A 113,398-nucleotide genomic window follows, 5' to 3' on the forward strand; every position below is an offset into this window, starting at 1 on the left:
ACGGCGTCCTCGGCGGTCCGGCGGGGCGGGCCGGGCGGCCCGGGCCGGGCGGTCCGCGTGCGGGCCCCCGCCCGGCCGTGGGGGGGCCCCCTCACGCGTACGCCCGGATCAGCCGCCGGCGACCGGCCGGGCCGGGGCCGTGCCTCCGCGCGGCGCGCGGTCCGCGTGCGGCGGGCGCCGGCTGCCGGCCGGCGTCACCGGGGACCGCTCCGAGCGCACCGCGTGGGCCGTGGCCGGCGCGGGATGGGCGCGCGGGCGGGCGCTCGCGGCCGGTGGGCGTCCGGCCGGGCCGCGCCCCGGCCCCTGTGCCGCCGGTTCCTCCGCGGACGGCTGTGCGGCGGGCTGCGCGGTCGGCTGTACGGCCGGCACGGGAGCCGGGGTGTCGGCGGCGGGTGCCGGGGCCGCGGGGCGGCTGCCGGGGGCGCCGAGCCGTGCGCGGGCGGCGAAGATCCAGTTCTCGGCGCGGGTGATCAGCGGCTCCACCCAGGGCAGGCCGAGCAGGATCAGCAGGCCCGCCGCCCAGCCCAGGAGCACGTCGCTCAGCCAGTGCGTACCGAGGTAGACCGTCGTCAGGCCGACGCCGAGCGAGACGATGGCGGACATGGCCGACAGATAGCGCCTGGCCCTCGGGGTGGCGGCCAGATAGGCGAGGATTCCCCAGGTCACGACGGCGTTGGCGGTGTGGCCGGAGGGAAATATATCGCCGCCGGCGAAGAGCTCGGCCGATCCGATCCTGGTCGCGTAGTGCGGGCCGAGCCGGCCGAGGCCGATCTTGACCGCGCCCACCGTCAGGTTGAGCAGCAGCAGCGAGGCGCCGAGCGTCAGCAGCGGACGCAGGGTGTGCTGCCGCCAGGAGCGCCAGCCGAGCCAGCAGGCGACCATGACCGCGGTGGGCCCGCGCTGGCCCAGGACCACGTAGTAGTCGAGGGCGGCGTGGATTTCGGGCCACTGCTGGTAGGGCCGGAAGAGCATGACCTTCCAGTCCAGGGCCACCAGCCAGGACGACATGAGCACGGCAATGACGATGGCCAGATAGAACGCCAACGTCCCGCCGAAGAGAGCGATGCGGTGACGGCTCATCCGCGGTGTCTCTATCTTCGGCGGTTCCGGCTCCCGGTCCAGCCGGGCGAAGATGTCGGTACGCACCCAATCGACGTTACAGGGAGTGAGTGGGCGCGCCTGTCGATCCGGGCGCTTTGTGATGACGATGTGATGTGGAGTATGTCTCAGCCACCGGGTTCTTCCGGGGTGTCTCAATAACTCTCCTATTCTTTTCGGACTCTTATGCGATGCCTGTTCGACGATTAATTCGCTGAAACTTCCGAAGAATTCCCGGGATCTCGAAGTCTGTTTGTCCACGGTGCGGCGGAGCGGAACGGAGGGTGTCAGTCCGGTTACCGTACGGCTTCGGGCGGGAGGTCGTGCGGGGCCGCCGGGCGGCGCGCGTAGTGGCGTACGCCACACTCCGGCGGGTCGGGCGGTATGAGATGGGCCACGTGTGGCCCCGCCGAACTCGCGTACGCTGACGGATCACTCGCCCGTCGACGCCGGGCCCGGACACCGCGTCCCGTGGGTCCGCCGAGAGCGAGTGGACCATCTGGGAGGTAGATGCATGTCCGGGACGCCCACCGCCCGAATCCGCCTGCGCGCAGCCGCCGACGGTGCCAACCGCTGGGTCGTCCTGGTCGTCCTCTGCCTCAGTCTGCTGCTCGTCGCGCTCGACGCGACGGTGCTGCACGTCGCCGTCCCCGCCGTCACCGAGGACCTGCGGCCCAGCGCCGCCGGACTGCTGTGGATCGTGGACGCCTACCCGCTGGTCTGCGCCTCGCTGCTGATCCTCTTCGGCACCCTCGGCGACCGGGTCGGACGCCGGCGCGTCCTGCTGCTCGGCTACGCCCTCTTCGGCGTCGCCTCGGCCGTCGCCGCCCTGGCCGACACCGCGGCCGTACTCATCGCGGCGCGGGCCCTGCTCGGGGTCGGCGGGGCGATGATCATGCCCGCGACCCTCTCGATCCTGCGCCAGGTCTTCCCCGACCGGCGCGAACGGGCGGTGGCGATCGGCGTCTGGTCCGCCGTGGCCGCCGTCGGCGCCGCCACCGGGCCCGTCATCGGCGGCTTCCTCGTCGAGCACTTCTGGTGGGGCTCGGTCTTCCTGATCAACATCCCGCTGATGGCCCTGATCCTCCCGGTCGGCCGGCTGCTGCTCCCCGAGTCCCGGGGCAGCGACGACGGGCCCTGGGACGTGCTCGGCGCGCTGATGGCCGCGGCCGGGGTGCTCGGCGTGGTCCTCGGCGTGAAGCGGGCCGGTACCGGCGAGGGCCTGACCGGCCCGGCCACCCTGGTGCCGCTGCTGCTCGGGGCCCTCCTGCTGGTCGCCTTCGTGCGCCGCCAGAAGCGGCGCGCCCACCCGCTGATCGACATCGGCATGTTCGCCCGGCCCGCCTTCTCGACCGCCGTCGGCTGCATCGTCCTGGCCATGCTCGCCCTGGTCGGCCTGGAACTCGTCGCCGTCCAGTACCTCCAGCTCGTCCTGGGCCTCAGCCCCCTGGAGACCGGCCTCAGACTGCTGCCGCTCACCTTCGCCGCGATGGCCGCCGGCGCCACCGGCTCCCACACGCTGCGCCGGATCGGGCCGCGCCGGATGGTCGGCTGGGGCTTCGTCGTGACGGCCGCGTCGGTGACGACGCTGACCGTGATGGGCCGCGACGACCGGCCCCTCCTGCTGGCCGCCGCCTTCGTCGCCCTCGGCTTCGGCCTCCAGTCCACGCTGTTCGGCGCGTACGAGTCGATGCTCAGCGAGGCCCCCGCCGACCGGGCGGGCGGGGCGGCCGCGATCGGGGAGACCTCCTACCAGCTGGGCGCCGGCATGGGGATAGCGCTGCTCGGCAGCGTGATGAACGCCGCCTATACGCCCGGCCTCGCGGGGCTGCACGCCGACGGCGTCCCCGCGTCCGCGGCCGCCGGGGCCGCCCACTCGCTCGGCGAGGCGTACGAGGAGGCCGCGCTCCTGGGCGGGCCGCTCGGCGCCGTCCTGCGCACCACGGCCCGGGACGCCTTCATCGACGGGCTGCACGTGACCCTGCTGGTCAGCGCCGGACTCCTGCTGCTCGGGGCGCTGGCCGCGCTGCGGCTGCCCCGGCTGATGGAGTGCGCCCCGAAGCTCTGCGAGCCCCGGGAGCCGGTCGGGCTCCCGGACGCGCCGCCGTGCGACCGCGCGGACCGGCTCGACGCGCCGCCGCGGGTGCCCGCGCGGCGCAGGCCGGGCGGAGCGGCGGGCTCCGGGCGCTCTGGACGTCCGGCACACCGGGTCGTAACGTCGGCCCGGCACCGTAACTAACGCTGCTAGGGCCTGTCCGACCATTCCCGTCCGCCGTTCGACGCCATGCACGCACCCTCGCGGCACCGGCCCCAGACCCCGGTACGTCCAGTACAGGGGTCTGGGGCCGGCACGCCGAGAGCACCCGCCTGACGCCGCCCGGCCCGCCCTCCGGGCGGACGACGGGAATGGCCGGACAGGCCCTGGTTTTCGAGCACCCCGCCGGAGGCACACCCTCATGTCCACCGCTTCCACCTCGAAGCTCCCGCCCTTCGACCCCCGGGACCCGATCGGCGTCGACGACCTGCTGAGCCCCGAGGACCTCGCGATCCGCGACACCGTCCGCTCCTGGGCCGCCGACCGCGTCCTGCCGCACATCGCCGAGTGGTACGAGAACGGTGAGCTGCCCGGCATCCGCGAGCTGGCCCGGGAGCTGGGCGCCCTCGGCGCGCTCGGCATGTCGCTCCAGGGCTACGGCTGCGCCGGTGCGACGGCCGTCCAGTACGGGCTGGCCTGCCTGGAGCTGGAGGCGGCCGACTCCGGCATCCGCTCACTCGTCTCCGTACAGGGCTCCCTCGCCATGTACGCGATCCACCGCTACGGCTCCGAGGAGCAGAAGCAGCGGTGGCTGCCGGGCATGGCGGCGGGCGAGACCATCGGCTGCTTCGGCCTCACCGAGCCCGACCACGGATCGGACCCGGCCGCCATGCGCACGTACGCCAAGCGCGACGGCGGGGACTGGGTGCTCAGCGGCCGCAAGATGTGGATCACCAACGGCTCGGTCGCCGGTGTCGCGGTCGTCTGGGCGCAGACCGACGAGGGCCCGGCCGGCACCGGCATCCGGGGTTTCGTGGTCCCGACGGACGCGCCGGGCTTCTCCGCGCCCGAGATCCGGCACAAGTGGTCGCTGCGCGCCTCGGTCACCAGTGAACTGATCCTGGACGAGGTGCGGCTGCCCGCCGACGCCGTCCTGCCCGGGGTCACCGGGCTGCGCGGACCGCTCAGCTGTCTGAGCCACGCCCGCTACGGCATCGTCTGGGGCGCCATGGGCGCGGCCCGGTCCAGCTTCGAGGCGGCCGTCGACTACGCGCGCACCCGGGAGCAGTTCGGGAAGCCGATCGGCGGGTTCCAGCTCACCCAGGCCAAGCTTGCCGACATGGCCGTCGAGCTGCACAAGGGGATTCTGCTCGCCCACCACCTCGGGCAGCGGATGGACGCGGGGCGGCTGCGCCCCGAACAGGTCAGTTTCGGGAAGCTGAACAACGTGCGGGAGGCCATCGAGATCTGCCGCACCTCGCGCACGATCCTCGGCGCCAACGGGATCTCGCTGGAGTACCCGGTGATGCGGCACGCGACCAACCTGGAGTCGGTGCTCACCTACGAGGGGACCGTGGAGATGCACCAGCTGGTCCTGGGGAAGGCGCTCACCGGCCTGGACGCGTTCCGATGAGCGCCCGGAGGGCGGTCAGCTCTGGTTGAAGAAGCCGTCGGCCGGCCGGCCGACGGCTTCGCCGTTCATCACCTGGGTGTCGGCGGGGGTCAGCAGGAAGACGCGGGTGGCGACCCGGTCGATCGACCCGCGCAGGCCGAAGATCAGGCCCGCGGCGAAGTCCACCACGCGCTTGGCGTCGGCGGAGTCCATGGAGGTGAGGTTCATGATCACCGGGACGCCGTCCCGGAAGAGCTCGCCGATGGCGCGGGCGTCCCGGAAGCTGTCCGGGGTCACGGTGGCGATCCGGCGGCCCGTCTCCTCGGCGCTCTCGGAGACCACCCGCACCCGGGGGTCGGTCACCCACGCCTGACCGGTACCCGTCCGTGCGCCCTCGGCGTACTCGTCGTCGTCGTAGTACCGCTCGTCGTTGTCCTCTACGAGGCCCAGCCAGGCACTCGCCTTGCGCACCGATCCCATGGACGCCTCCTCTCACCGCGGTTCCTTGTTGTTCCGCATCTCTTTCGTATCCCTATGGTCGTCCATGATGCGGATCGTGCGCCAAGGGGATAGGCGGCGCGCAGGGCATTCGTGACGGTACTGGTGCAGAGGATGTGGCGATTCGTCAGGCTTCGTACGGGTAAGGGGGCCTGAAGAAAGAAAATATGAAGTCCAGGCCGTACGGGTGACATGGGGGACGTACGGGTGAACGGGCCGCTCGGTACGATGCCGTCGCGTCCGCGCCCGAGCGCGGCGCACACGCGAACGAAACCCGGGGGACGGCCGTGTTCGGAATAGTCAGGCCCTGTACGCATCGCCTCTCCGAGAGGCTCAAGACCGAGTGGATGGCCCACCTCTGCGGGCTCTGCCTGGCGCTCCGCTCCGACCACGGGCAGTTCGCCCGGGTCGTCACCAATTACGACGGCCTGATCGTCTCGGTCCTGACGGAGGCTCAGGCCGAACGCACCCCCGCGCAGCGCCGCACCGCCGGGCCCTGCCCCCTGCGCTCCATGCGCACCGCCCCCGTCGCGCGCGGCGAGGGCGCCCGGCTGGCCGCCGCCGTCTCGCTGGTGCTGGCCTCGGCGAAGGTGCGGGACCACGTCGCCGACCGGGACGGCCTGTTGGCGCGCCGCCCGGTCGCCGCGGCGGCCCGCCGCGTCGCGGCGAGCTGGGACCGGGCCGGGGCGCGCACCGGCGCGCAGCTCGGCTTCGACACCGCGCTCCTGGTCGACGCGGTCGACCGGCAGACCGGCATCGAACTCCTCGCGGGCCCCGGCACCCCGCTGCTGACCGTCACCGAGCCCACCGAGACCGCCACCGCCGCGGCCTTCGCCCACACCGCCGTCCTCGCGGGCAAGCCGCACAACGCCGAACCGCTCGCCGAGGCCGGACGCCTCTTCGGGCGCCTCGCGCACCTGCTGGACGCCGTCGAGGACCAGGAGGCCGACGCGGTGTCGGGCGCCTGGAACCCGCTCACCGCGACCGGCACCTCGCGCGCGGAGGCCCGCCGGCTGTGCGACGACGCGCTGAAGGGCGTGCGGCTGGCGCTGGCGGACGCGGAGTTCACCGACGGCAGGCTCACCCATGTGCTGCTGACCCACGAACTCCGGCGCTCGGTGGACCGGGCCTTCGCCACGGACGTCTGCTCCCACCGGTCCGGCGGACTGCTGACCGCGTCCGGCGAACCGTCAGGAACGGCGCCCACGGGCGCCTTCGGGCCGCCGCCCGGCAACCCGTACGCCCCCACGGGGCCGGGCGGGCCCTCCGGCCCCCGGCCGCCCGAGCCGCCGCGCGACCGGCGCGGGCTCGTCATGGGCTGCCTGGTGTGGGCCGGACTCGCCTGCACCTGCCAGATGTGCTGCGGCACCTTCGAGGACCCCTGGTCGCGTCAGCGGCGCGAGGGGCTGTGCAGCCAGTGCGACTGCTGCGACGGCTGCGACGCGTGCAGCAACTGCTGTGACTGCTGCAGCTGCTGCGACGGCTGTGACTGCGGGTGCGACTGCTGAGGCGGTCAGCCGCAGGACCCGGTACCGCGTCGTGGTCGCGTCACGGGATCGTCGTACCGGTGTGGAAGGGTTGACCACCATGAGCACGCACGCACAGCAGCAGGCAGCGCGGGACTGGGAGCGCTGGCACGAGGAGCGGACCGCCACGGTCGCGGCGCCGTACGGGCCGCTCTCCCTCACCGGGACCCACTGGCTCGCGGATTTCCCGGAGGGGCGAATTCCGGCCGTCCCGGGACGGTGGCGCGAGGAGGACGGCGCGTTGGTGCTCGACGCCGTCCCGGAGGACGGGCTGACCGTCGACGGAACGCCCTTCGCCGGCGCGGTCCGGCTCGGTGCCGACCGGGGCCCGATCGAGGCGTCCCGGGTCGCGCACGAGGGACGCAGGCTCGTCGTGCTCAGCCGCGAGGGCCTGTGGGCGGTCCGGGTCTTCGACCCCGATTCGCCCGCGCGGCGCGCGTTCCGGGCGATCGACGCGACCCCGTACGACCCGCGCTGGGCGCTGCCGGGCACCTTCCGCCCGTACGCGGACGCGCGCACCGTCCGGGTCGAGAACGCCGACGGTGTCGAACGCGGACTCGGGCTCGCCGGGGAGATCGCCTTCGAGGTGGACGGGGCCGTGCACACGCTTCAGGCCGCGGTCGAGCCGGATGGTTCGCTCTGGGCCGTCTTCGCCGACGCCACCAGCGGAGACAGCAGCTACCGCTTCCGGTTCCTGCGGCCCGCCGCACCGGACGCCGGCGGCGCGGTGACCGTCGATTTCAACCGCGCGCTGCTGCCGCCGTGCGCCTTCGCCGACCACTTCATCTGCCCCTTCCCGCCGCCGGGCAACACCCTTCCGGTGGCTGTGGAGGCGGGGGAGCGGCAGCGCATCGACGGCTGAGGGCGGCCGGGGCGGCGGTCGCGAGCTCAGGCCAAAAGGCACCCTTGCGCGAGAAGTTGACGCCTTGAATACTCCCGAGCAGCGCTTGTCAGGGGCACGGCGTATCCGGAATGCGGACGGATCGCCGTGCGGCTGACTGCGCCTCACGGGCCCGACCACCCCACAGGCGGGCCCCCGACTCCCCTCGGGAGGAATGACAGTGAGGATCAAGCGCACCACCCCCCTCAGCGGTACCGCCAGACGCAGCAGGGCCGTCGCCATCGCGGCGGGCCTGGTGGCCGTGGCCGCCCTGGCCGCCCCCACCGCCCACGCCGACTCCAGCGGAACGTACAGCGCCAACCAGCTCGCCGCCGCCAGTGACGCCGTCCTCGGCGCCGACATCGCCGGCACCGCCTGGAACGTCGACGCGAAGACCGGGAAGCTCGTGGTCACCGTCGACAGCACGGTCTCCGCGGCGGAGATCCAGCAGATCAAGGACTCCGCGGGCGGCAACGCGGGCGCTCTGCGCATCGAGCACACCCCGGGCACGTTCAACAAGCTGCTCTCCGGCGGCGACGCCATCTACGCCCCCGGCTGGCGCTGTTCCCTCGGGTTCAACGTCCGCAGCGGCAGCACGTACTACTTCCTGACCGCCGGGCACTGCACCGACGGCAACCCGCCCTGGTACACCAACTCCTCGAACACCACCTACATAGGCCCGACGGTCGGCTCCAGCTTCCCGGTCAACGACTACGGAATCGTGCGTTACGACAACACCTCGCTGGCCCACCCGGGCACGGTCGGCAACGTCGACATCACCAGCGCGGCCAACGCCACGGTCGGCATGTCGGTGACCCGCCGGGGCTCCACGACCGGCACCCACAGCGGCACCGTCACCGGGCTCAACGCCACGGTCAACTACGGCAACGGCGATGTCGTCTACGGCATGATCAAGACCAACGTGTGTGCCGAGGGCGGTGACTCGGGCGGTCCGCTCTACTCCGGTTCCAGGGCCATCGGCCTGACCTCCGGCGGCAGCGGCAACTGCAGCTCCGGCGGTACGACGTTCTTCCAGCCGGTCACCGAGGCGCTGAGCGCGTACGGCGTCAGCGTGTACTGACGTCCGGACCCGTACGGTGACACATGGCCCCCGGTCCCGCCGGGGGCCATGTGCGTGCGGCGTGCGCGGAGAGGGGCGGGCGCCGGTCAGCCTCTGGCCGCGCCCGCCCCGGCCGGGGCCACGCCGAAGATGTCCACCGCGTGGTAGTACGTCCAGGCCGTGGCGTCGCACGAGGTCCGCTTGGCGCCGGAATAAGCGGCGCACACGCGCTTCAGGTCCGCGTAGAGGGCGTTGTCGAGCCGGGCCTTGTTGGCGGAGAACGTGCCGGCGGCCTTGTAGTTGCGGTACCCGAAGTCGTGGCGGGCGCAGGCCGTCTGGAACGGGAAGCCGAAGGGGTTGTCGGGCGAGGAACTGCAGTAGTCCGTCGACCAGTCGAAGCCGTACGCGGACCACGCGCCCTTGTTGTTGCGGGCGGAGTTCCACGCGTGGTAGCTGGTGGCGCTCGTCTGCGTCCAGGAACTGAGGACCTGGGGCTTGTCCGCGGGGGCCGCCGAGGCGGACGCGGCGGGCAGCAGGGCGAGCGGGAGCGACAGGCCGAGGGCGGCGAGCAGGGTGGCGACGCGACGGCGCATGGGCGACCTCCGTGGGGTGAGGGGGAGTCGGAACGGCTCGCGGGTGTCACGAGGTCGCTCCAGAATGCCGCCATGAACCTGTCATGCCTAGGGCGTGCGGTGGCTGTTCGGTGCAGTGCGCCGTGCGGGGTACGTGTCAGCGGGCGCGCCGCCGGCCCAGCAGGCGGGTCTGTTTCTTCTTCAGTTCGGTGAATCCCCCGCGCGCGTACGCGGCTATCTCCTGACTGGGGAACGACACCACCGAGAGGTGTTGTCCGTGGTCGCCCCGCGCCCACCGGGCGGCCGTGATCTCGTAGCCCGAGACATGGGCGCACAGCCGGAGCAGAAGGGGTGGCATCACCGGCTCGTTCAGGAGGTCGGCGTGGGCGAGGACGAGATCGCGCATGGCCCGGATGTTCGGGAGGAAGACGGTCGTGACCCACAGCCGCCACTCGGCGAGTTCCTCCTCGGTGGGCGGCGTCCCGTGGTCGAAGGGGGACCTGCCGTCGGGGCGGGCGTTGCGCTCCAGGAACGCGGCGAAGATGCGGCTGTTGGCCTCGGTGAGGGCGAACAGCGGGCCGTAGAAGTCGCTGAGCTGACGGTTCACCCGGGCGAGGCGTTCCTGGCGCTGCGCGAGGCGCAGCCCGTTGAGATAGGTGATGACGTAGCCGGCGAACGTGAGCCCGATGGTGACGGCCAGGGTGATCATAGGGGCCGATGCTAACGGGGTGACGCCTCCGTCGCCGCCGGCCGGTCCCGCCTTCCGCGCATCGCCGTCAGCAGGGTCCCCGCCGTGCCCGCCACCGCCCACGCGGACAGCACCAGCAGGGGGCCGGTCACCGCGTTGCCGTGGAAGTACGCGATCGAGCGGGCCGTCCAGGTCGAGGCGCCCGGGGGCAGGGCGGGGCCGATCGCGCGCCAGAAGTCCGGGAGCATCGGGAGCGGGAAGGCGCCGCCCGCGCTCGGGTTGCCCGCGATGACCACGATCAGGACGGCCAGGCCGATGCCGACGATGCCGGTGAGCCCCTCCAGGGCAAGGGTGATCATGCCGACCGCGAAGACGGTCAGCGCGCCCAGGCCCGACAGCCCCCAGAAGCTGCCGGGCAGGGCGCCGAGGGCCGGGCCGATGATGAGCGCGCCGCCGATGCCGCCCGCGATCGCGTACAGCGCCATCACCCCGGTCCGGATCAGCGCGCGCTGCCGGTTGGCGGGGCGGGTGCCCGCGCTGATCGCCAGGATCGAGGCGCACAGGTAGCCGCCGACGCACCAGCCCACCGCCAGGTAGAACGCGGACAGCCCGTCGAAGTCCTGGCGGGAGGCCGGGGCCACGTCGACGGCGCGCACGGTGCGCCGCTGGGTCGCCTCCGCCTCCTTGGCGATCTTCGTGAGGGAGGTGGCCAGGACGGTGCCCCCGCCGGAGGCGACCAGCACGGTGTCCCTCGTGCCCCGGGGGTCCACGATCAGGGCGCCGTCGATCTCGCGGTCGAGGATCTGCCGGCGGGCGGTGGCCTCGTCGGAGACCGTACGCGGGTCGAGCGGGCCGCCGGGGAGGCCGTCCAGCCGGTCGACGAGCCGGGCGGACATCTGCTGGGGCGCGACGACCCCGAAGGGGACGTCCGTCGGCTTCGGGTGGTGCAGCGCCCCGATGTAGGACGCGATGAACAGCAGCTGGAGCGCCAGCACCCCGATGACGAGCAGAGCGGCCCGGGGGGTGACGGCGTTCCGCACCTCGTCGGTGAAAGTCATGCCCCCACGCTCCGGGCTGCCCCTCGCGCGCGCAGTCGGGACGCGGCCGAACGGCGGAAGGGAGGGGTGCGCGGCCCGTGGGACGGGGTGGGCACCGGGTATCGTACGAGTGTTCGAAATTTGGTTTATGGTGGAGAGCGAGGGGGTGGGTCAGCGCGTACGGATCGGTTCAGGAGGTGCAGGTGCCAGGGTTCACGCATCTGCATACCGCCTCCGGGTTCTCCCTGCGGTACGGGGCCTCGCACCCGGAGCGGCTGGCGGAGCGCGCCGCCGAGCGGGGCCTGGACGCCCTCGCGCTGACCGACCGCGACACCCTGGCCGGCGCGGTCCGGTTCACCCGGGCCTGCGAGCGGGCCGGGGTGCGCCCGTTGTTCGGGGCGGACCTCGCGGTGGGGCCGGGACCGGGGGACGAGCCCGCCCGGCGCCCCCGCACCCCCGCCCGCGGAGGTGTCTTCGTCGACGAATCCGCACCCCGGGTCACCTTCCTCGCCCGCGACGGCGCCCAGGGCTGGGCCGAGCTGTGCCGCCTGGTCACCGCCGCCCACGCCGCCGTCCCCGAGGGCGGCCGGCCCCTGGTCGGACGGCTCGCGCTGCCCGCCGAAGGGCTCACCGTGCTGCTCGGCCCCGCCTCCGACGTGGGCCGGGCGCTCTCGGCGGGCCGCCCCGACCTGGCCGCCGCCCTCCTCGGCCCCTGGCGCGAGCTGTACGGCGACGGCCTGCGCCTCGAAGCCGTCCACCACGGGCGGACCGGCACCGGACCCGGTTCGCTGCGGCTCGCCGCCCGTACCCTCGGCCTCGCCGCCGAGCAGGGCGTACGGGCCGTGCTGACCAACGCCGTCCGGTACGCCGACCCGGGGCAGGGACCGGTCGCCGACGTGCTCGACGCCGCCCGCCGGCTCGTCCCCGTCGACCCGCGCCGCGCCCCGCTCGACAGCGGTGAGCGCTGGCTCAAGGACGCCCCCGCGATGGCGGAGGCCGCCGAGCGGATCACCGCCGCCGCCGGGCTCGGCGCCGGTGCCGGGGCGCGGCTCCTCGCGGAGACCCGGCACACCGCCGAGGCGTGCGTGGTGGACCCCGGGGGCGACCTCGGCCTCGGCTCCGTCCACTTCCCCGAACCCGGCCTCGTCGGCGCGGGCCGGCGCACCGCCCAGCGGGTGCTGGCCTCCCGCGCCGCCGCCGGCATGGTGCTGCACGGCTACGACCGCAGGCCCGGGTACTGGGACCGGATGCACCACGAGCTGGACATCATCGCCCACCACGGCTTCGCCTCGTACTTCCTGACGGTCGCCCAGGTGGTGGACGACGTGCGCGCGATGAAGGTGCGGGTGGCCGCCCGGGGCTCCGGGGCCGGTTCGCTGGTCAACCACCTGCTGGGCATCGCCCACGCCGACCCGGTCGAGCACGGGCTGCTGATGGAGCGCTTCCTGTCCAGGCGCCGCTTCGTGCTGCCCGACATCGACATCGACGTCGAGTCGGCCCGCCGCCTCGACGTCTACCGCGCGATCATCGACCGCTTCGGTGCCGAGCGGGTCGCCACCGTCGCCATGCCCGAGACCTACCGGGTGCGCCACGCCATCCGCGACGTCGGCGCCGCGCTCTCCATGAACCCGGCCGAGACCGACCGGCTCGCCAAGGCGTTCCCGCACATCCGGGCCCGCGACGCCCGCACGGCCATGGAGGAACTGCCCGAACTGCGCGAGGTCGCGAGGACCAAGGAAGCGTACGGGAGGCTGTGGGAGCTGGTGGAGGCGCTGGACGCGCTGCCGCGCGGCGTCGCCATGCACCCGTGCGGGGTCCTCCTGTCGGACGCCTCGCTGCTGCGCCGCACCCCCGTCATGCCCACCAGCGGCGAGGGCTTCCCGATGTCCCAGTTCGACAAGGACGACGTGGAACACCTGGGGCTGCTCAAGCTGGACGTGCTGGGCGTGCGGATGCAGTCGGCGATGGCGCACGCGGTGGCCGAGGTGAAGCGGGCCTCGGGGAGCGAGGTGGACCTGGACGCCGTGGAGCCGGGCGACCCGCGCACGTACCAGCTGATCAGGACGGCCGAGACGCTGGGCTGCTTCCAGATCGAGTCGCCCGGCCAGCGGGACCTGGTCGGCAGGCTCCAGCCGGAGAACTTCCACGACCTGGTGGTCGACATCTCACTGTTCCGGCCGGGCCCGGTCTCCGCCGACATGGTCCGCCCGTTCATCGAGGCCCGGCACGGCCGCGCGCCGGTCCGCTACCCGCACCCCGACCTGGAGGGCCCGCTGCGCGAGACGTACGGCGTGGTGGTCTTCCACGAGCAGATCATCCAGATCGTCGACATCATGACCGGCTGCGGCCGCGACGAGGCCGACCGGGTCAGGCGCGGGCTCTCCCACCCCGAGTCCCAGTCCCTGATCAGGGTCTGGTTCGCCGAGCACGCGGCGGCCCGCAAGTACGACGCGGAGGTCATCGCCCGCGCCTGGGAGATCATCGAGGCGTTCGGCAGCTACGGCTTCTGCAAGGCGCACGCGGTGGCCTTCGCCGTGCCCACGTACCAGTCCGCCTGGCTGAAGGCGCATCACCCGGCGGCCTTCTACGCCGGGCTGCTCACCCACGACCCCGGGATGTACCCGAAGCGGCTGCTTCTCGCCGACGCCCGGCGGCGCGGGGTGCCCGTGCTGCCGTTGGACGTGAACCGGTCGGCGGCCGCTCACAGAATCGAACTGGTGTCTGATGGAGAGGGGGAGGGGGAGCGCTGGGGGCTGCGGCTGGCGCTCTCGGACGTCCACGGGATCAGCGAGGCCGAGGTCGCCCGGATCGAGGCCGGCCGGCCCTACAGCTCGCTGCTCGACTTCTGGCAGCGGGCCCGCCCGGGGAAGCCGGCCGCCGAGCGGCTGGCCCAGGTCGGCGCGCTGGACGCGTTCGGCGCCAACCGCCGCGACCTGCTGCTCCACCTCTCCGAACTGCACCGCGCCCAGCGCGGCGCGGGCTCCGGGGCACAGCTCCCGCTCGGCGGCGGGCACCGCACCGCCTCCGTCGGCCTGCCCGACCTCAACGAGGCGGAGCGGCTCAGCGCCGAGCTGGGCGTGCTGAGCATGGACGTCTCGCGCCACCTGATGAGCGATCACCACGCCTTCCTCAAAGAGCTCGGCGCGGTCTCGGCCAAGCGGCTGCGCGAGGCGCGGCACGGGGAGACCGTGCTGGTCGCGGGTGCCAAGGCGGCGACCCAGACCCCGCCCATCCGCTCCGGCCGCCGGGTCGTCTTCACCACCCTGGACGACGGTACGGGCCTGGTCGACCTGGCCTTCTTCGACGACAGCCACGCCGCCTGCGCGCACACCGTCTTCCACTCCTGGCTGCTGCTGGTGCGCGGGGTGGTGCAGCGGCGCGGGGCGCGCAGCCTGAGCGTGGTCGGCGCGGCCGCCTGGAACCTGGCGGAGCTGGCCGAGCTGCGGCGCACCGGCGGCCTCGACGCGGTCGCGGAGCGGCTGGCGCAGGTGCCGGAGCCGGAGGCCGGGGATTCGCCATCGGATGCGGCCCCGGCCGGTGACGACGGGCGGCGCATCCGGATGCCCACCGGTTACGAGATGAACCCCTGGGCGGACCTCAAGCCGGCCGGCGAGGGGCTGCCCACCGGAAGGAAGCTGTGGCACCAGAGTCCGGGGAGCGCGGGATGACCGGGGCGGCCGGGGCGGCTGAGGCCTCCGGGGTGGCTGAGGCATCTGGGGCCTCCGGGGCCTCCGGGGCCGACGTCCTCTGCCTGCGGTTCCGCCGGGTCGGCGGCGGGCCCCCGGACGCCGCCGGGTACGCGGGGCTGCTCGCCCTGCTCGGTTCGTTCACCCCGGTCGTGGAGGCGGCCCCGCCCGACGGGGCGCTCGCCGATGTGCGCGGGGCGCTCCGCTACTTCGGGCGGGACGTGCGGGGCCTGGCCTCGGTGATCCGGGTCCGCGCGCTGGCCCTGCACGGCGTGGACTGCGCGATCGGGGCCGCCCCGAACCCGATGCTGGCCCGGATGGCGCTGCGGCAGGCCGCGCCCGGGACGACCTTCGTGGTGCCCGCCGACGGGGTGGCCGCCTTCCTCGCGGACCGGCCGGCCGCCGCGCTGGACGGCGTCGGGGCGGCGACGGCCCGGACGCTGTGCGGGTACGGGCTCGACTCCGTCGGCCGGATCGCGGCCGCCCCGCTCGGCACCCTGCAACGGATCACCGGGACGCGGACCGGGCGCGACCTGTGGGAACGGGCGCACGGCATCGACCGCACCGCCGTCCGGCCGAACGCCGCCGCCCGCTCGGTCGCCGCCGAGCGCACCTTCCCGCGCGACGAGCTGGACCCGGAGCGGCAGCGCCGCGCGCTCATGTCGCTCACCGAGGAGCTGGGGGCGCGGATGCGCGGCGAGGGGCAGGTGTGCCGCGCGCTCGCGGTCTCCGTGCGGTACGCCGACCGCACCGGTTACTCGACGCTGACCCGGAGCCGTACCCTCCGCGAACCCACCGCGCACTCCGCGGAGCTCACCGCGCTCGCCTACCGCATCCACGACTCGTTCGGCCTGCAACGGGCCCGGGTGCGGGGGATCGGGCTGCGCGCGGAGGGGCTGGGCGAGGCCGAACGGGCGGCGCGGCAGCTGAGCTTCGACCCGGTGGACGAGCGGGCGCGGCGGATCGAGGCGGTCGCGGACCGGCTGCGGGAGCGGTTCGGCCCCCGGGCCGTGATGCCGGGGCGGCTGGCGGCCTGAGCGGTGCGCGCGGGGCCGGGCGGGCCCCGGCTGTGCTGCGGGCCGATCGCGTGAGTCCGGCCGTCCGGCGGCGCCGCGGACTTTTTACCGACGCGTAACTTCCCAGCGAACCCTACTCGTGCGTAATTTGGCATGAGCACGCAGAAAATTCAGCAGAACTTGTGGTCCGGGCCGCAGGGTGCACAGACATCGCAACTCCCTTGAGCCGCAAGGAGACCCCACGATGCTGCCCTGGACCCGTGCGCCGCGTCCCCCACGCGCCCGCCGGACGCTCGCCGCCCTGCTTCTCGCCGTCGCCGCGGTCGCCACCCCCACGGCGACCGCCGCGGCCGCCCCCGCCGCCACGACGGCCGCCACCTCGCGCGGCTGGAACGACTACTCCTGCAAGCCCTCCGCCGCCCACCCCCGCCCCGTCGTCCTGGTCCACGGGACCTTCGGGAACTCGATCGACAACTGGCTCGTCCTCGCCCCCTACCTGGTCAACCGGGGCTACTGCGTCTACTCCCTGGACTACGGTCAGTTGCCCGGCGTGCCGGTCTTCAACGGCCTCGGCCCGATCGACGAGTCGGCCGGACAGCTCGCGGCCTTCGTGGACGAGGTGCTCGCCTCCACCGGCGCGGTGAAGGCGGACATCGTGGGCCACTCGCAGGGCGGCATGATGCCGAACTACTACCTGAAGTTCCTCGGCGGCGCGGCCAAGGTGAACGCCATGATCGGGCTCGCCCCCGACAACCACGGCACCACGCTGCTCGGCCTGACCAAGCTCCTGCCGTACTTCCCCGGCGTCGGTGACCTGCTCGACGCCGGTGCGCCCGGACTCGCCGACCAGGTGGCCGGATCGCCCTTCATCACCAAGCTCAACTCCCTGCCGGACACGGTGCCCGGCGTGCACTACACCGTCATCGCGACCCGGTACGACGAGGTCGTGACCCCGTACCGGAGCCAGTTCCTGGACGGGCCGGACGTGCGCAACGTCTTGCTCCAGGACCTGTGCCCGGTCGACCTCTCCGAGCACGTGGCCATCGGGACCATCGACCGGGTCGCCTACCACGAGGTGGCGAACGCCCTGGACCCGGCGCACGCCACCCCGACCAACTGCGCCTCGGTCATCGGCTAGAGCTGTAACGCCCCCCGTCCCGGCGGAGCCGGCCGGGACGGGGGGCGTTGTCAGTGGCGGCTGGCACCATCGGATCATGACGACGACCGACTGGGACTCCCTCGCCGACACCTTCGACCAGGAGGCCGACCACGGACTCCTCGACCCGGTGGTCCGCGACGCCTGGGCGCGGCGGCTGGAGAGCTGGCTGCCCGCCGGGCCGTCCGATGTGCTCGACCTCGGCTGCGGCACGGGGAGCCTGGCGCTGCTCGCGGCCGGCCTGGGCCACCGGCTCACCGCCGTGGACAGCGCGCCGCGCATGGTGGAGCGGGCCCGCGCCAAGTTGGCCGGCACGGGCGCCGACGTGCTGGTGGGCGACGCGGCCCGACCGCCCGTCGGCGACCGCGGGTTCGACGTGATCCTCGCCCGGCACGTGGTGTGGCTGCTGCCCGACCCGGCGGCCGTCCTGCGCCACTGGGCGGGGCTCCTGCGCCCCGGCGGCAGGCTGATCCTGGTGGAGGGGGTGTGGAACGGCGACGGTCTGTCCGCCGAACGCCTCACCGCGCTGCTCGCCCCGCTCACCGAGCGCGTCCACCACGAACGGCTCTCCGGCGACCGCGACCTGTGGGGCAAGGACGTGGACGACGAGCGGTACGCGCTGGTGGCCCGGGTGCGCGGGACGCGCCGCCACACCGAGGTGGTCGACGTGCACCTGATCCTCCGCCGCGGCTCCGAGGTCCTGCTCGCCCGGAGGTCCGGCACGGGATACGCGGACGGCCTGCTGCACGCCCCGTCCGGCCATGTGGAGGACGGCGAGGACGTGCGCGCCGCGGTGATCCGGGAGGCGGCCGAGGAGACCGGCCTGGACCTGGACCCGGCGGAGCTGAGCGTGGCCCTGGTCATGCAGCACCGCGGCCCGGGCGGCCATCCGCGCACGGGCTGGTTCTTCGAGGCGGCGTACGACCCCGCGCGGCCCCCGTGCAACCGCGAACCGGACAAGTGCTCCGAGCTGGCCTGGTATCCGCTGGACACCCTCCCCGACGACATGGTCGCGTACTGCCGCGCGGGCCTCGACGGCTACCGCGCGGGGGAGCGCTTCCTGGTCCACTGGCACGAGGACGGCGATCCGATCGCGTACGAGCCGCAGGGCGAGCGGCGGGCGGTGGTGCTGCCGGTGAGCGGGGGGTGAGCCCGCTCCGGGCGCTCAGGCCGGTGCCAGCAGCGGGGCCAGGCCCTCCGGCGACCGGGCCAGCCGTTCCAGCTGGTCCAGGGCCGCCGCCGCGGCCTCCGCCGCCTCCGGGTCGCGCCCGGCCAGGCCGCTCGCGGCGAACTCGTCCTCGTCCAGCCGCAGGATCTCCGAGCCGTCGGCCGACACCCACAGGTCGAGGTCCAGGTCCTCCACGACCAGCTCGCCGTCCCGGAGCACCGCGGGCCGGGTCACGTCGCAGTACCAGCCCTTGAGTTCGCCCGCGCCGGTGCGGACCTCCTTCACCGCGAACCAGGCGTCCCGCCAGTAGTGCTCGGTGAAGACGTCGCCCGGTTCGAAGCGGACGAAGCCGAAGTCCCGGACGCCCGGGGCGGCCCAGGGGGCCCGGACGGTGATCCGGGTGCCGTCGTCGGCGACCAGGGCCGCCGGATACCTGATCTTGGTCTTCCCGGCCTTGACCAGGACGACGGTCGGGCCGGCGTCAGCCGATCCTGCGGGCATGGCGTACCTCCGTGGCACAGATCTCGTAGCCGAACCAGTGGTTGATCGCCAGCATCGGCCCGTTGCCGGCGTCGTTGCCCGTGTAGGCGTCGGTGCAGCCGGCGGCGCGCGCCCGGTGCAGCGAGTCGTTCTTCGCGAGCTTGGCGAAGCCCCGGCCCCGGTGCGCCCGCCGGGTGCCCGTCATCGCCGAGCCGTAGCGGCCCGCCCCGTCGGTGCGGGCGGCGCTGAAGGCCGCCACCTCGCCGTCGGCCACCACGACCGAGGTGAGGTGGTGGTCGAGACCGGGCGCCCGCCAGGTGTCGGCGAGCCATTCCTCGTAGTCCTCGAACCGGGCGGGCGTGTCGCTGGGCTCGTCCGCCGTGGTCTCGGCGTCCGCCTCGAAGAGCGGGCGCGGATCGCCGGCGAAGTCGGCGCCCGTCCGCAGTTCGACGCCGGCCGGCGGTTCCTGACGCGGCGGCAGCGAACCGTTCGCCAGATCCAGATGGAGGAAGTGGGCCGGCCGGCTCGGTGCGTAGCCGTGCTTCTCGGCGAACGCCCGGTCGCCGGGCGTGTCCGGGACCCAGGTGTAGACGGTGGTCGCCCCGGCCATGGCCAGATACTCCTCGGCGGTCCGCAGCAGCAGCGTCCCGGCGCCCCGGCCGGTCCGGTCCGGATGGACGTACGGATTGCAGAACGCCGACCCCGGCTCCGGGCTGTCATGGGCCAGGCCCACCTGCGCCGTCCCGATGATCTCGCCGTCCTCCTCGGCGACCAGCATCCGGTACCGCCGCGCCGCCGGGGCCCCGGTGAGGTCGGCCACGACCTGCTCCGGTGTGGTGATCATGTACGGCAGGGCGGCGCGCCGCACCCGCACCCATCCCTCGGCGTCTGCGGGCCGGAAGTCACGTACGAGGACAGTCATGCGCCGGACGCTATCCGCGTCCCCGGCCCGGGCGCCTCCCCATTTCCGCGCGTGGGGGACAATCGGCCCGTGACCCTGAAGATCGCCGTGGACCCGGACTCCGGCACCGCCCCGTACGAGCAGCTGCGCACCCAGATCTCCGAACAGGCCCGCTCCGGCGTGCTGCCGGTCGGCTACCGGCTCCCGACGGTACGCGGCTTCGCCGAGGAGCTGGGCCTCGCCGCCAACACGGTCGCCAAGGCGTACCGCGCGCTGGAGGCGGACGGCGTCATCGAGACCCGCGGCCGCAACGGCACGTTCGTCGCCGCCGCCGGTGACACCGCCGACCGCAACGCCGCCGCGGCGGCCCGCGCGTACGCCGAACAGGCCCGCCGCCTCGGCCTCTCCCGCGCCCGCGCCCAGGAACTGGCCGAGGACGCGGTGCGCGCCGTCTTCGCCGGCTGATTCGCCGACTGAGGACCAACGGCGCGGGACCACGGCGCGGGAACCACGGCGCGCCCGCTGCGAGACCCGTCCGTCCCGGACCGGCGCCCCCCGGCCCTGGCCACAACCCCGTTGTCCGTACGTCGAGTTGACGGGGCGGCCGGTCATGAGCGCTTCAGCGAAAGCTCATCCGTTCGACTTGGCATGAACACTTCCGGAAACGGTGTCCGCGCTGCTACCACTGAGTAGGCAGAGATCCTGCCGGTCGCTCAAGGGAGATTCCGTGAAACTGTCCAGACTCGTGGCATTCTCGTCCTCGCTCCTGCTCGGCGCCGTCATCGCCCTGACCGGGGCGGCCACCGCGAACGCCGCATCGTCCGTCGACTACGTCGCCCTGGGGGACTCGTACTCCTCGGGCGTCGGCTCCGGGAGTTACATCAGCTCCAGCGGTGACTGCAAGCGCAGCACCCGGGCTTACCCCTCCCTCTGGGCCTCCGCCCACTCGCCCGCCTCCTTCTCCTTCGTCGCCTGCTCCGGGGCGCGTACGGGCGATGTGATCGCCAATCAGCTCGGGCCGCTGAACTCCTCGACCGACCTCGTCTCGATCTCCATCGGCGGCAACGACGCCGGTTTCGCGGACGTCATGACGACCTGCGTCCTCCAGTCGGAGTCCACCTGCCTCAACCGCATCGCCACCGCCCGCAGCTACGTGGACACCACGCTGCCCGGCAAGCTGAACTCGGTGTACGACGCGATCGAGGCCAAGGCCCCCGCCGCCCATGTCGTCGTCCTCGGCTACCCGCGCTTCTACAAGATCGGCGGCAGTTGCGTCGTCGGCCTGAGCGACAAGGTGCGCAGCGCCATCAACGGCGCCGCCGACTACCTCAACGCGGCCACCGCCAAGCGCGCCGCCGACCACGGCTTCAGCTTCGGTGACGTCGCGAGCACCTTCGCCGGACACGAGATCTGCTCCGGAAGCTCCTGGCTGCACAGCCTCAACTGGCTGAACATCGGCGAGTCGTACCACCCCTTCGCCGCCGGCCAGTCCGGCGGCTACCTGCCCGTCCTGAACGCGCTGGACTAGAGCGGTGGCGCGCCCCGGAAGGGGCGCGCCCGTCGACTCGCCCCGGAATCGGCGCGATGCGCCGACACCTCGTCAACCTCCGTATATGTGTGCGCAATCCCGCTCCCGGGATACACGGGTGTCGGTGGCAGGCGATAGGGTTAACCTGCCCGGGCCGAGTGCCCTCGTACGGGTGGGGAGTGACATGGAACAGATAACGGTGCGCAGCAGGGCGCGCGTGCCTGCCATTACATGCGGGAGCAGCGCGACGAGTTCGCGCCTCGACCGTCATCTCGCGGTGCTGGGCGGCCCCGTCGTGCCGCAGCGCGAGGCGGCGGAAGCGACGCTGCTGATGCGCGAGCTGACCTCGCGCGACGCCGGACACGCCCGGCGCAGCAGAAGTGCACGGGTGTCGCTCTTCGCGCCACTGCGCCGGCTGCGGCGCTCGCTCTTCGGCGGCCGCCACTGATCCGACCGCGGTCCCGAGTCTCCGCAGCGCGCTGCTGCCCGCTCTTCCGTCATCCCCGGAGCCGGCAGTGGCGCGTCGCCATGTCCGCACCCGGTCACGCACCGTGTCCGGTGGGCCCGCATGGGTGCCGAGGTAATTCGGTGCCGAACTACTTCTACACTGTGCCCATGCCCGAGAAGCGAGCCGCGCGTCTGCGCCCCGACGAGCGAAGGGCGCAATTGGTAGCGATTGGCGTGGACATGCTCGCCGATTGTTCCCTGGACGAGCTCTCCACCGACGCCGTGGCCCGGCGGGCCGGCATATCGCGCGGCCTGCTCTTCCACTACTTCGACTCCAAACGCGACTTCTACCGGTCCGTGGTGCGCCAGGAGTGCGAGGACTTCGCCGCCGCCACCGAACCCGACGCCTCGCTGGACCCGGTCGCCTGGATGCGCGCGTTCATCGCCGGTTTCGTCGCGTACGTGACCGGGCGCCGCAAGATCTTCCGCGCTCTCCTCCGGGGCGCCGCCGGCAGCCACCCCGCCGCCGAGGACATCGTGGAGGCCACCCGCGCCACCCTCGCCCGCCGGGTCGCGCAGGGGCAGCGCCGGCTCGGGATGGAGCCGTCGCCCCGGCTGGCCCTGGCCACCCGGGCCTGGCTGGCCTTCGCCGAGGAGGCGGCCACCAGCTGGCCGCTGGACGAGCCGGACGCCCTGGACGAGCTCCGCGCCTTCCTGGAGACGGGCTTCGTCCGCCTCCTCGGCGACCTGGACCGGCCGGCCGCCCTGGCCGAGTAGCCGCGCCGGCCCCGCTCACAGCAGCGCGAACTGCCCGTCCGGACCCTCCTCCTGATGGTCCAGGACCGAAGCGGGCCGCCGTGCCGCCCCTCCCACCGGCAGCACCCCCGCCGCCCGCAGTTCCTCCTCGCCGGCCCCCGGGCCGGAGGCCAGCGCGTCGGCCAGCTCCTCCTGGCGGGGCCGCAGCCCGTCGAGGAGGGCGAGGAGCGTCACCAGGTCCAGCAGCTCCGAGGTCCACTCCTGCGGCCAGGCGCGCGGCCGGACCGCGTCGAGCCCCGCCGCGTCCGCCCCCGGCGCTCCGCACACCGCCGCCCGGCGCTCGAACCACAGCTCCAGGACCCGCACCCCGCTCACCCGGAACTCCCACGCACCGGCGGGCACCGGCGAGACGCGGCCGGTGCCCAGGCCGAGCGCCCGCTCCTCGGGGTCGTACGACAGGGACGCCGGCACCGGCGGGACGGCCGCCCGCACATAGGGCCGCTGCCCGCCCGGGAGCCGGGGGCGCTCCGCCCCGCGCGCCCCGCGCAGCTGGAGCCGCAGCAACTCGCGGCCCAGCTCCACCCCCTCCGCCCAGCGCGCGGCGTCCGCCGGGAGCGGGACCACGCAGCCGGCCGGCGAGGGGCGGGCCGCCGCCAGAATCCAGGCGAGCACCGACTCGGCGGTGACCGCGTCCCCGTACCGGGCGCGCAGGACGGGGAGCAGGCCGGGGGCGAGGTTGGGTTCGAGGCCGCCGGGGCGGCGGTACAGCGGGCGGACCCGGCCGGGGCGGCCGGCGGGGGAGTGGCCGTCGGGCAGCAGCGCCGTCACCGACACGGCCGGGCCCGGAGCGTTCGGCACCCGGCCGTGCTCGACCAGGAAGAGCTGGTGGCCGTCGGCGACCCGCCACAGCTCGGGCCGGGCCACGTCGATGAGCCGGTGGTCGGGGATCAGCCACTGCTCGTCGTAGGGGCCGTGCAGCACCCGCACCGGCTCCGGGCAGGGGCCCGTCTCGCGGGCGAAGCGGCCGGTGGCGCCGGACCGGCCGGGCAGGGCGGTCACGGCGGTGTGCTGCGTACGGGCGCGGGTCGGGGCGAACAGCCGCTCGCGCTCCTCGCCGGACGCCCGCACGAGGCGGTCCCAGCGGGCCCGCAGGGATGCCGCGTCCGGGGCGGTGACCCAGGCGCGCCCGGTGCGCAGCGGCCGGACCGACCAGGGCATGAGGTCGTCCAGGAGGGGGCCGCCCGGGCCCTCGCCGGACCCGGCCGCTGCCGGTGCTGCCACCGTGTCGTCCTCCCCGCCTGCCGCCCCCGCCGCCTTCCCCGGCATCGTAACGGCGGCGGCGGGGGCGGCGGCAGGCCGCGCGATCAGTGGGCCTCCACCGTCACCGAGAACGAGAAGCGGTCGCCCCGGTAGTGAATCCGGGCCACGTCGACCACCCGGCCGCCCTCGTCGTACGTGATGCCCGTGTAGTACAGGATCGGGCTCAGCAGCGGGACGCCCAGCAGTTCGGCGGTGGCCGGGTCGGCGAGGCGGGCCTCGACCGTGTCGGTGATCCGGGAGATCGGGACGCCGACCCGGTCGCGCAGCACCTTGGTCATCGGCCACCGGTCGAGGTCCGTCGCGTCCAGGTCCGCCGCGACCTCCGGGTGCACCCAGTTCTGCGCCCAGTTGGTCGGCTCGCCGGTCGTGCCGTCGCAGCGCAGCCGGCGGTAGCCGACGACCTCCGCGCAGCCCGGGAAGTGCTCGGCCGCCTCGACCGGGACCGGGACCGGGCCGTGGTCGAGCAGCGTGGAGCGCTCGCCCGACTGCTGGGCGACGATCGCGTCGATCGAGCCGAGCAGCCGGACCGGCGAGCCCCGGCGGGCGTGCGGCTCGATGAACGTGCCGCGCCGCCGGTGCCGGCTGATCAGGCCCTCCGTCTCCAGCTCCTTGAGCGCCTGGCGCATGGTCAGCACGCTGACCCCGTAGTGCGCCGCGAGCTGCTCCTCGGTGGGCAGCCGCAGCGTGGCGTCCGGGGCGCGGCCCAGTATGGACGCCCGCAGCGACTGCGAGACCTGGTACCACAGCGGCAGCTTGCGGTTCAGGACCAGCGAGTCGGGCGCGAAGGCGGTGCCCCGGGGCGCGGGGCTGTTCGCAGCGGGCTGCGGCACCTGGTCCTCCTGCATGCGTCGTCGCCGGCCCCGGCGGGGCCCGTCACGGCCTGAAGTTGCGGCTCAGACCCTGCCATACGTCGTCGTAGCCCTGTTGCAGGTGGTCCGCCGTCGTGGCCTGCGCGGTCGCGGTGACCGGCCAGCGGGTCTCGAACATGAAGGCGAGGCCGTCGTCGATCTTCTGCGGCTTCAGCTCCGCCGCGCTGGCCTTCTCGAAGGTCTCCCGGTCCGGGCCGTGCGCCGACATCATGTTGTGCAGCGAGCCGCCGCCGGGCACGAAGCCGCCCTTTCCGGCCGTCTTCGCGTCGTACGCGCCCTCGATCAGGCCCATGTACTCGCTCATCACGTTCCGGTGGAAGTACGGCGGGCGGAAGGTGTCCTCGCCGACCAGCCAGCGCGGCGCGAACACCACGAAGTCGACCCCGGCCAGGCCCGGCGTGTCCGAGGGCGAGGTCAGCACGGTGAAGATCGACGGGTCCGGATGGTCGTAGCTGATCGAGCCGATGACGTTGAACCGGCGCAGGTCGTAGACGTACGGGGTGTGGTTGCCGTGCCAGGCGACGACGTCCAGCGGGGAGTGGTCGTAGGTCGCCGTCCAGAGGTTGCCGCAGTACTTGTTGATCACCTCGACCGGGCGCTCCACGTCCTCGTACGCGGCGACCGGGGCGAGGAAGTCCCGCGCGTTGGCGAGGCCGTTGGCGCCGATCGGGCCGAGGTCGGGGAGCGTGAACGGGCGGCCGTAGTTCTCGCAGACGTACCCGCGCGCGGTCTCGTCCAGCAGCTCGACCCGGAAGCGGACGCCGCGCGGGATCAGGGCGACATGACCGGGCTCGGCGCGCAGCAGGCCCAGCTCGGTGCGCAGGAGCAGCCCGCCGTGCTGGGGGACGATCAGCAGTTCGCCGTCGCTGTCGCTGAACACCCGGTCCGTCATCGCCGCGTTGGCGTGGTAGAGGTGCACCGCCATGCCGGTGCGCCGCGCCGCGTCGCCGTTGCCGCCGAGCGTCCACAGGCCCGCCACGAAGTCCGTGCCGGGCGCGGGCTCGGGGAGCGGGTCCCAGCGCAGCCGGTTCGGGTCCGGCACGGTCTCGGTGAAGGGGGCCGAGCGCAGCGCGCCGTTGTCCGTGCGGACGAACGGGGGATGGGCCGCCGAGGGGCGGATGCGATACAGCCAGCTGCGGTGGTTGTGGGCGCGGGGCTCGGTGAACGCGGACCCGCTCAGCTGCTCCGCGTACAGCCCCAGGGGGGCGCGCTGCGGCGAGTTGCGCCCGTGCGGGAGCGCTCCCGGCACCGCCTCGGAGCTGTGTTGATTCCCGAAGCCGGGGGAGTGCTCAAGCCCCTCCGCCGTCTTCCTCGCCTGCTCGATGCCGCCCATGTGCGCTCCCGTCCGAAGGAATCCTATGTACAACCGTAGGAATGGAAGCGTGGGGAGTCAACGGCATTCGGCGTGCAGAAGGGGTTCAAAAAGCTGAACAATGCTCTACTCTCCCGCACATGTCGTGGACACGAAGACTCTTGGCGGTTCCGGCGGTGCTCGCCGCCGTACTGCTCGCGGCCCCCGCCGCCCAGGCGCACGAGGAACGGCCGGTCACCCTGCCCGACGGCACCGGCAGCGTCCCCGTGTACCGCACCGGCGAGCCCGACCTCCTGGTCTGCAAGACCGACCGCGCCGACTTCGAGCGCCGGATCTCCGGCTTCCCCGAGGCGCTGAGGACGCGCAACCTCACGCTCTTCGAGCGGTGCCGCACCAACGGTTACCGCCACCTCCAGCAGGCGGTCGACGCCGTCGACGGACCCGGGAAGACCATCGCGATCCTGCCCGGCCTGTACGAGGAGGAGCCCTCGCTGCCCGCCCCGGAGGGGGAGTGCGCCCGCCTGAAGGCCCCCGACTCCAAGCTGGGCTACCAGATCCTGAGCTACGAGCAGCAGACGCGGTGCCCGCACAACCAGAACCTGGTGGCGATCCTCGGCAAGAAGGACCTCCAGATCGAGGGCACCGGCGCCGCCCGCACGGACGTCGTCATCGATGCCAAGTACCGCAAGCTCAACGCGATCCGCTCGGACAACTCCGACGGGATCTACTTCAAGAACTTCACCGCCCAGCGCACCACCTTCAACTCGCTCTACGTCCTCGCCCAGGACGGCTTCGTCATCGACGACGTGCTGACCCGCTGGAACGACGAGTACGGCTTCCTGACCTTCGCCAGCGACCACGGCCTGTACAAGAACTGCGAGTCCTACGGCAACGGGGACTCCGGCATCTACCCCGGCAGCGCCTCGGACATCAACGACGGCTACGGCTACGACGTACCGCGCTACTCGATCGAGATCACCGGCTGCCGCAGCCACCACAGCATGGTCGGCTACTCCGGCACCGCAGGGGACTCCGTCTACGTCCACGACAACGAGTTCGACCACAACATGGGCGGCGCCTCGATGGACAGCGCCTTCCCCGGCCACCCCGGCCTCCCGCAGAACCACGCCCGCTTCGAACGCAACCTGATCCACGACAACAACGCCGACTACTACCGCTACGTCGCCGACGGCACCTGCGCCAAACCGCCCGCCGAACGGGGTTACGAGGACGGCGTCGTCTGCCCGCAGATCTCCATGCCCCCGGGCACCGGCATCATCACCGCGGGCGGCAACTGGAACCGCTACGAGGACAACTGGATCTACGGGCAGAACCGCGCGGCCTTCTTCCTCAGCGCCGTCCCCGCCTTCATCCGCGGCGAGAACGCCCTCGGCAAGCAGACCGACACCTCGCACCACAACCGCTACGCCGGCAACCACCTCGGCGAGGACAAGAACGGCAGGGCGCGCCCCAACGGCACCGACGTCTGGTGGGACGGCCAGGGCGACGGCAACTGCTGGCAGTCCGACACCGGCGCCTCGACCCCGCGCTCCCTGCCCAGCTGCGGCGAGCGGCGGGGCGACGTCTCCGGCTCCACCGACCGGCTCTTCGGCGAACCGGTCAAGCTCGCCCAGCTGCTGGTCTGCGCCGACTACGACGTACGGGCCCGCCGGCTGCCGGCCGGCTGCGACTGGTACGGGGCACGCGGCATCGAACGCATCGAGGTCCAGGCCGCCCTGGGCATCGCCGTGGTCCTCGTGCTCGTCGGCGGGGTCCTGTGGTGGCGGCGGCTGCGGGGGAGCCGGCTCGCCACGGTCGCGTCGGCCCTGGGCGTCATCGGCCTCGGTCTCGACGTGGCCGGCTCGACCATGGGCCTCGCCGCCACCTACGTACCCGCCGTCGCGCTGCTGCTGACCGGGCTCTGGTGGACCGGCATCGGCCTGGCGCTGCGCCCGGCCCGCCCCGTGTTCGGCTGGGTGACCGTGGTCCTGGGCGCGCTGACGCTGCTGGACGCGCTGGACAAGGGCGTGTTCATGATCCCGTGGATTCCGCTCAGCCCGGCCTGGGTACGGGGGCTGCTCGGCCTGGTCTGGGTCGTCTGGGCCGTCGTGGCCGCCGCCCGGCACGGGGAGCGGGGCGCGGAGCGCGCCGGAGGCGCGGACGGGGGCGGGGACGGCGGCACGGAGGGCGCCGACGCGCCGGAGCCGGCGACCGTCGCCGCCCCCTCCGCTTCCGCCCCCTCGCGCACCGACGCCCCCGCCCCGGAACCGGAAGGCGACCCCTCATGAGCCGCGCCCGCCCCGCCCTCGCCCTGCTCACCGCGGCCGTCCTCGTCCTCGGCGCGGGCGCCTGCGGGGGCCGGGCGACCACCCACCACAAGCCCGGCACCAGTCACGCCGAGGACACCGGGAGCAACGGCCGCCTCCTGAAGGCCGACGACGGCGACGGCCACCGGCTCCGCCAGGTCGACGCCGCCGGCGCGCCGGAGGTGGACCTCGCCGTCCGGCCCGACACGGAGGACGGCTGGAACGTCCACCTCACCGTGCGCAACTTCCGCTTCACCCCGGACAGCGTGGGCGGCGGGGCGCTCGCCGGACGCGGCCACGCCCGGCTGTTCCTGGACGGCCACCCGCTCGCCCGGGTCTACGGCGCCTGGTTCCACCTGCCCGCATCGCTGGTCCGCGCGGCCGGAGGCGGCACCCGGCTCACCGCCGGCCTGTACGCCGACGACCACACCGCCTGGGCCGTCGGCTCCGCCCCGGTCCGGGCCGCCGCCACGCTCGGCGACACCACCGTGAGCCCCGCCGCCACGCCCGACGACGACACCACCACCGTCGACATCGCCGTCGAGGGCGGCAAGGTGAGCCCCGCACCCGGCCGCACCGAGATCGCGAAGGGCGGCACCGTGCGCCTGCGGGTCCGCAGCGACCGCGACGACGTCCTGCACGTCCACGGCTACGACAAGGAGGCGCAGCTCCCCGCCGGACGGACCGTCACGGTCACGTTCACCGCCGACCGCACCGGGCTCTTCGAGGTCGAGACCCACGAGTCGGACCTCCTGCTGACCCAGCTCGCCGTCCGGTGACGGGCGCCCCCGCCCCCGGTGCCGTGCGCGTCCTCGCCCACGGCATCGGGGCCCAGCACGACCTGCCCCTCTCGCCCTTCTACGCCTTCGCCGGGGCGTTCGCCGCGCTCTTCGTCTCCTTCCTCGCGCTCGGGCTCCTCTGGTCCGACTCGCGGTTCACGGGCGAGCGCGCGGGCCGTCCGCTCCCGGCCGCCGTCCAGCGCGCGGCCGACGCCCGCGCCACCCGGCTGACCGCCCGCGCGCTCGGCCCGGCCGCCGCGCTCGCCGTCGCGCTGTGGCTGCTCCTCGGCCCCGCCGACCCGGACCGCAACCCGGCACCCGGCGCGGTCTACGTCCTCCTGTGGGTCGGGCTCGTCCCCGCCTCCCTGCTCCTAGGGCCCGTCTGGCGGATGCTCAACCCGCTGCGCACCCTGCACCTCCTCGCCTGCCGGGCGCTGGGCCGCGCCCCGGAGACCGGCCGGCCCCTCCCCGGGCGCCTCGGGATGTGGCCCGCCGCCGCCGGGCTCCTCGCCTTCACCTGGCTGGAACTCGTCGCCCCCGACCCCGCATCGCCCACCGCCCTGCTGGTGTTCCTCGGTGTCTACGCGGCCGTCCACCTCGCGGGCGCGGCGGTGTACGGCGCGCACTGGTTCGACCACGCCGACGCCTTCGAGGTGTACTCGGGCCTCCTCGCCCGGCTCTCCCCGTTCGGCCGCCGCCCCGCCGACGGGCGCCTGGTCGTCCGGTCCCCGTTCAACGGACTGGACGCCACGCCCCGGCTCCCCGGACTCGTCGCCACCGTCTGCGTGCTGCTCGGCTCCACCGCGTACGACGGCTTCTCCGACGCGCCGCGCTGGATCACCACCGTGCAGACCTCGGAGCTGGGCCGCACCACCACCGCCACCCTGGGACTGCTCGGCGCCGTCGTCCTCGTCGCCGGCCTGTACGGACTCTGCGCGGGCGCCACCCGGCTGGTCTGCGGCACGCCGTCCCACCCGCTCACCGCGTTCGCCCACTCACTGGTGCCGATCGCCCTCGGCTACCTCGTCGCCCATTACTTCACGCTCTTCGCCACCGAGGCCCCCCGCACCCTCGCGCTGGCGTTCGGCGCCGACCGGCCCGCCGCGCCGCAACCGCCCCTGGGGCCGGGCGGCGTCGCCACCCTCCAGGTCGTCGCGATCGTCACCGGACACGTCCTCGGCGTCATCGCCGCGCACGACAGGTCCGTACGGCTCATGCCGCCCCGGCGCGCCGTCATCGGCCAACTCCCGCTGCTCGTCCTGATGATCGCGTACACCGTGGGAGGTCTCGCCCTGCTCATCGCCTAGGGCCTCGCCAACGCCGCAGGAGCCCCGCGGCATCATGGAAGGCGTGCCCGACACGAACAACCTCCGCCGCGCCCCGGTGCAGCAGCGCAGCGCCGAACGCCTCACCCGGATTCTCGACGCCTGCGCCGGGCTCCTGGACGAGATCGGCTACGAGCAGCTGTCCACCCGGGCCGTGGCCCAGCGGGCCGGGGTGCCCATCGGCTCCGTCTACCGCTTCTTCTCCAACAAGCGGTCCCTGGCCGACGCGCTGGCCCGCCGCAACCTGGACAGCTACGCCGAGCGCATCACCGCCCGGCTGACCGCCGTCGAAAGCGCCGACTGGCGCGGCGCGATCGACACCGTGCTGGACGAGTACCTGGCGATGAAGCGCACCGTCCCCGGCTTCGCCCTCGTGGACTTCGGCGCCCCCGCACCCGACGAGGACCCGGCCGACGACGCCAACCAGCGGGTCGCGTCCCGGCTCGCCGGGCTCCTGGCCGGCCAGCTCGGCCGGGAGGCCGACGCGGACCTGCTGCGCGCGATCCTGGTCTGCGTGGAGGCGGCCGACGCCCTGCTCAAACTCGCTTTCCGCACCGACCCGTCCGGCGACGACGCACTCGTCGCCGAGACCCGCGAACTCATCCACGCCTACCTGGCCCGCCGGCTCGACTGACCTTCCCCCGACTGTGAATGGGTCCGGGGCATACCCAAATTTGCGCGAGTCATTCCCTCACCGGGCGCAGTGGGCTAATTTCGGGCCACTGCTGCCGCTCCCCACCGCTCCATCACGAACCCTCCCGGGCGGAACCACATGACTCGCGCCATCACTCTGCACAACGTCAGCAAGGCATACGGACGGTCCCAGCGCGCCGTCGACCAGCTCTCGCTCTCCATAGACCCGGGCGAATTCGTCGTCCTGCTGGGCCCCTCGGGCTGCGGCAAGTCGACCGTGCTCCGCATGATCGCCGGCCTGGAGGACACCACCGAGGGCGAGATTCTGCTCGACGGCGAACCGGCCAACCACCTCACCCCGCGCGAACGCGGGATGGCCATGGTCTTCCAGAACTTCGCGCTCTACCCGACCATGACCAACCGGGACAACATCGGCTTCCCGCTGAAGCTGGAGAACCCGCGTCTGGACCACACCGAACGCATCGAGAACACGGCCAGGATGCTCGGCATCGAGCGCATCCTGGACCGCCGCCCCGGCCAGCTCTCCGGCGGCGAGCGCCAGCGGGTCGCCATGGGGCGGGCCATCTCGCGCCAGCCGTCCGCCTTCCTCATGGACGAGCCGCTGTCCAACCTCGACGCCAAGCTCCGCAACCACCTGCGCGCCGAGATCGCCCAGCTCACCAAGGAACTCGGCGTCACCACCGTGTACGTGACCCACGACCAGGCCGAGGCCATGTCGCTGGGCCACCGGGTCGCCGTCATGCGCGGCGGGGTCCTCCAGCAGGTCAGCCCGCCGCGCGAGGTCTACGCCCTGCCGGAGAACGTGTTCGTCGCCGCGTTCATCGGGACGCCCCGGATCAACCTCCTCCAGGCCGTGGTGCACGCGCCCCTGGAGGGCCGGATGTCCATCGACCTGGGCCGCCAGCGGCTCCCGCTGCCCGAACCGCTCAGCCCCGACCACCAGCTCCTGCGCATCCAGCAGGGCCGCCCGATCATCGTCGGCCTCCGCTCGGAGGCGGTCCGGATCGCCCCGCCCAGCCACGCCCGCCCGGGCGAGGTCGCGCTGAGCGGCATCGTGGAGCACGTCGAGTACCAGGGCCACGAGGCGCTGGTCCACCTCAACACCGGCTCCCGGCCCGCCGTGGTCCCCGAGCTGGAGTCGGCCCGCACCGACCGGGGCCCGGTGCGCAGGCGCCGGGGCGGCCAGGGCGGTGCGGGGGTGCTGGAGCGGATCAAGGAGCGCGCCAGCTCCTACGTGGGCGGGTCCGTCGCCGTCCTGGACGCGCCGGAGGCCGACGACCTGCCGCCCGGCATGCACAGCCCGGACCGCCCCGCCGTCACCGCGAGCGACCTCGTCGTGCGGACCGGGCCCGACATGATGCTGCGCACCGGCGGCCAGGTGCCCCTCCTGGTCGACCTCGCGCACCTGTACGTCTTCGACCACCAGGGCCGCCGCATCTGCCCGCTGCCGAAGGACGTCCCCGGCCTGGACATGTAGACGGGGAGCCCGGCACGTGACGGGGGTCTCTGGCGCCTGAAAACTAACAGCGCTAGTTTGGGCTCCGGACGATCCCGTCCGTCACCGTGTCCGGGAGGAACAGCGATGAAGGCCCACGACGGTATGTACATCGGCGGCGCATGGCGGCCCGCCGCGGGAACGGACACGATCGCGGTCGTGAACCCGGCGGACGAGCAGGTCATCGGCCACGTCCCGGCCGGCACCGCCGAGGACGTCGACGCGGCGGTGCGCGCCGCCCGCGCCGCCTTCCCCGGCTGGGCCGCCACCCCGCCCGCCGAGCGCGCCGCCCGCATCAGCGCGCTCCGCGACGTGCTGGGCGTCCGCGCGGAGGAGATCGCCGGGACGGTCACCGCCGAGCTGGGCGCCCCGCCCGCGCTCGCCGTGTCCGTGCACGCGGGCCTCCCGGTCCTGGTCGCCGGGACGTACGCCGAGCTCGCCGCCACGTACGCCTTCGAGGAGCGGCACGGCAACTCGACGGTGTACCTGGAGCCCGTGGGCGTCGTCGGCGCGATCACCCCGTGGAACTACCCGCTGCACCAGATCGTCGCCAAGGTCGCCCCCGCGCTGGCCGCCGGCTGCACGGTCGTCCTCAAGCCGGCCGAGGACACCCCGCTCACCGCCCAGCTCTTCGCCGAGGCGGTCGCCGAGGCCGGGCTGCCCGCGGGCGTGTTCAACCTGGTCACCGGCCTCGGCCCGGTCGCCGGCCAGGCCCTCGCCGCGCACGAGGACGTCGACCTCGTCTCCTTCACCGGGTCCACCGCGGTCGGCCGGCAGATCGGTGCCACGGCCGGCGGCGCGGTCAAGCGCGTCGCGCTGGAACTGGGCGGCAAGTCCGCCAACGTGATCCTGCCCGGCGCGGACCTCGCCAAGGCGGTCAACGTGGGCGTCGCCAACGTGATGTCCAACTCCGGCCAGACGTGCAGTGCCTGGACCCGGATGCTGGTCGACGCGGAGCGGTACGAGGAGGCCGTGGCGCTCGCGGCGGCGGCCGTCGCCAAGTACGTGCCCGGGGAGCGGGTCGGCCCGCTCGTCAACGCCAAGCAGCAGGCCCGGGTGCGCGGTTACATCGAGAAGGGCGTCGAGGAGGGCGCCCGCCTCGTCGCCGGCGGCCCCGACGCCCCGCTGCCCACCGGCTACTACGTCCGCCCCACGGTGTTCGCCGACGTCACCCCGGAGATGACGATCGCCCAGGAGGAGATCTTCGGCCCCGTCGTCTCGATCCTGCGGTACGAGGACGAGGACGACGCGCTCCGCATCGCCAACGGCACCGTCTACGGACTGGCGGGCGCCGTCTGGGCGGCCGACGACGAGACGGCCGTGGCCTTCGCCCGCCGGATGGACACCGGACAGGTCGACATCAACGGCGGCCGGTTCAACCCGCTCGCGCCCTTCGGCGGCTACAAGCAGTCCGGCGTCGGCCGCGAACTCGGCGCGCACGGGCTGTCCGAGTACCTCCAGACCAAGTCCCTCCAGTTCTGAGAACCCCGTCCCCGAGAACCCCGTCCCCAAGCCCCGTACGCCCACCGATCGCGCCCGTCGATCAGCAAGGAGCAAGTCCGTGGTCCGCGCCGCCGTACTGCCCGCCGTCGGAGCTCCGCTGGAGATCACCGACATCGTCCTGCCGGAGCCCGGTCCCGGCCGGGTGCGCGTCCGTCTCGCCGCCGCCGGGGTCTGCCACTCCGACCTCTCGCTGTCCAACGGCACGATGAGGGTGCCCGTCCCCGCCGTCCTGGGCCACGAGGGCGCCGGCACCGTCGTCGCGGTCGGCGAGGGCGTCACCCATGTCGCCCCGGGTGACGGGGTCGTCCTCAACTGGGCGCCCTCCTGCGGCAGCTGCCACCACTGCGGGATCGGCGAGGTGTGGCTCTGCGCGGGCGCCCTGGCCGGTGCGGGGAACCTGCACGCCCGCACCGCCGACGGCACCGACCTGCGCCCCGGGCTGAACGTCGCCGCCTTCGCCGAGGAGACCGTCGTCGCCGGGAACTGCGTGCTGCCCGCCCCGGACGGCATCCCGCTCACCGACGCGGCGCTCCTGGGCTGCGCGGTGCTCACCGGCTACGGCGCGGTCCACCACAGCGCCCGGGTCCGCGCGGGGGAGTCCGTGGTGGTGTTCGGCATCGGCGGCGTCGGTCTCGCCGTGCTCCAGTCCGCCAGAATCGCCGGCGCCTCGCAGGTCATCGCGGTGGACGTCTCCCCGGAGAAGGAGGAGCTGGCCCGCCGCGCCGGCGCCACGGACTTCGTCGTCGCCTCGGAGACCACGCCCCGGGACATCCGGGCGCTCACCGGGGGGCAGGGCGCGGACGTGGCCGTCGAGTGCGTGGGGCGGTCGGTCACCATCCGGAGCGCCTGGGAGTCCACCCGGCGGGGCGGCCGCACCACGGTCGTCGGGATCGGCGGCAAGGACCAGCAGGTCACCTTCAACGCCCTGGAGATCTTCCACTGGGGCCGGTCCCTGACGGGCTGCGTCTACGGCAACAGCGACCCGGCCCGCGACCTCCCGGTGCTGGCGGACCACATCCGGGCGGGCCGCTTCGACCTCTCCATGATGGTCACCGAGCGCATCGGCCTGGACGGCATTCCCGCCGCCTTCGACAACATGATCGCGGGCAAGGGCGGCCGGGCCCTGGTCGTCTTCTAACCCCGCACTCCGCGGTGGGCGGGCTCCAGCTGCGCGTACTGCAGTTCGAGCCCGTCCACCAGCGCCCGCAGTCCGGTCTCGAAGGCCCCCTCGTCCACCTGCTGCCGCCGCTCGGCCAGCAGGTGCGCCTGGCCCAGGTGCGGGTAGTCGGCGGGGTCGTACGCCGTCTCGTCGTCCACGAACCCCCGCGCGAAGGAGCCGAGCGCCGAGCCGGTGATGAAGTACCGCATCAGCGCGCCGATGTACGTGGCCTGGGCCGGCGGCCACCCGGCGCGCACCATGGCCCCGAAGACGGCGTCCGCGACCCGCAGGCCGGCCGGGCGGCGCCCGGGCCCCTGCGCCAGCACCGGGACGATGTGCGGATGCGCGGCGAGCGCCGCCCGGTAGGAGACCGCCCAGTCGTGCAGCGCGGCCCGCCAGTCCCGGGCGTCGGACTCCTCGAACATCGACAGGTCGACCTGCGCCGAGACGGCGTCGGCGACCGCGTCCAGGATCTCGTCCTTGTTGCGGAAGTGGTTGTACAGCGAGGGCCCGCTGACCCCCAGCTCGGCCGCCAGCCGACGGGTGGACACCGCGTCGAGCCCTTCGGCGTCCACGAGGGCGCTCGCCGTCTCGACGATGCGTTCTCTGCTCAGGAGGGGCTTGCGCGGGCGGGCCATGCGGCACATAGTAGGCCCTGCGATCAAAAAACTAGCAGTGCTAATTAAAGCGGAGGGTGCGACCGATGAACCTGGAGCTGAGCGAGGAGCAGGAAGCCGTCCGGCAGCTCGCGAAGGACTTCGTCACCCGGGACGTCGCCCCGCACGCGGCCGAGTGGGACCGGTCCGAGAACGTCGACAAGTCGATCGTGAAGAAGCTGGGGGCCCTCGGCTTCCTCGGCCTCACCGTCCCCGAGGAGTACGGCGGCTCGGGCGGTGACCACCTGGCGTACTGCCTGGTGACCGAGGAGCTGGGCCGGGGCGACTCCTCGGTGCGGGGGATCGTCTCGGTCTCCCTCGGCCTGGTCGCCAAGACCGTGGCCGCCTGGGGCGACGAGGAGCAGAAGCGCGCGTGGCTGCCCCGGCTGACCTCGGGCGACGCGGTCGGCTGCTTCGGGCTCACCGAACCCGGCACCGGCTCGGACGCGGGCAGCCTGGCGACCCGGGCCGTGCGGGACGGCGCGGACTACGTGATCAACGGCAGCAAGATGTTCATCACCAACGGCACCTGGGCCGACGTGGTGCTGCTCTTCGCCCGCACCAACGACACCCCCGGTCACAAGGGCGTCTCCGCCTTCCTGGTCCCCGCCGACGCCCCCGGCCTCACCCGCCGCACCATCCACGGCAAGCTCGGCCTACGCGGCCAGGCCACCGCCGAACTGGTCCTGGAGGACGTCCGGGTGCCCGCGAGCGCCCTGCTGGGACCCGAGGGCAAGGGTTTCTCCATCGCCATGTCCGCCCTGGCCAAGGGCCGGATGTCGGTGGCGGCCGGCTGCGTCGGCATCGCCCAGGCGGCCCTGGACGCGGCCGTCGGATACGCGGGCGAACGCGAGCAGTTCGGGAAGCCCATCGCGGGCTACCAGCTCGTCCAGGAACTCATCAGCGACATCTCCGTGGACGTCGAGGCCGCCCGCCTGCTCACCTGGCGGGTCGCCGACCTCGTCGACCGGGGCCAGGACTTCGCCACCGCCGCCTCCCGGGCCAAGCTGTTCGCCTCCGAGGCCGCCGTGCGGGCCGCGAACAACGCCCTCCAGGTCTTCGGCGGCTACGGCTACATCGACGAGTACCCGGTCGGCAAGCTGCTCCGGGACGCCCGCGTGATGACGCTCTACGAGGGCACCAGCCAGATCCAGAAGCTGATCATCGGCCGGGCCCTGACGGGGGTCTCCGCGTTCTGAGTACCGTCTGAGTATCCGGACGGATGTGGCGTGGGTCATGGCCCCGGATGCTGGGCCCATGAGTGAGACGACACCGGTCAAACAGCAGACCACCTCCGCCTACTTCGGGCAGGCCGTCGCGTCCTTCGGGATCGCGATGGCCGCGGTCACCCTCGGGATCTACTTCCTCGACGCCGACGCCTGGGTGCGCGCCTTCCTCGCCATCGGCGTCCTGTACCTGGTCACGTCCTGCTTCACCCTGGCCAAGGTCGTCCGGGACCGGCAGGAGGCGGGGCAGCTGGTCAGCCGGGTCGACCAGGCCCGGCTGGAGAAGATCCTCGCCGAGCACGACCCCTTCCAGAAGCTCTGAGGCCCCACCCCCGGAAGTCGCCCTAAGCGCTTGCTCAGGATCGGGGTATGGTGTGCGTCCTGGTGACTGAGAGGGGCGAGCGACGATGAGCACGGCGCAGGAGACCGACGCCGAGGACCCGCCGTGGGCCGAGGTGACGCCCGAGGCCGCCCGGCGGCTCCTCGTCGCGGCCGTCGACGCCTTCGCCGAGCGCGGGTACCACGCGACCACCACCCGGGACATCGCGGGCCGCGCCGGAATGAGCCCCGCCGCGCTCTACATCCACTACAAGACGAAGGAAGAGCTGCTCCACCGGATCAGCCGGATCGGCCACGACCGGGCCCTGGCCGTACTGGAGGCCGCCGCCGACGGCGACGGCACGGCCGCCGAACGGCTCGCCACCGCCGTCCGCTCCTTCGTCCGCTGGCACGCCGAACGGCACACCACCGCCCGCGTGGTCCAGTACGAACTGGACGCGCTCGGCGAGGAGCACCGCACCGAGATCATCGCGCTGCGCCGCAGGACCGACGCGGTGGTGCGCCGGATCATCGGTGAGGGCGTCGCCTCCGGCGAGTTCGACGTACCGGACGTGCCGGGCACCACGCTCGCGGTGCTGTCGCTCTGCATCGACGTGGCCCGCTGGTTCAACGCGCAGGGCAGCCGGACGCCCGACGAGGTCGCCGAGCTGTACGCCGGGCTGGTGCTGCGGATGGTCGCCGCCGGCCGCTGAGCGCGGTCGCGCCCCCGGCCCCTTCGCGGGGCCGGGGGCGTTCGCGTTCGCGCACGGGCGCGGGTCAGAAGTAGTAGCGCGACACCGACTCGGCGACGCACGCCGGCTTGTCGCCGCCCTCGCGCTCGACCGTCACGACGGCGGTGATCTGCACGCCGCCGCCCGCCTCCTCCACGCTCTTCAGGACGGCCGTCGCGCGCACCCGCGAGCCGACGGGCACGGGGGAGGGGAAGCGGACCTTGTTGGTGCCGTAGTTGATGCCCATCTTCGCGCCCTCGACCGCCATGACCTGCGGGACGAGCACCGGCAGCAGCGACAGCGTCAGATAGCCGTGCGCGATGGTCTTCCCGAACGGTCCGGCCGCCGCCTTCTCCGGGTCCACGTGAATCCACTGGTGGTCGCCGGTGGCGTCGGCGAACAGGTCGATCCGCTTCTGGTCGACCTCCAGCCAGTCGCTGTACCCCAGCTGCTCGCCCACACCGTCCCGCAGTTCCTGCGCGGACTCGAAGACCCTCGGCTCAGCCATGTCCCTGCTCCCTGCCTTCCGCTCTGCCGACCATCCGTCGCGCACTGTCTAAGCGCTTGCTCAGCATCGTGCGCGGTTGCGTTCCTGTCAACGACGGACCGGCGGCGCGGTGCGGCACGTAGGCTTCGAAGGGTGCCCCAGATCCCGCAGACACTTCACGAACTCACTGTCGGCCAGCTCTCCGCGCGCAGCGGCGCCGCCGTGTCGGCCCTGCACTTCTACGAGGCCAAGGGCCTGATCAGCAGTCGCCGCACCAGTGGCAACCAGCGCCGCTACAGCAGGGACGCCCTGCGCCGGGTCGCCTTCGTCCGGGCGGCCCAGCGGGTGGGCATCCCGCTGGCCACCATCCGCGAGGCGCTGGCCGAACTCCCCGAGGAGCGCACCCCGAACCGCGACGACTGGGCGCGGCTCTCGCACACCTGGCGCTCCGAACTCGACGACCGGATCAAGCAGCTGGGCCGGCTCCGCGACCACCTCACCGACTGCATCGGCTGCGGCTGCCTCTCGCTGGAGACCTGCGTCCTGTCCAACCCGGACGACATCAACGGCGAGAAGATCAGCGGCTCGCGCCTGATGCCGGAGCGCAAGGCGGCGGACCGGGCACCGGTGCGCCGGGAGCCGGCGGAGCGCGTCGAGGGCTGCTGCTGACCGGCGGGCGGTGAGCGGCCCGCGCGGCGCGCCGCTCGTCTCTCAGGCCACCGACGCCAGCTCGCCCGCGCGGTCCCGGCGGGCCCGTGCCAGGGCCGCCGGGGTGAGCACGGGCTGCGGCACCACGATCCCGCATCCCGTGCAGACCGGGCCCGACCACGGCTCGCTGTCCAGGTCGTGCCGCCAGGTGATCCTGGTCCTGCCGCACACCGGGCAGCCGGAACCCGGCTCCGCCTCCAGGGCCGAGATCAGCCGGGCCAGCACCTCGGCGAGCGGGGCCGAGGGGTGCACCGCCGGGTCGTCGCAGCGCGCGACGCCGTTGCCGCCCCAGGTGCGCCGGTGCCAGTCGTCGAAGGCGCCGGGCCGCCGCAGCCCCCGGTGCTTCTCCCGCCTGCGGCGCTCCGCGAACCCCGCCTCGTAACCGAGCCAGACCGTGCGGGCCCGCTCCAGCTCGTCCAGCGCCCGCACCAGCCGCACCGGGTCCGGGGCCCGGTCCTCGGGGGCTATGCCGTGCCGTGCGCACAGATGGTCCCAGGTCGCGCGGTGCCCGTAGGGGGCGAAGCGTTCCAGGCACTTGCGCAGCGAGTACCGCCGCAGTGCCAGATCGCTCCTCGGGTCGCGGACCTGTCTCGCCAGACTCCGGAAACCGGCCATTGAGCCGCCACCTCCGTCGCTCGTACTCCGTCGCCCGTACTTCGGCGTCAGGGGATGGACGTACGACTGCCCGGATCGGCTCCATCCAAGGGGTGAAGCGTCCGAAAGATGAGACGCCGCACAGAATCCGGCGCCATGTGGTGATTCGGAAAAGGTGACCGATGTTCACCTTACCGGCCGGTCGTACCGCCAGTAACCTGCCGCGCATCGGCCTCTCGGAGGAGTACGCATGCCCCCACGCACCCGTATGACCGCCCGCACCGGTACCACCAGAGCCGCCGCCCTGGCCGCGGCTCTCGCCCTCGGCACGTCCCTGCTCGCCGCCGCTCCCCACGCGGGCGCCGCCGAGGCGGACCCCGTCCCCGACTACTGCCAGGGGCAGTGCGACGACATCCTGCCGCCCGGCGAGAACGGCAACGCCACCCTGGTGGAGATCCTGGGCAACAAGGCGTTCGGCACCCACCCCGCGCACAGCGACGACCAGCTCGACCGCTACGACGGGCTGGTCGCCGGGCACACCGGGCTCACCGACCAGAAGCTCACCGACTTCTTCAACGACGCCTCGTTCGGCGTCCCGAAGGACCAGGTCGAGTCCGTCACCTCGCCGCGCGACGACGTCACCATCACCCGCGACAAGTCCTCCGGCGTCCCGCACATCAAGGGCACGACGCGCTACGGCACCGAGTTCGGCGCCGGATACGCGGCCGGGCAGGACCGGCTGTGGCTGATGGACCTCTTCCGGCACATCGGGCGCGGCGAACTGACCTCGTTCGCCGGCGGGGCCCTCGCCAACCAGGGCCTGGAGCAGCAGTTCTGGCCGCAGGCCCCGTACACCGAGGCCGATCTGGAGGCCCAGGTCGAGTACATCAGGACCCATGAGGGGGCCAGGGGCGAGCAGGCCATGGCGGACGCGCAGGCGTACGTCGACGGCATCAACGCCTACCGCAAGAAGGCGAAGGACGGCCGCTACTTCCCCGGCGAGTACGTCCTGACCGGCAAGATCGACGCCCTCACGAACATCGGCGAGATCCAGCCGTTCAAGCTGACCGACCTGATCTCCATCGCCTCGGTCGTCGGCGGCCAGTTCGGCGGCGGGGGCGGCGGCGAGGTGCAGGCGGCGCTGTCGCTGCTCGCCGCCCAGCAGAAGTACGGCGTCGCCGAGGGCACGAAGGTCTGGGAGTCGTTCCGCCAGCGCAACGACCCCGAGGCCGTGCTCACCATCCACGACGGCACCTCCTTCCCGTACGCGAACAAGCCCGGCAAGGCCGTCGGCACGGCCCTCCCGGACCCGGGCTCGGTCACCGCCGAACCCCTGATCCACGACCGCACCGGCTCGGCGGGCACCGGCGTGAAGGCCCCCGTCAAGGCACCGGCCACGCTCAGGAAGGCGCAGGGCATCTTCGACGACGGCGTCATCCCGGAGGGCTCGCTGCCCGGGTCCGGCTCCGGTGCCCAGAAGCGCGGGATGTCCAACGCCCTGCTGGTGTCCGGCAAGCACACCGCGAGCGGAAACCCGGTCGCCGTGTTCGGGCCGCAGACCGGCTACTTCGCCCCGCAGCTGATGATGCTCCAGGAGCTCCAGGGCCCCGGCATCAGCGCGCGCGGCGTCTCCTTCGCCGGTGTCGGCATGTACGTCCAGATGGGCCGGGGACAGGACTACGCCTGGAGCGCCACCTCGGCCGGCCAGGACATCACCGACACCTACGCCGTCGACCTCTGCGAGCCCGACGGCTCCACGCCCACCAAGGACTCCACGCACTACCTCTACCGGGGCACCTGCACCGCGATGGAGAAGATGGAGAAGACCAACTCCTGGAAGCCGACCGTCGCCGACTCCACCGCCAAGGGCTCCTACCGGATGCGGGTCTGGCGGACGGACTACGGCATCGTCACGCACCGCGCCACGGTGGCCGGCAAGCCCGTCGCGTACACCACGCTCCGCACCACCTACCGGCACGAGGCCGACTCGATCATCGGCTTCCAGATGCTCAACGACCCGGCGTACGTCACCGACGCCGCGTCCTTCCAGCGGGCGGCGAGCAACATCGACTACGCCTTCAACTGGTTCTACGCCGACTCCCGCACCGCCGCGTACTACAACAGCGGGATGAACCCGGTGCGCGCGCCCGGCGTCGACCCGGCCTTGCCCGTCCGCGCCGAGAAGGCGTACGAGTGGCAGGGGTACGACCCGGCCGCCAACACCGCCTCGTACACCGCCTTCGCCGAGCACCCGCACTCCAGCGGCCAGGACTACTACGTCTCCTGGAACAACAAGCAGGCCGAGGGGTACGCGGCGGCCGGCTTCGGGCTCAGCGCGGTGCACCGGGGCGACCTGCTGGACGACCGGGTGTCGAAGCTGGTCGCCGAGGGCGGCGTGACCCGCGCCTCGCTCACCCGGGCCATGGCGGACGCGGCCCTCACCGACCTGCGCGGCGAGCAGCTGCTGCCCGAGCTGCTGAAGGTCATCCGCTCCCAGCCGGTTACCGACCCGGACCTGAACGCGGTGGTCCAGCAGTTGGACTCCTGGCGCGCGGCGGGCGCCCAGCGCAAGGAGACGAGCCCCGGCTCGCACACGTACGGGCACGCGGACGCGGTCCGGATCATGGACGCGTGGTGGCCCAGGCTGATCGAGGCGGAGTTCCGGCCCGGTCTCGGTGACGGCCTGTACGAGGCGCTCACCGCGAACCTCGCCACCGACGAGTCCCCGGCCGCCAGCCACGGGCCGAGCGGGGCGCACAGCGGTTCGGCCTTCCAGTACGGCTGGTGGGGCTTCGCCGACAAGGACCTGCGCCAGGTGCTCGGTCAGCAGGTCAAGGGCCCGCTGGCCGAGTCGTACTGCGGCGGCGGTGACCTGAGCGCCTGCCGTACGGTGCTGCTCGCCTCGCTCAAGGAGGCGGCGGCGGTCCCGGCGGCGGAGGTCTACCCGGGCGACGACAGCTGCGAGGCCGGGGACCAGTGGTGCACGGACTCGATCATCCACCGCGCACTGGGCGGCATCTCCCAGAAGGCGATCCACTGGCAGAACCGCCCGACGTACCAGCAGGTGGTGGAGTTCCCGAGCCACCGGTGAACCCAGCCCGTCCGGCGCACCCAGCCCGTCCGGCGATTGAGGACGGAACCGGTGCGCCGGGCGGGCCCGCGCACGCATCACCGCACGCGCGGGCCGCGCACACTCACCGATACTGCAGATACCGCTTCCGCACGGCCCGGAACGCCGCGAGGTCGTCCGCCCACGCGCCGACGACCTCGTCCACGTCCGCCCCCGCGTCGATCATCGTCCGCACCCGCGTGTTGCCGGTCAGCTTGTCGATCCAGTTGTCCGACCGCCACGCGAACCCGCTCCACGTCCGCTTCGCGGTGATCAGCAGCGCGATCCCCGTCCGCACCGGGTCGAAGACCTCGCGGTCCTGGACGTGCAGCTGCACCCCGCCCACGGTCTTCCCCTGGAACTTCGAGAACGTCGGCGCGAAGTACGCCTCGCGGAACGCCACCCCGGGCAGGTCGAGCGCGTTGGCGGCGTCCGCCCACGCGTGGTCGACGCCCTCCGCGCCCAGCAGCTCGAACGGGCGCGTCGTGCCGCGCCCCTCGGACAGGTTCGTCCCCTCGAAGAGGCAGGTGCCGGAGTAGACGAGGGCCGTGTCGGGCGTCGGCATGTTCGGGCTCGGCGGCACCCACGGCAGGCCCGTCCCGTCGAAGAAGTCGGAGCGCGACCACCCCGACATCTTCACGGTCTCCAGTTCGGCCGGGCGGTCCTTCAGGAACTCCCCGTTGAACAGCAGCGCCAGCTCGGTCACCGTCATCCCGTGCGCCTGGGAGATCTCCCGGCGCCCCACGAACGTGCCGAACGCCGGATCGAGGACCGGCCCGAGCGCCGCCCGCCCCGACACCGGGTTCGGCCGGTCCAGCACCACGAACCTCTTGCCCGCGAGCGCCGCCGCCTCCATGCAGTCGTACAGCGTCCAGATGTACGTGTAGAAGCGGGCGCCGGCGTCCTGGATGTCGAAGACGACCGTGTCCACGCCCGAAGCGGTGAAGACGTCGGCGAGCGCCTGACCGCTCTTCAGGTACGTGTCGTAGACCGGCAGCCCGGTCGCCGGGTCGTCGTAGCGCCCCTCGGAGCCGCCCGCCTGGGCGGTCCCCCGGAAGCCGTGCTCGGGGCCGAAGACCGCGGTGAGGTCCACCCGGCCGTCCGGGTGCATCACGTCCACGATGTGCCGGACGTCGGACGTGATCCCGGTCGGGTTGGTGACCACCCCGACGCGCTGCCCCTTCAGCAGGGCGTAGCCGTCCGCCGCCAGCCGGTCGAAGCCGGTACGGACCCGCTGCCCGCCGTTCCCGTGCCCGCGGCCCCTGCCGTGCGGCGCCCCGGCAGCCGCGGGGCCGGCCGAGGCGGCCGTGGCCGCGAGGGCTCCCATCGCACCGCCGGCGGTCAGCAAACCACGCCTGGACAGGCTCATTCGGCTACCTCCAAGATCGCGACGAGTGTCATGGTCACGCACGCTAGCGCGCGGACGGGCCCGGGGGAACGTGTCGGACGGGGCCGCCGCGCCGGGAGTGGCCGACGAGACGGCCCGACCCCTTCCCACACGACATACCGACTGGTTAGTCTGCCCGTGCAGTCGGCTGAGAGGTGCGAGAGCGATGAGTACGGTGCAGGGCGCGGGCGTAGTGGTCACCGGGGCCGGAGGCGGCATCGGCGCCGCCCTCGCCCGCAGATTCGCCGCCGAGGGCGCACGGGTCGTCGTCAACGACCTCGACGCGTCCCGGATCGAGGCGCTCGCCGAGGAGATCGGCGCCACCGCCGTCGCCGGGGACGCCTCCCGGATCGTGGACGCCGCCCGGGACGCCCTGGACGGCACCGTCGACGTCTACTGCGCCAACGCGGGCCTCGCCTCGCCGGGCGACCCGCTGGCCGACGAGGAGGTCTGGGCCGCGGCCTGGGACGTCAACGTGATGGCACACGTCCGGGCGGCCCGCGCACTGCTCCCGGACTGGCTGGAGCGCGGCAGCGGCCGGTTCGTCTCCACCGCGTCCGCCGCCGGGCTGCTCACCATGATCGGCGCGGCCCCGTACAGCGTCACCAAGCACGGCGCGGTCGCCTTCGCGGAGTGGCTGTCGCTGACCTACCGGCACCGGGGCGTCAAGGTCCACGCGATCTGCCCGCAGGGCGTGCGCACGGACATGCTCACCGCCGCCGGATCGGCCGGCGAGCTCGTCCTCACCCCCGGCGCCATCGAGCCCGAGGCCGTCGCGGACGCCCTGTTCGACGCCATGGCCGAGGACCGCTTCCTGGTCCTGCCGCACCCCGAGGTCGCCGGCTACTACGAAGCCAGGGCCGCCGACACCGACCGCTGGATCCGCGGCATGAACCGCCTCCAGCGCACCTGGGAGGAGACCGGAGCATGACCGGGTCCATCTACGCGGCGAAGCCCTGGCTCCCGCTGCTCAGCGAGGCCCAGCGGGCCCCCGTCCACCCCGCCGAAACCCTGGTGCACGCCTTCCGCGCGTCGGTGGGCCGCACCCCGGACCACCCGGCGCTCGCCTACTTCGACGGCCGCCTGAGCTACCGCGAGACGGACGGGCTCTCCGACTCCGTGGCCGGCCACCTCGCCGCCCGGGGCCTGGAGCGCGGCGACCGGGTCGCGATCATGCTCCAGAACTCCCCGCAGTTCGTCCTCGCGCTCCTCGGCGCCTGGAAGGCCGGCGCCACCGTCGTCCCGCTCAACCCGATGTACAAGTCCGCCGAGGTGGGCCACGTACTCAAGGACGCCCGGGTGACCGCCCTGATCTGCTCGGACCGGGCCTGGGAGGCGTACCTCCGGGACACCGCCGCGGCCGCGCCCGGCGTCCGGATCGCGCTCACCGCCTGCGAGCTGGACCTCCAGACAAAGAACGACGAGCGGGTCCTCGGCTTCGAGCGGCTGCCCGCCGCCGGGGACGCCGACGACCTGGTCGCCGTCGCCCGCCAGGGCCTCGCCGCCCCCGCCGGCCGGGAGCCCGCCGCCGCCGACACCGCGCTGATCAGCTACACCTCCGGGACCAGCGGCACCCCCAAGGGCGCCATGAACTCCCACGGCAACATCATGGTCAACGCCGAACGCCAGCGCACCGGCCACCCCGTCCCCGAGGGCGCCGCGTACTTCGCACTCGCCCCGCTCTTCCACATCACCGGCATGGTCTGCCAGCTGGCCGCCTGCCTCACCAACGCGGGCACCCTCGTCCTCGCCTACCGCTTCCACCCCGGGGTCGTCCTCGACGCCTTCGCCGAACACCGGCCCGCGTACACCGTCGGGCCCTCCACCGCCTTCATGGCGCTGGCCGCGACCCCCGGCGTGACGCCCGAGCACTTCGCGTCCTTCCGGGTCATCTCCTCCGGCGGCGCGCCGCTGCCGCCCGCGCTCGTGGAGAAGTTCCGGGCGGGCTTCGGCCCGTACATCCGCAACGGCTACGGGCTCACCGAGTGCACCGCCCCCTGCGCCTCCGTGCCCCCGGAGCGCGAGGCCCCCGTCGACCCGGTCTCCGGGACCCTCTCGGTCGGCGTGCCGGGACCGGACACCGTCGTCCGCATCCTGGACGAGAACGGCGCCGAGGTGCCCTTCGGGGAACAGGGCGAGATCGCGGTGCGCGGCCCGCAGGTCGTCTCCGGCTACTGGGGACTGCCCGAGGCCACCGCGGCCGCCTTCCCGGACGGCGAGCTGCGCACCGGCGACATCGGCTTCATGGACCGCGAGGGCTGGCTCTACGTGGTTGACCGCAAGAAGGACATGATCAACGCCTCCGGGTTCAAGGTGTGGCCCCGCGAGGTGGAGGACGTCCTCTACACGCACCCGGCCGTCCGCGAGGCCGCCGTCGTGGGCGTGCCCGACGCCTACCGGGGCGAGACCGTCCGGGCCTACGTCAGCCTGCGTCCGGGCGCGTCCGTGGAGCCGGCGGAGCTGGGCGCGTACTGCAAGGAACGGCTCGCCGCGTACAAGTACCCGCGCGAGGTCGAGATCCTGGCCGAGCTGCCCAAGACGGCAAGTGGGAAGATCCTCAGGCGGGAACTGCGCTCAGCCCGCTAGAAGCAGACAGACGCGTACGCACGGAAGGAAGGCGGCGGCTATGGCCAAGGAGACGGACGGGAGCGGCACCCCCGTCCCCCAGCGACTGCTGGCCGCCGCCACCCGGCTCTTCGCGGAGCAGGGCTACGACCGCACCTCGGTGCAGGAGATCGTGGAGGCGGCCGGCGTCACCAAGGGGGCCCTGTACCACTACTTCGGCTCCAAGGAGGACCTGCTCCAGGAGGTGTACGCCCGGGTGCTGCGCCTCCAGCAGGAGCGGCTCGACGCCTTCGCGAACGCCGAGGCGCCCATCGAGCGGCGGCTGCGCGACGCGGCGGCCGACGTGGTCGTCACCACCATCGAGAACCTGGACGACGCCTCGATCTTCTTCCGCTCCATGCACCACCTGAGCCCGGAGAAGAACAAGCAGGTACGGGGCGAGCGGCGGCGCTACCACGAGCGCTTCCGCGCCCTGGTCGAGGAGGGCCAGCGCAGCGGGGTGTTCTCCACCGCCACCCCGGCGGACCTCATCGTCGACTACCACTTCGGCTCGGTCCACCACCTGTCGACCTGGTACCGCCCGGACGGCCCCCTCACCCCGCAGGAGGTCGCCGACCACCTCGCCGACCTGCTGCTCCGGGCGCTCAGACCGTAACGGCGGCCCCGCCCACGGGCTCCCCGCCGCACAGCTGCCCGAGCAGCGCCTCCGCCGCCGGGTTGCGCGGCCGGGGCGCCCGGCCCACCAGCAGCACCGTCCGGCCCGGCTCCGGCTGCCGGATGGTCACGCACGGCAGCCCCGCGTCCTCACCGATCCGGCGCGGCACGATCGCCACCCCGATGCCCGCCCGGACGAGGTCGACGAGGAGCCGGATCTGCGTGACGTCACAGGTGATCCGGCGCTCCAGACCGCAGTGCGCGGCCAGCCGGCGCACCGCCGTCTCCAGGCCCGTGCCCGCCCGGAAGTCCACGAACGGCTCGTCGGCGAGGTCCTTGATGAGGGTGCGCCCGGCCCTCGCGAGGGGGTGCCCGGGCGCGGTGATCAGCACCAGCTCCTCGTACCAGGTGGCGAACGCGGTGATGCCCTCGGGCAGTTCGGCGGCGTCCGGCGCCAGATACGCGAGGTCCAGCTCCCCGGCGCGCACCGCCGCCACCAGCTCCGGTGTCGTCGCCTCGCGCAGTGAGATCTGCACCCCGGGCCACACCCGGTGGAACGCGGCCAGCTCGGCGGCCAGGTCGACGCAGGTCAGCGTCTGGATCGTGCCGACGCGGACCCGCCCGGTGGCCAGCCCGGACACGGCCGCCACCGCGTCCCGGGCGGCGTCCGTCCCCGCGAGCACCGTCCGCGCGGCGGGCAGCAGCGCCCGGCCCGCCTCGGTGAGGACCACCCGGCGGCCGGTGCGGTCGAAGAGCTCGGCGCCCAGTTCCCGCTCCAGGTTGCGCACGGACGTGCTCAGCGCCGACTGCACGATGAGTTCGGCGCGAGCGGCGGCGGTGAAGCTGCCGTGCGTGATCACCGCCATGAAGTGGCGCAGCTGGCGAATCTCCATGCATCTACGGTAGCGATGGCTCCCAGCGAATCCATCTGTTGGACCGCCTCCCGGGCCGGGGCCAAGCTGGATTCATGGCGCACATCCAGAGCTCCACCCGCATCCCCGCCCTGTGGACCGTGGCCTACGGCCCCCACCGCCCCCGCACGGTCCGCCTCATGGCCCGCACCCTGCTGCGGGTGCGGGCCTTCGCCCGCGAACTGGCGCTGGCCGACCACGTACCGTCCGGGGGGTATTGACGCGCTACAGATACTTCTTGATCTCGCGCCGGGCCAGCGAGCGCTGGTGGACCTCGTCGGGGCCGTCCGCGAGCCGCAGGGTCCGGGCCGAGGCCCACAGCTCGGCCAGCGGGAAGTCCTGGCTCACCCCGCCCGCGCCGTGCAGCTGCACCGCCTGGTCCAGGATGCCGACCACCGCGCGCGGGGTGGCGATCTTGATGGACTGGATCTCGGTGTGCGCGCCCCGGTTGCCGACGGTGTCCATCAGCCAGGCCGTCTTCAGCACCAGCAGCCGCAGCTGCTCGACGGTGACCCGGGCGTCCGCGATCCAGTTCTGCACGACCCCCTGCTGGGCGAGCGGCTTGCCGAAGGCGGTACGCGCGACCGCGCGCCGGCACATCAGCTCGATCGCGCGCTCCGCCATGCCGATGAGCCGCATGCAGTGGTGGATGCGCCCCGGACCCAGCCGGGCCTGGGCGATCGCGAAGCCGCCGCCCTCCTCGCCGATCAGGTTCGCCGCCGGGACGCGCACGTCCTCGAAGACGACCTCCGCGTGGCCGCCGTGCCAGTGGTCCTCGTAGCCGTACACCTGCATGGCGCGCTTCACCGTCAGGCCGGGGGTGTCCCGGGGCACGAGGATCTGCGACTGCTGGCGGCGGATGTCCGCACCGTCCGGGTCCGTCTTGCCCATCACGATGAAGATCTCGCAGTCCGGGTTCATCGCCCCGGAGATGTACCACTTGCGGCCGTTGATGACGTAGTCACCGCCGTCGCGGGTGATCCGGGTCTCGATGTTGGTCGCGTCCGAGGAGGCGACCTCCGGCTCCGTCATCGCGAAGGCCGACCGGATCTCCCCGGCCAGCAGCGGCTCCAGCCAGCGCTTCTTCTGCTCGTCGGTGCCGAACTCGGCCAGCACCTCCATGTTCCCGGTGTCCGGCGCGGCGCAGTTCGTCGCGGTGGGCGCCAGCCGCGGCGAGCGGCCCAGGATCTCCGCCAGCGGCGCGTACTGGAGGTTGCTCAGCCCGGCCCCGTGCTCCGTGCCCGGCAGGAAGAGGTTCCACAGACCCTGCCGGCGGGCCTCCGCCTTCAGGTCCGCCACGATCCGCGGGGTCTGCCACGGCGAGTCCAGCTCGGCGCGCTGTTCGTCCGCGATCCGCTCGGCCGGGTAGACGTGCTCGTCCATGAAGGCGAGGAGCCGGGTGCGCAGCTCCTCGGTACGGGCGTCGAATGCGAAGTCCATGGGGGTTCAGCCTTCCTGGAGGGTGGTGAGGCCGTGCTCGATGAAGACGGGGACGAGGTCGCCGATGCGGTCGAAGCCGGCGCCGACCGTCTGGCCCAGGGTGTAGCGGTAGTGGATGCCCTCCAGGATCACGGCGAGCTTGAACCAGGCGAACGCCGTGTACCAGGAGATGGCGGAGGTGTCGCGGCCGGAGCGGGCCGCGTAGCGCTCGATCAGCTCGGCGGGGGACGGGTGGCCGGGCGCGCCGCTGGTGGTGGAGACGGGCGACTCGGGCAGCCCCAGGTCGGAGCTGTACATGACGAGCAGCCCGAGGTCGGTGAGCGGGTCGCCGAGCGTGGACATCTCCCAGTCGAGGACGGCCCTGATCTCGTCGTCGGCGCCGATCAGCGCGTTGTCCAGGCGGTAGTCGCCGTGCACCACGGTGGGCGCGGGGGAGACGGGCAGGTCGCGGCCGAGCGCCGCGTGCAGCTCCTCGATGCCGGGCAGCTCCCGGTTGCGGGAGGCGGCCAGCTGCTTGCCCCAGCGGCGCAGCTGCCGGTCGAGGAAGCCCTCGGGCCGCCCGAAGTCGCCGAGCCCGACCGCCCCGGGGTCCACGGCGTGCAGCTCGACCAGGGTGTCGACCAGCGCGAGCACCGCGGCGCGGGTGCGCTCCGGGCCGAGCGGGGCCAGCTGCTCCGCCGTGCGGTACGGGGTGCCCTCGACGTACTCCATGACGTAGAAGGGCGCGCCGATGACCGAGTCGTCCTCGCAGAGCAGGAGCGGTTCGGGGACCGGGACCGCCGTCGGGTGCAGAGCGCTGATCACCCGGTGCTCGCGCTTCATGTCGTGCGCGGTGGCCAGGACGTGCCCCAGCGGCGGCCGGCGGACGACCCACCGGCCCGTGCCGTCGGTGACGACGTACGTCAGGTTCGACCGGCCGCCCTCCACGACCCGGGCCTCCAGCGGTCCGTTCACCAGTCCCGGGCGCTCGCGGTCCAGGTGTCCGCGCAGCCGGTCGAGATCGAGACCTGGCGGATGGACGTGGCTCATCGTGCGTACCTCCGGGGTGGGCGAACGGTCGCTCTCATGATGCCGACCAGTCGGTATGTCGTCCAGTACGGCGCCGGTACCGGATGCGGAGTCTCCGGTACCGGTAAGGCCCGGCCCCTGGTGCTCGGTCGTATCCCTGAATAGGGTTCACGTATGAATACCGCGCTGCTCATCGACGAAGTCCGGCTGACCCCGATCCTCATCGCCGACCCGCCCCTGCTCAACACCCAGGGCGTCCACCAGCCGTACACGCCCCGGCTCATCGTGGAGGTCGTCACCCGGGGCGGGGTGACGGGCATCGGGGAGACCTACGGCGACGGCAAGTACCTGGAGCTGGCGAGGCCGCTGGCCGCCGCCCTGCCCGGCCGCCCGGTCAGCGACGTGAACGGGCTGTTCGCCCTGGCCGACGAGGTGTGCGGCGACTCACGGGCGGCCGACGAGCGGGTCGACGCGGGCGGGCTGCGCGGCGTCCAGACCGCGGACAAGCTGCGGCTCTCGGTGGTCTCCGGCTTCGAGGTGGCCTGCCTGGACGCGCTCGGCAAGGCCGCCGGGCTCCCGGTGCACGCGCTGCTCGGCGGCAAGGTCCGCGACCGGGTCGAGTACAGCGCGTACCTCTTCTACCGCTGGGCCGGACACCCGGAGGGCGGCGAGCGCGACGACTGGGGCGCCGCCCTCGACCCGGCCGGCGTCGTCGCCCAGGCCCGCCGCTTCGCCCGCGATCACGGCTTCTCCTCCTTCAAGCTCAAGGGCGGCGTGTTCCCGCCCGACGAGGAGATCGCCGCCGTCCGCGCGCTCGCCGAGGCGTTCCCCGGGCAGCCGCTGCGCCTGGACCCCAACGGCGCCTGGTCCGTGGAGACCTCGCGGTACGTCGCCGAGCAGCTGAAGGACGTCCTCGAATACCTGGAGGACCCGGCGAGCGGCACCGACGCGATGGCCGCCGTCTCGGCCGCCACCGGGGTGCCGCTGGCCACCAACATGTGCGTCACGACGCTGGCCGAGGTCCCCGGGGCGTTCGCCCGGGACGCCGTCCAGGTCGTGCTGTCCGACCACCACTACTGGGGCGGGCTGCACCGCACCCGCGAGCTCGCCGCGATCTGCCGCCTGCACGGTGTCGGGCTCTCGATGCACTCCAACACCCACCTCGGGATCAGCCTCGCCGCGATGACCCACGTCGCGGCCACCGTCCCCAACCTGGACTACGCCTGCGACAGCCACTACCCCTGGCAGACCGAGGACGTGATCACCGCCCGCCATGTCTTCGCGGACGGCCGCCTCACCGTCTCCGACGCCCCCGGTCTCGGCGTCGAGCTCGACCGGGACCGGCTCGCCGCCCTGCACCGCCGCTGGCTCGACGACGACGGCACGATGCGCGAGCGCGACGACGCCGCCGCGATGCGCAAGGCCGAGCCGGACTGGCGGACCCCCTCGATCCCGCGCTGGTGACGGCACCGGCTGAGTTGCGGGCGCACCGCCCCGCCGCGAGGGTCGGAGCATGAAGGCGATCAGTTACCGCCGATTCGGCGACGAGAGTGTCCTGGAGTACGGCGAGCGGCCCGACCCGAAGGTGGGCCCCGACACCGTCCTGGTGAAGGTGCGGGCCGCCGCCGTGAACCCGGTCGACCGGGCGACCCGGGAAGGGAAGCTCGACGGCGTCCTGGAGACCGTCTTCCCGGTGATCCCCGGCTGGGACGTCTCCGGCGTCGTCGTCCAGCCCGGCGTCGCCGTGGACGAGTTCGCGGTGGGCGACGAGGTCATCGGCTACGTGCGCGAGGACTTCCTCAGCCGGGGGACCTTCGCCGAATACGTGGCCGCGCCCGTGCGCACCCTCGCGCGCAAGCCGCTGCGCCTGAGCTTCGAGGAGGCGGCGGGCCTGCCCCTGGCCGGGCTCACCGCCTACCAGGTCCTGCACCGCACCCTGCGCGTCCAGGAGGGCGACACCGTCCTCGTCCACGCGGCGGCGGGCGGCGTCGGCTCGCTCGCCGTCCAGCTCGCCCGGCACGCCGGCTGCCGCGTCATCGGCACCGCGAGCGCACGCAACCACGACCACCTGCGCACGCTCGGCGCGGAGCCCGTGGAGTACGGGGACGGGCTGGCGGACCGGCTGCGGGCACTGGCCCCCGACGGCATCGACGCCGCCTTCGACACGGTGGGCGGGGACGCCCTGCGCGCCTCCGCGGAGACCCTGGCCCCCGGCGGCCGCCTGGCCTCCATCGTGGACACCGAGGTGCTGTCGTACGGCGGCCGGTACGCGTTCGTCCGGCCCGACGCCGAGGATCTGGCGCACCTCGCGGAACTGGCCGAACAGGGCATCGTCACGGTGCACGTCGACCGGGTCTTCCCGCTGGCCGAGACGGCGGCGGCCCAGCGGCTCAACGCAGAGGGCCGGACCCGGGGCAAGATCGTCGTCGGCGTGGACTGGGACGCGCCGGAGGGGTGAGCCGAGGACCGGCCCTCAGAACAGCATCGCCGCCGCGAACACCGCCAGCGCCACCGTGCACGCGGCGGCCGTCATCGCGCCCGCCGCTGTCAGGGGCCGCGGGCGGGCGCCGCCCATGCTCTGCACCCGGCGGTTCGCGACCAGGAGGAACCCCAGCCAGGCCAGGGTGCTCAGCGACAGCGCGATGACCCCCGCGCCCGTCGCCCCGCCGTGCAGCGCCTGTTTCACGGCCAGCACCGCGGCCACCGTGCAGGACAGCGTCGTACGCCGCCACGCCAGCCGGGTCCGCTCCGGCTGGAGCCCCGGATCGCGCTCCTCGGCGGTCACCGGCCCTCCCAGCCGAAGAGGACCACCACCACCATCGCCACCGCCACCACGGCGACCGCGATGCTCAGCAGCGTCGGGAAGCGCGAGACCGGCAGGTCCTCGCCGCGCCGCATCGCCCGCTCGCACCGCACCCAGTGGTTGACCGCCCGCAGCGCGCACAGCACACCCGCCGCGAGCAGTGCGAGCGCCAGACCCGCACGCACCCCCCAGGACAGCTCCGGCAGGAACTGGTCGACCGCGAAGCCCCCGCCGATCAGGGCCAGCGCCGTCCGGAGCCAGGCGAGGAAGGTCCGCTCGTTGGCCAGCGAGAAGCGGTAGTCGGGCGTCTCGCCCTCGGCGCGGATGCGCTGCGGCGCGAACCACAGCCGCAGGCTCTGTACGAATTCGTTCACGCGTGGACCTTATCCGCCGCTTTTCCGTGCACTTCCGACCGGCTCAGCCGGCTTCCCGGAACGCCCGCAGCCGCCGGTAGCAGTCCAGCCCGTCCGGCACCCACAGCCAGTCGCCGAGCCGCCGCTCCAGCTCCGCGTCGTCCAGGAAGGTGTGCCAGGCGACCTCCTCCACCTGCGGGTCCACCGGCAGCTCGCACCGGACGCGGTAGACCGACGACCACCAGGTGTGCCGGCCGTCCTCGTACAGGAACTTGAACAGCGGCTCCGGCTGCGGGAGCCCCGAGACGCCCAGCTCCTCCTCGGCCTCCCGCAGTGCCGCCTCGTCGTAGCCCTCACCCGCGCCGACCACCCCGCCGACGAACATGTCGTAGTGCGAGGGGAACACCAGCTTGCTCGCGGTCCTGCGGTGCACGAAGACCCGGCCCTCGGCGTCCCGCGCCTCGATGAAGACGCACCGGTGGCGCAGCCCCCGGGCGGTCGCCTCACCGCGCGGGGCCTGCGCCACGACCACGTCGTTCTCGTCGACGATGTTCAGGATCTCGTCAGAAGGATTCATGCCCGCCATCCAACCGCAGGCCCCGGGCGGCCCGGCACCGCCCCGGCTCAGTGCCGCTGGAGGCTGTGCGTACCGCGCCGCACCCGGCCCTCCGGCATCGCCGGATGCAGCCCCAGCAGCACGATGCCCGTCACGATCGCCGCGAGCCCCGCGGCCTGCCAGGCCAGCGCGCCCGCGTCCGTCCGCACCCGGTCGCCCAGGAACCCGATGCCGCAGGCGATCCCGGCCAGCGGCTGGGCCGCGGTCAGCGCGGGCAGCGACATCCGCAGCGGACCCGTCTCGAACGCGCTCTGCACCAGCAGCAGTCCCGTCACCCCGAGCACGAGCACCGCGTACGGCTGCCAGGACGTCAGCAGGCCCGACCAGCCGGCCTCCGAGAAACGCTCCCCGCTCACCCGGGTCAGCGCGTCCTGCAAGCCGTAGAGCAGCCCGGCCGCCACCGCGAGCAGCGCCGGGGACGCCCGGGACCTGCGGCGCTTGGCGAACGCGGTCAGCAGCAGGGCGAGCCCGGCCACCACCCCGACGACCAGCCAGTGCCGCAGCGGGCTCGACACCGCCTCGCCGCCCTTCGGCTCGCCCGCCACCAGGAACGCGGCGACCCCGAGGGCCAGCAGCCAGAGCCCCGCCCAGCCCTGCCGGCCGAGCCGCTGACCGGTGCGATGCCGGGACAGGGCCATCGCGAAGAGCAGGTTCGTCGCCAGCAGGGGTTCCACGACGGAGACCTCGCCCTTGCCGAGCGCCAGCGCCCCGAGCACCATGCCGCACACCATGAGCCCGATCCCGGCCAGCCAGCTGCGCACCTTCATCAGGTCGAGCAGCAGCCGGAACGTCAGGTAGTCGCGCTTGGGCGCGTGGGCGGCGGCGGCCTGCTGGAACACGAAGCCGAAGCCCAGACAGCAGGCGGCCGTCACGGCGAGCACGAGGACCAGCACCGACACGCTTGTCCACCCCACGTCAGGCCGGAGGAGGGTGATGTGTTCCGACGATAACCGCCCGCCCCCGCCGCCGCGGCGACGGCGCGGCCGACCGGGGCGGGCGACCGGGCGGTTGACGTGGGGAGGCGCGGTGCCGAAGATCTGACGCACGAGTAACTTCGCGGGCCCCGACAAGGATGGAAGCCATGGCGTACGACGCTGATGTGATCGTGATCGGGGCGGGGCTCGCCGGGCTCGTGGCCACGGCGGAACTGGTGGACGCGGGGCGCTCGGTCCTCGTGCTCGACCAGGAGCCCGAGCAGTCGCTCGGCGGCCAGGCGCACTGGTCCTTCGGCGGCCTCTTCCTCGTGGACTCGCCCGAACAGCGCCGGATGCGCATCAAGGACAGCCATGAGCTGGCCCTCCAGGACTGGCTGGGCACGGCCGGTTTCGACCGCGAGGAGGACCACTGGCCGCGCAAGTGGGCCGAGGCGTACGTCGACTTCGCGGCCGGCGAGAAGCGCTCCTGGCTGCACGCCCAGGGCATGCGGTTCTTCCCCGTCGTCGGCTGGGCGGAGCGCGGCGGCTACGACGCGAATGGCCACGGCAACTCCGTGCCCCGCTTCCACATCACCTGGGGCACCGGACCGGGCGTCGTCGCCCCCTTCGAGCGCCGGGTCCGCGAGGGCGTCGCCAAGGGCCTGGTCACCTTCCGCTTCCGCCACCGGGTCACCGGCCTCGCCCGCACCGGGGGCACCGTGGACACGGTGACCGGCGAGGTCCTGGAGCCGAGCGCCGCGCCGCGCGGGACCGCCAGCGGCCGGGAGAGCACCGGCACCTTCGAACGCAGGGCCCAGGCGGTGATCGTCACCTCCGGCGGCATCGGCGGCAACCACGACCTCGTACGCGCCCAGTGGCCCGAACGGCTCGGCACCCCGCCGGCCAAGCTGCTCTCCGGCGTGCCCGCGCACGTCGACGGGCTGATGCTCGGCGTCGCCGAGAAGGCGGGCGCCCACCACATCAACCGCGACCGGATGTGGCACTACACCGAGGGCATCGAGAACTGGAGCCCCATCTGGGACAAGCACGCCATCCGCATCCTGCCCGGCCCGTCCTCGCTCTGGCTGGACGCCACCGGCAAGCGGCTGCCCGTCCCGCTCTTCCCGGGCTTCGACACGCTGGGCACCCTCGAACACATCATGCGGACCGGCCACGACTACACCTGGTTCGTCCTCGACCAGAAGATCATCGGCAAGGAGTTCGCGCTCTCCGGTTCCGAACAGAACCCCGACCTGACCGGCAAGTCGGTCCGCGGCGTGATCGGCCGCGCCCGCGCCGACGTGCCGGGCCCGGTGAAGGCGTTCATGGACCACGGCGTGGACTTCGTCGTCGAGAAGGACCTGGGCGCCCTCGTACGCGGCATGAACGCGCTCACCGGGGACGGGCTCATCGACGAGGACGCGCTGCGCCGCGAGATCACCGCCCGCGACCGGGAGATCGCCAACCCCTTCACCAAGGACCTCCAGATCACCGCCATCCGGGGCGCCCGCAGCTACCTGGGCGACAAGCTGATCCGCACGGCGACGCCCCACCGCATCCTCGAACCGAAGGCCGGACCGCTCATCGCCGTACGGCTGAACATCCTGACCCGCAAGTCGCTCGGCGGCCTGGAGACCGACCTGTCCTCGCGCGTCCTGACCGGCGACGGCACCCCGCTGCCCGGGGTGTACGCGGCGGGGGAGGCGGCCGGCTTCGGCGGCGGCGGGGTGCACGGCTACCGCTCGCTGGAGGGCACCTTCCTGGGCGGCTGCATCTTCTCCGGCCGCACGGCGGGCCGGGCGGCGGCGAAGGCGGTCGGCTGAGGCGGCCGGCTGAGGGGATCGGCTGAGGCCGCCCGCGCCGGGCGCGTCCGTCCGGTGGGGTTCCGGGGGCGGAACCGTGGGGAGACGCCCCTATCCGGGCATGGGAAGAAGATGCCAGGAGTAGCCGAACCCGTCATCAACCTCGTCCGGCGCACCACGGAGCCCGTGGCGGCGCAGACCCTGCGCTCCACGGGCGCCGCGGTCATCGCCTATGCCGTGGCGACCACGACCCTGACCGAGCCCGCACCCCTGACCGCGCCGCTGACCGCGCTGCTCGTCGTCCAGGTCACCCTCTACGCCACCGTCAACATGTCGGTCAAGCGTGTGGTGGCCGTCGTCGTCGGCGTCCTCATCGCGAGCGGCTTCAGTTCCCTGGTCGGCATTTCCTGGTGGAGCCTGGGGCTGACCATCTTCACGGCGCTGATCATCGGCAGACTGGTCCGGGTGGACGAGTTCGTCCCCGAGGTGGCGATCAGCGCCATGCTGGTCCTCGGCGTCACCTCGCAATCCGCGCGGTCCACCATGGCGTGGGAGCGCGTGTACGAGACACTGATCGGCGCCGGCGTGGGCCTGCTGTTCAACCTGCTGTTCGCCCCGCCCGTCTGGGTGCAGACCGCGGGCGCCTCCATCGACGGGCTGGCCCGCGAGATGGGGCAGATGTTCCGCGACCTCGGGAGCGACCTCGCCCACCCGGTCACCGTCGCGGAGGCGGCCGACCGGCTGCACCGGGCCCGCCGTCTCGACCACGACATCGTGGAGGTGGACGCCTCGCTGCGGCAGGCCGAGGAAAGCCTCATGTACAACCCGAGGGTGCGGCAGGGGCTGCTGCACCGCGTGGTGCTGCGGACGGGGCTGGACACGCTGGAGATCTGCGCCGTCGTCGTCCGGGTGCTGTCCAGGACGCTGACCGACCTCGCCAAGGACCGGGGCGACGCGCCCCAGTTCCCGGCCGAGGTCGCGGCCCACATGACGGAGCTGTTCGAGCAGATGGCGGGGGCCATCGAGAGCTTCTCGCTGCTCATCACGACCCCGGTCGCCGCCAGCGCCGAGGAGGCCGAGGAACGGCTCACCGAAGCGCTCGACACCAGCCGCAGGACCCGCGACCTGGTGGCGGACATGCTGCTGGCCGCCGTCCAGGAGCACCCCCGGAAGTGGCAGCTGCACGGGGCGCTGCTCGCCGAGGTGGACCGCATCCTGGACGAGCTGGACATCGAGAAGCGTGCCGAGCGCCTGGGCCAGGAGCTGGACCGCCGCTCGGCCGTGCTGCACGAACGCCACCCCCGGCTGCTCGCGTTCCGCCGCCGGCTGGGCCTGGTGAAGGGCGCGGGACGCGGCAAGCGGACGGAGGCCGAGGTGCGGTGAGACCGGTCAGTCCTCCGCGCCCGCCTCGATGCGCTCGACCACCCGGAACCGCTCGGCGACGATCATCGTCTCGTCGTCCACGGTGAACTCCGGGTCGCCGAGCGCGTCGCGCATCTCCTCGCTGTGCCAGAACCGCTCGTGGCCGGCCCGCCACTCGGCGACCGACGCATAGCCCTCGCCCTCGTCCAGTGCGTGCCGGAGGTCCACGTCCGCCAGCCGCAGCACCCGTACCTCCGTCACCTCCAGCACGGCGATCTCCCGCCCGTCCGAGTCGATGAGGGCGGACCGCTCACCGACCGGCGGCAGTTCCTCCTGCTCGATCTCGTACTCGACGAGGAGCCCGGAGGTCGACACCTTCCGCCCGTCCAGGACCGCGGCGACCAGCTGGTCGCGCAGCGGCCCGGGGAAGGCGAGCAGAAAGGGCTTGAGCGCTTCACGGTTCGGCATTGCGCCAGTCTGGCACCCGGCCCGGCCCGGGTGCGCGGTACATCTGACGAGCCGGTGACGGCCCGCCGCCGCCCCTGGCGCACGGGCGCCCCGGGTGCTCGAATCGTCGGGTGAACACTTCCGCACCCGATGACGGCCCGGACGGCGCCGGCGCCCCCGTCGGCCGCCGCGTCGTCCTGGCCATGCTGGGCCTCGGCGCCGCCGGACTCGTCGCCGCGCCCGTGCTGCAACGGACCCTGGAATCGGGCCTGGGCGCGGTGGCGGGCAAGGACCCCACCGGGCTCACCGGACTGCTGCCCAACGGCGGCGGCTTCCGCTACTACTCCGTGGCCTCCTCCGTACCGGCCAAGGGCGCCGCGGACTACCGGCTGAAGGTCGACGGGCTGGTCGACCGGCCGGCCACGTACACGCTGGACGCGCTGCGCGGCATGGTGCAGACCCGGACCGTCCGGGACGTCCAGTGCGTCACCGGCTGGCGGGTTCCGGAGACCGCCTTCGAGGGGGTGCGGCTCTCCGCCCTGCTCGACGCGGCCGGGGTGCGGCCCGGTGCGAGGGCCGTCCGCTTCACCTGCTTCGACGGGACCTACAGCGAGAGCCTGACCCTCGACCAGGCCCGCCGCGCCGATGTGCTCGTGGCGCTGCGGATGAACGACGAGCCGGTGTCGCACGCGCACGGCGGGCCGGTACGGCTCTACGTGGCCCCGATGTACTTCTACAAGTCGGCGAAATGGCTCTCCGGGATCACCGTCACGGACTCCGTACGCCCCGGTTACTGGGAGAAGCTCGGTTATGACGTCGATGCCTGGGTCGGCCGGTCCAACGGCCGGGACGACGCCCCCACCGTCTGAACCGGCCGGCCGGGTCCACCGGTTCGCCCGCCCGGTGCGCCTGGTGCACCGGACCACCGCCGCGCTGATGTTGCTGTGCGTGGCCTCGGCCGCCTGCCTGTACGTGCCGCAGCTCGCCGAACTCGTCGGGCGCCGCCACCTCGTGGTCACCGTGCACGAGTGGTCCGGGCTGCTCGTCCCCGTACCGCTGCTCGCGGGTCTGGCCGCGCGGTCGCTGCGGGCGGACCTGCGGCGGCTCAACCGGTTCGGGCCGCACGACCGGCAGTGGCTGCGGGCGGCGCTGCGGCGCGACCGGCGGCCCGGGGCGCGGCCGGCCGGGAAGTTCAACGCCGGGCAGAAGCTGTACGCGGCGTGGATCGCCGGGGCGGTGCTCGTCATGGCGGGCACCGGACTGCTGATGTGGTTCACCGGCTTCGCCCCGCTGGTGTGGCGCACCGCCGCGACCTTCGTCCACGACTGGCTGGCCCTCGCGGCGGGGCTGGTGCTGGCCGGCCACATCGCCATGGCGTACGCCGACCCGGAGGCACGCCGCGGCATGCGCTCCGGGTCGGTGGGCCGGGAGTGGGCCCGCCGCGAGCACCCGCTGTGGGCGCCCGGGACGGGGGACCGGCTAGAGGATCAGTGACAGCAGCAGGATGAAGACCAGCGAGACCACGGAGATGATGGTCTCCATCACCGACCAGGTCTTCACCGTCTGGCCCACGTCCATGCCGAAGTACTCCTTCACCAGCCAGAAGCCGGCGTCGTTGACATGGCTGAAGAAGAGCGAGCCCGCGCCGACGGCGAGGACCAGCAGGGCCGCGTGCGAAGTCGACATGTCGGCCGCGAGCGGGGCGACCAGGCCGGCCGCCGAGATCGTGGCCACGGTCGCCGAGCCGGTCGCGAGGCGGATCGCCACGGCGATCAGCCAGCCGAGGAGCAGGGCGGGGATCGACCAGTCCTCGGAGAAGTCCAGGATCATCTGGCCCACGCCCGCGTCGATCAGCGTCTGCTTGAAGCCGCCGCCCGCGCCCACGATGAGCAGCACGCCGGCGATCGGTGCGAGGGACTTCTCCACGGTGGTGGAGAGCCGCGCCTTGGTGAAGCCGGCCGCCCGGCCCAGCGTGAACATGCCGACGATCACGGCCGCGAGGAGCGCGATCAGCGGCGAGCCGATCACGTCGGTGACCTTCTGGAGCCCCTGCTCCGGGTCGTCCACGACGATGTCCACGAGCGCCTTGATGAGCATCAGCACGACGGGCAGCAGGATCGTGGCGAGGGTGGCGCCGAAGCCGGGGCGGCGCTCCAGGTCCTCGGAGGGGCGCTGCGGGATCATCTTCTCCGGCGCCTTGATGTCCACCCAGCGGGCGGCGTAGCGCGAGAAGACCGGGCCGGCCAGGATCACCGTCGGGATGGCGACGACCACGCCGAGGGCCAGCGTGACGCCGAGATTGGCGTCGAGTGCGTCGAGTGCGTCGATCGCGACGAGCGGGCCGGGGTGCGGCGGGATGAGGCCGTGCATCACGGACAGGCCGGCCAGGGCCGGGATGCCGATGCGCATCAGGGAGTAGTTGCCGCGCTTGGCGACGAGCAGCACGACCGGGATCAGCAGGACGATCCCGACCTCGAAGAACAGCGGCAGGCCGATGATCGAGGCGATGAGGACCATCGCCCACGGCATGGCCCGCTTGCTCGTCCGCGCCAGGATCGTGTCCACGATCTGGTCGGCGCCGCCGGAGTCCGCGAGCAGCTTGCCCAGGATCGCGCCGAGCGCGATCAGGACGCCGACGCCCGCGACGGTGGAGCCGAGGCCCGCGGTGAAGCTCGCTATCGTCTTCGCCGGCGCGGCACCGGCGAACGAGCCGAGCGCCAGCGAACCGATGGTGAGCGCGAGGAACGCGTGCATCTTGAACTTGGTGATGAGCAGGACGATGACGGCGATGCCCGCCAGGACGGCGATGCCCAACTGCGCGTTGCCTGCCGAGGTGATCGGTTCGGCGGCGTCCGCTGCCAGCATCTCGACGCTGAGACTGGTCACGGTGGTGATCCTTAGCTGTCGAGCCGGCGCAACGCGGCGACGGCTCGCTGGGTGATTTCTTCGGGGGTGCCGGAGACGTCCACGGCGACGCCGGCCTCGTCGTCCTCCAGGGGCTGGAGGGTGGCGAACTGCGAATCGAGGAGCGCGGTCGGCATGAAGTGCCCCTTGCGGGCCGCCATCCGCTCCTCGATCAGGGCACGGTCACCGGTCAGGTGGAGGAAGACGGCGCCCGGGGCCTCGGCGCGCAGCCGGTCCCGGTAGGAGCGCTTGAGCGCGGAGCTGCTGACGACGCCGCCGAGCCCGGCCCGGCCGTGCGCCCAGCGCCCGATCGCATCGAGCCAGGGCCAGCGGTCCGCGTCGTCCAGCGGGGTGCCGGCCGACATCTTGGCGATGTTGGCGGGGGGATGGAAGTCGTCGCCCTCGGCGTACGGGACGCCCAGTGCGTCGGCGAGCAGGGGACCGATCGTGGTCTTGCCGGTCCCTGCGACGCCCATCACCACGACGACGTGGGGGGTGCTCATAGCGGTGCCTCGCTGTCTCTTCGATGTCTTCCTCGACATCGGTCCGTCGCGCCACTGAAACCTATACGTACGACTTATTCAAGAGGGTGTGACGTAAACGTCGTACTTAACGGCCTCGGAGGCGGCCCCGTACCCTGGGTCCATGACCACACCTGCCCAGGGGCTCCACACGCATGTCCTGGACACCCTGGGCCTGGAGATCGCCGCCGGGGAGCACCCGCCCGGCCAGGTGCTGCGCACCGACGAGCTGGCCCAGCGCTTCGACGTCTCCCGCACCGTGGTCCGCGAGGTGATCCGGGTCCTGGAGTCCATGCACCTGGTCGAGTCCCGCCGCCGCGTCGGTGTGACCGTCCGGCCGGCCGAGGCGTGGAACGTGTACGACCCCCAGGTCATCCGGTGGCGGCTGGCCGGCGCCGACCGCCCCCGCCAGCTGCGCTCCCTCACCGTGCTGCGCTCCGCCGTCGAACCGGTCGCCGCCTCGCTCGCCGCCCGCAACGCCACCCCGGAGCAGTGCGCCGAGCTGACCGAGCGCGCCCTCGGCATGGTCGCCACCTCGCGCGGCCAGCAGCTGGAGGGCTACCTCGCACACGACATCGCGTTCCACCGCATCGTCCTCAACGCCTCCGGCAACGAGATGTTCGCGCGCCTGGGCGACGTGGTCGCCGAGGTCCTGGCGGGCCGCACCCACCACCAGGTGATGTTCGAGGACCCCGACCCGGCGGCCGTCACCCTGCACGTCCGGCTCGCCGAGGCCGTGCGCGCCGGGGACGCGGCCGAGGCCGAGCGGCTGACGAAGGAGATCGCCGTCGGCGCCCTGCACGAGCTGGACGTTCTCGCGCCCTGAGACCGGCCACGGCCCGGCACCGCGTACCGTTGCCCGTGATCGATCCCGGGAAAGCCGGGAGCACCGGTCTCAGCGAAGAGTCGGGAAAAGGGAGTCCACGGGAATGCCGCAGCACGTACAAGGGGTCATCGCACCGGGCAAGAACGAACCGGTCCGCGTCGAGACGATCGTCATCCCGGACCCGGGCCCCGGTGAGGCCGTGGTCAAGGTCCAGGCGTGCGGCGTCTGCCACACCGACCTGCACTACAAGCAGGGCGGGATCAACGACGAGTTCCCCTTCCTCCTCGGCCACGAGGCCGCGGGTGTCGTGGAGTCCGTCGGCGAGGGCGTCACCGACGTCGCCCCGGGCGACTTCGTGATCCTCAACTGGCGTGCGGTGTGCGGCCAGTGCCGCGCCTGTCTGCGCGGGCGGCCCTGGTACTGCTTCGACACGCACAACGCGAAGCAGAAGATGACCCTGCTCGACGGCACCGAGCTGTCCCCGGCCCTGGGCATCGGCGCCTTCGCCGAGAAGACCCTCGTCGCCGCCGGCCAGTGCACCAAGGTCGACCCCGAGGTCTCGCCGGCCGTCGCCGGGCTCCTGGGCTGCGGTGTCATGGCGGGCATCGGCGCCGCCATCAACACCGGCCAGGTCGGCCGCGGCGACTCGGTCGCCGTCATCGGCTGCGGCGGCGTCGGCGACGCGGCGATCGCGGGCGCCCGGCTGGCCGGAGCGGCGAAGATCATCGCCGTCGACATCGACGACCGCAAGCTGGAGACGGCGAAGTCGATGGGCGCGACCCACACCGTCAACTCCCGCTCCGCCGACCCCGTCGAGGCCATCCGCGAGCTGACCGGCGGCAACGGCGCGGACGTCGTCATCGAGGCCGTCGGCCGCCCGGAGACGTACAAGCAGGCGTTCTACGCCCGCGACCTGGCCGGCACCGTCGTCCTCGTCGGCGTTCCCACCCCCGAGATGCAGCTGGAACTCCCGCTGCTCGACGTCTTCGGCCGCGGCGGCTCGCTCAAGTCCTCCTGGTACGGGGACTGCCTGCCGTCCCGCGACTTCCCGATGCTGGTCGACCTCCACCAGCAGGGCCGCCTCGACCTCGCCGCGTTCGTCACCGAGACCATCGGCCTCGGCGACATCGAGCAGGCGTTCGGCCGGATGCACGACGGCGACGTGCTGCGCTCGGTGGTGGTGTTCTGATGGCCGCCCGCATCGACCACCTCGTCACCTCCGGCACGTTCGCGCTCGACGGCGGCGAGTGGGACGTCGACAACAACGTCTGGATCGTCGGCGACGACTCCGAGGCCGTCGTCATCGACGCCGCCCACGACGCCGCCGCCATCGAGGACGCCCTCGGCGACCGCACGCTGCGCGCCATCGTCTGCACCCACGCGCACAACGACCACATCGACGCCGCCCCCGCGCTCGCCGCGGCCACCGGCGCGCCGATCCTGCTCCACCCGGACGACCTGCCGCTGTGGAAGCAGACCCACCCCGACCGGGCCCCCGACGGCGAGCTGGCCGACGGCCAGGAGATCACCGTCGCCGGCACCACGCTGACGGTCCTGCACACCCCGGGCCACGCCCCCGGCGCGGTCTGCCTGTACGCCCCCGGGCTGGCCACGGTCTTCACCGGGGACACGCTCTTCCAGGGCGGGCCCGGCGCCACCGGCCGGTCCTTCTCGTCCTTCCCGGTGATCGTGGACTCCATCCGGGACCGGCTGCTCACCCTGGACCCGGCGACCGAGGTGCGCACCGGCCACGGCGACTCCACCACCATCGGCGCGGAGGCCCCGCACCTGGACGAGTGGATCGCCCGGGGGCACTGACGCCCCTACCGGTCCCGCCACGCGGAGAGCCGCAGCCCGCTCTTGAAGCGGCGCGGCTCTCCCGTGACCGGGTCGGTGAACTCCAGCACCCGGGCCAGCAGTTGCAGCGGACGCGAGAAGTCACCGGGCGCGGCGTCCGGCTCGGTCACCGGGTACACCGGATCGTTGACCAGCGGCAGCCCCAGGCCGTTCATGTGCACCCGCAGCTGGTGCGTACGCCCCGTCGCGGGCAGCAGCCGGTAACGGCCGAGCCCGCCCCGGTGCTCCAGCAGCTCGATCCGGCTCTCGCTGTTCGGCTCGCCGGGCTCCTCCCGCGCCGCGAGCACCCCGCGCTCCTTCACGAGGCGGCTGCGCACCGTACGCGGCAGGACGAGCCCGGGATCGTACGGGGCCACCGCCTCGTACTCCTTGCGCACCAGCCGGTCCCGGAACAGCGTCTGGTACGCCCCCCGCTCCCCGGGCCGCACCACGAACAGCACCAGCCCCGCCGTCAGCCGGTCCAGCCGGTGCGCGGGCTGGAGCTCCGGCAGGCCCAGGTCGCGCCGCAGCCGCGCCACCGCCGTCTCCGTGATGTGCCGGCCCCGCGGCATCGTCGCCAGGAAGTGCGGCTTGTCCGCGACGACCAGATGCGCGTCCCGGTACACCACCCCCACCGGGAACGGCACCGGCTCCTCCGGCGCGAAGTCCCGGTGGAACCAGAGGTAGCGCCCCGCCGCGTACGGCTCGGCGCCGGTGACCGGGCCCGCCGTCGACACGAACCGGCCCCCGGCGAGCAGCGCCTCCACCCGGTCCGCGCCGATCGCCCCGGCGAACCGGTCCACCAGATGCTCCCGGACCGTCGCCCACCGGCCCTCCGGGTCGGCCGGGAGCCGCACCCGGACCGGGTCGACGCCGTCACGCTGCGGAAGCGGCGACGGCGGCGGCTTCGCCCGGCCCCTCACCGGAGGCCCCGGCCCGGCACCGGAAAGCTGATGGTTCTCATGGTGCCGGGCATTCTTTCACGTGGCCCGAAGGTGCCTCAGGACGCGGAGAACGTCAGCTTCTGCGGGCCGCAGCCGATCCGTTCGGCCTCCGCGGCCACGTAGGCGGGAAGCAGGTCGCGGGTGAACGTGAAGCGGCTGCCCTTGCCCGCCGGGCGCAGCTGCTCCAGGACGAACATCACCGGACCGGTCTGGCAGACCGCCTTGAACACCGCCCGGTTCCCGCCGGCCTTCCCGTAGCCCCGGGTCCCCTTGACGGGCGCGCCCGCGTGCAGCGCGTCCGAGGAGTAGATCTCGGCCAGCACCGGATCGGTCACCGTCGTCAGCCGTACGGCCGTCTCGTCGGAGTCGTATCCCGCCTCGCAGATCCGGGCCGGGCCGCCCTCGCCGCCGGCGCGGGTCTCCCGCAGGTCCTTCCGGTACGCCGCCGGCAGGGACAGGCCCTTGATCCCGCAGAACGTGGAGGTCCGGGTGGTGTCCCACCGGACCGGCGGGTGCAGATCGCGCGGTTCCCGGTACGTGCCGGAGCAGCCGAAGTCGTCGATCACCCCGTTGGCCGCGTCGATCAGCGCCCCGGTCAGGGCCGCCCGGTCCCGCAGGGCGTACTCGGACGACACCTCGAAGTCCGCCCGGCCCACGCCGATGTCCACCACCGTGGGGCCGGTGAAGTCGTCGCGCCCGGTGCACGCCTGCGGCAGCGCGATCCAGGCGCGCGACGGCGAGGCCATGCCGGGCAGCCCGTCGCCGAGCGACACCATGCTGGAGGACAGGAACTCCCTCGGCCAGTCCTGCGCGTCGGTGCCCCGCAGCCCGTCCAGCCGCCGCACGTTCACCGTCACCTGGCGGCGCGCCCGGTCGCCCTCGTAGCTCGTGACGCGGCACTGGCCGTACACACCGGTGCCGCCCAGCGGGTCGCTGTGCAGCGACTGCTCCTCCACCTCCGTCCTGCGGTCCCCGAACAGGGCGTCCATGGACCCGGAACCGAGCGAGTCCCAGCAGGGCGCGGCCGACCCCACCAGCGGCAGCGTGTCCGTGCGCCAGGCGACCGCGCCCGCGCCCACCAGGGCCCCGGCCAGCGCGGCGGCGGTCGCGGTGCGCACGGTACGGCTGCGCAGCAGACGGCGGACGAGCGGCGGCCGGGAGGCCTCCGGGGCCGCGGGGGTCCCGGTGTCCGTCACGGGGTTCTCCACCACCGGGTTCTCCACCACCGGGTTCTCCTCGCTCACGCGTCCTCACCCTTTCCGCATCCGATGCGCTTCCCCACGGACTCCACGAACCGGTCGAAGACCCGCTGGTCGGAGGGGCGGCCCCGGTTCTGGAGACCGGCCTCCACGTGCCCGTAGAAGACCGTCGGCCGGCCACCGCAGCTGCGGCGCACCAAGCCCCGGTCGGGCCCTTCCGGCAGTCCCCGGAACAGCTCCACCAGACGGGTCCGGCTCGCCATCACGTACTGCGCGGACGGTTCCTCGGGCATCCGCAGCTGTTTCCACACGACCGAACACGTCTGGAGCCGGTCGGTGACCGCGCCCACCCGCTGCCGGTAGCGCGAGCCCTCGCCGTAGTCGAACGTCATGCCCGGAATCCGGCACAGCGGCGACGACGCCGACTCCTCGTCCTCGGCCACCGTCACCATCGGGGAGCTGCTGCGCAGCGGCTGCCCGGGTGCGCACCCCGCCTTCTCCATACCGGTGTTGGCGGCGGCGAGCAGCATCCGCACCACATCGGCGCGCGTGGCGATCGTGAACGGCATGGGGATCTTGCCGAGATGGCCGTCGCCCGTGCTCTCGCTGCGGATCGTCACCACGGACGGCGCGCCGTCCCTGTCGCAGGACGACGGCAGCACCAGCATGCCCCGGTCTCCTCCGACCAGGCCGTCCAGCCCGTCCGGCAGCGGCGACGCGGAGCCGTGGAAGAAGTGCGCCAGCCAGGCCCGCCGCTCCTTCGCTCCGGCGGGCACCGGCCCGTACTCCAGGGTCACCGACTCCTCGAAGGTCAGCGGCTCGTCCGAGTCGTCGTCCTCGACCTCGGAGGTCACGGACACCGTGCAGGTGCCGTGCGGGCGGGCCGCCGAGGGGGCGGCGGACTGGGTGGAGCCGCGCTCGGAGCCGGACTTCTCCAGCGCCTCGTCACCGAGGAAGGACGGGCCGCTGTTCTGCTCCCACGCGCCCCAGCAGTAACCGTCCCGGAACGGCCCGCTGTCGGTCGCCCACAGGACGGTGCCCGTCGCCAGCACCGCCCCGGCCACCACCCCGGCGACGGCCGCGGCTTTTCGCCTGCCGATGCCCATCACGTTCCCCCTTGCGAAGCTGCGAAGATCACACAAAACGCCGATGCTACGGCGTCGCCGATCAGCCGGGGGAAGCGGGGGAGCCGGGCCAACTCGGCACCATGGCGAACCGGTTGCCGCTCGCGTACGGCACCGGGCCCGCCCGGCGCTCTCAGCCCCGCGCGGAGAACACGAAGGAGAACTCCGCCGGCGCCGCGTCCAGCCGGTACCCGGGCAGCACGCCCGGCCCGCACGACCCCGAACCGATGCCCTGCACCGCGTGGTCCAGGCCCACCCGGACCCGGTCCCCGGCCACCAGATCCGTCAGGTGCTCCGCCGCGTCCAGCTCCTCGCCCGTCCAGCGCCGCGCCGTGAACGAGAACGGCACCCCGCCCTCCGCGCGCAGCCCGCCCCCGCCCGCCCCGGTCAGCTCCACCCAGCGCACCCCGGCCCGCGCCCCGTTCTCCTGCGGCCGGACGTACGGGGTCTGCAACTCGTCCACGCCCCTGGCCCACTGACCGAGCATCGCGGCCGCCCGGGTGTCCGGGTACGCCTCGCCGGGACCGCCGCCGAACCACCGCACCCCGTCGTACGCGGAGGGCAGCGCGAACCGCACGCCGAGCCGGGGCAGCGGCACCCGCCAGTCGCCCTCCGGCACGACCGACACCGCCAGCCCGAGCCGGTCCCCGGCGGCCGTCCACCGGTACACGGTCCGCAGCCCCACGTCCCGGCCGGCCGGCGCCACCCGGGTGCGCACGGTCAGCGCGTCCGCGCCCGCCTCCACCGCGTCCAGGCGGTGGCGCATCCGGTGCAGCCCCCACTCCCGCCAGAGGTGCCCGTACCGCTCGTCCGGCTGCCACGCCGCCCCGTTGTCGTTGTCGGTGGGCGCCCGCCACACGTCGAGACGCAGCCCCTCCACCGCGATGTCCCCGATGCGCAGGAGCGCCCCGGTCGCCGCGTCGAAGGCGCCGGGGCCCAGCGCGACCGTGGAGCCGGAGACGCGCGGGCGCGCCCCGGCGGCCGGGGGAGCGGCGGGCGGGGTGCCCGTCTCGCTCTGGCCCCAGGCGACCAGGTGACCGCGTCCGGCCCAGCCCGTCGCCCCGGCCAGGACCGCCCGCAGCGTCCACAGCCCGTCACCGGCGGGGGCGTCGGGCGTCACGTCGGCCGACGCGCCGGGCGCGAGCGGGGGCACCGCGAGGGTGCCGGAGGCGACGAGGACGCCGTCCGCCTCGTGCGACCAGCGGAACTCCAGGTGGTCCAGGCCGGTGAAGTCGTAGCCGTTGGTGACGGTGAACGTGCCCGGCGCGGTGCCCGGGGTGATGCGCACCGGCTCGACGACCTTCTTGTACTCGGCGAGACCGGGGGACGGGGTGCGGTCCGGGAAGAGCAGCCCGTCGCACACGAAGTTCCCGTCGTGCAGCTCCTCGCCGAAGTCACCGCCGTACGCGAAGCCCAGCTCCGGGTGGGCGAGACCGTGGTCGATCCACTCCCAGACGAAGCCGCCCTGGCAGCGCTCGTACCGCTCGAACAGCCGCTGGTACTCGCTCAGTCCGCCCGGCCCGTTGCCCATCGCGTGCGCGTACTCGCAGAGCACGAACGGCATCGCGCGCCGCCGCGCGTCCAGCTCCGGGTCCTCCAGCGGCTCCTCCGCGCGCCGCCCGATGAGCTCCACCTCGGCGTGCGAGGCGTACATCCGGGAGTACAGGTCGGTGTCCGCGCACGACGGGTCGCCCTCGTAGTGCAGCGGGCGGTCCGGGTCCCGCTCCCGCATCCACCGGGCCATCGCGCCCAGCCCGGCGCCCGTGCCGCACTCGTTGCCCAGCGACCAGACGATCACCGAGGGGTGGTTCTTGTCCCGCTCGACCATCCGGGCCGCCCGGTCGAGCAGCGCGGGCGTCCAGCGCGGGTCGTCCACCGGGTTGAGCTGCCGGCCCACCTCCGCGAAGCCGTGGGTCTCCAGGTCGCACTCGTCGATCACCCAGAGCCCCAGCTCGTCGCAGAGGTCCAGGAAGGCGGGGTGCGGCGGGTAATGGCTGGTCCGTACGGCGTTGACGTTGTGACGCTTCATCAGGACCAGATCGCGCCGCATGGTCTCCGCGTCGACCGCCCGGCCCGTCTCCGGGTGGAACTCGTGCCGGTTCACGCCCCGGAACAGCAGCCGCCGGCCGTTGACCTTCAGGACGCCGTCCTCCACGGCGACCGTGCGGAAGCCGATGCGCAGCGGGACGCGCTCGCCGGGCGTCACCAGCTCCCCGTCGTACAGCCGGGGCGTCTCGGCGGTCCACGGCTCGACCGGCAGCGTCACCGTCTCGCCCGCCGCGAGGTCCAGCCCGAGCTCCGGCACCAGCACCCGGCCCTCCGCGCCCGTGCACTCCACGCGCAGCGTCCCCGAACCGGCGCGGTGGTCGTAACCGGCGTGCACGAAGAAGTCGCCGGGCGCGCCCGCCGGGCGGTGCAGCAGCGTCACGTCCCGGAAGATCCCGGGCAGCCACCACTGGTCCTGGTCCTCCAGATAACTTCCGGACGACCAGGCGTGCACGCGTACGGCGAGGACGTTGGCCCCCGGCCGCAGCAGCTCGCCCACGGCGAACTCGTGCGGCAGCCGCGAACCCTTGAAGTCGCCCAGCTCCACCCCGTTCAGCCACACCCTGGCGCAGGACTCCACCCCGTCGAACCGCAGCACGCTCCCGCCGCCGTCCGGCCAGTCGCCGGGCAGCTCGAAGACCCGCAGATGGTCGCCGGTCGGATTCTCCGACGGCACCCTCGGCGGATCGACCGGGAAGGGGTACACCACATTGGTGTACGCGGGAGCCCCGCCCGCCCCCTGAAGCACCCAGTGCCCCGGCACGGCGACCGTCGCCCAGCCGGAGGCGTCGAATTCCGGCCGTACGAACGAGGTGTCCTCGCCGTCCGCGCGCGGCGAGAGGCGGAAGGCCCAGCGGCCGTTCAGCGACAGCCGCCGGGCGTCGGACCCCGCGTACCAGGAACGCGGCGGCAGACACCCGGTGCCCGGGGACGGACTCTCGTACCAGGCAGGGGAGTCGGTGGCGGTGCGGCTCATGCGTCTCCTCGGTCGAAGGGACCCTCACGATCACGCTAATGAGCGAAGAACCGGTTCACCATGGGGCGTCCGGCGAGATGATCGGGTTCATCCTTCCGAACCCTGACGGTCACGCCCGCGCTTGTGTCACCATGACGCCCCGGAGCCGAGCGCCTGTGGTCGGTGACCACGCGCGGAGGGTGAGGGACGGGCTACGAGGGGAGCCGGGGTTTGGCGAGGGGAACCGGTGCGGTGTGTCCCGTGTGCGCGACACCGGACACGGGCGGGCGGGAGTGCGCCGGCTGCTCCTGGCACATGTGGGACGACCCGGTCCTCGGCGCCCTGACCGACGAGGACACCGACGCGGCCCGGACCGCCCTGCGCGCCGCCCGGCACACCTGGGACCTCCGGGCCGCGACGCTCTCCCAGGGGGACGCGGAGGGCGTACGCCGGCTCGCGCCGCTGCTCAGGGCCGGACCGGCGCATTCCGGGGAGCCCGCACCGCCGTCCTTACCCGGGGGCTCCTTACCGCCGCACGACTCGGCCCGCTGGCAGCAGATCCTCACCGACCTGGTCGGCGGACGCATCCCCGACGTGGTGTTCGCCGAATTCACGCCCGACCGCCTGCACGTGATCCGCGCCGCCGCCGACCGCAGCGGCATACCCCGCCAGACCGACGCCGGAAGCACCGACTGGGCCTCGCTCCTGCCCGCCCTGGCCGGCGACGCCGCACCGCGCCGCTTCCGGCTCGCCGGCGGCATCGGCACCGAACCGCCCCTGGATCGCGCCGAGTTCGACGCGGCTGTCACCCGGTGGCTGCACACCCACCCGGTACTCTCCCGGGCCCGCACACTCGTGCTCCTCGGCCGCCGCAGCGGCTGGGTCCTCCTCGACCGGGCCGCCGCCCTGCTGCGGACCGTGTACCGCCCGAGCGCCGAGATCGGACCCGGGCCCGGCGAAGCCGCCTCCGGCACGGACACCGCCGACGCGGTGCGCGCGGCACTGCGGACCGCGCCGCTGGCCGTCGACCACTCCCTGCTCCTCGCCCGCGTCGACCGCCGCACCGGCGAGGTGCACGCCCACACCCAGGTCCTCTTCCCGGCCGGTTCGCGGCTGCGGCGCGGCGAGACCGCGACCGCCGAGATCACCGTCTACGGCGGACCGGCGGCCCGCACGCAGGTGCTGCTGCCCGTCCTCGCCGGCACGCCCGGGGCCGACGGCAGCGGCGCGGTGGCCCTCTCGGCGCGGCGGACCGCGTTCGCGGCCTTCGCACCGGCCCGCCTCGCGTTCGTCCTGCACGGCCCGGGGGAGGTCACCACGCACGAGGACGCCCACACCGAGGGCCGGGGCGAACTCCCCGACATCCCCGCCCTGGTGAGCAGCCTGCCCCGGCGCGTCATCCACCCGCCCGCCCTCGACGTGTTCCTCACCGTCGAGATGAGCGGCGCCGACGCCGAGGAGACCGGGGAACGGCTCGGCTTCGCCCGGGACGTCATCGCCACCCTGGCCCGCCGGCACGGACCCGGCCTGCGCGTCGGCGTCGTCGGCCACTACGACCACGCGGTCCACGAGAACCGCTACGGCCCCCGCCCGGTGCTCCTGCTGCGCATCCCGGCCGGGCCCGCCCGGGCCGCCCTCACCGCGCTGACCGGCTGGCGGCCCGCGCGGCGCGAACAGGACACCGCCTCCTCGCTGGAGGACGCCCTCAAGGAAGTGGGCCGGCTCGTCCGGGCCCGGCCCCGCACCGCCCGCGCCCCCGACACCCGACGCGTCCTGCTCGTCGTCGGCCGCCGCCCGCCCGGACTGCCCGAGCAGCAGCACGAGGTGGTGCCCGCCTGCCCCCTCGGCGCCGACTGGCGCGCCGAACTCGACGCACTGCGCGCCCGGGGGGTCCGGGTCCTGGCCCGCGCGGACCCGGACGCCGGCCCGAAGGGCCCCGTACCCGGCTACGCCGCGTCCGCGTGGGAGGCGCTCGGGGCCGGCGGCTCCTTCCGGCCCGGCTCCGACACGGCGGACGACGTGGCCGACACCCTCGCCCCTCCCTGGCGGTGGGACGGCCTGCCCTGTCCGCTGGCCCTCGCGACCCCGCTGCTGTGACCGACCGCCCCGGTACGAGGAGAGACACATGACCGATCCGTACTACGACCCCAACGAGCCCCCCGAGGACGCGGTCGGGCGCTCCGAACCGCCGGGTCACACCGCCTCGTCCTCCGACCCCGAGGCCACCACGGCCCCCTGGGGCACCCTGCCCCCGCAGCCCGATACCACCGCCGTGTACGGGCCGGGGCAGCCGTCCCACCCCTCGGTGGACGGCCACCTCGAACCCCTGCCGATCCCGGGCGCCCCCACCGGCGTGGAGAACCCGGCGGCCGACCGCGTCCGCATCGGGCTGTGGGGCGCGCCCCGCTCCGGCAAGACGACCTACCTGGCCTCGATGGCCATCGCGGCGATGCAGCAGCAGCGCCACAGCCGCTCCAACTGGGTCATCGGCGGGATGAACCCCGAGTCCATCGAATTCCTCAACGACGGCGTCACCCAGCTGGCGATCCGCCGCCTCTTCCCCGAGGCGACCGTGGGCCTCCAGCCCCTGTCCTGGTCCTTCCAGGGCGACGAGCCCAAGGCCGGGCCGTTCAAGAAGAGCAGGGAGACCGGCTTCATCCTGGAGGTCCAGGACGTCACCGGCGAGGCGTACCGGGGCGACGAGGCCAACGCGCTGCGGCCCAGGGTCCTCGACCAGCTGGCCCGCTCCCAGGGGCTGATCTACCTCTTCGACCCGCTGCTCGACAGCCAGCGGGCCGGCGAAGGGCTCAACTTCCTCTACTCGATGCTGACCGAGCTCAACGCCCGGGTCCGGGACGCCGGGAAGCTCCACCGCAACCGCCTGCCCCACCACGTCTCGGTCTGCATCACCAAGTTCGACGACCCCGAGGTGTTCCGCCCGGCCGTGGAAGCCGGCTGGGTGACCCAGAGCCTGGAGGGCAACCGGCTGCCGCGCGTCCCCGACGAGCAGGCGGCCCGCTTCTTCCAGTGGATGTGCGACGACGTGCGCGGCGCCAGCGCCCGCCTGGTGCGCGACGGCCTGTCCAACTTCTTCCACCCGTCGCGCATCTCGTACTACGCGACCTCCGCCATCGGCTTCCGGCTCAACCCGCAGAACATCTTCGACTACCGCAACTATCTGAACGTCGAGGTCGTGGACGGCGTCCCGCGCATCTGCACCTCGCCCGTGCCCATCAACGTGCTGGAACCGCTGATCGACCTCGAAAGGCGCATCCGGTCCGGCGGTGCGAAGCTGTGGCAGCGGTGAGCGACGGCCCGGGCGCGTTCCCGCTGCCCGCCGACTGGGCCGTACTGGGCAAGCGGCCGGGCCGCTCCATGGGGTACGAGGTGCTGGACGGCAGCCTCCCGGGGGACCGGGCCCAGCGCTATCTGTGGACCGCCACCACGGGCACCCCGGACGGCCGCGACCCGGACGGCGAACTGCCCTGGCGGGTCTTCCTCTCCACCGCCGACGGCGAGGACCGGCCGGTCTGCGCGGTGGTCGACACCACCTGGGACGGCTCCAAGGACGGTACCGGCACGGCCAGTTACACCTGGCGGCTGCTGCTCACCGAGTGGCGGCCGGCCGCCCGGGCCGGGGTGACGTGGACCTCCCTCGACCGGGCCGCCGCCCGCATCGAGACCCCGCCCGGCGCCGAGCCCGTCCTGCACGCCGAGCGCACCTCCGCCGCCGAACTGGCGGACACCGTCGACCGGCTGGGCTTCGAATGGACCGCCGGGGCGGCCGCCCTCCTCCTCGACGGCCGGCACCTCGTCATCACCGCCCCGCGCGGCTCCGCCCTCCCCGGCATCGACGAGCGGGTCCGGGTCCTCGACGCGATCTGCGCCCTGCTGCCGTACGGCTGCCGCACCTGGCTCAGCGGTGCCACCTGGGCCGGCAAGACCGAGCACGCGCTGCGGCTGGTGTTCGCCGGGTCCGCGCGCAGCGGGCAGCTGGAGATGCCGCTCGCCACCGGCCGGGCCCCGACCCCCGGCGGCGACACCGCCCGCACCTACCTCGCCGAGCTGTCCCGGGTACGCGCCAAACGGGAGTCCACCGCCGACGTCGTCGCCCACCTCCTCGCCGCCACCGCCCCCGTCCCGCTGCGCGAAGGCGCCGACGCCGTCCGCGTCCTGCGCGAACTCGACCTCCTCGACTCCGTCCTGGACGCCGTCCGGCAGGGCAGGGGCCAGACCGAGGAGGCCGCCCGGCTGCTCGCCCTGCACGCCCTGGACACGCTGGACGAGCGCGTACAGCGGGAGCTGGTCTCCTTCCTCGCCCGCACCGCCGTGCGCCCCGACGACGGCGCCGCCTCCGCGCTTCTCGCCCGCCACTGGACCCCGCTGGTCCCGGACCTGCTCGCCGCCGACGTCCTCGCGCAGCCCGCGTCCAAGGAGACGTTCGCCCTGGCCAGGAAGTACCTGAGCCTGATGCACGCCCTGGAAGGGAGCAGCCGGCCCGGCGCGTTCGGCCGCCTCTTCACGGCGCTGGCGACCGCCCCCGGCTACGACCCCGTCTGGGCCGGACAGCTCGCCTACATGGTGGACCGCGAGTACGGCTACTCCACCGAGGCCACCGACCGGGTCCTGCTGGCCTCACCGGAGGCCGGACTCGCCTGGGTGCGCGGCCTGTTCACCAACCACGCCCGCGAACTGCGCCCCCTGGAGCGGCTGCTGTCCCTCGCCGCCGCTCCCGGCGCGGGACCGTTCCCCGGCTGGCTGCGCTTCGCCGGCGCGCTCACCGGCCACCACGCGGCCGCCGGCGCCACCGAGGCCGACGCCGCCGCGTTCGTCGGGGACAACGAGGAAGCCTGGCGCATCGCCCTGGAGACCGCCCGCGACCACGGGCAGCCCGCCGTGATCGGCCCGCTCTGGCCGGTCCTGCGACGCGTCCTGCGGACCGGCCGGCACGCCGAACTCCTCACGCTCCTCGACGAACTGGCCCGCCCCGGAGCCCCCGGGCTCCCGCCGGGCACCGCCGCCGACGCGGACCTGCTGTGGCTCACCGGCCGGGCGGCGGACCCCGGCTTCCGCCCGGCGGCCCCGCTGCCCCGGCTGCGCGGGATCACCGACGGGGCCCCCGCCCTCGACCGGTACACCGACACGCTCGTGGCCCGCGCCGACGGCGACCCCGCCCTGCGCGACGACGCCGTCGCCGCCCTCCTCGGCGACCGGCCGGACCCCGTGCACGGCTGGCCCGTCCTCATCCGGTGGATGAGCCGGCGGCCCAGCATCGAGACCACCGTCGGCGAGGGCCTGTCCCAGCGGCTGATGGCGGCGGACTACGCCCGCTGGCTCGACCTCGACCTCCCCGCGGACCTGGTCGAGCGCCTGGAACGCACCGGGCTCGGCTGGCTGCGCGCGGTCCGGCGGCTGCGGCTGGCCGTCAACGCCGGGGCGGAGCTGGACGAACTGGCCAGGATCATCATCAGCGGCTGCCCGCACCGCTCGGTCACCGGCCGACTGCTGGACGAGATCGCCGCCCTGATCAGCGACTGCGGCTCCGCCTTCGGCTACGCGCTCACCACGGCACTGGACCGGCAGCAGCCCGGCATCGGCCTCGCGGTGTACGAGGCGCTGGGCCGCGACGCCCGGTACGGCGAACTCTGCGCCCGGCTCGTCCGCTACAGCAACCACGAGGAGGTCCGCCACCGCCGGATCATCGGCGCCCTCAGCGCCCCCGCGCGCACCGCCCCGGCCCCCGGCCCGTACCGGCAGCGCCCCTTCCCGCCCGCCGCCCCGCCGTCCGCCCCCCAGCCGCCGCACCCCCCGGCGCCCGACGGCCCCCAGGGCACCCCGCCCCGGCCCCCCGAGGGCCACCCCGCCTACCCGCCCGCCTCCTCGTACCAGGAGGAGCGCCCGCCCCGGTGGGGGTTCCGGTTCAAGAAGAAGGGGGACGGATGACGGCACTCGCGATCGACGCCGGATCGCGGCACGCGCGCCTCGCCCGCGTCGGACCCGGCGGCGACCCCGAACCGGTCGAGCTGCCGGGCGCGGTGCCCGGCGAGGGGCTGCCCGTGCCCGAGGCGGCGCGCGGCGACCGGGCCGCCGCCCTGCGCGCCGCGTACGACGCCTACCTCCGGCACCACGACACCCCGGGCCGGCTGCTCGTCGTCGTCCCGCAGCACGACCGGGCCGGCCACGCGCGCCGCGCCGCCGACGCCCTCACCGCCCCGCCCGCCCGGGGACCGGCCCCCGACGTGCACACCCTCGCCACCCCGCACGCCGTGCTCGCCCTGCTCCGGCACACCGGCGGCCTCGCGCCCGGCCGGTACGCGGTGTGCGACCTCGGCGCGACGGCCGCCGAGGTGTCCGTGTGCGTCGTGACCCCGGGCGCGGTGGCCGTCGCCGCCGCCTCCCGGCACGCCCCCGACGACGGCTACGGCACCGGCTTCGACACGGCCCTCCTCACCCGGTCCGGGCTCACCCCCGACGAGGACACCCGCCGCGCCCTGGCCGCCGTCCGGGCCGAGCCGGGCGCCGGCCGCCGCCTCGCCCTCGTCCTCGACCGGGCCGCCCGCGACCCCGCACGCTTCGAGACCACCGCCGTCCACCACGTCGCGGGCCGCCCCGTCACCGCGGGCACGCTCCGCGCCGCGCTGCCGCTGCTCACCGACGGCCTCGACCGGGCACTGGCCGACGCGCTGGGCGCCCCCGGCCGGACCGCTCCGCTCGCCCTGACCGGCGGCGTCGCCCGCTTCGGCCCCCTCCGCCCGCACCTGGAAGCGGCCGGCGTGCCGCTCACCGCGCTCCCCGACGGCACCGACCCGGCCCACGCGGCGGTCCTCGGCGCCGCGCTCGTCGCCGCCGGCCGCGTCGACCCGGCCGACCGCTACCCGTACGAACTGTGGATCGGCGCCCACCGCACCGAGGCCGGCCGGCCCACGGACCGGGAGCTGCTGATCAGCGCCGCCGGGACGCTGGAACCCGGCGGACCCCCCGTCTACGCCGAGACCGACGGGCGGCGCGTCGGCGTCCGCACCGCCCCGGGCCGCCCGGTGCGGATCCGGGTGAGCGACCCGGCGAGCGGCGCCGGCGCCCCCCTCGGCACCCTCACCCTGCCCGGCGGCGGCGAGACGGACCGCTTCCACGTGGGCGTCCGGCTCGCCGCCGACGGGACCGCCGCCCTGGTCCTGCACCCCCTCGGCGCCGGACCGCCCGGAGCGTTCCCGCTGGGCACCCTGCCGGCCGACATCGGCACCGACTCCAAGGAAGTGGGCCCGTGAACCGCACCGCCCCCGGCCGGTCGCTCCGGCGCCGCGCCGCGCTGCTCGCCGCCGCGCTCCTGGCCGCACTCCCGGCCGCCCCCGCCCAGGCCGCGCCCGCCGCCCCGGAGCCCACCCGCGCCGAGATATACCGGGCGCTCGAACTGGAGCGGGAACCGGCCGACTACGCGATCGTCGTGGACACCTCCGGCTCCATGGCGCAGGAGGGCCGGTACGACACCGTCCGCGCGACGCTGCGCCCCTTCCTGGACGGGCTCACCCCCGAGGACCACGTCGCGCTGTTCACGTTCGACTCCCGCACCGAGGCGCGGTACGTGGGCCCGGCCGGCGACACCTCGAAGATCATCGCCGCGCTCCCGGACGCGCCCACCAAGGACGGCGACACCGACATCGGCGCCGCCCTGGACGCCGCTCTGAAGGAGGTGGCACGCGACGACGCCTCCCCGGTCGCCTCGGTCGTCCTGCTCACCGACGGCGAGCACCGCCCCGCCGCCCGCTCCCGCTACCCCAAGGCGTCCGGACCCGCCTGGGACGCGCTCGCCGAGCGGGCCGAGGCGGTCGGCGGCCGGACCGAACTCGCCGGATACGCCATCCCGCTGGGCGGCGGCGCGACCGGCGCCGGCCTCCTCGCGAACGTCGTCCCCGACACCACCGTCCTGCGCCCCGACGGCATCCAGGACCTCGGCGCCTACCTGGCCAGGGCCGGCGACCGCACCCGGGCCCGCAAGGCCGCGCGCCTCCTCGCCCCCGACACCGGCAAGGGCGTCACCGCCACCTGGCAGAACGGCGACGCCGTCGACCTCGGAGACGGCTCCGCCACCAGGAAGCTCACCCTGCGCTCGGCCACCGCCCGCGTCCCCCTGACCGTCACCGGACTGCGCGCCTCCGTCACCGGACCGGACCTGACCGTCGAGGGACTGCCCGCCCGCCTCGCCCTGGAACCGGGCGAGTCGAAGACGTACACCCTCCGGCTGCGCGGCCGGCTCTCCGCGGGCGCCCTGCCCTACCGCCACACCGAGAACGCCCGCGCCACCTTCCACCTGGCGGGCAGGGTCACCTCCCCCTGGCAGCGGCCCCTCGCCCCCGACATCCAGCTCCGGACCCCGGCGGCGATACGCGTCCAGCAGAGCGGGCTGCCGCTGCGGGCCGACGTCGGCTCCGCCGTGTTCCTGCCCGCCCTGGCCGCCGGGCTCGTCGTCCTCGTCCTCGCCGGCTGGCTGACCTGGCGGCGGACCAACCGGCCGCCGCTACGGGGCGTGCTCCTGCTCGCCACCCCCTTCGGCGGCCCGCTGCCCGAACGCATCGAACTGCGCGGCCGGCGCATGGCGCTGCGCCCCGCGTCGGCCGGCGGCCGGGGCACCGTCCACGGACGGCGCAGGTCCACCCGGGACGGCCCCCGCACCGACCTGCGCATCCGGTTCTCGCCGGACGGCACCGCCGCCCGCGAGAGCGGCGCGGTCTGCGCACCCGGCGCCGAGGTCGTCGTCAGCGGCGTCTCCTTCACCTACCTGGACACGCCCGGCCACGCGCCCGCCCCCGGATGGCCCGGATGACCGGCACCGCACTCAACGTGGCCGCCACCCGCGTCGGCACCGAAGCGCTCGGGCCCGGCGTGCGGTCCGCGCTCTGGGTCCAGGGCTGCCCGTTCCGCTGCGCCGGCTGCATGGCCCCCGACTGGATTCCCTTCCGGCCCGCCCGGCAGGCCCGGCCGGCGGAACTGGCCCGGGAGCTGCTGGCCGACCCGCGGGTGACCGGACTGACCTTCTCCGGGGGCGAGCCCATGGCCCAGGCGGCCGGCCTCGCCGAAGTCGCCCGGCTCGCCCGCGAGATCCGCGACGTGACGGTGATCTGCTTCACCGGGCACCGGCTCGAACGGCTCCGCACCCGGCCGCCGGGACCCGGCGTCGCCGCGCTCCTGGCCGAGGTGGACGTCCTGGTCGACGGCGTGTACGTGGCCGCGCTGGACGACGGACGCGGCCTGCGCGGCAGCGCCAACCAGCGCGTCCACCACCTCACCGGACGCCTCGCGGACACCGGTTACGACTTCGAGCACCGGGCCCGGTCCGCAGAGATCGCCCTCAACGGCCCGGAGGCGCTGCTCGTCGGCGTACCGCCGCCCGGCCTGCTCGACGCCTTCGACCTCGCGGTCGACGCGGTCCGCACCCGTACCACGACCCCCGTGAGAGGACAGGAACACGATGAGCGGTAGGAAGCGCATCCAGGTCGACGAGTCCGAGTGGTACCGCATCCAGCGCAAGGCCCAGCAGCTCAAGGACGTCCAGCGCAACATCCCCGACCTCATCGAGGAGGTCCGCCGCCGGACCGGCGAGGACCTGGACCGGGTCTTCTCCCGCGTCGAGGAGCGTCAGCAGCGGCACGAAGCGGTCGTCCAGGGCCTCAGCGAGCAGACCCGCCGACTGGAGGCCGACACCGCGCGCCGGCTCCGCGACCAGGCAGCCGAGGTGCGCGGGGCGCTCGCCGCGTCCGCCGGGCAGATCCGCGAGGAGACCCGCCGGCACCTCGCCGAACAGCAGGAACGGACCCGCCGGGCCATCGCCGAGGAACGCGCCGAACGCCGCGCCGAGACCGCCCGGCTCGCGCGGGAGATCGGCGAGCTCACCGAGGACCGCGCCCGCGCCGGCGACACGGTGCGCACCTGGCTGGCCGACGCCCGCGCCCTGGCCGCCGACCTCGCCGAAGCCGGGCTCCACGAGCGCTACGCACCGGGCGAACTGGACCGCCTCACCGGCCGGCTCGCCACCGCCGAACAGAACGCCGCCGAGGGCAGGTTCGACGCCGCCCTCGCGCTCGCCCAGGAGACCTGCCACTCCCTGAGCGAACTCCGCGCCGACACCGAACAGCGCGAACTGAAGCGCTGCACCGCCCAGATGGCCGCCATCGACGCCCTGGCCACCGTGGCCGGCGCGATCGAGGGCAGCCGCGAACAGCCCGTCACCGGCCCCGACGGCACCGTCCTGCCCGACTACACCGTGGACGTCGCCTACTGGTCCGAGGGCGACTGGGACCGGCTGCGCGCCGAGGCCGCCGAGACCCTGGCCCGCGCCCGCGACGACGCCACGGCCACCGGCGAACTCATCCGCCTGCGCGACCGCGAGGCGCCCCGCCTGGAGGAGGAGCTCGGCGACACCGTGGGGCGCGCGACGATGCGCCACCTCGCCTCGCAGCTCCGGGTGAACCTGGCCGACACCGTCGCCCACAGCCTGAGCAGGCTCGCCTACTACGACTTCGTGGACGGCGAGTACGAGAACGCCGACCCCCGGGGCTCGTACTACGCCAAACTGCGCCACGAGAACGGCAACGAGATCGTCCTCGACATCTCCCAGGCCGCCCCCGACTCCGGCGAACAGGTCGTCCGGGTCCTCTCCTACGACTACGACGTCACCTCCGAGGACCAGCTCCGCGACCGGGCCGAGGCCGTCCGCCGGGCCCTCGCCGAGGACGGCCGGGCCGTCCCGGCCGCCCCCGAGGCCGAACCCGGCACCCCCGACCGGGGCTACCTCGACATCGAGGCCCACCGGCAGCGCGGGGAGCAGGCCCGGCGGCGGGGGACGGGGAGCGGCGGATGACCCGGCTCGGCAAACCGGCCCGCCCCGCCGGGCCGGTGGTGGAACGCCTCGACCCGGCGGCGCTGCGCGGCGGCGAACCGTTCACCATCCTCTACGGACCCGGCGCCGGCGACGTCTTCGTGGACACCGCCTACCAGGTGTGCCGGCTGGAGGAGGCGCTGTGGCGGCTGCTGCGCGCCGAGGGCTACGAACGGATCGTCTTCAGCTCCACCGACCACCCCGTCTACTTCCGGGACACCGCCTCCCGCGACCTGTCCCGGCCGGGCGGACGCACACCCGGCCCCCGGCCGGGCGGCGGGCCCGGGCTCCCCGTCATGCGGACGCCCGGCATGCGCGGCCCGATGGGCGATCTCCGGGTGACCGGTCCGCCCGCCCCCACCCCCCGCGAGGACAGCGCGCCGCTGCCCGCACCCGGCCCCGCGCCCGGGGTCAGCGACCCGTTCGCCGTGATGACCCTGCGGGGCTACCTGACACAGCGCCGGCACCGTACGGCCGTCGTCTTCGCGCACGCCGAGGGCACCCTGCTCCACTACCGCGCCCAGCGCGAACTGGCCGGTGCCATGGACGGCTGGGCCGACGACCACGGCAACGGGAACCTCTGGCTGATGGTCTTCCGCCGGTCCGGCCTGGACGAGGTCGCGCGGTTCGTGGAGTCCTGCCACGCCTACCCGGCCCTGGAGGCCCTGGTCCGCCAGCAGGCCGCCGCCCCGGGCCGCCCCGGCACCGCCAGGATCGGCCACCCGCCCGCCGCCGAGGTGGAACGGCTCATCCACGCCGTGCGGCTGCGCACCGGGCTGCGTGTCGGGGACTGGCGGGAACTGGACTCCGTCGTCAAGGCGATGGGCAGCCACCCCCGCACGGCGCGCGCCTGGCAGGCGTGGCTGGAGCGGCTGGCCGGCACCCCCGGCGCCGTCCTCGGCCCGGCCGCGGTCCGCGACTCCTTCCCCGGGGCCACCACGGACGACCCTCGCACCCCCTGGGAGCGGCTGGCGGCCATGCCGGGGCTCGACGTGGTGCGCGAACGCTTCGAGCAGCTGCGGGCCGAGGTCGAGACGGCGGAGGCCCTGCACGCGGGCGGCCGGGCCGGCGTCTTCGAACCGCCCTCCCTGCACCTGGTTTTCACCGGCAACCCGGGGACCGGCAAGACCACCGTGGCCCGGCTGGTCGGCGAGATCTACCGCGATCTGGGGCTCCTGGAGCGGGGCCATGTGGTCGAGGCGAAGACGAGCGACCTCGTGGCCGGCTACATCGGCCAGACCGCGGGGCTCGTCGACGCGGCGGTCGACAGGGCCCTGGACGGCGTCCTGTTCATCGACGAGGCGTACGAACTGAGCGACCAGCGCGACGGGTTCGGCCTCGAAGCCATCCAGGCGCTACTCACCCGCATGGAGAACGACCGGGGCCGGCTCGTCGTGATCGTCGCCGGATACCCGGACAAGATGACCGAGTTCCTGGCGTCCAACCCCGGCCTGCGGAGCAGGTACGCCCAGGACAACGTCCTGCGCTTCCCCGACTACCCGCCGGCCGACCTGCACGCCATCGCCCTCGGCCGGCTCCGCGAGCGAGGGGCCCGGCCCGCCCCCGAGACGGAGTCCCAGCTGCTGCGGATCGTCACCGAGATGCACCGCACCCGCGACGACTCCTTCGGCAACGCCCGCGACATGCGCACCCTCGCCGACGCCGTCTTCACCCGCTGGTCCCACCGGGTACGCCGCCGGGTGGACGAACCCGTCGTCCCCGACGACCTGCCCGAGCGCTACCGCGACTACCTGGAACGCCCGGCGCCCGACCCGGCGCGACTCCTCGCCGAGCTGGACGCGTACGTGGGCCTCGGCCCGGTCCGCGAGGTGCTGACCGGCCTCGCCAACCGGCAGCGCCTGCGCCAGGCCCACGGCACCGGCGAGCTGACACCACCGCACCTGGTGTTCACCGGCCCGCCCGGGACCGGGAAGACCTCCGTCGCCCGGCTCGTCGGCACCCTCTTCCGCGACCTGGGCCTGCTGCGCAAGGGACACGTGGTGCAGGCCAGCCGGGCGACCCTGGTCGGCGCCTACCTCGGCGAGACCGCCCGGCTGGTCCGCCAGGCCGTGCAGGACGCCCTGGACGGGGTGCTGTTCATCGACGAGGCGTACAGCCTGGCCCACGACGTGCGCGGAGGCTACGGGCAGGAGGCGATCGACACCCTGGTCCTGGAGATGGAGCAGTGGCGGGGCCGCCTCTCCGTGATCGTCGCCGGCTACCCCCGTGAGATGGACGCCTTCCTCAACGCCAACTCCGGCCTGCCGTCCCGCTTCACCGAGCGCGTCCCCTTCCCGCACTACGGCCCCGACGACCTCCTGGAGATCCTGCGCCGGACGGCCGGAGCCCAGGGCTACACCCTGCACCCCGACGTGCCGCGCCACGCGGGGGAGTGGCTGGCGGCGACCCGCCGCGCCGACCCGGCGGGCTTCGGCAACGCCCGCACCGTCCGCAAACTCGTGGAGCTCATGGAATCCCGCCTGGCCGCCCGCTTCGCCCGGGCCGGTGAAGGCTCCGAGGCGGGTGCCTTCACCCAGTTCCTGCCGGAGGACGTACCCGCTCCGCCCTACTGAACCGAGCGCGTGGCTACGGCGTCCGGTGCACCACCGACTTCCCGCCCCCGCCCCGGGCGTCCCGCTCGGCCAGCACCCGCCGCAGCGCCTCGTCCGCCGCGCCCAGCCGCCGTTCCAGCTCCTCCGTGGCCGCCGCCACCTCGGCCAGCGTCACCCGGTGCTCCGGCGCCACCGCGCCGTCCGGCGCGCCCCCGGGCGACGCCAGCGCCCCCGCCAGCTCGCGGTCCACCGCCGCGTGCCGCCGCAGCGAGGCGACCCGGTCGCCCTGCGCCTCGCGGATGCGTTCCAGCCGGGCCTGCCGCTCGGCCAGGTCGGCCGCCGCGTCGCCGTGCACCCGCTCCTCCTCGGCCAGCGCGCGCTGCGCCGCCTCGGCCCGCTCCAGGACCTCCCGGGTGCGCGGGGCCAGGGCCGCGAGCCGGTCCTCCGAGAGCCGGACCAGCGCGTCGCTGCTCGTCCGCAGCGTCCCCTCGACCCCCGCGTCCCGGCCGCGCAGCGCGGCCAGCCGCTCCGCGATGACCTCCTGCTGCTCCTGGAGCGCGTCCAGGGCGAGCACCAGCCGCTCCAGCCTCCGCAACTCGTCCACCTGGCGGCGCAGCGCCTCGTGCTCGGCGAGCCGGTCCCGCAGCGACTCCTCGGCGGCGGCCAGCTTCTCCAGCGCGGCGTGCGCGAGATCGGTCCGCTCGCGCTCCTCCCGGACCCGCTCCCGTACGGTGGCGAGCCGGCGCATCAGCTCCTCCGTACCGTCGCCGTACGCCTCGCCCGGCATCGCCGCCGCCAGCAGCCCCGGCAGCGCGCCGGCCAGCGCCCCGGACTCCGCGAGCGCGTCCTCCAGCGCGAACAGCGCCGCGAGGGCCGGCGCGCCGCTCTCACCGCCGTCGACCCGGCCCAGCGCCGCCCCGGCCCACCGGAAGGCCAGGCCGAGGACCCGCAGCGCCGCCTCCGCCTCCGGCCCGTCCGCCCCGGCCCCCGACAGCGCGGCGGCGATCTCGTCCGCGGCCTCGTTCACGACGCCCTCCGTCCCCCGGGTGCACACCCGCACCATCATCACATCACCCGAACCCCCTCGCGGGGCCGTCCCGGCCGATACGATCGATCCTCAACCAACCCGAACGCAGGGGGACTTCATGCCGGAAGTCGTGTCCTTCGAAGGGCCGGACGGCGCCTCGCTCCAGGTCGAGGTGCCCGACGACGCCCCCGGACTCGAACGCATCTCGCGCGACTCCGGCGAGGTCGTGCGCGCCGGCCGGCGACTGGAGGACGCGCTCGCCCAGACCCGCCCCGCGCTCCGCTCCGTGATGGAGTCCGTGCGGGCGCTCGGCCCCGACGCGTACGAGATCGAGTTCGGCATGAAGTTCAACGCCGAGTCCGGGGTGGTCATCGCCAAGACCGCGATCGAGGGGCACTTCGCGGTCAAGGTCTCCTGGAACCGCCCCCCGGCGGACTGATCTGCGGTGTCGCCGGACTGGGAACGCCCGCCCTGGCTGGTCAGCGTACGCAGGACCGAGCACGGCGACCCGGTGGGCGCCGGATTCCTCGCCACCCCGCGCCACATCGTGACCTGCGCCCACGTCGTGGGCCCCGGCCGGGCCCCGGAACCGCCCGCCCGTCCGGTCTTCGTGCGGTTCCAGTACGCCGCCCCGCACGACCCGCTGCCCGCCACGGTCGCCCCCGGCGGCTGGCACCCGGACACCGGGGACGGCACGGGCGACGTCGCCGTCCTCGAACTCGCCGCCCCCGCGCCCCCCGAGGCCCTGCCCGCCCCGCTGCGCACCACCGACCCCGGCACCTGGGACCACCGCTTCCGCGCCTACGGCTACCCCGAGGAGCACAAGCGCCGGGGCGTCCCGGTACGCGGCGAGATCATCGGCCACGCCGGCAGCGAGTGGATTCAGGTGGAGGCGGGCCCGCACACCGGCTGGGGCCTGGAGAAGGGCTTCTCGGGCGGACCTGTGTGGGACGTCGACCGCCAGGGCGTCGTCGGCATGCTCGTCGCCCGCGACTCGGTGACCTCCGTCGACCGGCGCACCGCCTACGCCGTCAAGGCGGAGTCGCTGGCCCGCTACTGGCCCGGACTCGCCCCCCTCGTCCGCGACATGACGACCACCGAGGTGCGCGACCGGCTGGAGGCCCTGCTCTGGACCCCGCTCACCGAGGACGGCCGCATCCCGCGGGTGGACGAGGTGGACCCGTACGACATCGGCGTCTGCCGCTCCAAGTACAGCGACCCGGACCGGGGCGGCTCCGCCCGCGCCCCCTACATGCGCCGCAGCCCCCAGGACGGCCGGCTCGACGAACTCCTCGCCACCCGCCGGTTCGTGCTGCTCGCCGGGCGCTCCAAGGCGGGCAAGTCGCGCACCCTTTACGAGGCGCTGGTCCGCTCCGTGCCGGACGCCCGGCTCGTCGTGCCCCGCCCCGGCGACTCGGCCCGCCGGACGCTGGACGACCTCAGCCGGCTCAGCCTGCCCACCGGCTCCGACCGCGTCGTGCTCTGGCTGGACGACCTGCACCGCTACCTCCACCCCGGCGGCCTCGACCTCCAGATCCTGGACCGGCTGGCCCGCCGGCGGCCCGCCGTGACGATCGTGGCGACCATCCCGGCCAAGCAGCGGGCCGCGCTGACCGCCATGGAGAACGACGTCGGCCGCATCGCCCGCACCGTCATCGGCAAGGCGAGCACCGTCGAACTGCCCACCCTGCTGGCCTCCCGGGACGCCGAGGCGGCCCGGGAGGCCTACCCGGACGAGGACTTCGCGGCCCGGGGCATCGGCGAACTCATGGTCGCCGCCCCCAGCCTGGAACGGCGCTTCACGGACGGCGCCGAGAGCTGCCCGCCCGGCTGGGCCCTGGCCAGGGCCGCCGCCGACTGGATGCGGATGGGCGTCACCGACCCGGTCCCGGACGCCGTCCTGCGCGAACTCTTCGCCGGCTACCTGGCCGAGCACCACCCCGCGCTCGACGCCGACGACGCGGCCTACCGCACCGCCCTGGCCTGGGCCCGCGAGCCGGTCGCTGGCACCATCGCGCTCGTCCACCGCGCCCCCGGGCCCGGCGGCTACACCGGCACCCCGTACCTGTCGGAGTACCTGGACGGCCGCGACGACGACCCGTCCGCCCCGGTCCCGTGGTTCGCCTGGAAGTACCTCGCCGACCGCCGCCCCGCCGCCGCACTCCTCCCCAGCGCCTACACCGCGCTGGTCCGGGGCGAGGCCGTGATCGCCGAACGGCTCCTGCAACGCATCGCGGACGGCACCGACGACCGCGACAGCGCCGCCTGGGCCGCGCTCATGCTCGGCGAGATGCACCTCTACCTGGCCGACTTCGACGCCGCCGCCCGGCTCCTGGAACGCGCCGCGGACTCCGCCGTGGACAGCGTCGTCCCGCTCGCCCAGGCCGTCCTGGCCGAACTGCTCATGATGTACGGGGACCGCGACCGCTCACGCCGGCTGCTGGAGAGCGCCGTCGCGGCCCGCGACCCCCAGCTCTCCCAGGTCGCCCAGGTCGGCCTGGCCACCCTGCTCTTCGCGGACGGCGAGGAGGAACGCGCCGAACGCATGCTGGAGGCGATCGTCGCGGCCGGCGACACCGAGGCCGCCCCGCTCGCCCAGGCCCGCCTCGTCAGCGTCCTCAGCGGCGCCGACGGGGACGCCGCCGGCGCGCGTACGGGACAGCGCCCCGGCAGTGGCCAGGGCAAGGCCACCGTACGGGCCGGCGGCGCCCCGGCCGGGCGCACCGAACCCGTCGAGCAGCCCTGGTCGCTCTCCCGCGCGGTCGGCGAGTCCATGGCGGGGCAGGTCGCCTCGGTCGCGCAGGCCAGCCTCGGCTCCCTCCTGGTCAGCCAGGGCGACGTCGACCGCGCCGAGGAACTGCTGCGCTCCGCGCTGGCCGGCGGCCGCGTCCACGCCGTGCCCCTGGCACAGGTGGGCCTCGGCGAACTGCTGATCGTACGAGGACGCAATGAGGAGGCGGAGGAGGTCCTGCGGACCCTGATCGCATCGGGCAACCCGCTCCTCATCCCGTACGCCAAGATCCTGCTTGCCGTGTCCCTGCGCCCGCGCGGGCTGATCGAGCAGGGCATGGACCTGCTCCGCGAGGCCGCCGCCTCCGGCCACCCGGCCCAGGGCCCGCGCGCGACCTGCGGCCTCGCCGAGTGGTACGCCAACGAGGGCGACCTGATCACCGCCGAGGAGTTCTTCGAGCGGGCCATCGCCACCGGCCACCCGGAGTGGGGCGGCATGGCCCGGGTCGAGCTGGCCCTGATGCTCGCCGGCAGCGGCGAGGGCCTGGACCGCCCGGCCCGGCTGCTCGACACCGTCATCGAGGCCCGCCACCCCGGCCTCTCCCCGCTCGCCGCCGCCGCGCTCGGCGACCTCCTGGTCCGGGAGGGCCGCTTCGAGGACGCCGAGCAGGCGTACGGCCTCGCGGTCGCCTCCGGACACCGCGACTGGGCCCAGGTCGTCCGGATCGAACTCGCCCTGCTCCAGGCGGCCCGGGGCGGCAGCGGCAGCGCGGAGGCGGCCGTGGAACTCTTCACCGCGGTGATCGACTCCGGCCACCCCCACCAGGGCCCCCGCGCGGCCGACCTGCTGGGCGACCTCCTCGTGCGCGAGGGCCGCTTCGAGGACGCCGAGCACTTCTACCGCGTCGCCATCGACTCCGGTCACGCCCAGTGGTCGCTGATCGCCCGCATGGACCTGGCCGTCATGCTCGCCGACCACGGCGACTTCGCGGAGGCCGAACGCCTGCTCCTGGTGGTCGCCGCCTCGGACGACCCGGGCGCCGAGGCGTGGGCGCGCGGCGTCCTCGGCGTCGTCCACCTCGGCAACGACCGGCCGGAGGAGGGCCGCGCGCAGCTTCGGGCCGCCGCCGACGCCGACGTGGGCGCCGCCTCCCAGTTCGCCCGCTTCCACCTCGCCAAGTGCCTGGCCGCCGACGGCGAGGACGAGGCCGCCGAGGCCCTGGTCCGCACGGTGGTCGACGGCGAACCCTCCCAGGTCACCGAGGTCGCCCGGGCCTGGCTCGCGGTACGGCTGCTGCACCGCGACCCGGACGCCGCGCAGGCGCTCCTGGTGCGGGTGGAGGACTCCGGCGACGCGGAGGCCATCGTCGCCGGCTACCTCGGCGCCGGCGAGTACCTGCTGGAGACCGGCGAGGTCCAGACGGCCGGCGAACTGCTCGAAGCGGCCCTGGAGCTCGCGGGACCCGGCACCGCGCCCCGGATCGGCGCCCTCCTCGGCGTCGTCCGGCGCTCGGTCAACGACCTGGACCGGGCCCGAGAGCTCCTGACGGACGCCCTGGCCGCGGGCGACCCGGAGACCGAGCCGCTCGCCCGCCGCTACCTCGGCAGCACCCTCTTCCGGCTGGGCCTGCTCCCCGAGGCCGAGGAGGTCCTGCTGCCGCTGGCCCGCTCCGACGACACCGAGCACCGCCCGCAGGCCCTGCTGCTGCTCGGCCGCGTCCTGGCGGCGGACAACCGCCCGGAGGAGGCGTACCCCTGGCTGGAGGCGGCCATCGAGTGCGCGGACGGCGACGGCGACACGGAGACCGGCGCCCGCCAGACGTACGCGGACCTGCTGCTCAGCGCGGGACGACGGGAACGCGCCATGGAGGTCTACCGGCCCCTGGTGACGCTGGAGGAGGAGACGGCCGTGGACGACACCGCGCCCCCGGGCACCGACCGCCCGACGCTCACCCTGCCGGGCCCCGCCCACCCGGCCCCGGCCGCTCCGCACCCGCTCCCGCGCACGCTGCTCGCCCTGCTGGGCGACGTGGCGGACGCGGAGGGCGCCCACGAGGAGGCCGCGTTCTGGTACGGCCTGGCCGGCCGCACAACGACACAGGCCCACGATTCCTGAGGAACCGTGGGCCTGTGGTTGGTGTCCGAGGGGGGACTTGAACCCCCACGCCCGATAAAGGGCACTAGCACCTCAAGCTAGCGCGTCTGCCATTCCGCCACCCGGACAAGGTGTCTGTCTCGCGGGCCTCGCCCGTTCCGACGTGGAAAACCATAGCAAACATCGGCGGGTGCTCGATCACGCCCCGGTCCCGTGCGAAGGCCGCATGGCGGGGCGCGGGGGGCCTTGGGTGTGCGGGCGGCGCGCGGGAGGATGAGGGGGAGCACCACGGCGACAGGGAAGGAACCAGCGTGAGCGAGAGCAATGCGGCCCGGAGCGGCTCGGGCGAGACCGCCGAGAACGAGGTGGTGGACCTCTGTCGTGACCTGATCCGGATCGACACCAGCAACTACGGCGACCACTCCGGGCCCGGCGAGCGGGCGGCCGCCGAGTACGTGGCCGAGAAACTGGCCGAGGTCGGGCTCGAACCGAAGATCTTCGAGTCCCACAAGGGCCGCGCCTCCACCGTGGCGCGGATCGAGGGCGAGGACCCGTCCCGTCCGGCCCTGCTGATCCACGGCCACACCGACGTCGTCCCGGCCAACGCGCACGACTGGACGCACCACCCGTTCTCCGGCGAGATCGCGGACGGCTGCGTGTGGGGCCGGGGCGCGGTCGACATGAAGGACATGGACGCGATGACGCTCGCGGTGGTGCGCGAGCGCATGCGCAGCGGCCGCAAGCCCCCGCGCGACATCGTGCTCGCCTTCCTCGCGGACGAGGAGGCGGGCGGCACGTACGGGGCCCGCTACCTCGTGGACGAGCACCCCGACCTGTTCGAGGGCGTCAGCGAGGCGATCGGCGAGGTCGGCGGCTTCTCGTTCACCGTCAACGAGAACCTGCGGCTGTACCTCGTGGAGACGGCGCAGAAGGGCATGCACTGGATGCGCCTGACCGTGGACGGCACCGCGGGCCACGGCTCGATGACCAACGACGACAACGCGATCACCGAGCTGTGCGAGGCCGTCGGCCGGCTCGGCCGGCACACCTGGCCGGTCCGGGTCACCAAGACCGTGCGGTCCTTCCTGGACGAGCTGTCGGACGCGCTCGGCACCCCGCTGGACCCGGAGGACATGGAGGCCACCCTCGCCAAGCTCGGCGGCATCGCCAAGATGGTCGGCGCCACCCTGCGCAACTCCGCCGCCCCCACCATGCTCGGCGCCGGCTACAAGGTCAACGTGATCCCCGGACAGGCCACCGCCCACGTCGACGGACGCTTCCTGCCGGGTTACGAGGAGGAGTTCCTGGCCGACCTCGACCGCATCCTCGGCCCGCGCGTCCGGCGCGAGGACGTGCACGGCGACAAGGCGCTGGAGACCGACTTCGACGGCGCGCTCGTGGACGCGATGCAGACGGCCCTGAAGGCCGAGGACCCGATCGCCCGCGCCGTCCCGTACATGCTCTCCGGCGGCACGGACGCCAAGTCCTTCGACGACCTGGGCATCCGCTGCTTCGGCTTCGCCCCGCTGAAGCTCCCGCCGGAGCTCGACTTCGCGGGCATGTTCCACGGCGTGGACGAGCGGGTTCCGGTCGAGGGGCTGAAGTTCGGCGCCCGGGTCCTGGACCGCTTTATCGACCACAGCTGACCCAAGGGCGTAAATCGCCAGGATGTACGGCTATAACCGGAACGAGTGAATGGGGCGTTCGGCTCGTAGCCCCGTTACTTCCTCCTCGTTACAGGGGGTGCGGTCCGCGGCTGGGACCGCGTTTGCCAACTAGGAGGAATCATGATCAAGAAGATCGTCGCCGCGGCGGCTGCCACCGGTGGTCTGGTGCTCGCGGGCGCCGGCATGGCCGTCGCCGACTCGGGTGCCCAGGGTGCCGCCATCGGCAGCCCCGGCGTCATCTCGGGCAACGTCATCCAGGTTCCCGTCCACGTGCCCGTGAACGTGTGCGGCAACACGATCGACGTGATCGGGCTGCTGAACCCGGCCTTCGGCAACGTCTGCGTCAACGACTGACGTGGTGCAACCCGTAAGGGTTTGAGCCCGCTCGGCCCCGGACCGCGATGCACGCGCTCCGGGGCCGTCGGGTCCTTTGCCTCCGCACGGTAGTCCGGGGGTACTCCGGAAGGTAGAAGGCAGGAAACACCTATGCGACAGGTCACGCGAAACGGCCTGATCACCATGGCGGCCGCGGGTGGCGTTCTCGCCCTCGGCGGCGGCTACGCGCACGCCGACGCGGGAGCGGCCGGCGGCGCTTCGAATTCCCCGGGGGTGATTTCAGGGAATTCGGTGCAGATTCCGGTCCACGTGCCGGTGAACGTCTGCGGAAACTCCGTGAGCGTCGTCGGACTGCTCAACCCGGCCGTCGGGAACGCCTGCGGAAACGGTTCGGACGGCGCGTCCGCCGGCCGGCACGACTCCGCCTCGGGCACCTCCGGCAGCCACGCCGGCCACCGGGCCGCCGACGACCACGCCCGGGGGGCGAACACGGGCACCGGCAAGCACCGGGCCGTCCGCGGTGGCAACGGCGGCGGGGCGACCGCCCAGGGAATCACGCAGGGATCGCCCGGTGTGCTCTCGGGCAACCAGATCCAGGCGCCCATCGACATCCCCGTGAACGTCTGCGGCAACAGCATCGACGTCGTCGGACTGCTGAACCCGGCGATCGGCAACACGTGCGAGAACGAGAGCACGCCGCCGGTCGACGTTCCGGAACCCCCGGTCCGCCACGTCACGCCGCCGACGCCCGAGAAGCCCACTCCGAACACGCCGGAGCCGCAGACCGTGCCGGAGGCGCCGCAGCTCGCCCACACCGGCGCGGGCGGGCTGGACCTGCTCGTCCCGGCGAGCGCGGGCCTGCTGCTGGCCGGCGCGGGCACGGTGCTCTACCGCCGCGCGAAGGCCGCCGCCTGACGGCAGCGCCGCACCGGCGAGCACGCGACAAGCGAATGGGCCCCGCGGATCGCGGGGCCCGTTCCACGTGGCCGGACGGTCTGCGGCCGGTCCTTCCGGCTCACCACGTGGCCCGTAGCTGACGGATGATCCGGCGGCGCAGCCGCACGCGGCGGCTGCCGTCCCGGCGCAGCGTCAGACGGTCCAGCTCCCAGTGCCCGTACTCGGCATGGTCGGTCAACAGGCGGGCCGTGTCCTTCCTGGACACCCCGCGCGGCACGTACACATCGACAAATTCGTATTCCGGCATCGAATCCATTGTGCGGGCAAGGGCCCGGTACGGATAGCGTCTGCCCCATGTCTGATGCTGCGCAGCCCACCGCTGCCGAGGTACGCGCCGCCGCCGATGCGGTCAAAGCCGCGATCGACCACCACCTCGCGGCGGTCGAACGCCGGTCGGGGGACGATGATCCCGCTGTCTACGACGCGTTCAACGCACTGGCCGCCGCCGCCGAGGTCTACGACGAACTTCTCTACGACCGCCACGACGAGGTCACCCCGTTCGAGATCCCGGGGGAGCAGGACGCCCTGCCGCCCTACAACGGACCCGACGAGCCGCACGCGCTCAGCGTGCTGATCCGCCGCGACTACGCGGTGGTGGAGCCCCAGCGGCTGCTGGCCCAGGCCCAGCGCCTCGCCGACGCCGACCCGGACGAGCGGGAGGACGGCGGGGCGGCGGCCGTCGGCAACAGCGTGCACGCGGCGCTGGGGGTGCTCTTCGGGGAGTACGAGGCGGACGAGATCGCCTCCCGGCACACGGAGTTCGGCCTGGAGGAGGGCGACTCCACGCTCTGGGTCGCGGCGGCGGACGAACTCCCCGAACCGGGGGAGTGGCTGGCCGCCCCGTTCGACGACGCCGACCCCCAGCTGGTGGTCTGCCGCTTCGACGTCAGCGCGGTCTTCGACGACGACGACCTCGACGACGAACCGGAGGGACCGGGGCACCCCGCCGGCTGACCGCCGCACCGGAACCCCTCGGAACGGCCGGAGGGCCCCCGTGGACGCGCCAGGCGTACGCGGGGGCCCTCCCGGGCGCTCTCACTCCTTCGGGGGCTCCTGGGCCTCCCGGGACGCCTCCAGCAGGCCCCGCAGGCGCGTGGTGCGCTCCTGGGCGGGCACCTCGGCCACCGCGCGCGGCAGGGCCTGGTCGACGCCGTGCACCACGGACAGATGGCGCTCGCCCCGGCCGAACGCGGTGTAGACCCACGGGCGGCTCAGCCCGCGCGCCGCGTCGCCCGGCAGCACCACGACCGCGGCCGGCCACCGCGTCCCGGCCGCCTGATGGGCACTGAGCGCCCACGCGTGGCGCACGGAGTCCGCCACCCGCTCCTGCGGCACGACGACGGGCGCCCCCGCACAGTCCAGGTGCAGCCCCTCCGCGTCCGCCGACACGACCACGCCGGGCACCGTCCGCCCCGGCGCCGGGACATGGGCGACCCGGTCGCCCGGGTCGAAGCCGCCGAAGCGGCCGGGGCCCGGGTTGAGCCGCTGCTTCAGGGCCTCGTTCAGCACCCGGGTGCCCGCGGCGCCGCCATGGCCCACCGTGATGACCTGGGTGTCCCCGGACGGCACCCCGAGGGCGCGCGGCACCGAGTCGGCGACGAGCTGGACCGTGCGGTGCACCGCCTCGCCCGCGTCCCGGACCGGGACGATGACGACCTCCTTGCCCGGCGCCGCCACCTGGTTCAGCTCGCCGACGCCGATGCCCGAGACCAGCTCGCCGATCGGTCCGGCGTCCGGGGTGCGGGAGACGACCCGGGGGCAGGCGCGGGCGGCCAGCACGTCGGCGAACACCTGCCCGGCACCCGCCGAACCCAGCACGCCCGGGTCGCCGCTGAGGACCAGCCGGACGCCGTCGGCCAGGGACTCCACCAGCATCGCGCCGGTCTCCACGTCCAGCTGGGGCGCGTCCAGCACGACGAGCAGGTCGAGGGCGAGCGCCCCCTCCTCGTCCCGCCCCGGTCCCTCGGCGCCCGCCAGCAGCCCGGCGAGCGTGACGGCCGCCTCCGGGGCGCCGACGTCCTCCGCGAGCCGCCTGCGGCCGTCCACGCTGTGCGCGGCGCCCAGGGCGCGCAGGCCGAGCCCCCGGGCGGCGGCGATCAGGGCGGCCGGCTCGGCCCGGGCCGCCTCGCCGCCCGTGTGCGCGACGAGACCGTGGGCGGCGGCCGCGCGGATCAGCTCACCGGCCGACGGGGAGGGCGCGGCGGCGGCCGCCGCCGACCAGTCCGCGTCCTCGTCGCCGCCGACGACCAGCCGGGCCAGTCCGTCGGCCAGGCTCTCCTCCGCCAGCGCGTACCGGTCGAGGCCGAGGAGCACGGGGCCCGGGGCTGCGGCCTCGGCCGTCTCCTCGGCCTCCGGGGCGTCCTCGGCTTCTCCCTGCTCCTCCGGCCCGTCCTGGAAGACCAGCACGACGCCCTCCGCGACGGCGTGCCGCACGGCCGCCGCGGGGTCGCTCACGCCCCGGCCGGCCAGCGCCTCGCGCACCTGGTCCGCGTCCAGCGCGGTGTGGCCGCGGAGCGCGGCGTGCTCCAGGACCCAGCCGGTCAGGGCGGCGGTGCGGCGCTCGTCGTCGGGCCCGCAGGCCGCGCCGAGCAGTGCCCGCGCGAAGCCGTCGGCCTGCTCGGGGCCGACGCCGGGCAGGGCCAGCAGCTGCCAGGGGTCCTCGCGCAGGATCTCGGCGGCCCGGTCCCCGAGCAGCGCGGCGGCGGGCCGGCCCAGGGCGGCAGGGGCCCCGCCGGCGGACAGCACGGCGGCGACGGCGGCGACGCTCTCGGGCGAGGCGGCCCGGGGCGCCGGGGCGGGCTCGGGGGCCCGCTCCCGTACCGGAGCGGGCGCGGGGGCCGTCCGGCGGGCGGGCGCCGGCGCGGGCGAGTCGTAGAACGCCGTGGCGGGCTTCTGCCCGTTCTCCACGGCCCGGACGGCCGCCAGCAGATCGGCCGCGGTGCCGCTCAGCTTCCCCCCGGCCTCGATGGGCCCGTCCTTCTCGGCCTTCCGCTTCTCGATCCGCTCCCGCAGCTCGCGCTGAGCGGCGATCTCGGCCTCGGCCTCGGACACCGCGGGGGCACCTTCGGCGCCGGCCCCGTCACCGGTGCCCGCCGGGACGTCCTCGGCGGCGGGGGTGCCGCCCGGGTCCGCCGCCTCGGCGGCGGCCGGGTCGGCGGCGGTGTCGGCGCCGGGGGACTCCCCCCGGGGTAGCGCGGTCACAGCGTGCTCCAGTCCTGGTCGGGATAGCGGTGCACGGGCGCCGACACGTCGTCCAGCGCCTGGCAGATCTCGTCAGGAAGACTAAGCGTCTCCACTGACAACGCCTCCGTCAGCTGCTGCGCGTTGCGCGCGCCGACGATCGGGGCCGCGACCCCGGGCCGGTCCCGGACCCAGGCCAGGGCCACCTGGACGGGGGTGGTGGCCAGCCCGTCGGCCGCGGTCGAGACCGCGTCCACGATGCGGCGCGCCGCGTCGTCCAGGTACGGCTCCACGAAGGGGGCCAGCAGCTCGGACGCGCCGCGCGAGTCGGCCGGTGTCCCCGTGCGGTACTTGCCCGTCAGCACCCCCCGGCCCAGGGGCGACGAGGGCAGCAGGCCGACGCCGAGGTCGAGCGCGGCGGGCAGCACCTCGCGCTCCACGCCGCGCTGGAGCAGCGAGTACTCCAGCTGCGTCGCGGCGAGCCGGGTCCGCGCCCCGGGCGCCGCGAGCTGCCAGGTCGCGGCCTTCGCGAGCTGCCAGCCGCAGAAGCCGGACACCCCGGCGTAGCGGGCGCGCCCGGAGGACACCGCGAGGTCCAGCGCCTGGAGCGTCTCCTCCAGCGGGGTCCGCGGGTCGAAGGCGTGGAGCTGCCACAGGTCCACGTAGTCGGTGCCGAGCCGGCTCAGCGAGGCGTCGAGGGCCGCCAGCAGGTGCCCGCGCGAGGCGTCGACCCTGCGGTACGGGTCGGCGACGCTGCCCGCCTTGGTCGCGATGACCAGGTCGCGCCTCGGCACCAGGCCGTCCACGAGCCGCCCGAGCAGGTACTCGGCCTCGCCGCCGCCGTACACGTCGGCCGTGTCGACCAGCGTGCCGCCCGCCTCCCAGAACACCTTCAGCTGCTCGGCAGCGTCGTGCTCGTCGGTGTCCCGGCCCCAGGTGAGGGTGCCGAGCCCGATCCTGGACACACGAAGGCCGGTGCGGCCCAGATGCCTCTGCTCCATGGGCGCTGAGATTACTGGCCACGGGCGCGGGCGTCGCAGGGCTGTGGACGACCGGCGCGCGGGCGGCCCCCTGCCGGAGCGCGCTCCCGCGCGCTAGAGTCCGGAACTCAGGGACGTTACTGATCGGTAAGGGGTTCGGCTATGCGGCTCGGCATCAATCTCGGCTACTGGGGCGCGGGAATGGACGGCGACAACCTCGCCGTCGCACAGGAGGCCGACCGGCTCGGCTACGACGTCTGCTGGGCGGCCGAGGCGTACGGCTCCGACGCGCCGACCGTGCTGGCCTGGGTGGCCGCCCAGACGGAGTCCATCGACGTCGGCTCCGCCATCCTCCAGATCCCCGCGCGCCAGCCCGCGATGGCGGCCATGACGGCGGCCACGCTCGACTCGCTGTCCGGCGGCCGGTTCCGCCTCGGCCTCGGCGTGTCGGGCCCGCAGGTGTCCGAGGGCTGGTACGGCGTCAAGTTCGACAAGCCGCTGGCCCGCACCCGGGAGTACGTCGACATCGTCCGCAAGGCGATGACCCGCGAGCGGCTTTCGTACGAGGGGGAGCACTGGACGCTCCCGCTGCCGGACGGCCCCGGCAAGCCGATCAAGCTGACCGTGCACCCGCAGCGCGAGCACATCCCGCTCTACATCGCCGCGATCGGCCCGAAGAACCTGGAGCAGACCGGCGAGATCGCCGACGGCGCCCTGCTGATCTTCCCGTCGGCCGAGCACCTGGAGGAGACCGCGGTCAGCCATCTGCGGGCCGGCCGGGAGAAGGCCGGGAAGACGATGGAGGGCTTCGACGTCTGCCCGACCGTGCCGCTCGCCGTCGGCGACGACATCCCGGGCCTCGCGGACATGTTCCGCCCCTACACCGCGCTGTACGTGGGCGGCATGGGCAGCGCGAAGCAGAACTTCTACAACCGGCTGGCCCAGCGCATGGGGTACGAGAAGGAGGCCGCCGAGATCCAGGAGAAGTACCTCGCCGGCGACAAGAGCGGCGCGGCGGCGGCCGTACCGCACCAGCTGATCGACCAGACCACGCTGCTCGGCTCCGTGGACCGCATCGCCGAACGCATGCAGGCGTACGCGGAGGTGGGGGTCACGACCCTGACCCTGGCGCCGGCCGGCTTCACGCTCGACGAGCGGATCACCGCGCTCCGGGCCGGCACCGACGCCCTGGAACGGGCCGGGCTCGCGTAGGGCCTGTCCGGAAGAGGCTCTGCGGCCGTGGTGGGGGCTCGGGGGGTCCTCCCCGCCACGGCCGTCACCGGGAACAACGCGCCCGCCCCGGCGGGGTTACGGGTCCACGCAAAAACGGTTCACCCGCTGCGGTCGCGCCTCCCGCGCGCCGGTCCGGCGCCACCCGTACGGCCCAGCCGCCGCCCGCTCCTGTTGCCCGGCCGGGTCCGGCGCATTTGACTGGCGCTCGGCGACGCCGGCACGGAGGTGGCAGTGATGCTCTCGGCAAAGAACCTGTTCCAGGAGATCCTCGACAACGACGACTCGTTCCGGCTGTTCTGCTCCATCGCGGCCAGCGGAGAGTCGCAGGGCGGCTGGGAGAACGGCCGGATCGCGGCCCTCGTCCCCGCGAGCCAGCGCCCGCTGGCCCCCAAGATCGCCCGGCACGGCGCCGACGAGGACAAGCACGGCAGGATCTTCCACGCCCTACTCAGGAAGCGCGGACTGCACCCCGCACCCGTGCCCCCGGACACCGACTACACGATGCTTCTGGAGCGCCACGGCATCGGACTCGCGCACGAGCAGCTGAGCCGCGACGAGCCCCTGACCGAGCGCGACGTCATCACGTACCTGGCCCACAGCCGGGTCACCGAGCAGCGCGCGTCCGAGCAGATGCGGCTGCTGCACAAGCACTTCGCGGACCACCCCGAACTCGGCCGCGCGGTCCGGATGATCTCCGCCGACGAGGACAACCACCTCGCCTACTGCCACGAGGAGCTGCTGCGCTTCGCGCGGGCCGGGCACGGCCGCACGATCCAGCGCGTCCTGCGCGAGTGCGCGCTCGCCGAGATCCGGATCTACCGCGACGTCAGCCTCGCCGTCATGGACCACATGGGCCGGGTGCTCGGCTGGTCCAGGGCGAAGGCCGGGGTCCTCGCGGCGGGCATCCACGCCGTGTACGCGTACGAACGCCTCGGCGGCTGGCGGCGCATGGTCAGCCTGGCACCGCCCGCCCGCCGCGACGCCCTCGGCGGCCCCGCGACGCCCGCACCCGAGTACGCCCAGGGGCCGGAGGCTCCGGAAGTCAGAGCCAGCCGCGCCGTTTGAACTGGCGGTACAGGCCCACCACCGCACCCGCCATCAGCAGCAGCACCAACGGGTACGAGCCGACCCACCGCAGCTCCGGCATGTGCTCGAAGTTCATGCCGTAGATCCCCGCGACCATCGTCGGCACCGCGGCCATCGCCGCCCAGGCGGAGATCTTGCGCATGTCGTCGTTCTGCCGCACCCCCATCTGGGCGAGATGCGCGGACAGGATGTCGGACAGCAGCCGGTCCAGCCCCTCCACCTGCTCGTTGGCCCGGGTCAGGTGGTCCTGGACGTCCCGGAAGAACGGCTGCGCGTGCTCCTGGACGAACGGCACTCCCGCGCTCGCCAGCCGGGCCATGGGCGCGGCCAGCGGGACCGTCGCCCGGCGGAATTCGAGCACCTGGCGCTTGAAGGTGTAGATGCGGGCCGCGGTGTTCTTGGAGTCGTCCGTACCGCTCGGCGCGAAGACCTGCGTCTCCAGCTCCTCCAGGTCGACCTGGAGCTCGCTCGCGACGTCTATGTAGTGGTCCACGATCGCGTCGCTCACCGCGTACAGGACCGCCGTCGGCCCGTGCCGCAGCACCTCGGGCTCGGCTTCGAGGCGGCGGCGCACGGCGGCCAGCGGAGCGCCGTCGCCGTGCCGCACGGTCACGACGAACGAGTCGCCCATGAACACCATCAGCTCGTGCGTGGTGACCGTGTCGCTGTCGTGGTCGTACAGGACCGGTTTGATCACCGCGAACACCGAGTCGTCGTAGACCTCCAGCTTCGGACGCTGGTGGGCGGAGAGGGCGTCCTCCACGGCCAGCGGGTGCAGCCCGAACTCGTTGCTGACGAGGTCGAACTCCTTCTCCGTCGGCTCGTGCAGGCCGATCCAGAGGAACGCGTCGCCGGACTCCCGCGCCTCTTCGAGCGCGTCGGAGAAGTCGGCGGGGCCCTCGGTCCGGCGTCCGTCGCGGTAGATGGCGCAGTCGACAATCACGGCGCGCATTCTTCCCTGCTTCCGGCCCGGTATGCACCTTTGGCCCCGCCGGGGAACCCGGCCGCGCCCGTACGCTGGACGGCATGCCCACCCTGATCCTCGTACGCCACGGACGCTCCACCGCCAACACGTCGGGGGTGCTCGCGGGCCGGACCCCCGGCGTCGCCCTCGACGAGCGCGGCGCCGCACAGGCCGCCGCGCTCCCCGGACGGCTGGCCGCCCTGCCGCTCGCCGCGGCCGTCAGCAGCCCCCTGCAACGCTGCCGGGAGACGCTGGAACCCCTGCTGGCCGCCCGCCCTGACCTGCCGCTGCACGTGGAGGACCGGATCAGCGAGTGCGACTACGGCGACTGGTCGGGCCGCAAGCTCGCCGAACTCACCGACGAGCCGCTGATGACCGTGGTCCAGCAGCACCCCTCCGCCGCCGCGTTCCCCGGCGGCGAGTCGATGCGCGCGATGCAGGCCCGCGCCGTCGACGCCGTACGGGAGTGGAACGCGCGGATCGAGGCGGAGCACGGCGAGAACGCCGTCTACGCCATGTGCTCGCACGGCGACATCATCAAGTCCCTGGTCGCCGACGCGCTCGGCATGCACCTGGACCTCTTCCAGCGCGTCCACGCCGACCCGTGCTCGGTCACCGCGATCCGTTACACGAGGCTCCGCCCCTATCTGCTGCGCCTCGGCGACACCGGTGACCTCGCCGGACTCGCGCCCCGGGAGCCGGGCCCGGACGCCGCCGCCGGGCAGAACGCGACGGTAGGGGGCGGCGCTGGGGCGCCGTGATCGCCGCGCGCAGTAGGGTGGACGCGCCGTAGAACGCTTTTCGAGACCTCCGGCCCACCCTCATCTGCCCGTCGACTCTCAAGGGAGACAGGACGTGTCCCGTCAGGTGTTCCTCTACGACCCCCCGGACCGTTTCGTGGCCGGCACGGTCGGGCTGCCTGGACGCCGTACGTTCTTCCTACAGGCGTCCTCAGGCGGCCGTGTCACCAGCGTGGCCCTGGAGAAGACCCAGGTCGCCGCACTCGCCGAGCGCGTGGACGAACTGCTCGACGAGGTCGTACGCCGCACCGGCGGGAACTCCCCGGTGCCCGCCGTCGCCCCGATGGACGTCACGGACACCGCGCCGCTCGACGTTCCCGTCGAGGAGGAGTTCCGCGTCGGCACCATGGCGCTGGCCTGGGACGGCGAGGAGCAGCGCATGATCGTCGAGGCGCAGGCCCTGGTCGAGCTGGACGCCGAATCCGTCGAGGACCTGGCCGAGGCCGAGGAGCGGCTGCTCCAGGACGAGGAGAACGGCCCGCCGATGCTCCGCGTCCGGCTCACCGGTGCCCAGGCCCGCGCGTTCGCCAAGCGCGCCCTGGACGTGGTGAACGCCGGCCGCCCGCCCTGCCCGCTGTGCAGCCTGCCGCTCGACCCGGAAGGACACGTATGCCCGCGCCAGAACGGATACCGCCGGGGCGCCTGACCGACGCGGAGCACCTCGCCCTGCTGACCGAGGGCACCCTCACCGTCCTCGGGCAGGTCCGCGGCGCGTCCAACGCGGTGCTGTACTGCTCCGTCGCCCACGAGGGCGAGGAGGCGTACTGCGTGTACAAGCCGGTGGCCGGCGAGCAGCCGCTCTGGGACTTCCCCGACGGCACCCTCGCCCAGCGCGAGGTGGCCGCCTACGAGGTCTCCGAGGCCATGGGCTGGGGCCTGGTCCCGCCGACCGTGCTGCGGGAGGGGCCGTACGGCCAGGGCATGTGCCAGCTGTGGATCGAGGCCGAGGAACCGGGCGGGGACGAGCCGGGGCTGCTCGCGCTGGTCGAGGACGAGGAGCCCGGCGAGGGCTGGAAGGCCGTCGCGTTCGCCGAGGTGGGGGAGGGGAGGACCGCGCTGCTCGTGCACGCGGACGACCCCCGGCTGCGGCGGCTCGCCGTCCTGGACGCCGTCATCAACAACGGCGACCGCAAGGGCGGCCACCTGCTGCCCGCGCCCGGCGGCCGGCTCTACGGCATCGACCACGGGGTGACCTTCAACGCCGACGACAAGCTGCGCACCCTGCTCTGGGGCTGGGCGGGCGAACCGCTGACCGCCGAGGCCGTCGAGGTCCTGGACCGGCTGGCCGCCGCACTGGAGCCCGGCGCCCCGCTCGTCACCCGGCTGGCCCAACTCATCACGGCGGCCGAGATCGAGGCCCTGCGGGCCCGGGTGGGCGGCCTGCGGGAGACCGGGCTGCACCGGAAGCCCAGCGGCGAGTGGCCCGCCATCCCCTGGCCGCCCGTCTGACACCGGCTCCGCCCCGATGCACGTCGGGCACGGCGGCGCAAGAGTGCCTCTTCGGTCAGGATCACCCCTCCGGTTCGTATCCGGAAGCCGCATCCGGTTACGCTCGTGGCATGCATGCCTGGCCCGCTTCTGAGGTCCCCGCCCTGCCCGGCAAGGGCCGCGACCTTCGGATCCACGACACCGCGACCGGCGGACGGATCACCCTTGACCCCGGTCCCGTCGCCCGCATCTACGTCTGCGGCATCACGCCGTACGACGCGACCCACATGGGTCATGCGGCGACCTACAACGCGTTCGACCTCGTGCAGCGCGTGTGGCTCGACACCAAGCGGCAGGTTCACTACGTCCAGAACGTGACGGACGTGGACGACCCGCTGCTGGAGCGGGCCGTGCGCGACGGACAGGACTGGACCGAGCTCGCGGAGCGCGAGACGGCCCTGTTCCGGGAGGACATGACCGCGCTCCGCATGCTCCCGCCGCGCCACTACATCGGAGCCGTCGAGGCGATACCCGGCATCGTGCCGCTCGTGGAACGGCTCCGCGACGCGGGCGCCGCCTACGAGCTCGACGGCGACATCTACTTCTCCGTCGACACCGACCCGCACTTCGGCGAGGTCTCGAACCTGGACGCCGAGGCGATGCGGCTGCTCTCCGCCGAACGCGGCGGTGACCCGGAGCGCCCCGGCAAGAAGAACCCGCTCGACCCGATGCTCTGGATGGCCGCCCGTGAGGGCGAGCCGAGCTGGGACGGCGGCTCCCTCGGCGCCGGCCGGCCCGGCTGGCACATCGAGTGCGTGGCCATCGCCCTGGACCACCTCGGCATGGGCTTCGACGTCCAGGGCGGCGGCTCCGACCTGGCCTTCCCGCACCACGAGATGGGCGCCTCGCACGCCCAGGTGCTGACCGGCGAGCACCCCTTCGCCCAGGCGTACGTGCACGCCGGCATGGTCGCCCTGGACGGCGAGAAGATGTCCAAGTCCAAGGGCAACCTCGTCTTCGTCTCCGCGCTCCGCCGCGAGGGCGTCGACCCGGCCGCGATCCGCCTGGCCCTGCTCGCCCACCACTACCGCTCCGACTGGGAGTGGACCGACCAGGTGCTCGCCGACGCGGTGGCCCGGCTCGGCCGCTGGCGCGCCGCCGTCTCCCGCCCCGACGGGCTGTCCGCCGACGCCCTCGTCGAGGAGGTCCGCGCGGCGCTCGCCGACGACCTGGACGCCCCGGCCGCGCTGGCCGCCGTCGACCGCTGGGCCGAGCGGCAGGCCGCCGAGGGCGGTACGGACGAGGGGGCGCCCGGTCTCGTCTCGCGGACCGTGGACGCCCTCCTGGGCGTGGCTCTCTAGCTCCTCCTCGTAACGCTCCGTCGCAGCAGCCGACTTCACCGGCCCCGGACTTCTTCATGAAGTTCGGGGTCGGTTCCGTTTTGTCCATGGTCAAATGCTTGGTGCTGCGCTAAAAGCGCTCTATGCAATCATCAACGCGCATCAGATCGGCAGTAGTTGCAGCGCTGCTGGGACTGTTCGCCGTACTCACCGGACCGGGTGCCGCCCGCGCCGACGACGCGGCGGAGCCCGTCGGCACGACGGTCGGCGAGGTCACCGGTTTCGCGGCCGACGGGGCCGTGTACCGCCTGACGGCGGGGGCGGCGAAGGCCCGGGTCAGCTTCGTCTCCGAGGAGACCTTCCGCATCGAACTCGCCCCCGACGGCACCTTCGAGGACCCGGCCGGCGACGCCATCGTGCTCCCGCAGGGCACCCCGCCCCGCACCCGCTGGACGGAGCGCGGCGACCGCTACGAGCTGTCCACCCGGAGCGTCACCCTCCGTGTCTACAAGTCGCCTCTGCGGTTCGCCCTGTACCGGGCCGACGGCAGCCGGGTCTGGTCCGAGGCGAAGGGGCTGAGCTGGGACGCCGAGCAGACCACCCAGACCCTCGCCCGCGGCGCCGACGAGCAGTTCTACGGCGCCGGCATGCAGAACGGGCGGGGCAACACCTCGCACCGGGGCAAGACCGTCGAGGTGGGCGTCGACTACAACTGGGACGACGGCGGCCACCCCAACTCGGTGCCCTTCTACCTCTCCTCGGCCGGCTACGGCGTCTTCCGCAACACCTTCGCGCCCGGCACCTACGCCTTCAACGACCCGGTGACCACCAGCGAGAAGGAGCGGCGCTTCGACGCGTACTACTTCGCCGGTGACAGCGCCAAGGACGTCATCGGGCAGTACACGCGGCTCACCGGCAAGCCGTTCCTGCCGCCGGTCTACGGCATGGAGATCGGCGACGCGGACTGCTACCTGCACAACGCCAACCGGGGCGAGCGCCACACCCTGGACGCGCTGAAGGTCGCCGACGGCTACCTGGAGCACGACATGCCCAACGGCTGGATGCTCGTCAACGACGGCTACGGCTGCGGTTACGAGAACCTCGCCGAGACCGCCAAGGGCCTCCAGGAGCGGGGCATGCAGGCCGGCCTCTGGACCGAGGACGGCATCGACAAGCTCGGCGACCAGGTCGCGGCCGGGCAGCGGGTCGCCAAGCTGGACGTCGCCTGGGTCGGCGCGGGCTACAAGTTCGCCCTCGACGGCTGCAAGGACGCCTACGCGGGCATCGAGGCCAACAGCGACGCGCGCGGCTTCACGTACGCCCCCGAGAGCTGGGCCGGCGCGCAGCGCTGCGGGGTCCAGTGGTCCGGCGACCAGTATGGCACCTGGGACTACATCCGCTGGCAGATCCCGACCTACGCGGGCGCCACGATGTCCGGTCTCGCCTACACCACGGGCGACGTCGACGGCATCTTCGGCGGCAGCGCCAAGACCTACACCCGCGACCTCCAGTGGAAGATGTTCCTGGGCACCACGATGACCATGGACGGCTGGGCGGCCAGCGACAAGCAGCCCTTCCGCTACGGCGAGCCGTACACCTCCATCAACCGCGCTTACCTCAAGCTCAAGGAGTCGCTGCTGCCCTACCAGTACTCCTACGCCCACGAGGCGACGAAGACCGGCGTCGGCATGGTCCGCCCGCTGGTCCTGGAGTACCCGGACGACCCGAAGGCCGCGACCGATGCCGCGAAGTACGAGTTCATGTCGGGCGAGGACTTCCTCGTCGCCCCGGTCTACCAGGACAGCACCGAGCGCGACGGCATCTACCTGCCGAAGGGCACCTGGACCGACTACTGGAGCGGGCGCACCTACCAGGGCCCCGTCACCCTCGACGACTACAGCGCCCCGCTGGACACCCTGCCGCTGTTCGTGAAGGCCGGGGCGAGTGTGCCGATGTGGCCGGGCATCCGCTCGTACACGGACCGCACCGCCGACTCCCCGCTGGCCTGGGACATCTACCCGCAGGGCCGCTCCTCGTTCACGCTGTACGAGGACGACGGCGTGACCCGCGAGCACCGCGACGGCGCGTACGCCACGCAGACCGCCGACGTCCGCGCACCCGCCCGGGGCCCGGGCGACGTGACCGTGGACATCGGCGCGAGCAAGGGTGAGTTCAAGGGCAAGCAGAGCAGCCGCCCGTACGAGTTCACCGTGCACACCGGCTCCGAGCCGAGCGCGGTCCAACTCAGGGGCAAGCTGCCCCGGCTCACCTCGGCCGCCGCGTACGCGAAGGCGGAGCAGGGCTGGTTCTACGACCGGGACGACCGGGGCGGCGTGGTGAAGATCAGGACCGCGCCCCTGCCCACGGACCGGAAGTTCTCCGTGAAGCTCAAGCACACCAGCGCGGTCGGCGGCCGGAACGCCGAGGCCACGGCCACCGTCACCGCCCCGCGCGGCCAGGAGACCGGCGCGGGCGCCCCGAGCACCGTCGCCGTCGACGTGACGGCGGGCCGGGCGGACGTCACGGACGCGTCCGTCACGCTCGACGTCCCCGAGGGCTGGCAGGCCGCCCCCGCCGCACCCGTCGAGCGGATACCGGCGGGCACCACCCGCCGCGTCGAGGTCCGGGTCACCCCGGCGAAGGACGCGAAGGCCGGCGAGGCGCGGCTGACCGCCCTCGCGCGCTACCGGTCCGCGGGCGAGTCCCGCACCGCTGCGGAACGCCTCGCGGTCACCGTCATGCCGGCGCCGCCCAGCGGTGAGACCTGGGCGAGCGACATGGAGTGGCTGAACGCGGCCAACGGCTACGGCCCCGCCGAGCGCGACCGCAGCAACGGCGAGTCGGGCGCGGCCGACGGACACCCGCTCACGCTGGCCGGGAAGACGTACGAGAAGGGGATCGGCACCCACGCCGACTCCGACATCGAGGTCTACCTCGGCGGGCAGTGCTCCCGGTTCACGGCGGACGCCGGCATCGACGACGAGATCAACGGGTACGGCGAGGTCGCCTTCTCCGTGGAGGCGGACGGCAAGGTGCTGTGGACCTCGCCGAAGGTGACCGGGGCGTCGGAGACCGTGCCGGTCGACGTGGCGCTCGACGGGGCGCGGCACGTGCGCCTGAAGGTCACGGACACGAACGGGTCCAAGACCGGTGACCACGGCGACTGGGCCGCGGCGCGCTTCGTCTGCTCCTGAATGACGGTCACCCGGCGCGGGAGCCGGGCGGGTTCGCACCCGCCCGGCTCCCGCGCCGCGCTCAGTCCTGCGACGGGGGGCCGTCGGGCCCGTCGTCGGTAGGGCTCTCGTCCGTACGGTCATCGCCCTCGTCGGACGGCGGCCGGACCGGCCCCGGCTGCCCCGGACCGCCCGGCTGCCCCGGACCGGTCTCCGGCCGGACCGGCCTGGGCGGTCTCGTCCGGCCGCTCGACGTGTCCCTGAGGTACGTCGCGTCCCCGCTCTCCGTGGCGTGGCCGCCGGGCGGCTGCCCGGGGCCCGGATCGCGGCGCCGCAGATAGCGCTCGAACTCCCGGGCGATCGCCTCGCCGCTGGCCTCGGGCAGCTCGGCGGTGTCCCGCGCCTCCTCCAGGGTCTGCACGTACTCGGCCACCTCGCTGTCCTCGGCGGCCAGTTGGTCGACGCCGACCTGCCAGGCGCGCGCGTCCTCCGGCAGTTCGCCGAGCGGGATGCGCAGCCCGAGCAGGTCCTCGAGGCGGTTCAGCAGGGCCAGGGTCGCCTTGGGGTTGGGCGGCTGCGACACATAGTGCGGCACCGCCGCCCACAGGCTCACCGCGGGCACCCCGGCATGGGTGCACGCCTCCTGGAGGATGCCGACGATGCCGGTCGGGCCCTCGTACCTGGTCTCCTCCAGGTCCATGGTGCGGGCCAGGTCCGGATCGGACGTCACCCCGCTGACCGGGACCGGCCGGGTGTGCGGGGTGTCGCCGAGCAGCGCGCCGAGCACCACCACCATCTCGACGCCGAGTTCGTGCGCGAACCCCAGGAGCTCGTTGCAGAACGAACGCCAGCGCATGGACGGTTCGATGCCCCGGACCAGGACCAGGTCGCGGGGCTTGTCCCCGCCGACCCGGACCACGGAGAGCCGGGTCGTCGGCCAGGTGATCTTGCGCACCCCGTTGTCCAGCCACACCGTCGGGCGGTTGACCTGGAAGTCGTAGTAGTCCTCGGCGTCCAGCGCCGCGAACACCTCGCCCTTCCACTCCCGGTCCAGATGCGCGACCGCTGTGGAGGCGGCGTCACCGGCGTCGTTCCACCCCTCGAACGCGGCCACCATGACCGGGTCGATCAGCTCGGGAACGCCCTCGAGCTCGATCACCCCAGCCTCCTTCCGAAGTTCCCTTGCGTACGGGACAACCTTACGGCCTGCGGCCTCCCCTGCCGCAGCCCCCGTGCACGGCCGGGTGAACCCGGCGCACCGAGGTGCGAGGGGCCTTCCAGCGGGCAAGGAGCCCTCGATACATCCGAGCTGTCGGGGGAAAATTCCGACCTCTCTCTGGACTTGCGCCCTCGGATGCGGCTATACATCGGATGACCGGAACAGAGGTCCGATGTTATTTCTCCTGGGGGCGCGCATGAGTCAGACCGTCACGGATTTCGAGGTCCACGACATCCGTTTCCCGACCTCGGAACAACTGGACGGCTCGGACGCCATGAACCCCGACCCCGACTACTCGGCCGCCTACGTCGTCCTGCGGACCGACGCCGCCGGGACGGACGGCGAGCCGGCCGAGGGCCATGGCTTCTGCTTCACCATCGGCCGCGGCAACGAGGTCATGGCCGCCGCGATCGAGGCACTGCGCCCCTACCTGACCGGGCGCCCCGTGCCCCGGACGGCCGCCGCACTCGGCGCCCTGTACCGGGACCTCACGCACGACTCGCAACTCCGCTGGCTCGGACCCGAGAAGGGCGTGATGCACATGGCGGCCGGCGCGGTGGTCAACGCCGCCTGGGACCTGGCGGCCAAGCTGGCGGGCAGACCCGTCTGGGAGTTCCTGGCCGGGATGACGCCCGAGGAGCTGGTCTCCCTCGTCGACTTCCGCTACCTCACCGACGCCCTCACCCCCGACGAGGCGCTGGCCGTCCTGCGCGCCGCCGAACCGGGCCGCGCCGAACGCGCCGCCCGGCTGCGCGCCGAGGGCTACCCCGCGTACACCACCTCGCCCGGCTGGCTCGGCTACTCCGACGAGAAGCTGGTCCGGCTGGCCGAGCAGGCCGTGGCCGAGGGCTTCACCCAGATCAAGCTCAAGGTCGGCGGCCGGGTCGAGGACGACGTCCGCCGGATGGCGCTCGCCCGCGAGACGGTCGGGCCCGGCGTCCGGATCGCCGTCGACGCCAACCAGCGCTGGGACGTCGCCGACGCCCTCGCGTGGATGACCGCGCTCGCCCCGTACGACCCGCACTGGATCGAGGAGCCCACCAGCCCCGACGACGTACTCGGCCACGCCGCCGTCCGCGCCGGACAGCCGGTCAAGGTCGCCACCGGCGAACACGTCGCCAACCGGGTCGTGTTCAAGCAGCTCCTCCAGGCCGGGGCGGTCGACTTCGTCCAGATCGACGCCGCACGCGTGGCCGGCGTCAACGAGAACCTGGCGATCCTGCTGCTCGCCGCCAAGTACGGCGTCCCGGTCTGCCCGCACGCGGGCGGCGTCGGACTCTGCGAACTCGTCCAGCACCTCTCGATGTTCGACTACGTGGCCGTCTCCGGCACCCACGAGGACCGGGTGATCGAGTACGTCGACCACCTCCACGAGCACTTCACCGACCCCGCCGTCATCGTGAACGGCCGCTACACCGCCCCGGCGTCCCCCGGCTTCTCGGCCAAAATGCGCCCCGAGTCCATTGCCGCACACCGCTACCCGCAGGGCCCCGTCTGGCAGGCCCGGCGCCACGAGAAGGAGGAGAGCCGATGACCGGCACACGCGACTTCGACGGGATGAACGCCCTGGTGACCGGGGGCGCCTCCGGCATCGGCGCCGCCGTCACCGCCCTGCTCCTGGAGCGCGGCGCCCGGGTCGCCGTCCTCGACCGCGACACCTCCGGCGCACCCCGGGGCGCCCTCGCCGTCGAGGCCGACGTCACCGACGACGCCGCCGTGCGCGCCGGGGTGGACCGGGCCGCCGCCGAGCTGGGCTCCCTGCACACCCTCGTCTCCAACGCGGGCATCGGCGCCATCGGGACCGTCGAGGACAACGACGACACCGAGTGGGCCCGGGTCCTCGACGTCAACGTCCTCGGCATGGTCCGGGCCGCCCGGCACGCCCTGCCGCACCTGCGCCGCGCGGCAGCCGAGCGCCCCGGAGCCGTGTCCATCACCCACACCTGCTCGATCGCCGCGACCGCCGGGCTGCCCCAGCGCGCCCTGTACAGCGCGAGCAAGGGCGCCGTCCTCGCGCTCACCCTCGCCATGGCCGCCGACCACGTCCGCGAGGGCGTCCGCGTCAACTGCGTCAACCCCGGCACCGCCGACACCCCGTGGATCGGCCGGCTGCTGGACCGGGCGGACGACCCGGCCGCCGAACGCGCCGCGCTGAACGCCCGGCAGCCGCTGGGCCGGCTGGTCTCCGCCGACGAGGTGGCCGCCGCGATCGGCTACCTCGCGAGCCCCGCCGCGGCCTCCGTGACGGGCACCGCCCTCGCCGTCGACGGCGGAATGCAGGGCCTGCGCCTGCGCCCCGCCGGCAGCTGAACCCGCACCCCGCCATGCCCACCGGGTCCGAGCCGCGGGAACGGTCACAACGTGGACCGCAGCCACTGCTCCACGCTCGCCACATGCACCGTCGCCCACGCCCGCGCGGCCTCCGCGTCGCGGTCCCGCAGCGCCGCCAGAATCGCCCGGTGCTCATGCAGCGTCCGGCTCACCGCGTCCTCCTGCGTCAGCCCCCGCCACACCCGCGCCCGCGTGGTCGGCCCCGAGAGCCCGTCCAGCAGCGAGCAGAGCACCGAGTTGCCGGACGACTGGACGATGCCCCGGTGGAAGTCCAGGTCGCAGGCGACCAGCTCCTCCACCGAGGGCCGCTCGCCCAGCGCGTCGAGCTGCGCGCTCAGCGCGTCCAGCTGGTCCTCGCCGATCCGGCTCGCCGCCATCGCCGTCGCGGCCGGCTCCAGGATGCGGCGCACCGCCAGGAACTCCAGCACGGTGTCGTCCCGGTGGAAGTCCACGACGAAGCTCAGCGCCTCCAGCAGCAGCTGCGGGTCGAGGCTCGTCACATACGTGCCGTCGCCCTGGCGGACGTCGAGAATGCGGATCAGCGACAGGGCGCGCACCGCCTCCCGCAGCGAGTTGCGGGAAAGACCCAGCTCAGAGGCGAGTTCGCTCTCCTTGGGGAGACGATCGCCGGGCTTCAGCGCACCCGAGACGATCATTCCCTTGATCTTCTCGATGGCCTCGTCGGTGACAGCCATGGGCGACCTCCAGACATCCGATGTATCGCCCCATTATGCGGCCATGAAGAAGGCCGGTACGACCGTCGGACCGAAGTGAGGTCCGCTCGGCCGCACCGGCCGCCCGCGACTCAGCCGCGCCGCTCGCCGAGCACCTTCTCCACACCGGCCCGGACCTCGTCCGTCGCCAGGCCCCGGATCGTCAGCGTCGTCCGCCGCCGCAGCACGTCCTCCGCGGTCTCGGCCCACTCGTGGTCCCGGGCGTAGGCGACCTGCGCCCAGACCTCCGGCGCGTCCGGGTGGATGCGCTCGGCCAGCGCCGGGTTCTCGTTGGCCAGCCGGGCGATGTCGAAGGCCAGCGAACCGTAGTGCGTGGCCAGATGGCGCGCGGTGTCGGCCGCCATCCGGGGACCGGGCGTCCCCCCGTCCACCAGCAGCCGGTGCGCCACCGCGTTCGGGGAGGCGATCCCGGGCAGCGGCAGCTTCCTCGGCAGCCGGGCCATCGGCTCCATGTCCTCCGCCAGCGGGTGCCCGGGCAGCGCGGCCAGCTTGTTCATCACCGTACGGCCGATGTGCCGGAAGGTCGTCCACTTGCCGCCGGCCACCGACAGCATCCCGCCCCGGCCCTCCGTCACGACCGTCTCGCGTTTGGCCTTCGAGGTGTCGCCGGGCCCGCCGGGCAGCACCCGCAGTCCGGCGAAGGAGTAGGTGATCAGGTCCCGGGAGAGCTGCTGGTCGCGTACCGAGAACGCGGCCTCGTCCAGGATCTGCGCGGTGTCCTTCTCGGTCACCGCGACATCCGCCGGGTCGCCCTCGTACGCCTCGTCCGTCGTGCCGAGCAGCAGCATGTCCTCCCAGGGCAGGGCGAACGTGATGCGGTACTTGTCGATCGGCGTGGCCAGCGCCGCCTTCCACGGCCGGGTCCGCTTCAGCACCAGGTGGGCGCCCTTGGACAGGCGTATGGAGGGCGCCGCGTTCGGGTCCTCCATCTTCCGCAGGTGGTCCACCCACGGCCCGGTCGCGTTCAGCACCAGCCGGGCGGTCACCCCGAACTCCGTGCCGTCCATGGAGTCCCGCAGCTCCGCGCCCGTCACCCGGCCCCGGGTGAACCGGAGCCCGGTCACCGCCGCGTGGTTCAGCACCACCGCGCCCGCGTCGACGGCCGCGCGGACCGTCATCAGCGCCATCCGCGCGTCGTTCATCTGGTCGTCGCCGTACACCGCGACGGCCCGCAGGTTGTCCGTGCGCAGCTCCGGCACATCGCGTGCCGCCCGCGCCGGGCTGATCACATGGCCGACCCCGTCGCCGAAGGCGGACAGCGCCGAGTACGCGAACACGCCCGCGCCGAGCTTCGCCGCGCCGTGCGGCCCGCCCTTGTAGACCGGCAGGTAGAAGGTGAGCGGGTTGGCCAGGTGCGGGGCGACCTGGCGGGAGACCGCACGGC

At 73.8% G+C, this 113,398-nt stretch carries 96 protein-coding genes, 1 tRNA gene and 1 pseudogene (1 of these 98 running past the window's edge); 61 read left to right on the forward strand and 37 right to left on the reverse strand.

Features of this window, described 5'->3' with window-relative positions; translation table 11 throughout:
- Positions 1-108 precede the first annotated feature (108 nt).
- On the reverse strand, positions 109-1,146 hold the full coding sequence (locus ACFUJY_RS08860; RefSeq protein WP_383296598.1) for a phosphatase PAP2 family protein: 1,038 nt from the start codon (positions 1,144-1,146) through the stop codon (positions 109-111).
- Between the two features lie 466 nt (positions 1,147-1,612).
- Between ACFUJY_RS08860 and ACFUJY_RS08865 the strand changes: the two genes are divergently transcribed.
- Together ACFUJY_RS08865 and ACFUJY_RS08870 are read left to right on the forward strand one after the other, a co-directional pair.
- Complete coding sequence (locus tag ACFUJY_RS08865; protein ID WP_383296601.1) at positions 1,613-3,337, forward strand: MFS transporter; 1,725 nt, start codon at positions 1,613-1,615, stop codon at positions 3,335-3,337.
- Between the two features lie 217 nt (positions 3,338-3,554).
- Positions 3,555-4,766 (forward strand): acyl-CoA dehydrogenase family protein, encoded by a 1,212-nt coding sequence (locus ACFUJY_RS08870; protein WP_383296603.1) that lies wholly within the window; start codon positions 3,555-3,557, stop codon positions 4,764-4,766.
- Between the two features lie 15 nt (positions 4,767-4,781).
- Here the strand turns inward: ACFUJY_RS08870 and ACFUJY_RS08875 are convergent, their stop codons facing one another.
- The gene (locus ACFUJY_RS08875; protein WP_383296606.1) at positions 4,782-5,225 is read right to left on the reverse strand and encodes a cell division protein SepF; all 444 of its coding nucleotides are present in this window, start codon (positions 5,223-5,225) and stop codon (positions 4,782-4,784) included.
- 305 nt (positions 5,226-5,530) lie between these two features.
- Here ACFUJY_RS08875 and ACFUJY_RS08880 point away from each other — a divergent pair, with 305 nt between their 5' ends.
- The 3 genes from ACFUJY_RS08880 (at position 5,531) to ACFUJY_RS08890 (ending at position 8,730) form a co-directional block, all read left to right on the forward strand.
- Positions 5,531-6,751 carry a DUF5685 family protein gene (locus ACFUJY_RS08880; RefSeq protein ID WP_383296609.1) on the forward strand — a complete coding sequence of 407 codons (1,221 nt, stop codon included), beginning with the start codon at positions 5,531-5,533 and terminating at the stop codon, positions 6,749-6,751.
- A gap of 79 nt (positions 6,752-6,830) precedes the next feature.
- Entirely contained in the window at positions 6,831-7,631 is an 801-nt protein-coding gene (locus tag ACFUJY_RS08885) for a DUF1684 domain-containing protein (protein WP_383296612.1), read from the forward strand.
- Between the two features lie 199 nt (positions 7,632-7,830).
- Complete coding sequence (locus ACFUJY_RS08890) at positions 7,831-8,730, forward strand: S1 family peptidase (protein WP_383296615.1); 900 nt, start codon at positions 7,831-7,833, stop codon at positions 8,728-8,730.
- Between the two features lie 86 nt (positions 8,731-8,816).
- Here ACFUJY_RS08890 and ACFUJY_RS08895 read toward each other — a convergent pair whose 3' ends face one another.
- From ACFUJY_RS08895 to ACFUJY_RS08905, 3 genes are all read right to left on the reverse strand, one after another.
- Positions 8,817-9,302: a phospholipase gene (locus ACFUJY_RS08895; protein WP_383296618.1), complete on the reverse strand. Its 486-nt coding sequence runs from the start codon at positions 9,300-9,302 to the stop codon at positions 8,817-8,819.
- Between the two features lie 136 nt (positions 9,303-9,438).
- Positions 9,439-9,990, reverse strand: coding sequence for a hypothetical protein (locus ACFUJY_RS08900; protein WP_383296621.1), 552 nt, complete (start codon positions 9,988-9,990; stop codon positions 9,439-9,441).
- A gap of 11 nt (positions 9,991-10,001) precedes the next feature.
- The gene (locus tag ACFUJY_RS08905) at positions 10,002-11,027 is read right to left on the reverse strand and encodes a DUF3533 domain-containing protein (protein ID WP_383296622.1); all 1,026 of its coding nucleotides are present in this window, start codon (positions 11,025-11,027) and stop codon (positions 10,002-10,004) included.
- A 182-nt stretch (positions 11,028-11,209) separates the two neighbouring features.
- Between ACFUJY_RS08905 and ACFUJY_RS08910 the strand changes: the two genes are divergently transcribed.
- The 4 genes and pseudogenes from ACFUJY_RS08910 to ACFUJY_RS08925 form a co-directional block, all read left to right on the forward strand.
- Positions 11,210-14,674 (forward strand): DNA polymerase III subunit alpha, encoded by a 3,465-nt coding sequence (locus tag ACFUJY_RS08910; RefSeq protein ID WP_383296625.1) that lies wholly within the window; start codon positions 11,210-11,212, stop codon positions 14,672-14,674.
- Positions 14,671-15,729 carry a hypothetical protein gene (locus tag ACFUJY_RS08915; protein WP_383297448.1) on the forward strand — a complete coding sequence of 353 codons (1,059 nt, stop codon included), beginning with the start codon at positions 14,671-14,673 and terminating at the stop codon, positions 15,727-15,729. The genes ACFUJY_RS08910 and ACFUJY_RS08915 overlap by 4 nt, the downstream gene beginning before the upstream one ends.
- A 223-nt stretch (positions 15,730-15,952) precedes the next feature.
- Entirely contained in the window at positions 15,953-16,846 is an 894-nt protein-coding gene (locus tag ACFUJY_RS08920) for an esterase/lipase family protein (RefSeq protein ID WP_383296627.1), read from the forward strand.
- Between the two features lie 76 nt (positions 16,847-16,922).
- Positions 16,923-18,008 (forward strand): annotated as a pseudogene (locus tag ACFUJY_RS08925) (methyltransferase domain-containing protein); the annotation flags it as partial.
- Between the two features lie 21 nt (positions 18,009-18,029).
- Here the strand turns inward: ACFUJY_RS08925 and ACFUJY_RS08930 are convergent.
- Both ACFUJY_RS08930 and ACFUJY_RS08935 read right to left on the reverse strand, forming a co-directional pair.
- Positions 18,030-18,533, reverse strand: coding sequence for a DUF402 domain-containing protein (locus tag ACFUJY_RS08930; RefSeq protein ID WP_383296629.1), 504 nt, complete (start codon positions 18,531-18,533; stop codon positions 18,030-18,032).
- Positions 18,514-19,434, reverse strand: a complete 921-nt coding sequence (locus ACFUJY_RS08935) for a GNAT family N-acetyltransferase (protein ID WP_383296631.1) — start codon at positions 19,432-19,434, stop codon at positions 18,514-18,516. The genes ACFUJY_RS08930 and ACFUJY_RS08935 overlap by 20 nt, the downstream gene beginning before the upstream one ends.
- Positions 19,435-19,503: 69 nt before the next feature.
- On the opposite strand from ACFUJY_RS08935, the gene ACFUJY_RS08940 reads away from it, so the two are divergent.
- The 4 genes from ACFUJY_RS08940 (at position 19,504) to ACFUJY_RS08955 (ending at position 22,165) form a co-directional block, all read left to right on the forward strand.
- On the forward strand, positions 19,504-19,878 hold the full coding sequence (locus ACFUJY_RS08940) for a GntR family transcriptional regulator (protein WP_383296634.1): 375 nt from the start codon (positions 19,504-19,506) through the stop codon (positions 19,876-19,878).
- A gap of 280 nt (positions 19,879-20,158) precedes the next feature.
- Entirely contained in the window at positions 20,159-20,941 is a 783-nt protein-coding gene (locus ACFUJY_RS08945; protein ID WP_383297450.1) for an SGNH/GDSL hydrolase family protein, read from the forward strand.
- Positions 20,942-21,125: 184 nt separating this feature from the next.
- Positions 21,126-21,389, forward strand: coding sequence for a hypothetical protein (locus ACFUJY_RS08950; protein WP_383296636.1), 264 nt, complete (start codon positions 21,126-21,128; stop codon positions 21,387-21,389).
- Between the two features lie 239 nt (positions 21,390-21,628).
- Entirely contained in the window at positions 21,629-22,165 is a 537-nt protein-coding gene (locus ACFUJY_RS08955) for a TetR/AcrR family transcriptional regulator (protein ID WP_383296638.1), read from the forward strand.
- A 15-nt stretch (positions 22,166-22,180) separates the two neighbouring features.
- On the opposite strand, the gene ACFUJY_RS08960 is transcribed toward ACFUJY_RS08955, so the two are convergent.
- Genes ACFUJY_RS08960 through hmgA form a run of 3 tightly spaced genes read right to left on the reverse strand, consistent with a single transcriptional unit; the run spans position 22,181 to position 25,666 of the window.
- Entirely contained in the window at positions 22,181-23,470 is a 1,290-nt protein-coding gene (locus ACFUJY_RS08960; RefSeq protein WP_383296641.1) for a type ISP restriction/modification enzyme, read from the reverse strand.
- Positions 23,471-23,508: 38 nt separating this feature from the next.
- Positions 23,509-24,309, reverse strand: a complete 801-nt coding sequence (locus ACFUJY_RS08965; RefSeq protein WP_383296644.1) for a GntR family transcriptional regulator — start codon at positions 24,307-24,309, stop codon at positions 23,509-23,511.
- A gap of 28 nt (positions 24,310-24,337) precedes the next feature.
- Positions 24,338-25,666, reverse strand: coding sequence for a homogentisate 1,2-dioxygenase (hmgA, locus tag ACFUJY_RS08970; protein ID WP_383296647.1), 1,329 nt, complete (start codon positions 25,664-25,666; stop codon positions 24,338-24,340).
- 119 nt (positions 25,667-25,785) lie between these two features.
- On the opposite strand from hmgA, the gene ACFUJY_RS08975 reads away from it, so the two are divergent.
- The 7 genes from ACFUJY_RS08975 (at position 25,786) to ACFUJY_RS09005 (ending at position 34,845) form a co-directional block, all read left to right on the forward strand.
- Positions 25,786-27,933, forward strand: coding sequence for a right-handed parallel beta-helix repeat-containing protein (locus ACFUJY_RS08975; RefSeq protein ID WP_383296650.1), 2,148 nt, complete (start codon positions 25,786-25,788; stop codon positions 27,931-27,933).
- Positions 27,930-28,730, forward strand: coding sequence for a hypothetical protein (locus ACFUJY_RS08980; protein WP_383296654.1), 801 nt, complete (start codon positions 27,930-27,932; stop codon positions 28,728-28,730). Before ACFUJY_RS08975 ends, ACFUJY_RS08980 begins: the two co-directional genes overlap by 4 nt.
- A complete protein-coding gene (locus tag ACFUJY_RS08985) occupies positions 28,727-30,037 on the forward strand; it encodes a hypothetical protein (RefSeq protein WP_383296657.1) in 1,311 nt (436 codons plus the stop codon). The genes ACFUJY_RS08980 and ACFUJY_RS08985 overlap by 4 nt, the downstream gene beginning before the upstream one ends.
- A gap of 34 nt (positions 30,038-30,071) precedes the next feature.
- Positions 30,072-30,689: a TetR family transcriptional regulator gene (locus tag ACFUJY_RS08990; protein WP_383296660.1), complete on the forward strand. Its 618-nt coding sequence runs from the start codon at positions 30,072-30,074 to the stop codon at positions 30,687-30,689.
- Positions 30,690-30,827: 138 nt separating this feature from the next.
- Positions 30,828-32,186 (forward strand): ABC transporter ATP-binding protein, encoded by a 1,359-nt coding sequence (locus tag ACFUJY_RS08995; protein ID WP_383296663.1) that lies wholly within the window; start codon positions 30,828-30,830, stop codon positions 32,184-32,186.
- A 105-nt stretch (positions 32,187-32,291) separates the two neighbouring features.
- Entirely contained in the window at positions 32,292-33,686 is a 1,395-nt protein-coding gene (locus tag ACFUJY_RS09000; protein ID WP_383296666.1) for an aldehyde dehydrogenase family protein, read from the forward strand.
- Positions 33,687-33,765: 79 nt separating this feature from the next.
- A complete protein-coding gene (locus ACFUJY_RS09005; RefSeq protein WP_383296669.1) occupies positions 33,766-34,845 on the forward strand; it encodes a Zn-dependent alcohol dehydrogenase in 1,080 nt (359 codons plus the stop codon).
- On the opposite strand, the gene ACFUJY_RS09010 is transcribed toward ACFUJY_RS09005, so the two are convergent.
- On the reverse strand, positions 34,842-35,504 hold the full coding sequence (locus ACFUJY_RS09010; protein WP_383296672.1) for a TetR/AcrR family transcriptional regulator: 663 nt from the start codon (positions 35,502-35,504) through the stop codon (positions 34,842-34,844). The genes ACFUJY_RS09005 and ACFUJY_RS09010 overlap by 4 nt on opposite strands.
- Positions 35,505-35,569: 65 nt before the next feature.
- Here ACFUJY_RS09010 and ACFUJY_RS09015 point away from each other — a divergent pair, with 65 nt between their 5' ends.
- The 3 genes from ACFUJY_RS09015 to ACFUJY_RS09025 all read left to right on the forward strand — a co-directional run bounded on the left by ACFUJY_RS09015 (position 35,570) and on the right by ACFUJY_RS09025 (position 37,779).
- Positions 35,570-36,721: an acyl-CoA dehydrogenase family protein gene (locus ACFUJY_RS09015; RefSeq protein WP_383296675.1), complete on the forward strand. Its 1,152-nt coding sequence runs from the start codon at positions 35,570-35,572 to the stop codon at positions 36,719-36,721.
- A gap of 58 nt (positions 36,722-36,779) precedes the next feature.
- Positions 36,780-37,070, forward strand: a complete 291-nt coding sequence (locus ACFUJY_RS09020) for a YiaA/YiaB family inner membrane protein (RefSeq protein WP_164398473.1) — start codon at positions 36,780-36,782, stop codon at positions 37,068-37,070.
- A gap of 85 nt (positions 37,071-37,155) precedes the next feature.
- Positions 37,156-37,779 (forward strand): TetR/AcrR family transcriptional regulator, encoded by a 624-nt coding sequence (locus ACFUJY_RS09025; RefSeq protein ID WP_018103660.1) that lies wholly within the window; start codon positions 37,156-37,158, stop codon positions 37,777-37,779.
- 64 nt (positions 37,780-37,843) lie between these two features.
- On the opposite strand, the gene ACFUJY_RS09030 is transcribed toward ACFUJY_RS09025, so the two are convergent.
- Positions 37,844-38,305, reverse strand: a complete 462-nt coding sequence (locus ACFUJY_RS09030; RefSeq protein ID WP_073968049.1) for a MaoC family dehydratase — start codon at positions 38,303-38,305, stop codon at positions 37,844-37,846.
- A 132-nt stretch (positions 38,306-38,437) separates the two neighbouring features.
- On the opposite strand from ACFUJY_RS09030, the gene soxR reads away from it, so the two are divergent.
- The gene (gene soxR, locus ACFUJY_RS09035) at positions 38,438-38,953 is read left to right on the forward strand and encodes a redox-sensitive transcriptional activator SoxR (protein ID WP_383296680.1); all 516 of its coding nucleotides are present in this window, start codon (positions 38,438-38,440) and stop codon (positions 38,951-38,953) included.
- A 42-nt stretch (positions 38,954-38,995) separates the two neighbouring features.
- On the opposite strand, the gene ACFUJY_RS09040 is transcribed toward soxR, so the two are convergent.
- On the reverse strand, positions 38,996-39,607 hold the full coding sequence (locus ACFUJY_RS09040; RefSeq protein WP_383296683.1) for a hypothetical protein: 612 nt from the start codon (positions 39,605-39,607) through the stop codon (positions 38,996-38,998).
- A 229-nt stretch (positions 39,608-39,836) separates the two neighbouring features.
- Between ACFUJY_RS09040 and ACFUJY_RS09045 the strand changes: the two genes are divergently transcribed.
- Positions 39,837-42,677, forward strand: coding sequence for a penicillin acylase family protein (locus tag ACFUJY_RS09045; protein ID WP_383296686.1), 2,841 nt, complete (start codon positions 39,837-39,839; stop codon positions 42,675-42,677).
- Between the two features lie 103 nt (positions 42,678-42,780).
- Here ACFUJY_RS09045 and ACFUJY_RS09050 read toward each other — a convergent pair whose 3' ends face one another.
- Positions 42,781-44,064 carry an exo-beta-N-acetylmuramidase NamZ domain-containing protein gene (locus ACFUJY_RS09050; RefSeq protein WP_383296689.1) on the reverse strand — a complete coding sequence of 428 codons (1,284 nt, stop codon included), beginning with the start codon at positions 44,062-44,064 and terminating at the stop codon, positions 42,781-42,783.
- A 184-nt stretch (positions 44,065-44,248) separates the two neighbouring features.
- On the opposite strand from ACFUJY_RS09050, the gene ACFUJY_RS09055 reads away from it, so the two are divergent.
- Genes ACFUJY_RS09055 through ACFUJY_RS09065 form a run of 3 tightly spaced genes read left to right on the forward strand, consistent with a single transcriptional unit; the run spans position 44,249 to position 47,302 of the window.
- Positions 44,249-45,013 carry an SDR family oxidoreductase gene (locus ACFUJY_RS09055; RefSeq protein WP_383296692.1) on the forward strand — a complete coding sequence of 255 codons (765 nt, stop codon included), beginning with the start codon at positions 44,249-44,251 and terminating at the stop codon, positions 45,011-45,013.
- Positions 45,010-46,668: an AMP-binding protein gene (locus ACFUJY_RS09060; protein ID WP_383296695.1), complete on the forward strand. Its 1,659-nt coding sequence runs from the start codon at positions 45,010-45,012 to the stop codon at positions 46,666-46,668. Before ACFUJY_RS09055 ends, ACFUJY_RS09060 begins: the two co-directional genes overlap by 4 nt.
- A 40-nt stretch (positions 46,669-46,708) precedes the next feature.
- Positions 46,709-47,302, forward strand: a complete 594-nt coding sequence (locus ACFUJY_RS09065) for a TetR/AcrR family transcriptional regulator (RefSeq protein WP_383296698.1) — start codon at positions 46,709-46,711, stop codon at positions 47,300-47,302.
- Here the strand turns inward: ACFUJY_RS09065 and ACFUJY_RS09070 are convergent.
- Complete coding sequence (locus tag ACFUJY_RS09070) at positions 47,292-48,194, reverse strand: LysR family transcriptional regulator (RefSeq protein ID WP_383296700.1); 903 nt, start codon at positions 48,192-48,194, stop codon at positions 47,292-47,294. The two genes, ACFUJY_RS09065 and ACFUJY_RS09070, sit on opposite strands and share 11 nt — an antisense overlap.
- A gap of 74 nt (positions 48,195-48,268) precedes the next feature.
- On the opposite strand from ACFUJY_RS09070, the gene ACFUJY_RS09075 reads away from it, so the two are divergent.
- Entirely contained in the window at positions 48,269-48,433 is a 165-nt protein-coding gene (locus tag ACFUJY_RS09075) for a hypothetical protein (RefSeq protein WP_383296703.1), read from the forward strand.
- 4 nt (positions 48,434-48,437) lie between these two features.
- Here ACFUJY_RS09075 and ACFUJY_RS09080 read toward each other — a convergent pair whose 3' ends face one another.
- Both ACFUJY_RS09080 and ACFUJY_RS09085 read right to left on the reverse strand, forming a co-directional pair.
- Positions 48,438-49,652 (reverse strand): acyl-CoA dehydrogenase family protein, encoded by a 1,215-nt coding sequence (locus tag ACFUJY_RS09080; protein WP_383296706.1) that lies wholly within the window; start codon positions 49,650-49,652, stop codon positions 48,438-48,440.
- 6 nt (positions 49,653-49,658) lie between these two features.
- Positions 49,659-50,681 (reverse strand): phosphotransferase family protein, encoded by a 1,023-nt coding sequence (locus ACFUJY_RS09085; protein WP_383296709.1) that lies wholly within the window; start codon positions 50,679-50,681, stop codon positions 49,659-49,661.
- 153 nt (positions 50,682-50,834) lie between these two features.
- Here ACFUJY_RS09085 and ACFUJY_RS09090 point away from each other — a divergent pair, with 153 nt between their 5' ends.
- Positions 50,835-52,124 carry a glucarate dehydratase family protein gene (locus tag ACFUJY_RS09090; protein WP_383296711.1) on the forward strand — a complete coding sequence of 430 codons (1,290 nt, stop codon included), beginning with the start codon at positions 50,835-50,837 and terminating at the stop codon, positions 52,122-52,124.
- 49 nt (positions 52,125-52,173) lie between these two features.
- Positions 52,174-53,118 (forward strand): NADP-dependent oxidoreductase, encoded by a 945-nt coding sequence (locus tag ACFUJY_RS09095; protein ID WP_383296714.1) that lies wholly within the window; start codon positions 52,174-52,176, stop codon positions 53,116-53,118.
- A gap of 15 nt (positions 53,119-53,133) precedes the next feature.
- Here ACFUJY_RS09095 and ACFUJY_RS09100 read toward each other — a convergent pair whose 3' ends face one another.
- From ACFUJY_RS09100 to ACFUJY_RS09115, 4 genes are read right to left on the reverse strand one after another with little or no spacing between them, the layout of a single operon-like run.
- Positions 53,134-53,445 (reverse strand): DUF202 domain-containing protein, encoded by a 312-nt coding sequence (locus ACFUJY_RS09100; protein WP_383296717.1) that lies wholly within the window; start codon positions 53,443-53,445, stop codon positions 53,134-53,136.
- Entirely contained in the window at positions 53,442-53,837 is a 396-nt protein-coding gene (locus ACFUJY_RS09105) for a YidH family protein (RefSeq protein ID WP_383296719.1), read from the reverse strand. The genes ACFUJY_RS09100 and ACFUJY_RS09105 overlap by 4 nt, the downstream gene beginning before the upstream one ends.
- A 43-nt stretch (positions 53,838-53,880) precedes the next feature.
- Positions 53,881-54,393 (reverse strand): NUDIX domain-containing protein, encoded by a 513-nt coding sequence (locus ACFUJY_RS09110; protein WP_383296721.1) that lies wholly within the window; start codon positions 54,391-54,393, stop codon positions 53,881-53,883.
- 47 nt (positions 54,394-54,440) lie between these two features.
- Positions 54,441-55,331 carry a DMT family transporter gene (locus ACFUJY_RS09115; RefSeq protein ID WP_383296724.1) on the reverse strand — a complete coding sequence of 297 codons (891 nt, stop codon included), beginning with the start codon at positions 55,329-55,331 and terminating at the stop codon, positions 54,441-54,443.
- A 182-nt stretch (positions 55,332-55,513) separates the two neighbouring features.
- Here ACFUJY_RS09115 and ACFUJY_RS09120 point away from each other — a divergent pair, with 182 nt between their 5' ends.
- Positions 55,514-57,169 carry an FAD-binding dehydrogenase gene (locus ACFUJY_RS09120; RefSeq protein ID WP_383296726.1) on the forward strand — a complete coding sequence of 552 codons (1,656 nt, stop codon included), beginning with the start codon at positions 55,514-55,516 and terminating at the stop codon, positions 57,167-57,169.
- A 111-nt stretch (positions 57,170-57,280) separates the two neighbouring features.
- On the forward strand, positions 57,281-58,531 hold the full coding sequence (locus ACFUJY_RS09125; protein ID WP_383296729.1) for an aromatic acid exporter family protein: 1,251 nt from the start codon (positions 57,281-57,283) through the stop codon (positions 58,529-58,531).
- Positions 58,532-58,537: 6 nt separating this feature from the next.
- Here the strand turns inward: ACFUJY_RS09125 and ACFUJY_RS09130 are convergent, their stop codons facing one another.
- Positions 58,538-58,978: an ASCH domain-containing protein gene (locus tag ACFUJY_RS09130; protein ID WP_383296731.1), complete on the reverse strand. Its 441-nt coding sequence runs from the start codon at positions 58,976-58,978 to the stop codon at positions 58,538-58,540.
- A gap of 182 nt (positions 58,979-59,160) precedes the next feature.
- Here ACFUJY_RS09130 and ACFUJY_RS09135 point away from each other — a divergent pair, with 182 nt between their 5' ends.
- Together ACFUJY_RS09135 and ACFUJY_RS09140 are read left to right on the forward strand one after the other, a co-directional pair.
- A complete protein-coding gene (locus tag ACFUJY_RS09135) occupies positions 59,161-59,826 on the forward strand; it encodes a molybdopterin-dependent oxidoreductase (RefSeq protein ID WP_383297451.1) in 666 nt (221 codons plus the stop codon).
- Complete coding sequence (locus ACFUJY_RS09140; protein ID WP_383296734.1) at positions 59,768-60,451, forward strand: cytochrome b/b6 domain-containing protein; 684 nt, start codon at positions 59,768-59,770, stop codon at positions 60,449-60,451. The genes ACFUJY_RS09135 and ACFUJY_RS09140 overlap by 59 nt, the downstream gene beginning before the upstream one ends.
- Here the strand turns inward: ACFUJY_RS09140 and ACFUJY_RS09145 are convergent.
- Positions 60,437-61,843 (reverse strand): GntP family permease, encoded by a 1,407-nt coding sequence (locus tag ACFUJY_RS09145; RefSeq protein ID WP_383296736.1) that lies wholly within the window; start codon positions 61,841-61,843, stop codon positions 60,437-60,439. The genes ACFUJY_RS09140 and ACFUJY_RS09145 overlap by 15 nt on opposite strands.
- 11 nt (positions 61,844-61,854) lie before the next feature.
- Positions 61,855-62,364, reverse strand: coding sequence for a gluconokinase (locus tag ACFUJY_RS09150; RefSeq protein WP_383296739.1), 510 nt, complete (start codon positions 62,362-62,364; stop codon positions 61,855-61,857).
- A gap of 142 nt (positions 62,365-62,506) precedes the next feature.
- Here ACFUJY_RS09150 and ACFUJY_RS09155 point away from each other — a divergent pair, with 142 nt between their 5' ends.
- The 3 genes from ACFUJY_RS09155 to ACFUJY_RS09165 all read left to right on the forward strand — a co-directional run bounded on the left by ACFUJY_RS09155 (position 62,507) and on the right by ACFUJY_RS09165 (position 65,026).
- Positions 62,507-63,208 (forward strand): FadR/GntR family transcriptional regulator, encoded by a 702-nt coding sequence (locus ACFUJY_RS09155; RefSeq protein WP_383296742.1) that lies wholly within the window; start codon positions 62,507-62,509, stop codon positions 63,206-63,208.
- A gap of 103 nt (positions 63,209-63,311) precedes the next feature.
- On the forward strand, positions 63,312-64,397 hold the full coding sequence (locus ACFUJY_RS09160) for an S-(hydroxymethyl)mycothiol dehydrogenase (RefSeq protein ID WP_383296745.1): 1,086 nt from the start codon (positions 63,312-63,314) through the stop codon (positions 64,395-64,397).
- A complete protein-coding gene (locus ACFUJY_RS09165; RefSeq protein ID WP_383296747.1) occupies positions 64,397-65,026 on the forward strand; it encodes an MBL fold metallo-hydrolase in 630 nt (209 codons plus the stop codon). Before ACFUJY_RS09160 ends, ACFUJY_RS09165 begins: the two co-directional genes overlap by 1 nt.
- Before the next feature lie 5 nt (positions 65,027-65,031).
- Here the strand turns inward: ACFUJY_RS09165 and ACFUJY_RS09170 are convergent, their stop codons facing one another.
- From ACFUJY_RS09170 to ACFUJY_RS09185, 4 genes are all read right to left on the reverse strand, one after another.
- Entirely contained in the window at positions 65,032-65,967 is a 936-nt protein-coding gene (locus tag ACFUJY_RS09170) for a pseudouridine synthase (RefSeq protein ID WP_383296750.1), read from the reverse strand.
- Between the two features lie 77 nt (positions 65,968-66,044).
- Entirely contained in the window at positions 66,045-67,232 is a 1,188-nt protein-coding gene (locus ACFUJY_RS09175; RefSeq protein WP_383296752.1) for a hypothetical protein, read from the reverse strand.
- The gene (locus ACFUJY_RS09180) at positions 67,229-68,293 is read right to left on the reverse strand and encodes a hypothetical protein (protein ID WP_383296754.1); all 1,065 of its coding nucleotides are present in this window, start codon (positions 68,291-68,293) and stop codon (positions 67,229-67,231) included. Before ACFUJY_RS09180 ends, ACFUJY_RS09175 begins: the two co-directional genes overlap by 4 nt.
- Before the next feature lie 151 nt (positions 68,294-68,444).
- The gene (locus ACFUJY_RS09185; RefSeq protein WP_383296757.1) at positions 68,445-71,333 is read right to left on the reverse strand and encodes a glycoside hydrolase family 2 TIM barrel-domain containing protein; all 2,889 of its coding nucleotides are present in this window, start codon (positions 71,331-71,333) and stop codon (positions 68,445-68,447) included.
- A 240-nt stretch (positions 71,334-71,573) separates the two neighbouring features.
- Here ACFUJY_RS09185 and ACFUJY_RS09190 point away from each other — a divergent pair, with 240 nt between their 5' ends.
- From ACFUJY_RS09190 to ACFUJY_RS09225, 8 genes are read left to right on the forward strand one after another with little or no spacing between them, the layout of a single operon-like run.
- A complete protein-coding gene (locus ACFUJY_RS09190; protein ID WP_383296760.1) occupies positions 71,574-73,409 on the forward strand; it encodes a hypothetical protein in 1,836 nt (611 codons plus the stop codon).
- Between the two features lie 28 nt (positions 73,410-73,437).
- Positions 73,438-74,619 (forward strand): hypothetical protein, encoded by a 1,182-nt coding sequence (locus ACFUJY_RS09195; protein ID WP_383296763.1) that lies wholly within the window; start codon positions 73,438-73,440, stop codon positions 74,617-74,619.
- On the forward strand, positions 74,607-77,255 hold the full coding sequence (locus ACFUJY_RS09200) for a hypothetical protein (protein ID WP_383296765.1): 2,649 nt from the start codon (positions 74,607-74,609) through the stop codon (positions 77,253-77,255). Before ACFUJY_RS09195 ends, ACFUJY_RS09200 begins: the two co-directional genes overlap by 13 nt.
- Complete coding sequence (locus tag ACFUJY_RS09205; protein ID WP_383296768.1) at positions 77,252-78,577, forward strand: hypothetical protein; 1,326 nt, start codon at positions 77,252-77,254, stop codon at positions 78,575-78,577. Before ACFUJY_RS09200 ends, ACFUJY_RS09205 begins: the two co-directional genes overlap by 4 nt.
- On the forward strand, positions 78,574-80,130 hold the full coding sequence (locus ACFUJY_RS09210) for a VWA domain-containing protein (RefSeq protein ID WP_383296771.1): 1,557 nt from the start codon (positions 78,574-78,576) through the stop codon (positions 80,128-80,130). Before ACFUJY_RS09205 ends, ACFUJY_RS09210 begins: the two co-directional genes overlap by 4 nt.
- The gene (locus ACFUJY_RS09215; protein WP_383296774.1) at positions 80,127-80,786 is read left to right on the forward strand and encodes a 4Fe-4S single cluster domain-containing protein; all 660 of its coding nucleotides are present in this window, start codon (positions 80,127-80,129) and stop codon (positions 80,784-80,786) included. The genes ACFUJY_RS09210 and ACFUJY_RS09215 overlap by 4 nt, the downstream gene beginning before the upstream one ends.
- On the forward strand, positions 80,776-82,164 hold the full coding sequence (locus ACFUJY_RS09220; RefSeq protein ID WP_383296777.1) for a hypothetical protein: 1,389 nt from the start codon (positions 80,776-80,778) through the stop codon (positions 82,162-82,164). The genes ACFUJY_RS09215 and ACFUJY_RS09220 overlap by 11 nt, the downstream gene beginning before the upstream one ends.
- The gene (locus ACFUJY_RS09225) at positions 82,161-84,755 is read left to right on the forward strand and encodes an AAA family ATPase (protein WP_383296780.1); all 2,595 of its coding nucleotides are present in this window, start codon (positions 82,161-82,163) and stop codon (positions 84,753-84,755) included. The genes ACFUJY_RS09220 and ACFUJY_RS09225 overlap by 4 nt, the downstream gene beginning before the upstream one ends.
- Positions 84,756-84,768: 13 nt before the next feature.
- On the opposite strand, the gene ACFUJY_RS09230 is transcribed toward ACFUJY_RS09225, so the two are convergent.
- Entirely contained in the window at positions 84,769-85,761 is a 993-nt protein-coding gene (locus tag ACFUJY_RS09230) for a hypothetical protein (protein ID WP_383296783.1), read from the reverse strand.
- 118 nt (positions 85,762-85,879) lie between these two features.
- On the opposite strand from ACFUJY_RS09230, the gene ACFUJY_RS09235 reads away from it, so the two are divergent.
- The gene (locus ACFUJY_RS09235) at positions 85,880-86,200 is read left to right on the forward strand and encodes a CU044_2847 family protein (protein WP_383296787.1); all 321 of its coding nucleotides are present in this window, start codon (positions 85,880-85,882) and stop codon (positions 86,198-86,200) included.
- Positions 86,201-86,206: 6 nt separating this feature from the next.
- A complete protein-coding gene (locus tag ACFUJY_RS09240) occupies positions 86,207-90,607 on the forward strand; it encodes a tetratricopeptide repeat protein (protein ID WP_383296790.1) in 4,401 nt (1,466 codons plus the stop codon).
- Positions 90,608-90,626: 19 nt separating this feature from the next.
- On the opposite strand, the gene ACFUJY_RS09245 is transcribed toward ACFUJY_RS09240, so the two are convergent.
- Positions 90,627-90,714: transfer RNA gene (locus ACFUJY_RS09245), tRNA-Leu, on the reverse strand.
- A 183-nt stretch (positions 90,715-90,897) separates the two neighbouring features.
- Here ACFUJY_RS09245 and ACFUJY_RS09250 point away from each other — a divergent pair.
- The 3 genes from ACFUJY_RS09250 to ACFUJY_RS09260 all read left to right on the forward strand — a co-directional run bounded on the left by ACFUJY_RS09250 (position 90,898) and on the right by ACFUJY_RS09260 (position 93,504).
- Positions 90,898-92,232, forward strand: coding sequence for a M20/M25/M40 family metallo-hydrolase (locus ACFUJY_RS09250; protein ID WP_383296793.1), 1,335 nt, complete (start codon positions 90,898-90,900; stop codon positions 92,230-92,232).
- 141 nt (positions 92,233-92,373) lie between these two features.
- The gene (gene chpH / locus ACFUJY_RS09255) at positions 92,374-92,607 is read left to right on the forward strand and encodes a chaplin ChpH (protein ID WP_361030497.1); all 234 of its coding nucleotides are present in this window, start codon (positions 92,374-92,376) and stop codon (positions 92,605-92,607) included.
- A 132-nt stretch (positions 92,608-92,739) separates the two neighbouring features.
- The gene (locus ACFUJY_RS09260) at positions 92,740-93,504 is read left to right on the forward strand and encodes a chaplin (RefSeq protein WP_383296797.1); all 765 of its coding nucleotides are present in this window, start codon (positions 92,740-92,742) and stop codon (positions 93,502-93,504) included.
- A 100-nt stretch (positions 93,505-93,604) separates the two neighbouring features.
- Here the strand turns inward: ACFUJY_RS09260 and ACFUJY_RS09265 are convergent, their stop codons facing one another.
- Positions 93,605-93,793, reverse strand: coding sequence for a DUF5703 family protein (locus tag ACFUJY_RS09265; RefSeq protein ID WP_018103708.1), 189 nt, complete (start codon positions 93,791-93,793; stop codon positions 93,605-93,607).
- 47 nt (positions 93,794-93,840) lie between these two features.
- Here ACFUJY_RS09265 and ACFUJY_RS09270 point away from each other — a divergent pair, with 47 nt between their 5' ends.
- The gene (locus ACFUJY_RS09270) at positions 93,841-94,500 is read left to right on the forward strand and encodes a hypothetical protein (protein WP_383296800.1); all 660 of its coding nucleotides are present in this window, start codon (positions 93,841-93,843) and stop codon (positions 94,498-94,500) included.
- Between the two features lie 81 nt (positions 94,501-94,581).
- Here the strand turns inward: ACFUJY_RS09270 and ACFUJY_RS09275 are convergent, their stop codons facing one another.
- Both ACFUJY_RS09275 and ACFUJY_RS09280 read right to left on the reverse strand, forming a co-directional pair.
- Positions 94,582-96,747, reverse strand: coding sequence for a helix-hairpin-helix domain-containing protein (locus tag ACFUJY_RS09275; protein WP_383296803.1), 2,166 nt, complete (start codon positions 96,745-96,747; stop codon positions 94,582-94,584).
- Positions 96,744-97,727, reverse strand: a complete 984-nt coding sequence (locus tag ACFUJY_RS09280; protein ID WP_383296806.1) for an aldo/keto reductase — start codon at positions 97,725-97,727, stop codon at positions 96,744-96,746. Before ACFUJY_RS09280 ends, ACFUJY_RS09275 begins: the two co-directional genes overlap by 4 nt.
- A gap of 141 nt (positions 97,728-97,868) precedes the next feature.
- Between ACFUJY_RS09280 and ACFUJY_RS09285 the strand changes: the two genes are divergently transcribed.
- Both ACFUJY_RS09285 and ACFUJY_RS09290 read left to right on the forward strand, forming a co-directional pair.
- Complete coding sequence (locus ACFUJY_RS09285; RefSeq protein ID WP_383296809.1) at positions 97,869-98,918, forward strand: LLM class F420-dependent oxidoreductase; 1,050 nt, start codon at positions 97,869-97,871, stop codon at positions 98,916-98,918.
- 255 nt (positions 98,919-99,173) lie between these two features.
- Positions 99,174-100,004 carry a ferritin-like domain-containing protein gene (locus tag ACFUJY_RS09290; protein WP_383296812.1) on the forward strand — a complete coding sequence of 277 codons (831 nt, stop codon included), beginning with the start codon at positions 99,174-99,176 and terminating at the stop codon, positions 100,002-100,004.
- On the opposite strand, the gene corA is transcribed toward ACFUJY_RS09290, so the two are convergent.
- Complete coding sequence (corA, locus tag ACFUJY_RS09295; RefSeq protein WP_383296814.1) at positions 99,982-100,977, reverse strand: magnesium/cobalt transporter CorA; 996 nt, start codon at positions 100,975-100,977, stop codon at positions 99,982-99,984. The two genes, ACFUJY_RS09290 and corA, sit on opposite strands and share 23 nt — an antisense overlap.
- Before the next feature lie 74 nt (positions 100,978-101,051).
- Here corA and ACFUJY_RS09300 point away from each other — a divergent pair, with 74 nt between their 5' ends.
- The 5 genes from ACFUJY_RS09300 (at position 101,052) to ACFUJY_RS09320 (ending at position 107,751) form a co-directional block, all read left to right on the forward strand.
- A complete protein-coding gene (locus ACFUJY_RS09300; RefSeq protein WP_383296817.1) occupies positions 101,052-101,750 on the forward strand; it encodes a histidine phosphatase family protein in 699 nt (232 codons plus the stop codon).
- Positions 101,751-101,844: 94 nt separating this feature from the next.
- Positions 101,845-102,435, forward strand: coding sequence for a DUF3090 domain-containing protein (locus tag ACFUJY_RS09305; protein ID WP_383296820.1), 591 nt, complete (start codon positions 101,845-101,847; stop codon positions 102,433-102,435).
- Complete coding sequence (locus tag ACFUJY_RS09310) at positions 102,399-103,238, forward strand: SCO1664 family protein (RefSeq protein ID WP_383296823.1); 840 nt, start codon at positions 102,399-102,401, stop codon at positions 103,236-103,238. Before ACFUJY_RS09305 ends, ACFUJY_RS09310 begins: the two co-directional genes overlap by 37 nt.
- A 110-nt stretch (positions 103,239-103,348) precedes the next feature.
- Complete coding sequence (gene mshC / locus ACFUJY_RS09315; RefSeq protein WP_383296826.1) at positions 103,349-104,578, forward strand: cysteine--1-D-myo-inosityl 2-amino-2-deoxy-alpha-D-glucopyranoside ligase; 1,230 nt, start codon at positions 103,349-103,351, stop codon at positions 104,576-104,578.
- Between the two features lie 122 nt (positions 104,579-104,700).
- Entirely contained in the window at positions 104,701-107,751 is a 3,051-nt protein-coding gene (locus ACFUJY_RS09320; protein WP_383296828.1) for an NPCBM/NEW2 domain-containing protein, read from the forward strand.
- Positions 107,752-107,812: 61 nt separating this feature from the next.
- On the opposite strand, the gene ACFUJY_RS09325 is transcribed toward ACFUJY_RS09320, so the two are convergent.
- On the reverse strand, positions 107,813-108,889 hold the full coding sequence (locus ACFUJY_RS09325) for a PAC2 family protein (RefSeq protein WP_383296831.1): 1,077 nt from the start codon (positions 108,887-108,889) through the stop codon (positions 107,813-107,815).
- Between the two features lie 256 nt (positions 108,890-109,145).
- Here ACFUJY_RS09325 and ACFUJY_RS09330 point away from each other — a divergent pair, with 256 nt between their 5' ends.
- Positions 109,146-110,483, forward strand: coding sequence for an enolase C-terminal domain-like protein (locus ACFUJY_RS09330; RefSeq protein WP_383296834.1), 1,338 nt, complete (start codon positions 109,146-109,148; stop codon positions 110,481-110,483).
- Complete coding sequence (locus tag ACFUJY_RS09335) at positions 110,480-111,259, forward strand: SDR family NAD(P)-dependent oxidoreductase (RefSeq protein ID WP_383296837.1); 780 nt, start codon at positions 110,480-110,482, stop codon at positions 111,257-111,259. The genes ACFUJY_RS09330 and ACFUJY_RS09335 overlap by 4 nt, the downstream gene beginning before the upstream one ends.
- Positions 111,260-111,303: 44 nt before the next feature.
- Here ACFUJY_RS09335 and ACFUJY_RS09340 read toward each other — a convergent pair whose 3' ends face one another.
- Both ACFUJY_RS09340 and ACFUJY_RS09345 read right to left on the reverse strand, forming a co-directional pair.
- Positions 111,304-111,975, reverse strand: coding sequence for a FadR/GntR family transcriptional regulator (locus ACFUJY_RS09340; RefSeq protein WP_383296840.1), 672 nt, complete (start codon positions 111,973-111,975; stop codon positions 111,304-111,306).
- A gap of 110 nt (positions 111,976-112,085) precedes the next feature.
- Positions 112,086-113,398: the 3' portion of an FAD-dependent oxidoreductase gene (locus tag ACFUJY_RS09345; RefSeq protein ID WP_383296843.1), read on the reverse strand. 301 nt of this gene lie beyond the right edge of the window; the window shows 1,313 of its 1,614 coding nt (coding positions 302-1,614); its start codon lies beyond the right edge, outside the window; its stop codon occupies positions 112,086-112,088.

Origin of the sequence: Streptomyces sp. NPDC057249, from assembly GCF_042669245.1 — a bacterium.
Classification (GTDB): domain Bacteria; phylum Actinomycetota; class Actinomycetes; order Streptomycetales; family Streptomycetaceae; genus Streptomyces.

Excerpts from the sequence above, each read along its gene's own strand:
- hmgA (WP_383296647.1), bottom strand. The coding sequence starts at position 25,666 with ATGGGCGGCATCGAGCAGGCGAGGAAGACGGCGGAGGGGCTTGAGCAC.
- ACFUJY_RS09155 (WP_383296742.1), top strand. The coding sequence starts at position 62,507 with ATGACCACACCTGCCCAGGGGCTCCACACGCATGTCCTGGACACCCTG.
- ACFUJY_RS08965 (WP_383296644.1), bottom strand. The coding sequence starts at position 24,309 with ATGCAGGAGGACCAGGTGCCGCAGCCCGCTGCGAACAGCCCCGCGCCC.
- ACFUJY_RS08865 (WP_383296601.1), top strand. The coding sequence starts at position 1,613 with ATGTCCGGGACGCCCACCGCCCGAATCCGCCTGCGCGCAGCCGCCGAC.
- ACFUJY_RS09335 (WP_383296837.1), top strand. The coding sequence starts at position 110,480 with ATGACCGGCACACGCGACTTCGACGGGATGAACGCCCTGGTGACCGGG.
- ACFUJY_RS09080 (WP_383296706.1), bottom strand. The coding sequence starts at position 49,652 with ATGGACTTCGCATTCGACGCCCGTACCGAGGAGCTGCGCACCCGGCTC.
- ACFUJY_RS09140 (WP_383296734.1), top strand. The coding sequence starts at position 59,768 with ATGACGTCGATGCCTGGGTCGGCCGGTCCAACGGCCGGGACGACGCCC.
- ACFUJY_RS09090 (WP_383296711.1), top strand. The coding sequence starts at position 50,835 with ATGAATACCGCGCTGCTCATCGACGAAGTCCGGCTGACCCCGATCCTC.
- ACFUJY_RS09185 (WP_383296757.1), bottom strand. The coding sequence starts at position 71,333 with ATGAGCCGCACCGCCACCGACTCCCCTGCCTGGTACGAGAGTCCGTCC.
- ACFUJY_RS09205 (WP_383296768.1), top strand. The coding sequence starts at position 77,252 with ATGACGGCACTCGCGATCGACGCCGGATCGCGGCACGCGCGCCTCGCC.
- ACFUJY_RS09060 (WP_383296695.1), top strand. The coding sequence starts at position 45,010 with ATGACCGGGTCCATCTACGCGGCGAAGCCCTGGCTCCCGCTGCTCAGC.
- ACFUJY_RS09030 (WP_073968049.1), bottom strand. The coding sequence starts at position 38,305 with ATGGCTGAGCCGAGGGTCTTCGAGTCCGCGCAGGAACTGCGGGACGGT.
- ACFUJY_RS09120 (WP_383296726.1), top strand. The coding sequence starts at position 55,514 with ATGGCGTACGACGCTGATGTGATCGTGATCGGGGCGGGGCTCGCCGGG.
- ACFUJY_RS09265 (WP_018103708.1), bottom strand. The coding sequence starts at position 93,793 with ATGCCGGAATACGAATTTGTCGATGTGTACGTGCCGCGCGGGGTGTCC.
- ACFUJY_RS09320 (WP_383296828.1), top strand. The coding sequence starts at position 104,701 with ATGCAATCATCAACGCGCATCAGATCGGCAGTAGTTGCAGCGCTGCTG.
- ACFUJY_RS08995 (WP_383296663.1), top strand. The coding sequence starts at position 30,828 with ATGACTCGCGCCATCACTCTGCACAACGTCAGCAAGGCATACGGACGG.
- ACFUJY_RS09165 (WP_383296747.1), top strand. The coding sequence starts at position 64,397 with ATGGCCGCCCGCATCGACCACCTCGTCACCTCCGGCACGTTCGCGCTC.
- ACFUJY_RS09235 (WP_383296787.1), top strand. The coding sequence starts at position 85,880 with ATGCCGGAAGTCGTGTCCTTCGAAGGGCCGGACGGCGCCTCGCTCCAG.
- ACFUJY_RS08960 (WP_383296641.1), bottom strand. The coding sequence starts at position 23,470 with ATGCCGGGGAAGGCGGCGGGGGCGGCAGGCGGGGAGGACGACACGGTG.
- ACFUJY_RS09300 (WP_383296817.1), top strand. The coding sequence starts at position 101,052 with ATGCCCACCCTGATCCTCGTACGCCACGGACGCTCCACCGCCAACACG.
- ACFUJY_RS09040 (WP_383296683.1), bottom strand. The coding sequence starts at position 39,607 with ATGGCCGGTTTCCGGAGTCTGGCGAGACAGGTCCGCGACCCGAGGAGC.
- ACFUJY_RS09025 (WP_018103660.1), top strand. The coding sequence starts at position 37,156 with ATGAGCACGGCGCAGGAGACCGACGCCGAGGACCCGCCGTGGGCCGAG.
- ACFUJY_RS09220 (WP_383296777.1), top strand. The coding sequence starts at position 80,776 with ATGAGCGGTAGGAAGCGCATCCAGGTCGACGAGTCCGAGTGGTACCGC.
- ACFUJY_RS09290 (WP_383296812.1), top strand. The coding sequence starts at position 99,174 with ATGCTCTCGGCAAAGAACCTGTTCCAGGAGATCCTCGACAACGACGAC.
- ACFUJY_RS09070 (WP_383296700.1), bottom strand. The coding sequence starts at position 48,194 with ATGGAGATTCGCCAGCTGCGCCACTTCATGGCGGTGATCACGCACGGC.
- ACFUJY_RS09260 (WP_383296797.1), top strand. The coding sequence starts at position 92,740 with ATGCGACAGGTCACGCGAAACGGCCTGATCACCATGGCGGCCGCGGGT.
- ACFUJY_RS09160 (WP_383296745.1), top strand. The coding sequence starts at position 63,312 with ATGCCGCAGCACGTACAAGGGGTCATCGCACCGGGCAAGAACGAACCG.
- ACFUJY_RS08915 (WP_383297448.1), top strand. The coding sequence starts at position 14,671 with ATGACCGGGGCGGCCGGGGCGGCTGAGGCCTCCGGGGTGGCTGAGGCA.
- ACFUJY_RS09180 (WP_383296754.1), bottom strand. The coding sequence starts at position 68,293 with ATGGGCATCGGCAGGCGAAAAGCCGCGGCCGTCGCCGGGGTGGTGGCC.
- ACFUJY_RS08875 (WP_383296606.1), bottom strand. The coding sequence starts at position 5,225 with ATGGGATCGGTGCGCAAGGCGAGTGCCTGGCTGGGCCTCGTAGAGGAC.
- ACFUJY_RS08955 (WP_383296638.1), top strand. The coding sequence starts at position 21,629 with ATGCTCGCCGATTGTTCCCTGGACGAGCTCTCCACCGACGCCGTGGCC.
- ACFUJY_RS08920 (WP_383296627.1), top strand. The coding sequence starts at position 15,953 with ATGCTGCCCTGGACCCGTGCGCCGCGTCCCCCACGCGCCCGCCGGACG.
- ACFUJY_RS09135 (WP_383297451.1), top strand. The coding sequence starts at position 59,161 with ATGCTGGGCCTCGGCGCCGCCGGACTCGTCGCCGCGCCCGTGCTGCAA.
- ACFUJY_RS08870 (WP_383296603.1), top strand. The coding sequence starts at position 3,555 with ATGTCCACCGCTTCCACCTCGAAGCTCCCGCCCTTCGACCCCCGGGAC.
- ACFUJY_RS09110 (WP_383296721.1), bottom strand. The coding sequence starts at position 54,393 with ATGAATCCTTCTGACGAGATCCTGAACATCGTCGACGAGAACGACGTG.
- ACFUJY_RS08895 (WP_383296618.1), bottom strand. The coding sequence starts at position 9,302 with ATGCGCCGTCGCGTCGCCACCCTGCTCGCCGCCCTCGGCCTGTCGCTC.
- ACFUJY_RS08905 (WP_383296622.1), bottom strand. The coding sequence starts at position 11,027 with ATGACTTTCACCGACGAGGTGCGGAACGCCGTCACCCCCCGGGCCGCT.
- ACFUJY_RS09000 (WP_383296666.1), top strand. The coding sequence starts at position 32,292 with ATGAAGGCCCACGACGGTATGTACATCGGCGGCGCATGGCGGCCCGCC.
- ACFUJY_RS09020 (WP_164398473.1), top strand. The coding sequence starts at position 36,780 with ATGAGTGAGACGACACCGGTCAAACAGCAGACCACCTCCGCCTACTTC.
- ACFUJY_RS08975 (WP_383296650.1), top strand. The coding sequence starts at position 25,786 with ATGTCGTGGACACGAAGACTCTTGGCGGTTCCGGCGGTGCTCGCCGCC.
- ACFUJY_RS09075 (WP_383296703.1), top strand. The coding sequence starts at position 48,269 with ATGGCGCACATCCAGAGCTCCACCCGCATCCCCGCCCTGTGGACCGTG.
- corA (WP_383296814.1), bottom strand. The coding sequence starts at position 100,977 with ATGCGCGCCGTGATTGTCGACTGCGCCATCTACCGCGACGGACGCCGG.
- ACFUJY_RS09280 (WP_383296806.1), bottom strand. The coding sequence starts at position 97,727 with ATGGAGCAGAGGCATCTGGGCCGCACCGGCCTTCGTGTGTCCAGGATC.
- ACFUJY_RS08935 (WP_383296631.1), bottom strand. The coding sequence starts at position 19,434 with ATGACTGTCCTCGTACGTGACTTCCGGCCCGCAGACGCCGAGGGATGG.
- ACFUJY_RS08885 (WP_383296612.1), top strand. The coding sequence starts at position 6,831 with ATGAGCACGCACGCACAGCAGCAGGCAGCGCGGGACTGGGAGCGCTGG.
- ACFUJY_RS09285 (WP_383296809.1), top strand. The coding sequence starts at position 97,869 with ATGCGGCTCGGCATCAATCTCGGCTACTGGGGCGCGGGAATGGACGGC.
- ACFUJY_RS08950 (WP_383296636.1), top strand. The coding sequence starts at position 21,126 with ATGGAACAGATAACGGTGCGCAGCAGGGCGCGCGTGCCTGCCATTACA.
- ACFUJY_RS09340 (WP_383296840.1), bottom strand. The coding sequence starts at position 111,975 with ATGGCTGTCACCGACGAGGCCATCGAGAAGATCAAGGGAATGATCGTC.
- ACFUJY_RS09225 (WP_383296780.1), top strand. The coding sequence starts at position 82,161 with ATGACCCGGCTCGGCAAACCGGCCCGCCCCGCCGGGCCGGTGGTGGAA.
- ACFUJY_RS08900 (WP_383296621.1), bottom strand. The coding sequence starts at position 9,990 with ATGATCACCCTGGCCGTCACCATCGGGCTCACGTTCGCCGGCTACGTC.
- ACFUJY_RS09055 (WP_383296692.1), top strand. The coding sequence starts at position 44,249 with ATGAGTACGGTGCAGGGCGCGGGCGTAGTGGTCACCGGGGCCGGAGGC.
- chpH (WP_361030497.1), top strand. The coding sequence starts at position 92,374 with ATGATCAAGAAGATCGTCGCCGCGGCGGCTGCCACCGGTGGTCTGGTG.
- ACFUJY_RS09150 (WP_383296739.1), bottom strand. The coding sequence starts at position 62,364 with ATGAGCACCCCCCACGTCGTCGTGGTGATGGGCGTCGCAGGGACCGGC.
- ACFUJY_RS09310 (WP_383296823.1), top strand. The coding sequence starts at position 102,399 with ATGCCCGCGCCAGAACGGATACCGCCGGGGCGCCTGACCGACGCGGAG.
- ACFUJY_RS08980 (WP_383296654.1), top strand. The coding sequence starts at position 27,930 with ATGAGCCGCGCCCGCCCCGCCCTCGCCCTGCTCACCGCGGCCGTCCTC.
- ACFUJY_RS09085 (WP_383296709.1), bottom strand. The coding sequence starts at position 50,681 with ATGAGCCACGTCCATCCGCCAGGTCTCGATCTCGACCGGCTGCGCGGA.
- ACFUJY_RS09065 (WP_383296698.1), top strand. The coding sequence starts at position 46,709 with ATGGCCAAGGAGACGGACGGGAGCGGCACCCCCGTCCCCCAGCGACTG.
- ACFUJY_RS09095 (WP_383296714.1), top strand. The coding sequence starts at position 52,174 with ATGAAGGCGATCAGTTACCGCCGATTCGGCGACGAGAGTGTCCTGGAG.
- mshC (WP_383296826.1), top strand. The coding sequence starts at position 103,349 with ATGCATGCCTGGCCCGCTTCTGAGGTCCCCGCCCTGCCCGGCAAGGGC.
- ACFUJY_RS09015 (WP_383296675.1), top strand. The coding sequence starts at position 35,570 with ATGAACCTGGAGCTGAGCGAGGAGCAGGAAGCCGTCCGGCAGCTCGCG.
- ACFUJY_RS09010 (WP_383296672.1), bottom strand. The coding sequence starts at position 35,504 with ATGGCCCGCCCGCGCAAGCCCCTCCTGAGCAGAGAACGCATCGTCGAG.
- ACFUJY_RS09270 (WP_383296800.1), top strand. The coding sequence starts at position 93,841 with ATGTCTGATGCTGCGCAGCCCACCGCTGCCGAGGTACGCGCCGCCGCC.
- ACFUJY_RS09195 (WP_383296763.1), top strand. The coding sequence starts at position 73,438 with ATGACCGATCCGTACTACGACCCCAACGAGCCCCCCGAGGACGCGGTC.
- ACFUJY_RS09130 (WP_383296731.1), bottom strand. The coding sequence starts at position 58,978 with ATGCCGAACCGTGAAGCGCTCAAGCCCTTTCTGCTCGCCTTCCCCGGG.
- ACFUJY_RS09125 (WP_383296729.1), top strand. The coding sequence starts at position 57,281 with ATGCCAGGAGTAGCCGAACCCGTCATCAACCTCGTCCGGCGCACCACG.
- ACFUJY_RS09215 (WP_383296774.1), top strand. The coding sequence starts at position 80,127 with ATGACCGGCACCGCACTCAACGTGGCCGCCACCCGCGTCGGCACCGAA.
- ACFUJY_RS09050 (WP_383296689.1), bottom strand. The coding sequence starts at position 44,064 with ATGAGCCTGTCCAGGCGTGGTTTGCTGACCGCCGGCGGTGCGATGGGA.
- ACFUJY_RS08930 (WP_383296629.1), bottom strand. The coding sequence starts at position 18,533 with ATGCCCGCAGGATCGGCTGACGCCGGCCCGACCGTCGTCCTGGTCAAG.
- ACFUJY_RS09330 (WP_383296834.1), top strand. The coding sequence starts at position 109,146 with ATGAGTCAGACCGTCACGGATTTCGAGGTCCACGACATCCGTTTCCCG.
- ACFUJY_RS08990 (WP_383296660.1), top strand. The coding sequence starts at position 30,072 with ATGGAAGGCGTGCCCGACACGAACAACCTCCGCCGCGCCCCGGTGCAG.
- ACFUJY_RS09045 (WP_383296686.1), top strand. The coding sequence starts at position 39,837 with ATGCCCCCACGCACCCGTATGACCGCCCGCACCGGTACCACCAGAGCC.